The sequence below is a fragment of the Yoonia rosea genome, from assembly GCF_900156505.1.
GTDB lineage: Bacteria > Pseudomonadota > Alphaproteobacteria > Rhodobacterales > Rhodobacteraceae > Yoonia > Yoonia rosea.
In genome coordinates this window covers 57672-173014 of the sequence record NZ_FTPR01000004.1, presented here as the reverse complement: position 1 = coordinate 173014, position 115343 = coordinate 57672, and the positions used below count along the sequence as shown (strand labels likewise).

General features: G+C 57.3%; 112 protein-coding genes and 2 tRNA genes (2 of these 114 cut by a window edge). 53 read left to right on the top strand and 61 right to left on the bottom strand.

All coding sequences use genetic code 11. From position 1 onward, the window contains the following. The 4 genes in view from B0B09_RS17035 to B0B09_RS17020 are tightly spaced (each overlapping or abutting the next) and all read right to left on the bottom strand, a layout consistent with a single transcriptional unit that may run on beyond the window. A protein-coding gene (locus tag B0B09_RS17035; protein ID WP_076661089.1) for an HpcH/HpaI aldolase family protein crosses the window boundary here: on the bottom strand, positions 1-269 show its 5' portion. Its footprint begins 517 nt before the window's first position; the window shows 269 of its 786 coding nt (coding positions 1-269); its start codon is at positions 267-269; its stop codon lies beyond the left edge, outside the window. After that, a complete protein-coding gene (locus tag B0B09_RS17030) occupies positions 266-1468 on the bottom strand; it encodes an NAD(P)/FAD-dependent oxidoreductase (protein WP_076661088.1) in 1203 nt (400 codons plus the stop codon). Before B0B09_RS17030 ends, B0B09_RS17035 begins: the two co-directional genes overlap by 4 nt. Beyond that, complete coding sequence (locus B0B09_RS17025; RefSeq protein ID WP_076661087.1) at positions 1468-3153, bottom strand: hydantoinase B/oxoprolinase family protein; 1686 nt, start codon at positions 3151-3153, stop codon at positions 1468-1470. Before B0B09_RS17025 ends, B0B09_RS17030 begins: the two co-directional genes overlap by 1 nt. Further along, positions 3150-5225, bottom strand: coding sequence for a hydantoinase/oxoprolinase family protein (locus tag B0B09_RS17020; RefSeq protein ID WP_076661086.1), 2076 nt, complete (start codon positions 5223-5225; stop codon positions 3150-3152). The genes B0B09_RS17025 and B0B09_RS17020 overlap by 4 nt, the downstream gene beginning before the upstream one ends. 211 nt (positions 5226-5436) lie before the next feature. Between B0B09_RS17020 and B0B09_RS17015 the strand changes: the two genes are divergently transcribed. Next, entirely contained in the window at positions 5437-7287 is a 1851-nt protein-coding gene (locus B0B09_RS17015; RefSeq protein ID WP_076661085.1) for a methyl-accepting chemotaxis protein, read from the top strand. Positions 7288-7298: 11 nt separating this feature from the next. On the opposite strand, the gene B0B09_RS17010 is transcribed toward B0B09_RS17015, so the two are convergent. From B0B09_RS17010 to B0B09_RS17000, 3 genes are all read right to left on the bottom strand, one after another. Next, entirely contained in the window at positions 7299-10604 is a 3306-nt protein-coding gene (locus tag B0B09_RS17010) for an error-prone DNA polymerase (RefSeq protein WP_076661084.1), read from the bottom strand. Between the two features lie 144 nt (positions 10605-10748). Next, on the bottom strand, positions 10749-12215 hold the full coding sequence (locus B0B09_RS17005; RefSeq protein ID WP_207552175.1) for a Y-family DNA polymerase: 1467 nt from the start codon (positions 12213-12215) through the stop codon (positions 10749-10751). After that, entirely contained in the window at positions 12184-12861 is a 678-nt protein-coding gene (locus tag B0B09_RS17000; RefSeq protein WP_110550001.1) for an ImuA family protein, read from the bottom strand. The genes B0B09_RS17005 and B0B09_RS17000 overlap by 32 nt, the downstream gene beginning before the upstream one ends. Positions 12862-13034: 173 nt before the next feature. Between B0B09_RS17000 and B0B09_RS16995 the strand changes: the two genes are divergently transcribed. Next, positions 13035-13124, top strand: a tRNA-Ser gene (locus B0B09_RS16995). 124 nt (positions 13125-13248) lie between these two features. Here the strand turns inward: B0B09_RS16995 and B0B09_RS16990 are convergent. Next, positions 13249-13322: transfer RNA gene (locus B0B09_RS16990), tRNA-Cys, on the bottom strand. Positions 13323-13507: 185 nt separating this feature from the next. On the opposite strand from B0B09_RS16990, the gene neuC reads away from it, so the two are divergent. Beyond that, a complete protein-coding gene (gene neuC, locus B0B09_RS16985) occupies positions 13508-14632 on the top strand; it encodes a UDP-N-acetylglucosamine 2-epimerase (protein ID WP_076661184.1) in 1125 nt (374 codons plus the stop codon). Beyond that, the gene (locus tag B0B09_RS16980) at positions 14616-15875 is read left to right on the top strand and encodes a 3-deoxy-D-manno-octulosonic acid transferase (protein ID WP_076661081.1); all 1260 of its coding nucleotides are present in this window, start codon (positions 14616-14618) and stop codon (positions 15873-15875) included. Before neuC ends, B0B09_RS16980 begins: the two co-directional genes overlap by 17 nt. Here B0B09_RS16980 and modC read toward each other — a convergent pair whose 3' ends face one another. Genes modC through B0B09_RS16960 form a run of 4 tightly spaced genes read right to left on the bottom strand, consistent with a single transcriptional unit; the run spans position 15876 to position 19556 of the window. Beyond that, the gene (modC, locus tag B0B09_RS16975) at positions 15876-16937 is read right to left on the bottom strand and encodes a molybdenum ABC transporter ATP-binding protein (RefSeq protein ID WP_076661080.1); all 1062 of its coding nucleotides are present in this window, start codon (positions 16935-16937) and stop codon (positions 15876-15878) included. Continuing rightward, entirely contained in the window at positions 16934-17632 is a 699-nt protein-coding gene (modB, locus tag B0B09_RS16970) for a molybdate ABC transporter permease subunit (protein WP_076661079.1), read from the bottom strand. The genes modC and modB overlap by 4 nt, the downstream gene beginning before the upstream one ends. Beyond that, positions 17629-18372 carry a molybdate ABC transporter substrate-binding protein gene (gene modA, locus B0B09_RS16965; RefSeq protein WP_076661078.1) on the bottom strand — a complete coding sequence of 248 codons (744 nt, stop codon included), beginning with the start codon at positions 18370-18372 and terminating at the stop codon, positions 17629-17631. The genes modB and modA overlap by 4 nt, the downstream gene beginning before the upstream one ends. A gap of 38 nt (positions 18373-18410) precedes the next feature. Then, entirely contained in the window at positions 18411-19556 is a 1146-nt protein-coding gene (locus B0B09_RS16960; RefSeq protein ID WP_242654490.1) for an arginase family protein, read from the bottom strand. Positions 19557-19602: 46 nt separating this feature from the next. Between B0B09_RS16960 and B0B09_RS16955 the strand changes: the two genes are divergently transcribed. The 5 genes from B0B09_RS16955 (at position 19603) to ptsP (ending at position 24804) form a co-directional block, all read left to right on the top strand. After that, the gene (locus tag B0B09_RS16955; protein WP_076661077.1) at positions 19603-20076 is read left to right on the top strand and encodes an NUDIX hydrolase; all 474 of its coding nucleotides are present in this window, start codon (positions 19603-19605) and stop codon (positions 20074-20076) included. Between the two features lie 62 nt (positions 20077-20138). Then, a complete protein-coding gene (locus B0B09_RS16950; RefSeq protein WP_076661076.1) occupies positions 20139-20543 on the top strand; it encodes a DUF1178 family protein in 405 nt (134 codons plus the stop codon). A gap of 21 nt (positions 20544-20564) precedes the next feature. Continuing rightward, positions 20565-21215 carry an SDR family oxidoreductase gene (locus B0B09_RS16945; RefSeq protein WP_076661075.1) on the top strand — a complete coding sequence of 217 codons (651 nt, stop codon included), beginning with the start codon at positions 20565-20567 and terminating at the stop codon, positions 21213-21215. A 70-nt stretch (positions 21216-21285) separates the two neighbouring features. After that, positions 21286-22524: an aspartate kinase gene (locus tag B0B09_RS16940; protein WP_076661074.1), complete on the top strand. Its 1239-nt coding sequence runs from the start codon at positions 21286-21288 to the stop codon at positions 22522-22524. A 36-nt stretch (positions 22525-22560) separates the two neighbouring features. Then, positions 22561-24804 (top strand): phosphoenolpyruvate--protein phosphotransferase, encoded by a 2244-nt coding sequence (gene ptsP, locus B0B09_RS16935; RefSeq protein WP_076661073.1) that lies wholly within the window; start codon positions 22561-22563, stop codon positions 24802-24804. Here the strand turns inward: ptsP and B0B09_RS16930 are convergent. Both B0B09_RS16930 and B0B09_RS16925 read right to left on the bottom strand, forming a co-directional pair. Then, positions 24795-25598, bottom strand: a complete 804-nt coding sequence (locus B0B09_RS16930) for an EcsC family protein (RefSeq protein WP_076661072.1) — start codon at positions 25596-25598, stop codon at positions 24795-24797. The two genes, ptsP and B0B09_RS16930, sit on opposite strands and share 10 nt — an antisense overlap. Positions 25599-25629: 31 nt before the next feature. After that, complete coding sequence (locus B0B09_RS16925) at positions 25630-26130, bottom strand: GNAT family N-acetyltransferase (protein WP_076661071.1); 501 nt, start codon at positions 26128-26130, stop codon at positions 25630-25632. 67 nt (positions 26131-26197) lie between these two features. On the opposite strand from B0B09_RS16925, the gene B0B09_RS16920 reads away from it, so the two are divergent. The 3 genes from B0B09_RS16920 (at position 26198) to B0B09_RS16910 (ending at position 28401) form a co-directional block, all read left to right on the top strand. Further along, the gene (locus tag B0B09_RS16920; RefSeq protein ID WP_076661070.1) at positions 26198-26803 is read left to right on the top strand and encodes a flavin reductase family protein; all 606 of its coding nucleotides are present in this window, start codon (positions 26198-26200) and stop codon (positions 26801-26803) included. A gap of 191 nt (positions 26804-26994) precedes the next feature. Then, on the top strand, positions 26995-27861 hold the full coding sequence (locus B0B09_RS16915; RefSeq protein WP_076661069.1) for an S-methyl-5'-thioadenosine phosphorylase: 867 nt from the start codon (positions 26995-26997) through the stop codon (positions 27859-27861). 9 nt (positions 27862-27870) lie between these two features. Continuing rightward, positions 27871-28401 (top strand): adenine phosphoribosyltransferase, encoded by a 531-nt coding sequence (locus B0B09_RS16910; protein ID WP_076661068.1) that lies wholly within the window; start codon positions 27871-27873, stop codon positions 28399-28401. Positions 28402-28422: 21 nt separating this feature from the next. On the opposite strand, the gene B0B09_RS16905 is transcribed toward B0B09_RS16910, so the two are convergent. From B0B09_RS16905 to coxB, 11 genes are all read right to left on the bottom strand, one after another. Continuing rightward, positions 28423-29856, bottom strand: coding sequence for an FAD-binding oxidoreductase (locus tag B0B09_RS16905; RefSeq protein WP_076661067.1), 1434 nt, complete (start codon positions 29854-29856; stop codon positions 28423-28425). A gap of 61 nt (positions 29857-29917) precedes the next feature. Further along, positions 29918-30682, bottom strand: coding sequence for an SDR family NAD(P)-dependent oxidoreductase (locus tag B0B09_RS16900; protein WP_076661066.1), 765 nt, complete (start codon positions 30680-30682; stop codon positions 29918-29920). Positions 30683-30711: 29 nt separating this feature from the next. Further along, on the bottom strand, positions 30712-31296 hold the full coding sequence (locus B0B09_RS16895) for a GNAT family N-acetyltransferase (protein WP_055296088.1): 585 nt from the start codon (positions 31294-31296) through the stop codon (positions 30712-30714). Continuing rightward, positions 31296-32564: a M16 family metallopeptidase gene (locus B0B09_RS16890; RefSeq protein ID WP_076661065.1), complete on the bottom strand. Its 1269-nt coding sequence runs from the start codon at positions 32562-32564 to the stop codon at positions 31296-31298. The genes B0B09_RS16895 and B0B09_RS16890 overlap by 1 nt, the downstream gene beginning before the upstream one ends. Then, entirely contained in the window at positions 32561-33946 is a 1386-nt protein-coding gene (gene thrC / locus B0B09_RS16885) for a threonine synthase (RefSeq protein WP_076661064.1), read from the bottom strand. The genes B0B09_RS16890 and thrC overlap by 4 nt, the downstream gene beginning before the upstream one ends. 5 nt (positions 33947-33951) lie before the next feature. Further along, entirely contained in the window at positions 33952-34629 is a 678-nt protein-coding gene (locus tag B0B09_RS16880) for an SURF1 family protein (RefSeq protein ID WP_084190889.1), read from the bottom strand. Between the two features lie 93 nt (positions 34630-34722). After that, positions 34723-35526 (bottom strand): cytochrome c oxidase subunit 3, encoded by an 804-nt coding sequence (locus tag B0B09_RS16875; RefSeq protein ID WP_055296092.1) that lies wholly within the window; start codon positions 35524-35526, stop codon positions 34723-34725. Positions 35527-35552: 26 nt separating this feature from the next. After that, on the bottom strand, positions 35553-36167 hold the full coding sequence (locus tag B0B09_RS16870) for a cytochrome c oxidase assembly protein (protein WP_055296093.1): 615 nt from the start codon (positions 36165-36167) through the stop codon (positions 35553-35555). Then, a complete protein-coding gene (locus B0B09_RS16865) occupies positions 36164-36367 on the bottom strand; it encodes a cytochrome c oxidase system small membrane protein (RefSeq protein WP_055296094.1) in 204 nt (67 codons plus the stop codon). The genes B0B09_RS16870 and B0B09_RS16865 overlap by 4 nt, the downstream gene beginning before the upstream one ends. Further along, a complete protein-coding gene (cyoE, locus tag B0B09_RS16860) occupies positions 36364-37299 on the bottom strand; it encodes a heme o synthase (RefSeq protein ID WP_055296095.1) in 936 nt (311 codons plus the stop codon). Before cyoE ends, B0B09_RS16865 begins: the two co-directional genes overlap by 4 nt. Before the next feature lie 92 nt (positions 37300-37391). Then, positions 37392-38216, bottom strand: coding sequence for a cytochrome c oxidase subunit II (coxB, locus tag B0B09_RS16855; protein WP_084190888.1), 825 nt, complete (start codon positions 38214-38216; stop codon positions 37392-37394). A gap of 184 nt (positions 38217-38400) precedes the next feature. On the opposite strand from coxB, the gene tldD reads away from it, so the two are divergent. From tldD to B0B09_RS16825, 6 genes are all read left to right on the top strand, one after another. Further along, positions 38401-39822, top strand: a complete 1422-nt coding sequence (tldD, locus tag B0B09_RS16850; RefSeq protein ID WP_076661180.1) for a metalloprotease TldD — start codon at positions 38401-38403, stop codon at positions 39820-39822. A gap of 165 nt (positions 39823-39987) precedes the next feature. After that, complete coding sequence (dprA, locus tag B0B09_RS16845; RefSeq protein ID WP_207552171.1) at positions 39988-41127, top strand: DNA-processing protein DprA; 1140 nt, start codon at positions 39988-39990, stop codon at positions 41125-41127. Positions 41128-41232: 105 nt separating this feature from the next. Beyond that, on the top strand, positions 41233-43833 hold the full coding sequence (gene topA / locus B0B09_RS16840) for a type I DNA topoisomerase (RefSeq protein WP_076661063.1): 2601 nt from the start codon (positions 41233-41235) through the stop codon (positions 43831-43833). 84 nt (positions 43834-43917) lie between these two features. Beyond that, a complete protein-coding gene (locus B0B09_RS16835; RefSeq protein WP_076661062.1) occupies positions 43918-44613 on the top strand; it encodes a CoA transferase subunit A in 696 nt (231 codons plus the stop codon). A gap of 1 nt (position 44614) precedes the next feature. Then, positions 44615-45238, top strand: a complete 624-nt coding sequence (locus B0B09_RS16830) for a 3-oxoacid CoA-transferase subunit B (protein WP_076661061.1) — start codon at positions 44615-44617, stop codon at positions 45236-45238. Beyond that, positions 45231-45521 (top strand): GNAT family N-acetyltransferase, encoded by a 291-nt coding sequence (locus tag B0B09_RS16825; protein WP_242654489.1) that lies wholly within the window; start codon positions 45231-45233, stop codon positions 45519-45521. The genes B0B09_RS16830 and B0B09_RS16825 overlap by 8 nt, the downstream gene beginning before the upstream one ends. Here B0B09_RS16825 and B0B09_RS16820 read toward each other — a convergent pair. Continuing rightward, complete coding sequence (locus tag B0B09_RS16820) at positions 45518-46354, bottom strand: lytic transglycosylase domain-containing protein (protein WP_076661060.1); 837 nt, start codon at positions 46352-46354, stop codon at positions 45518-45520. The two genes, B0B09_RS16825 and B0B09_RS16820, sit on opposite strands and share 4 nt — an antisense overlap. A 353-nt stretch (positions 46355-46707) precedes the next feature. Here B0B09_RS16820 and B0B09_RS16815 point away from each other — a divergent pair, with 353 nt between their 5' ends. The 15 genes from B0B09_RS16815 to pdeM all read left to right on the top strand — a co-directional run bounded on the left by B0B09_RS16815 (position 46708) and on the right by pdeM (position 62292). Beyond that, on the top strand, positions 46708-46896 hold the full coding sequence (locus tag B0B09_RS16815) for a Flp family type IVb pilin (protein ID WP_076661059.1): 189 nt from the start codon (positions 46708-46710) through the stop codon (positions 46894-46896). Positions 46897-47106: 210 nt separating this feature from the next. Next, a complete protein-coding gene (locus B0B09_RS16810) occupies positions 47107-47295 on the top strand; it encodes a Flp family type IVb pilin (protein WP_110549998.1) in 189 nt (62 codons plus the stop codon). A gap of 345 nt (positions 47296-47640) precedes the next feature. After that, on the top strand, positions 47641-48477 hold the full coding sequence (cpaB, locus tag B0B09_RS16805; protein WP_076661058.1) for a Flp pilus assembly protein CpaB: 837 nt from the start codon (positions 47641-47643) through the stop codon (positions 48475-48477). Between the two features lie 224 nt (positions 48478-48701). Then, positions 48702-50132, top strand: coding sequence for a type II and III secretion system protein family protein (locus tag B0B09_RS16800; RefSeq protein ID WP_076661057.1), 1431 nt, complete (start codon positions 48702-48704; stop codon positions 50130-50132). A gap of 15 nt (positions 50133-50147) precedes the next feature. Beyond that, entirely contained in the window at positions 50148-50792 is a 645-nt protein-coding gene (locus tag B0B09_RS16795) for an OmpA family protein (protein ID WP_076661056.1), read from the top strand. Between the two features lie 255 nt (positions 50793-51047). Further along, positions 51048-52292 carry a CpaE/TadZ family protein gene (locus B0B09_RS16790; RefSeq protein WP_055296105.1) on the top strand — a complete coding sequence of 415 codons (1245 nt, stop codon included), beginning with the start codon at positions 51048-51050 and terminating at the stop codon, positions 52290-52292. 11 nt (positions 52293-52303) lie between these two features. Beyond that, complete coding sequence (locus B0B09_RS16785) at positions 52304-53764, top strand: TadA family conjugal transfer-associated ATPase (RefSeq protein WP_076661055.1); 1461 nt, start codon at positions 52304-52306, stop codon at positions 53762-53764. Positions 53765-53769: 5 nt separating this feature from the next. Further along, a complete protein-coding gene (locus B0B09_RS16780; RefSeq protein WP_055296107.1) occupies positions 53770-54735 on the top strand; it encodes a type II secretion system F family protein in 966 nt (321 codons plus the stop codon). A 10-nt stretch (positions 54736-54745) separates the two neighbouring features. Continuing rightward, positions 54746-55717 (top strand): type II secretion system F family protein, encoded by a 972-nt coding sequence (locus B0B09_RS16775; RefSeq protein WP_076661054.1) that lies wholly within the window; start codon positions 54746-54748, stop codon positions 55715-55717. Positions 55718-55723: 6 nt separating this feature from the next. Then, complete coding sequence (locus tag B0B09_RS16770; RefSeq protein WP_076661053.1) at positions 55724-56287, top strand: tetratricopeptide repeat protein; 564 nt, start codon at positions 55724-55726, stop codon at positions 56285-56287. 27 nt (positions 56288-56314) lie between these two features. Further along, positions 56315-57169 (top strand): tetratricopeptide repeat protein, encoded by an 855-nt coding sequence (locus tag B0B09_RS16765; RefSeq protein ID WP_076661052.1) that lies wholly within the window; start codon positions 56315-56317, stop codon positions 57167-57169. A 12-nt stretch (positions 57170-57181) separates the two neighbouring features. Further along, on the top strand, positions 57182-57667 hold the full coding sequence (locus tag B0B09_RS16760; RefSeq protein ID WP_076661051.1) for a prepilin peptidase: 486 nt from the start codon (positions 57182-57184) through the stop codon (positions 57665-57667). 125 nt (positions 57668-57792) lie between these two features. After that, on the top strand, positions 57793-59103 hold the full coding sequence (locus B0B09_RS16755; RefSeq protein WP_076661050.1) for a DUF8689 domain-containing protein: 1311 nt from the start codon (positions 57793-57795) through the stop codon (positions 59101-59103). 103 nt (positions 59104-59206) lie between these two features. Continuing rightward, on the top strand, positions 59207-61612 hold the full coding sequence (locus B0B09_RS16750; RefSeq protein WP_076661049.1) for a ligase-associated DNA damage response DEXH box helicase: 2406 nt from the start codon (positions 59207-59209) through the stop codon (positions 61610-61612). A 38-nt stretch (positions 61613-61650) separates the two neighbouring features. Beyond that, a complete protein-coding gene (gene pdeM, locus B0B09_RS16745; RefSeq protein ID WP_076661048.1) occupies positions 61651-62292 on the top strand; it encodes a ligase-associated DNA damage response endonuclease PdeM in 642 nt (213 codons plus the stop codon). Here pdeM and folD read toward each other — a convergent pair. From folD to ruvC, 16 genes are all read right to left on the bottom strand, one after another. Beyond that, the gene (gene folD, locus B0B09_RS16740) at positions 62289-63182 is read right to left on the bottom strand and encodes a bifunctional methylenetetrahydrofolate dehydrogenase/methenyltetrahydrofolate cyclohydrolase FolD (protein WP_076661047.1); all 894 of its coding nucleotides are present in this window, start codon (positions 63180-63182) and stop codon (positions 62289-62291) included. The genes pdeM and folD overlap by 4 nt on opposite strands. A 60-nt stretch (positions 63183-63242) precedes the next feature. Further along, positions 63243-64919 carry a formate--tetrahydrofolate ligase gene (locus B0B09_RS16735; protein ID WP_076661176.1) on the bottom strand — a complete coding sequence of 559 codons (1677 nt, stop codon included), beginning with the start codon at positions 64917-64919 and terminating at the stop codon, positions 63243-63245. Positions 64920-65061: 142 nt separating this feature from the next. Next, positions 65062-65640 (bottom strand): MOSC domain-containing protein, encoded by a 579-nt coding sequence (locus tag B0B09_RS16730; protein ID WP_076661046.1) that lies wholly within the window; start codon positions 65638-65640, stop codon positions 65062-65064. A gap of 107 nt (positions 65641-65747) precedes the next feature. After that, entirely contained in the window at positions 65748-67667 is a 1920-nt protein-coding gene (ftsH, locus tag B0B09_RS16725) for an ATP-dependent zinc metalloprotease FtsH (protein WP_446001696.1), read from the bottom strand. 79 nt (positions 67668-67746) lie between these two features. After that, positions 67747-69021, bottom strand: coding sequence for a tRNA lysidine(34) synthetase TilS (gene tilS, locus B0B09_RS16720; RefSeq protein WP_076661045.1), 1275 nt, complete (start codon positions 69019-69021; stop codon positions 67747-67749). Continuing rightward, positions 69012-69824: a tol-pal system protein YbgF gene (gene ybgF / locus B0B09_RS16715; RefSeq protein WP_076661044.1), complete on the bottom strand. Its 813-nt coding sequence runs from the start codon at positions 69822-69824 to the stop codon at positions 69012-69014. The genes tilS and ybgF overlap by 10 nt, the downstream gene beginning before the upstream one ends. Before the next feature lie 22 nt (positions 69825-69846). Next, positions 69847-70368, bottom strand: a complete 522-nt coding sequence (gene pal / locus B0B09_RS16710; protein ID WP_055296120.1) for a peptidoglycan-associated lipoprotein Pal — start codon at positions 70366-70368, stop codon at positions 69847-69849. 77 nt (positions 70369-70445) lie between these two features. Further along, the gene (gene tolB / locus B0B09_RS16705; protein ID WP_110549996.1) at positions 70446-71762 is read right to left on the bottom strand and encodes a Tol-Pal system beta propeller repeat protein TolB; all 1317 of its coding nucleotides are present in this window, start codon (positions 71760-71762) and stop codon (positions 70446-70448) included. Positions 71763-71867: 105 nt separating this feature from the next. Then, positions 71868-72986, bottom strand: a complete 1119-nt coding sequence (gene tolA, locus B0B09_RS16700; protein WP_076661043.1) for a cell envelope integrity protein TolA — start codon at positions 72984-72986, stop codon at positions 71868-71870. A 3-nt stretch (positions 72987-72989) separates the two neighbouring features. Further along, entirely contained in the window at positions 72990-73466 is a 477-nt protein-coding gene (locus B0B09_RS16695) for an ExbD/TolR family protein (protein WP_076661042.1), read from the bottom strand. A 1-nt stretch (position 73467) separates the two neighbouring features. Further along, entirely contained in the window at positions 73468-74142 is a 675-nt protein-coding gene (tolQ, locus tag B0B09_RS16690; RefSeq protein WP_207552170.1) for a protein TolQ, read from the bottom strand. Positions 74143-74255: 113 nt separating this feature from the next. Further along, the gene (gene ybgC / locus B0B09_RS16685; RefSeq protein WP_076661040.1) at positions 74256-74642 is read right to left on the bottom strand and encodes a tol-pal system-associated acyl-CoA thioesterase; all 387 of its coding nucleotides are present in this window, start codon (positions 74640-74642) and stop codon (positions 74256-74258) included. After that, a complete protein-coding gene (locus tag B0B09_RS16680) occupies positions 74639-75262 on the bottom strand; it encodes a hypothetical protein (RefSeq protein WP_076661039.1) in 624 nt (207 codons plus the stop codon). The genes ybgC and B0B09_RS16680 overlap by 4 nt, the downstream gene beginning before the upstream one ends. Before the next feature lie 35 nt (positions 75263-75297). After that, positions 75298-76317, bottom strand: coding sequence for a Holliday junction branch migration DNA helicase RuvB (gene ruvB, locus B0B09_RS16675; RefSeq protein ID WP_076661173.1), 1020 nt, complete (start codon positions 76315-76317; stop codon positions 75298-75300). Positions 76318-76326: 9 nt separating this feature from the next. Next, positions 76327-76986 carry a Holliday junction branch migration protein RuvA gene (ruvA, locus tag B0B09_RS16670; RefSeq protein ID WP_076661038.1) on the bottom strand — a complete coding sequence of 220 codons (660 nt, stop codon included), beginning with the start codon at positions 76984-76986 and terminating at the stop codon, positions 76327-76329. After that, positions 76983-77489, bottom strand: coding sequence for a crossover junction endodeoxyribonuclease RuvC (ruvC, locus tag B0B09_RS16665; RefSeq protein WP_076661037.1), 507 nt, complete (start codon positions 77487-77489; stop codon positions 76983-76985). Before ruvC ends, ruvA begins: the two co-directional genes overlap by 4 nt. A 310-nt stretch (positions 77490-77799) precedes the next feature. Between ruvC and B0B09_RS16660 the strand changes: the two genes are divergently transcribed. Next, positions 77800-78009, top strand: a complete 210-nt coding sequence (locus B0B09_RS16660) for a DUF1127 domain-containing protein (RefSeq protein ID WP_055296229.1) — start codon at positions 77800-77802, stop codon at positions 78007-78009. Positions 78010-78083: 74 nt separating this feature from the next. Here the strand turns inward: B0B09_RS16660 and B0B09_RS16655 are convergent, their stop codons facing one another. The 5 genes from B0B09_RS16655 to B0B09_RS16635 all read right to left on the bottom strand — a co-directional run bounded on the left by B0B09_RS16655 (position 78084) and on the right by B0B09_RS16635 (position 82115). Continuing rightward, positions 78084-78431 carry a hypothetical protein gene (locus tag B0B09_RS16655; protein WP_076661172.1) on the bottom strand — a complete coding sequence of 116 codons (348 nt, stop codon included), beginning with the start codon at positions 78429-78431 and terminating at the stop codon, positions 78084-78086. Positions 78432-78530: 99 nt separating this feature from the next. Then, on the bottom strand, positions 78531-79409 hold the full coding sequence (locus B0B09_RS16650; protein ID WP_076661171.1) for a 50S ribosomal protein L11 methyltransferase: 879 nt from the start codon (positions 79407-79409) through the stop codon (positions 78531-78533). A 30-nt stretch (positions 79410-79439) separates the two neighbouring features. Further along, the gene (locus B0B09_RS16645; RefSeq protein ID WP_076661036.1) at positions 79440-80189 is read right to left on the bottom strand and encodes an SGNH/GDSL hydrolase family protein; all 750 of its coding nucleotides are present in this window, start codon (positions 80187-80189) and stop codon (positions 79440-79442) included. Further along, positions 80182-80832 carry a peptide-methionine (S)-S-oxide reductase MsrA gene (msrA, locus tag B0B09_RS16640; protein ID WP_076661035.1) on the bottom strand — a complete coding sequence of 217 codons (651 nt, stop codon included), beginning with the start codon at positions 80830-80832 and terminating at the stop codon, positions 80182-80184. The genes B0B09_RS16645 and msrA overlap by 8 nt, the downstream gene beginning before the upstream one ends. 53 nt (positions 80833-80885) lie before the next feature. After that, positions 80886-82115 carry an MFS transporter gene (locus B0B09_RS16635; RefSeq protein WP_055296130.1) on the bottom strand — a complete coding sequence of 410 codons (1230 nt, stop codon included), beginning with the start codon at positions 82113-82115 and terminating at the stop codon, positions 80886-80888. Positions 82116-82310: 195 nt separating this feature from the next. Here B0B09_RS16635 and B0B09_RS16630 point away from each other — a divergent pair, with 195 nt between their 5' ends. From B0B09_RS16630 to B0B09_RS16570, 13 genes are all read left to right on the top strand, one after another. Further along, complete coding sequence (locus B0B09_RS16630; protein ID WP_076661034.1) at positions 82311-84668, top strand: choice-of-anchor F family protein; 2358 nt, start codon at positions 82311-82313, stop codon at positions 84666-84668. A 310-nt stretch (positions 84669-84978) separates the two neighbouring features. Further along, positions 84979-86127 (top strand): Hint domain-containing protein, encoded by a 1149-nt coding sequence (locus B0B09_RS16625; protein ID WP_242654486.1) that lies wholly within the window; start codon positions 84979-84981, stop codon positions 86125-86127. 158 nt (positions 86128-86285) lie between these two features. Next, a complete protein-coding gene (gene ccoG, locus B0B09_RS16620; protein ID WP_055296132.1) occupies positions 86286-87701 on the top strand; it encodes a cytochrome c oxidase accessory protein CcoG in 1416 nt (471 codons plus the stop codon). Continuing rightward, complete coding sequence (locus tag B0B09_RS16615) at positions 87698-88150, top strand: FixH family protein (RefSeq protein ID WP_076661033.1); 453 nt, start codon at positions 87698-87700, stop codon at positions 88148-88150. Before ccoG ends, B0B09_RS16615 begins: the two co-directional genes overlap by 4 nt. Beyond that, positions 88147-90294: a heavy metal translocating P-type ATPase gene (locus tag B0B09_RS16610; protein ID WP_076661032.1), complete on the top strand. Its 2148-nt coding sequence runs from the start codon at positions 88147-88149 to the stop codon at positions 90292-90294. The genes B0B09_RS16615 and B0B09_RS16610 overlap by 4 nt, the downstream gene beginning before the upstream one ends. Next, the gene (ccoS, locus tag B0B09_RS16605) at positions 90291-90449 is read left to right on the top strand and encodes a cbb3-type cytochrome oxidase assembly protein CcoS (RefSeq protein WP_055296135.1); all 159 of its coding nucleotides are present in this window, start codon (positions 90291-90293) and stop codon (positions 90447-90449) included. The genes B0B09_RS16610 and ccoS overlap by 4 nt, the downstream gene beginning before the upstream one ends. A 269-nt stretch (positions 90450-90718) precedes the next feature. Continuing rightward, positions 90719-91003, top strand: coding sequence for a co-chaperone GroES (locus B0B09_RS16600; RefSeq protein ID WP_055296136.1), 285 nt, complete (start codon positions 90719-90721; stop codon positions 91001-91003). A 48-nt stretch (positions 91004-91051) separates the two neighbouring features. Further along, positions 91052-92695, top strand: coding sequence for a chaperonin GroEL (gene groL, locus B0B09_RS16595; protein ID WP_076661169.1), 1644 nt, complete (start codon positions 91052-91054; stop codon positions 92693-92695). Between the two features lie 142 nt (positions 92696-92837). After that, a complete protein-coding gene (nspC, locus tag B0B09_RS16590; protein WP_076661031.1) occupies positions 92838-93932 on the top strand; it encodes a carboxynorspermidine decarboxylase in 1095 nt (364 codons plus the stop codon). A 27-nt stretch (positions 93933-93959) separates the two neighbouring features. Continuing rightward, positions 93960-95201, top strand: a complete 1242-nt coding sequence (locus B0B09_RS16585) for a saccharopine dehydrogenase family protein (protein WP_076661030.1) — start codon at positions 93960-93962, stop codon at positions 95199-95201. Positions 95202-95233: 32 nt separating this feature from the next. Next, on the top strand, positions 95234-96109 hold the full coding sequence (locus B0B09_RS16580; protein WP_278247303.1) for an NAD(P)-dependent oxidoreductase: 876 nt from the start codon (positions 95234-95236) through the stop codon (positions 96107-96109). 18 nt (positions 96110-96127) lie between these two features. Continuing rightward, positions 96128-96964 (top strand): DMT family transporter, encoded by an 837-nt coding sequence (locus tag B0B09_RS16575; RefSeq protein WP_076661028.1) that lies wholly within the window; start codon positions 96128-96130, stop codon positions 96962-96964. A 52-nt stretch (positions 96965-97016) separates the two neighbouring features. Next, entirely contained in the window at positions 97017-97742 is a 726-nt protein-coding gene (locus B0B09_RS16570; protein ID WP_076661027.1) for a lipase family protein, read from the top strand. Here the strand turns inward: B0B09_RS16570 and B0B09_RS16565 are convergent. The 3 genes from B0B09_RS16565 to B0B09_RS16555 all read right to left on the bottom strand — a co-directional run bounded on the left by B0B09_RS16565 (position 97739) and on the right by B0B09_RS16555 (position 99581). Next, complete coding sequence (locus B0B09_RS16565; RefSeq protein WP_076661026.1) at positions 97739-98809, bottom strand: 5-(carboxyamino)imidazole ribonucleotide synthase; 1071 nt, start codon at positions 98807-98809, stop codon at positions 97739-97741. The two genes, B0B09_RS16570 and B0B09_RS16565, sit on opposite strands and share 4 nt — an antisense overlap. Next, complete coding sequence (gene purE / locus B0B09_RS16560; protein ID WP_055296143.1) at positions 98802-99290, bottom strand: 5-(carboxyamino)imidazole ribonucleotide mutase; 489 nt, start codon at positions 99288-99290, stop codon at positions 98802-98804. The genes B0B09_RS16565 and purE overlap by 8 nt, the downstream gene beginning before the upstream one ends. A 72-nt stretch (positions 99291-99362) precedes the next feature. Further along, positions 99363-99581 carry a YdcH family protein gene (locus B0B09_RS16555; protein ID WP_055296144.1) on the bottom strand — a complete coding sequence of 73 codons (219 nt, stop codon included), beginning with the start codon at positions 99579-99581 and terminating at the stop codon, positions 99363-99365. Positions 99582-99747: 166 nt separating this feature from the next. On the opposite strand from B0B09_RS16555, the gene B0B09_RS16550 reads away from it, so the two are divergent. Both B0B09_RS16550 and B0B09_RS16545 read left to right on the top strand, forming a co-directional pair. Beyond that, positions 99748-100161 carry an Hsp20 family protein gene (locus tag B0B09_RS16550; protein ID WP_055687403.1) on the top strand — a complete coding sequence of 138 codons (414 nt, stop codon included), beginning with the start codon at positions 99748-99750 and terminating at the stop codon, positions 100159-100161. Between the two features lie 3 nt (positions 100162-100164). Further along, positions 100165-100389, top strand: coding sequence for a DUF1150 family protein (locus tag B0B09_RS16545; protein ID WP_076661025.1), 225 nt, complete (start codon positions 100165-100167; stop codon positions 100387-100389). Positions 100390-100435: 46 nt separating this feature from the next. Here B0B09_RS16545 and B0B09_RS16540 read toward each other — a convergent pair whose 3' ends face one another. After that, entirely contained in the window at positions 100436-102151 is a 1716-nt protein-coding gene (locus B0B09_RS16540; protein ID WP_076661024.1) for a bifunctional sulfate adenylyltransferase/adenylylsulfate kinase, read from the bottom strand. A gap of 172 nt (positions 102152-102323) precedes the next feature. Continuing rightward, positions 102324-103292 (bottom strand): thioredoxin-disulfide reductase, encoded by a 969-nt coding sequence (trxB, locus tag B0B09_RS16535; protein ID WP_076661023.1) that lies wholly within the window; start codon positions 103290-103292, stop codon positions 102324-102326. A 165-nt stretch (positions 103293-103457) separates the two neighbouring features. Here trxB and B0B09_RS16530 point away from each other — a divergent pair, with 165 nt between their 5' ends. Both B0B09_RS16530 and B0B09_RS16525 read left to right on the top strand, forming a co-directional pair. Further along, on the top strand, positions 103458-103958 hold the full coding sequence (locus tag B0B09_RS16530; protein WP_055296148.1) for an Lrp/AsnC family transcriptional regulator: 501 nt from the start codon (positions 103458-103460) through the stop codon (positions 103956-103958). Positions 103959-104008: 50 nt separating this feature from the next. Further along, positions 104009-104296, top strand: a complete 288-nt coding sequence (locus B0B09_RS16525) for an SH3 domain-containing protein (RefSeq protein ID WP_076661168.1) — start codon at positions 104009-104011, stop codon at positions 104294-104296. Between the two features lie 133 nt (positions 104297-104429). On the opposite strand, the gene ccoP is transcribed toward B0B09_RS16525, so the two are convergent. The 4 genes from ccoP to ccoN are packed head-to-tail and all read right to left on the bottom strand — an operon-like array spanning position 104430 to position 107867. Next, positions 104430-105302 carry a cytochrome-c oxidase, cbb3-type subunit III gene (gene ccoP, locus B0B09_RS16520; protein ID WP_076661022.1) on the bottom strand — a complete coding sequence of 291 codons (873 nt, stop codon included), beginning with the start codon at positions 105300-105302 and terminating at the stop codon, positions 104430-104432. Then, a complete protein-coding gene (locus B0B09_RS16515) occupies positions 105299-105490 on the bottom strand; it encodes a cbb3-type cytochrome oxidase subunit 3 (RefSeq protein ID WP_055296236.1) in 192 nt (63 codons plus the stop codon). Before B0B09_RS16515 ends, ccoP begins: the two co-directional genes overlap by 4 nt. A 12-nt stretch (positions 105491-105502) precedes the next feature. Continuing rightward, positions 105503-106258 (bottom strand): cytochrome-c oxidase, cbb3-type subunit II, encoded by a 756-nt coding sequence (gene ccoO / locus B0B09_RS16510; RefSeq protein ID WP_076661021.1) that lies wholly within the window; start codon positions 106256-106258, stop codon positions 105503-105505. A gap of 13 nt (positions 106259-106271) precedes the next feature. Next, positions 106272-107867: a cytochrome-c oxidase, cbb3-type subunit I gene (ccoN, locus tag B0B09_RS16505; protein WP_076661020.1), complete on the bottom strand. Its 1596-nt coding sequence runs from the start codon at positions 107865-107867 to the stop codon at positions 106272-106274. A gap of 220 nt (positions 107868-108087) precedes the next feature. Here ccoN and B0B09_RS16500 point away from each other — a divergent pair, with 220 nt between their 5' ends. After that, complete coding sequence (locus tag B0B09_RS16500) at positions 108088-108921, top strand: putative universal stress family protein (protein ID WP_076661167.1); 834 nt, start codon at positions 108088-108090, stop codon at positions 108919-108921. Between the two features lie 29 nt (positions 108922-108950). On the opposite strand, the gene fnrL is transcribed toward B0B09_RS16500, so the two are convergent. The 5 genes from fnrL to B0B09_RS16475 form a co-directional block, all read right to left on the bottom strand. Then, on the bottom strand, positions 108951-109673 hold the full coding sequence (gene fnrL, locus B0B09_RS16495; protein ID WP_076661019.1) for a transcriptional regulator FnrL: 723 nt from the start codon (positions 109671-109673) through the stop codon (positions 108951-108953). Between the two features lie 94 nt (positions 109674-109767). Next, positions 109768-110544 carry an IclR family transcriptional regulator gene (locus B0B09_RS16490; protein WP_055296154.1) on the bottom strand — a complete coding sequence of 259 codons (777 nt, stop codon included), beginning with the start codon at positions 110542-110544 and terminating at the stop codon, positions 109768-109770. 7 nt (positions 110545-110551) lie between these two features. Next, on the bottom strand, positions 110552-111910 hold the full coding sequence (locus B0B09_RS16485; protein ID WP_055296155.1) for a TRAP transporter large permease: 1359 nt from the start codon (positions 111908-111910) through the stop codon (positions 110552-110554). Next, positions 111910-112578 carry a TRAP transporter small permease gene (locus B0B09_RS16480; RefSeq protein ID WP_055296156.1) on the bottom strand — a complete coding sequence of 223 codons (669 nt, stop codon included), beginning with the start codon at positions 112576-112578 and terminating at the stop codon, positions 111910-111912. The genes B0B09_RS16485 and B0B09_RS16480 overlap by 1 nt, the downstream gene beginning before the upstream one ends. A 124-nt stretch (positions 112579-112702) precedes the next feature. Continuing rightward, positions 112703-113935: a TRAP transporter substrate-binding protein gene (locus B0B09_RS16475; RefSeq protein WP_055296157.1), complete on the bottom strand. Its 1233-nt coding sequence runs from the start codon at positions 113933-113935 to the stop codon at positions 112703-112705. A 91-nt stretch (positions 113936-114026) separates the two neighbouring features. Between B0B09_RS16475 and B0B09_RS16470 the strand changes: the two genes are divergently transcribed. Next, positions 114027-115343, top strand: partial view of a GMC family oxidoreductase gene (locus tag B0B09_RS16470; RefSeq protein ID WP_076661018.1) — the 5' portion only. It continues 294 nt past the right edge of the window; the window shows 1317 of its 1611 coding nt (coding positions 1-1317); its start codon is at positions 114027-114029; its stop codon lies beyond the right edge, outside the window.

Genomic DNA, 115343 nt, shown 5'->3' with positions numbered 1-115343 from the left:
GCGCCCATGTCCAAAAGGCGCTTCACCATCACAGTGTCGTTCCAGGGTGGGCGCACGAGGGCGGTTGACCCATGCGCTGCAATCGCCTGCAGTTGGCCCAGAACGGTCGCCAGATCGCTGGGTGTGTGCTCCATATCAACCAAGAGCCAATCATAGCCTGCACCTGCCACGACCTCGGCGGTATAATTGTGCGACAGGCTGATCCATAGCCCGATTTGCGGACGGCCTGCACGGATTGCGGCCAGAAAGGGGTTGGGCGCCATCTTCATATCACGGCCTTTTCGACAAATCGGGCGCCTTGCGCAATGCGGGTAAAGTTCAACGGGGTCAGATCCAGCGTGCGATATTCCCCGTAAGTGATCAATTCCGCCGTGCCGCGCCCGATGGCAGGGGATTGCTGCAAACCATGGCCCGAGAACCCGTTCACAAAAACAAAGTTCGCGACCGCGTCGTGTGCCCCCAAAATAGCGTTCTGGTCAAAGGTATTGTAGGCGTAATGCCCGACCCACGCATTGCGCAGCTTCAGCGCCTCGAATTGCGGGATACGGGTCGCGAGGATCGGCCAGACCTTGTCTTCCCAGATGCTATGGTCAGCGGCGAAATCGGCATAATCGACAGGCCCGTCGTCATCGGGCGGACAGCCCGCCATATAATAGGCGCCATCGGTACGCATATGTACGCCCGAGGGGTCAATCGTCAGTGGCAGATCGCGGTCCAGCGGTTCTGCCGCTTCAAAGACAAAGGTGTAACGTTTGCGCGGCTCGACGGGCATGTCGATACCCGCCATACGGGCGGTGAGCAAAGCGCGCGGACCCGAGGCGTTGACGACCGTGCCGCAGCCCACAACCTCGCCTGATTTGAGGATCACACTCTCCACGCGGGTGCCTGCGGCGTTGCGGTTCATCGCAACCACTTCGTTGGTCAGGAAGGTCACGCCGCGCTCTTTCGCCATGCGCCGCCACCAGTCGAAAAGCGTGTGACCGTCGAAATACCCTTCATCCACTGTATTGTGGTTGCCTGCGATGATGTCATCGAGCTGATAGAACGGATAGGCCTGCGCGATTTCATCACGGCTCATATGGCGCGTGCCCGCACCGCAAGCCGCCTGAATTTTCTGGGCTTCGCGCAGCGCTGCGGCAAAACCTGCGTTATCTGCCAGATAAAGATAGCCGAAACTATGGATCAGCGGTTGCGGGATGCGGGCATCGCCCCCCATATGGCTGCGGAAATTCTTGATATAGTCCGCCGCAAACTGGGAAATCCGCACGTTGATTTCCTCGCTGAACTGCTGGCGGATGCAGGAATTGGTGTGCGAGGTCGAGGCGAATTCATAGGTCGGGTCGCGTTCAACGACCAAGATTGTGCCGTCAAAATCAGGGTTGTCAGTCAGGAACCAAGCGACGGCCGATCCGTAGATCGCCCCACCGACGATGACGACGTCATAGTTTGCGTGCTCAGGCGCTTGCATCACACGGTTTCCCCTTTGCTGACAGCCGCAAGAACAGCCGCGATTTCATCCTCGCTCAGACCATAATCATCACGGGCAGATGTCGCCGAAATATACCCACGGGCAAGATCACGTTTCACAAGCGCGGGATCGCGTGCGGAGGCGGGGCCATAGCCTGCGCCTCCGGGCAAAGCCAGCATGACGCGTCGGCCTTCGGGGACAAACTGCTTGCCTTTGCCTTGCATTGCGGTGCCATCATCCTGCGCAATTGCTGTCGGTGCGCCACCCTGCCCGCCCTGCCGCCCGCGCGCAGGATGATCGACACGGTCAAACATGGCCGAGAAATCAAATTCATGCCCTGCCGTGGCACCGACCTCCATATATTGCCCCAGACCGCCGCGGTACTGCCCAGCGCCACCACTGTCAGGACGCAGTTCCTTGCGCCAGATAATGACCGGGCCTGTATGTTCCGTCGCCTCGATCGGCATGGTCATCACGCCCGAAGGAAAGGCCGTCGCATTCAGTCCGTCCACGGTGGGCCGCGCACCTGCACCGCCAGAGTTGAAGGTCAGCACCTCGGACCTGCGCCCTTGGTGGCCCGCCGCAGGCCGTAACGAGACCTGGAAATTGCACAGACACCCAGCCCCTTCGGCAGGCACGGTTGCGGGCAAAATTTTATCCAGCGCATCATAGACCGCATCGGGGATCATATGGCCGATGATGTGGCGCAAGGCGACCGGCGCGGGGTGGACTGCGTTGACGATGCTATCGACAGGAGCTGTCACCTCAAACGGAGCCAGCGACGCGGCATTGTTGGGGATTTCTGGGGCGATGGCGCATTTGAGCGCGTAGCAGGCATAAGCCTTGGTATAGACCATGGGCACGTTGATACCTTTTTTATCCACACCAGAGGTGCCCGCGAAATCACATGAAATCCGGTCCTCTGCGATCTCGAGCCTGACCTTCAGATCAATAGGCCGGTCAAACCCGTCAATCCGCATCGCCCCTGTCGCGGTTTCGCGCGGTAGCGCCGCGATGCGTTCCAGCGTGGCGCGGCGCGAATTTTCGAGGATGAAATCACCGATCCCTGTCAGGTCGCCGAGGCCGAATTCGTCCATCATTTCTGTCAGCCGCCGGTGTCCGATCTCATTGCAGGTGGCCAGCGCATAGATATCACCGATCAGCTGATCGGGTTCGCGCACATTGCCGCGCAACAGGCGGATCAGGGTTTCATCCACCTTACCGCGATCCGCGAATTTCATAATCGGGATATAGATACCCTCTTCGTAAACGCTTGCCGCATCCGCGCCAAAACCCCGCCCGCCAATATCGACCACATGGGCGGTACAGGCGAAAAAGCCTGCGTGGTGACCGTTATGAAATGACGGCGTCACGACGGTGATATCATGCAGATGGCCGGTGCCTTCCCATGGATCGTTGGTGATATAGACGTCGCCTTCTTGGATATTCTCACGGCCAATCCGGCGGATGAAATGCGCGACAGCATCGGCCATCGCATTCACATGGCCGGGCGTGCCTGTAACCGCCTGTGCGAGCATGAGGCCGTCAGCGTTGTAAACCCCGGCCGAGAGATCGCCTGCTTCGCGCACAGAAGTCGAAAATGCGGTACGGACCAGCGCCTGCGCCTGTTCCTCGACGACCGAGATCAGGCGGTTCCACATCACCTGGAATGCAACGTTGCTCATGTGCGTTTCTCCGTAATGTCGATGGTACCATCGGGGCGTGCTGTGGCGGTGCGACTTGCGGGAACGACGATGGTCGTTTCATCCTCGGTGATCAGCGCAGGGCCCGCGACCCAATCACCGGCACAGAGGGCTGCACGCGGAACGATGGCCGCGGCGGAAGGCGCGCCTTTGATCGGATCAAAAAGCGCGCGGGTGTTAACCGACACTGCACCCTTGCCGCCGGGCGTTGCGCCAAGCGTTTCAACAGCCGCCACCTCGGTCGTCGCGTTCACAGCCCAGACGGTGATTTCAACATCCATCCCTGCCACCGTGCGCCCGAAGAGCGTAGTATAATCCGCCTCAAAAAGTGCAAGGAACTCTGCCGCATCAGGGGTCTGCGCTTGCTCGGGCGTCAAGCTGATCGGGATTTCCCAGCCTTGGCCAGTGTAGCGCATATAGACCTTGAATTCAGCTTTGATCGGCGCATCAGCGTCACAGGTGCGCACGAAACCCGTGGCTTCGGCCTCCATTTCAGCAAGCAGCGTCTTGACCACCTGCGGCGCAAAACCGGAAAGCTTCATGTAAACACTGCGGGTCGCTTCAAAGCTGAATGGCGCGCGCAGGAAACCGATCGCCGAACCGACACCTGCGCCGGTTGGCACCAGCAAGCGGTCGATGCCAAGTTTTTCACAAAGCCGTCCCGCGTGCAGCGGTGCCGCGCCACCAAAGGCAATCATGGTGTAGTTGGCAAGATCTTCACCGTTTTCCACCGCATGTACGCGCGCAGCATTGGCCATGTTTTCATCGACCACTTCAGCCAGCCCGAAGGCCGCCATTTGCGCATCCATTTCGAGCGGCGCACCTAACGTGCCCAGCGCCTGCGACGCGGCAGCAGCATCAAGTTTGATCGCCCCCCCTGCGAAATGGTCGGGATCCAGCTTGCCCAGTGTCAGGTCCGCATCCGTTACTGCAGGGCGCGCACCGCCGCGTCCGTAGCAGGCTGGACCCGGCTCTGATCCTGCACTTTCGGGGCCAACACGGATCTGGCGCATCGCATCCACATGGGCAAGGCTGCCGCCCCCTGCCCCGATTTCGACCATATCAATGACAGGGATCGAGATGGGCATGCCCGAGCCCTTTTTGAAGCGATAGGTGCGCGCAACCTCAAAGACGCGTGCGGTCTTGGGAGTTTGATTTTTGATCAGGCAAATCTTGGCCGTTGTCCCGCCCATATCAAAGGACAGTACCTTGTTCAGGCCATAGCGGGCCGCAATATCGGCGGCAAAGACCGCACCGCCCGCAGGACCGGATTCAACCAGCCGGACAGGGAATTCAGCCGCGCTCTCAAGGCTGATAATCCCGCCCCCCGAGTGCATCAGAAAGATGGGACAAGCCGCCCCTTCATTGGTCAGGCGCCCTTTCAGACGGCCCAGATAGGACTTCATCAGCGGTTTGATATAGGCGTTGGCAACTGTCGTATTGAAGCGTTCATACTCGCGCATCTGCGGCGACACTTCGGATGAAAGCGAAATCATCACATCGGGCAGCTTTTGCGCAAAGACCTCGCGGATCATGCGTTCGTGGCTGTCATTGAGATAGGCGTGGAGCAAGCCGATAGCGATGCTTTCAAAGCCGTAAGAAGCCATTTCATCAGCAAGTGTTTCAACATCGGCGCGGTCCAGCGCCACCAGCACGTCGCCCCGCGCGTCAATGCGTTCTTTGAGCGTAAAGCGGTGTTGGCGCGGCAAGAGCGGTTCGGGCAGTTGCAGGTTAAGATCATATTGTTCAAAGCGGCTTTCGGTGCGCATCTCGGTGACATCACGGAAGCCTTCAGTGGTAATCAGCGCTGTTTTCGCCCCACGCCGTTCGATCAGCGCGTTGGTGGCAAGGGTTGTGCCGTGGATGATCTGGTCGATCTGGGAAGGCTTGATACCTGCCTTGTCACAGACCTGATGCATCCCTTCGATAATTGCGTTTTCGGGGGCGGCATAGGTGGTCAGTACCTTGGTGGAATAGGGCGCATCCCCCACCTCCAACACCACATCCGTAAAGGTCCCGCCGATATCTACGCCCATGCGTATATGTTGCTGCATTGCGGGGCTCCTTCACGTGCAAATTCAGCGCCAGCTTAGAAGCGATGAATCGGCGATACAAACGGCTTCGACGGCCTTGAGGAAGAATCTTTTTCACCACGCGTGATGAAAGCTCATAAGAGAAAAAATCAAACTTTCCGGCCCGCGTTCACTGTTTGACAAGGGTTTTGCGCGAGACCTCTAACCTGCAAGGAAATCCGGAGTATACCGCATGCGCAATTTCATCTCGAACATGTCACTGCGTGGTCAATTGATCATCAGTTCGGTGATCCTTATCGCAGCCCTGTTTGCGATGGTGATCGGCGTTCTGCAATATTCACAAAAACAGACGTTATTGGAAAAAGCGCAGTTGGAACAGAATACAGGGCTGCGCATTCTGACATCAACTTTCATGGATCAATTCGATGATATCGCAGTGTCATACGGGGCAGATGGCGCTGTCACATCCGTGAATTGGGACGCGATTCCTGCTTTTGATGACCACCGTTTGATCGATCGCGTCGGTGCAATATCAGGGGAAACAGCGACCGTATTTGTGTGGGATCAGGGCGCAGGTGATTTCATTCGGCGCACGACAAATATTATCAAGCCTAATGGGGAACGCGCCGTTGGCACACCCTTGGGGACCACCAATCCAGTGTTCGATGTCGTGAGAAACAAGCAAACATTTCGCGGAGAAGCGGTGATTCTCGGCAAACCCTATCTGACGATTTACGAACCGGTCATTGATAGCCGCGGTGACGTAATCGGGATTTTCTACGTAGGTGTCGAACGCACGCGGATCGACGCGGCACTTGCATCAAGCTTCTGGTTGGGGTCCGGAACGGCGGCAGCGATTATTCTTGTTGGTGCTGCTTCATTGGCAGTGCTGATTTCGTGGCTTTTGCACCCGCTGAGCATTCTGGCAGACCGGATTTCGCAAGTGGCACAGGGCCATTTGCATGAAACAATTCCTTTTATCGCGCGCAAAGACCAGATCGGTGCGATCGCAAAAGAAATTTCAGGATTTCAGGACGAATTGAAACGCGCGGAAGCCGTGAAACAGGCCTCTGAAACCGCACAGGCCGAGCAAGCCTTCGCGGTGAGTGCTTTGCGCGATGCGCTGGAAAAACTTGCGAAACAGGATCTGATGGTGCGGGTCTCCGCGCGCTATGGTGAAAGCTTCCCGCAGGATTATGCTGCGCTGCGTGATGACTTTAACCAGTTCGTGACGCATCTTTCACAGACCATTTCGGACATTGGCAGCATTGCCGATGAAGTCGAAAGGATCGGCCAGTCGATCGGTGCGGAATCCGCTGAACTGGCAACGCGCGTCGAAAGTCAGGCCAAAACACTGGCGGGTTCAGCGACTTCGCTGAACCGCTTGACCGAGGAGACAACGCAAATTGTACAAAAAGCGGATCAGGCGGATGCGGCCGCAACCCGCAGCCAATCGCTTTCGTCGGATAGTCGCACAGCATTGGAAGCCGCGATGCAATCAATCGGGCGTATCGAGGCATCATCGGGTGAAATCACCAAGATTATTGGCGTGATCGAAGATATCGCCTTTCAAACAAATCTGCTTGCATTGAATGCAGGTGTTGAAGCGGCACGTGCCGGTGATGCAGGTCGCGGATTTGCTGTTGTCGCCTCCGAAGTGCGCGGGCTTGCCAAGAATGCCACGGATTCGGCAAAGGAAATCAAGGCGCTGATATCGACCAGTGCTGCCGAGATTCAATCCGGCAATAAACTGGTGCAGAATACAGGCCTTAAGCTTGGTGAAGTGTTGGAACATGTCGAATCCCTCGGCGGGCTCGTATCGGATATCGCGCAATCCGTCCGCCGACAGGCCAGTGATCTTGATGAAATCAACGGTAGCGTCCGGACCTTGGATAATATGACCCAGAAGAATGCGTCGATGGTCGAGCAGACGGGCACTGCTGTCCGGTTTTTGCGCGATGAATCTCTGCGGTTGTCCGACTCGTTGAAAGGGTTCCGCACACCACAACGCGCTGCCAGAGAGCAAAATAAGGGAAATTTTTCAATCATCGATAACACATCACACAAGGCGACGGGGACTTAAGCTGGCCTGAGCTAGTGAAAATCTCGCGACTTGGGGATGACCCGCACATCGCGCGGATGCCTGCCCCTTGGGTCATGTGGTATGGCCTTTTTGATCTCATCCGCGCGCGCCAATGGTGCCTCCATCCGGTCATGCGATAGCCGTTCCAGCGCATCACTGCGGTCGGTCAGGTGATGGGCGACCACATGGATCACATCGGCATCGCGCTGGATGGTCCCGCGTACGTCAATGACGCGGGCCCGCATGATGACCTTGCGATAAGCCTCCATCACCTTGGGCCACACCACCAGATTGGCCACACCGGTTTCATCCTCAAGCGTGATGAAGCACACGCCCTTGGCACTGCCCGGGCGTTGCCGGATCAATACGATGCCAGCCAGTTTGATCTGCCACCCGTTGCGCATGTCCTGCAGGGCACGGGTCGGGGCATAGCCCTGTTTGTCCATACTGCGGCGCAGGAAGGACATCGGATGCGCTTTGAGTGACAGTCGCGTCGTCTGGTAGTCCGCCACCACATGTTCGCACACAGGCATCTGGGGCAGGTCAAAACGCTGTTCTTCCCCCTCATCGCGGGTGTCCGCAAAAAGCGGCAGGTCCGGTGCGTCGCGCAGGGCGCGCGCGTCCCAAAGCGCTTGTCGCCGGTCAAGTGTCATGGATCGCAACGCATCGGCGGCGGCGAGTTTGCGCATTGTGCCCGCATCAAGCCGCGCGCGTTCTTTCAGGTCGGCCAAATCGGTGAAAGGTGCCGTGCGGGCATCCATCACACGCTGCCCCATCTCCTGCCGCATCCCGTCAATCTGGCGCAGGCCCAACCGCACGGCAAAGACACCGGGGCTGACGGGTTCCAGCGTATTGTCCCAATCCGAATAATTCACATCAGCTGCCCGCACGATCACCTGATGTTCGCGGGCATCGCGCACGATCTGGGCGGGGGCGTAAAACCCCATCGGCTGGGAATTGAGCAAGGCCGCACAGAACACATCCGGATAATGGCACTTCAGCCAGCAAGAAATATAGACCAGATGCGCGAAACTGGCGGCATGGCTTTCGGGGAAGCCGTAGTCGCCGAAGCCTTTGATCTGGTTGAAACAGCGTGCCGCAAATTCCGGATCATAGCCGCGTTTGATCATGCGGCTGACCATCTTGTCCTCAAGCGCACCAATGGTGCCGCGGGACCGGAAGGTGGCCATGGCTTTGCGTAGCTCATTGGCTTCTTTGGTGGAAAACTCCGCCGCGACCATGGCGATTTTCATCGCCTGTTCCTGAAAGATCGGCACACCAAGAGTGCGCCCCAGCACTTTGCGCAGTTCGTCAGGATCATGCCCCGGACCGGGGGATGGATATTCCGGCGGTTCCTTGCCACTGCGGCGGCGCAGATAGGGATGGACCATGTCCCCCTGAATGGGCCCGGGCCGCACGATGGCGACCTGAATGACCAGATCGTAGAATTCACGCGGTTTCAGGCGCGGCAGCATGTTCATCTGTGCGCGGCTTTCCACCTGAAAGGTGCCCAGACTGTCCCCACGACACAACATATCATAAACCGCCGGGTCCTCTTGCGGGACCGTGGCAAGGGTGAAGCGCTTGCCGTAATGGGCATCAATCAGATCAAAGGCCTTGCGGATACATGTCAACATGCCAAGCGCCAACACATCAACCTTGAGGATGCGCAACGCGTCGATGTCATCCTTGTCCCATTCGATAAAACTGCGATCGGGCATCGCGCCATTGCCGATGGGCACAGTTTCCACCAGCGGTTTTTCGGTCAGGACAAAGCCCCCCACATGCTGGCCCAGATGCCGCGGCATGCCGATCATCTGGTCGGCCAGTTTGATGGTGCGCGCCATCAGCGGATCGCGCAGGTCGATCCCTGCCTCGGCCGCCTCGCGCGCGCCCACTTCGCGCCCCCATGACCCCCAGATGGTTTTGGCCAATGCGGTTGTGATATCCTCGGACAGGCCCATGACTTTGCCCACCTCGCGCACCGCCATGCGGGGCCGGTAGTGGATCACGGTCGCACATAGGGCGGCACGGTGGCGCCCGTATTTTCGGTAGATATGCTGGATCACCTCTTCACGGCGTTCATGTTCGAAATCCACGTCGATATCAGGGGGTTCGCGGCGCTCTTCGCTGATAAACCGCTCGAACAGCAGATCGTTCTTGTTGGGATCAACAGAGGTAATCCCAAGCACGTAACAGACAGCGGAATTCGCCGCAGAGCCCCTGCCCTGACACAGGATTTCCGGCGTGGTCTGGTGGCGCGCGAAATCAACGATCTGTTCGATGGTCAGAAAATACTGGGCGATATCAAGCTTGGCAATCAGGGCCAGTTCTTTGCGCAGGACTGCCGTGATCTCAGGCGGGACACCCTCGGGGTAGCGGGTGGCGGCCCCTTTCCATGTCAGCGCTTCAAGGTGTTCTTGCGCAGTAGACCCATCCGGCACCGTCTCGCGCGGGTACTCATAGGCCAGTTCGGTCAGGTTAAAACTGCACGCATCCGCCACGTTGCGGGTTGCCGCGATTGCATGGGGCCATTCGGCGAAAAGCCGTTCCATTTGCGCCGGCGATTTCAGGTGTCGTTCGGCGTTGGCATCCAGCAGAAACCCCGCTTTGTGGATCGTGGTTTTGTGCAGGATGCAGGTCATGACATCCTGCAAAGGGCGCCTGTCGGCGGCGTGATAATGCACGTCATTCGTCGCCAGAATAGAGAGCCCGTTGGCACGGGCCAGTGCATCAAGCCGGTTGATCCGCGCGCGATCATCGCCGCGATAAAGATAGCTCGCCGCGATATGTTTCAGCGTCGGCAACGCACGGGTCAGCCGCCGCAAACCGGCACTGAAATGATTCAGGTCTGCACCTGGCAGTGCGATCAACTGCACCCCTGCGCTCTGCTGGGCCAAATCACCCAGCGTGATATCGCAGGCCCCCTTGTCCTGCCACGCGCCATCAACCCCGTGCATTTTGCCCTTGGACAGCAAGGTGCACAGCCGCCCATAAGCGGCACGGTCTCTGGGATAGGCAAGGAAAGCCTCACCACTGACCAGCTGGATACGGCACCCAATGACAGGGCGAATCTTCGCCTTGGTTGCTTCGGTGTGCAGGCGCACAACACCGGCCATCGTGTTGAGATCCGCACAGCCCAAGGCATCATAGCCCAGCGCCCAAGCGGTTGCAGCCAGATCCACCGCATCTGAGGCCCCGCGCAGAAAGGAAAAACAGGTCGTCACCCCCAGTTCGACAAAGGATGCCCGGGGGTTTGGCGGAAAATCATCGCCATCCAGCGTACGTCGGGGGTGTTGGTGGTCGTTTTCAGGCATTTTCCACCCCCCGATCCGACAGGCTTATCATCTTGCCAAATGGGCTCCGCCCGTTCGCGGCTGAAACTGTCCACTGGACAGTTTCCAAGACGCCACTCACCCCACTGCCGGAGGCATCCCAAACCCACAATATGCACCACAGGTTCATGCGAAAAACCCATGCACAAACCAGCGCGGATCCCCCCCGCGCCCATCCTCATGCAGGCCTTCGCGATACAGCCACAACCGCAGACCCGTCTGGTTCTCAACCTTGAAATAGTCACGCAACCGCGTGCCGGGGCGGTCCTTCCACCACTCGGGCGCGATCCGTTCGGGCCCTGCATAACGGGCCACACGGTGTGTTTGCCTGCGCCAGACAAATTGTGCAGGCGGGCCTTCAGGCACGGCGTAGAGCACGCGCACCTCTTCGGGGTGATCAAGCAGGCGCAGGGGGCGTTCTTTGGTCAAAACCACACCCGTCTCAGGAACCGAGGCCAGCGCTGCAATCTGCGCCTCAGCCCGTTCCGGCAGATGGCTTTGACGCAAGATCGGGCGGGTAACGGCGCGGGGCCCGAATTTCGCGCTGAGCCGGTCAATCAGCTGTGTCAGATGAAGGTCATCGTCCGCCCCGCCCTCCAAACGGGTTTGGCGATCCTGCATTTCCTCCACCGCACCTGCCGCAAGCGTGATCAGGTCAAACCCGAAACCGGGGTTGATACGTTCCAGCTTATCCCGAAAAAGACCCTGCAAATGCGCAGGATCGCGTGTGGGCGCAGAGGTCGCGACATCAACATGGCTGACATCACCGTCCGTTCTATAAACCATCAGATGCAGGCGCCGGCAGCCCTGCCCGGCTTGTTTCAACTGGTCACAGAGGTCCGCGCAAAGCTCCGGCAGATGGGGTGTTGGATCAAAAATCGGCTCGGCGAGGCGGGCCTGCGCGCGGATCACAGGCTTGGCATCGACGCTGGAGACAGGTTCAGCCAATTTGCCCATCAACTGGTCCAGCCGCATCAGGGGATTGGCCTGCAACCCTGCCTTCACAAAGCGGCGGGTCAGCGACAGGCGCGGGACATCCATGACCGCACCAATGGTTTTCAACCCCAGGCGGCGCAGCAAAAGCAGCGTCGGCGCATCCAGCCGCAAACCGGCCACCGGCAAGGCCCCCAGTTTGAAATAAATCTCATCCGCCCCGCAGATCGCGCGCACCGGACCGAAACGCGCAAGCGCCCAGGCCGCCCCCCATGTGGGCGCCACCGCCAACCGCGCGGTCAGACCCAGCAAGGATAACTGCGTTTCCATCTCGACCAGCATGGCCGCCTCACCCCCCCAAAGATGGTCGGCCCCTGTGGTATCCAGAATGAGCCCGTCATCGCCATCCCGCACCGTCCACGGGCACCACCGGCGCGCCCAAAGGACCAGCCGGTCAAGGGCGGCACGATCGCCTGCCTCATCGGCATATGCGACCTGCAGTTCGGGGCAAATCGCGCGCATATCGACCACCCGCGATCCCGGCGTGATCCCTTCAAGCCGCGCGGTCCGGTTGGCTGCATGAATAACCGGCCCATGCTGCCCCTCGCGGGCCAGCACCACGGGGATATCATCCGGCGGTGCGTTCCCCTGCCGTTCCATCACGCGCATCCACCGCTCGATCGCGAACTGGGGCAGCGAGATCGACACGATCCGTCGCGCGGTCATAGCTGGCCACCCATTGGCCGGGCCTGGTATGGCGCGCGCGAAACAGATCGAGCGCCCAGCGCGGCGCGCCGGGGGCCTGCGGATCGTGCGGATGCGGGGCAGAGGGAATACTTGTAATACGCCAACGTTCGCGCGCAGCGCTGAGATCGGGGCTGGCCGCCCTGCGGATCAACCAGCAGGGCACATCGCCGGCCTCTGCGCGCAAGGCCAGTCGCTTGGTTGCGGTAAAATCCAGACAGGGCGGATCGCCCCAAATCTCGCCAATCACAGCGCCAAGACTGCGACAGCGCAACCCGTCCTCCATCGCCCACAACACGTCCATGGCACGCGAAAGATCGACCATAATCACCGGACGATCCACACACATTCCCGCCAGCGCAGGACGCCCCGCCTCTTTGCGGGACAACCGATCCTGCACCCATAGGACAGGCGCCGTACCGCGTGGCAGCCGCGAGAGAGCAAAACCCACGGCACTGGCGTCTGCAGGGTGGCTCGCAAAAGCCTCTGACAAGGTATGGGCGATTGGCGCAGCACGCGCCCCCTGCTCTGCCAAAGCTTTGTGTAAACGAAGTGGGGTCACACACGACACACCGAATCCCTCTTAATGTTCACTCTTTGTTCTATTTCACTTTGTCCTTTTTCGCAACGTCCGCCCCGCTGCGAAATCGGCAGGCAGAACAGCAAAGACGTAAAGCCCGCAAAATCCAAGATTCTACTTGTGATCCGCAGTTTGTTCCTGCTAGACGCGTCGGCGGAGACGTGGCCGAGTGGTCGAAGGCGCTCCCCTGCTAAGGGAGTAGGCGGGAAACCGTCTCGAGGGTTCGAATCCCTTCGTCTCCGCCACACGACAAGTTCGGCAACGCGCGAGAGCGATTCAGGCGCAGCAAATTCCAACAGAGCAAAAGCAGAATGTTTGGACTTGGCTGGCCACAGATGCTGTGCTCACTACTAAGCCATTGAAATTAAATGGAGGCGAGTACCGGAATCGAACCGGTCTACACGGATTTGCAATCCGCTGCATAACCTACCTGCCCACTCGCCTCGTAAGCATGTCACCTAAGGATGACGCCTGATAAGGTCAAGCGCTTAGATAAACGCAGCTGACGACTTGGGCAAGAACGCAACGCGCCCAAGGCCAAAGCCCGTTTCCTTTCCGGCGACATCACGGTAACCTTCATTCCAGCAAGGATCGGGACATCCGATAGCGTATTGATTTGGGAATCGGGATGCCGCGCACAGTTCTTTTTGTCACCGGAACACGGGCCGATTTTGGCAAGCTTGAGCCTTTGGCCGTTGCCACGCGGGATGCAGGGTTTGACGTGTCGTTCTTCACGACCGGGATGCACATGCTCAAACGCTACGGGCTGACCAAACTGGAGGTGCACCGCACATCCGGAGTACAGGTTCATGAATTCCTCAACCAGCGGCCTGGCGATCCACAGGATATGGTGTTGGCCAAGACGATCATCGGGTTTTCGGATTTCGTAAAGGAATACGCCCCCGATCTTGTGGTGATCCACGGTGACCGGGTTGAGGCGCTTGCTTGCGCGCTGGTTTGTGCCACCAACTATATCCGTTGCGCCCATATCGAAGGCGGCGAGGTTTCGGGCACGATTGATGAGATCTACCGTCATTGTAACAGCAAACTGGCCAGTCAGCATTTTGTCTCATCGCAGGATGCTGCACGGCGCGTGATGGCGCTGGGCGAGCCTGAAGCGAATATCCGCGCCATCGGATCGCCCGAGCTGGATTTTCACGCAGGGCCATCGGGCGTCACCCTTGCCCAAGTTCGCGAGCGCTATGCCATACCTTTCGGTGATTATGGCATTTGTGTTTTCCATCCTGTCACCTCCGAAGCCGACACGATGGGCGCGCAAGCCGACGCACTATTCGACGCGCTTGATCGGTCAGGGCGCAATTTTGTCGTCATCGCCCCGAACAATGACCCCGGGTCTGCTGCTATTTTTGATGCGATTGCCCGCTTGCCCAACGAGCGGTTCCGCGTTCTGCCGTCCATGCGTTTCGCTCACTTCTCGGAACTGATGAAGAATGCCAAAGCGATGGTTGGCAATTCATCGGCAGGTGTGCGCGAAGCCCCGTTCCTTGGCCTGCCATCCCTTGATATTGGCACACGCCAGACCAATCGCGCCAAATCACCATCCGTCTTTTTCGCCGATGCGACAGATACTGCAGCGATCAATACATTCTTGCAGAACAGATGGGGCGAGGCATACCCGCGTCACGACGCCTTTGGCGGTGGCAGCGCATCCGAGCGCTTTGTGGACGCCCTGAAATCCGAGGATTTCTGGCAGAGCTCCTTGCAAAAGACATTTCATGACATCCCCAGCTGACATGCATCGGGGTTTGGCGTTGCGCAGCTATCTTGCTGCAAGCCATCTGATTGCACCCGCCGCCAAGCCTGTGCTGCGCCGCCGATTGCAGCGCGGCAAGGAACACCCGACGCGCTGGCAGGAAAAGATGGGCCGAAACCTCGCCCCACGCCCTGACGGTCCATTGATATGGCTTCACGCGGTCGGATTGGGCGAAGTGCTTTCCCTGCGCGGCCTGATCGCACGTCTGGGGCAGCAACGGCCTGATCTGTCATTCCTTGTGACATCGACCACGGCTACCTCGGCCGAAGTCTTTGCCAAGAACGCTCCACCCCGGACGACGCATCAGTTTTTGCCGCTTGATGCGCCCGCCTTTCGCCGCCGTTTCCTCGATCATTTTCGCCCTGATCTGTGCATCTGGGTCGAGCAAGACCTCTGGCCGGGCATGGTTAGCGATCTGGCCAGTCGCCAAGTGCCGCAATGCATGGTGGCCGCGCGCATGAATGCTGCGTCATTCCGGTCGCACCAAAGGGCAGCGGGGCTTTACCGCGATCTTTACAGCGCGATGGCAATGATCACTGCGCAGGATGCCGCGACCGCAGCACATCTCGCCTCACTTGGCGCAAAGGTGAAGGTCACAGGATCGCTCAAACCTGCCGCGCCATTGTTGGTCTGTGATGAGGCGGAATTGGAGAGGCTACAGAGAACGCTCGCCCAGCGCCGCATTTGGGCCGTAGCCCCCGCGCATCCAGACGATATTGCGCTTGCACGTACAGCCCATCAGAAACTGCGCGACACAGATTCAACCGCGCTTCTCATCATTGCCCCCAGACTGCCACAGCACACCCTTGAGGAAATTGGCCCGCGTCGGTCCAAGGGGGAGGTTCCAGCGCCGGATGATGCCGTCTGGCTCTGTGATACTTACGGTGACCTTGGCCTGATCTATCGCCTCGCCCAAACCGTGTTGATCGGCGGGACATTCGGCGATGTCGAGGGGCATAACCCGTGGGAAGCCGCTGCTTTGGGCTGTGCCATATTGCACGGGCCGCGGGTCGCCAATTTCAAAACCGACTTTGCGCAACTGGCCGATGCTTCAGGTGCTATTGCGGTCGCGACTGCCGATGATATCGCGAAGGCGCTGGTGTCAGGTGATTTGCCGCGCATCGCCGAAAACGCAGGCCGCGCAATCAAGATTGCAAGCACGCAAACCGATGCGCTGGCCGCAGATTTACTTGGTCTCTTCGACTGTACGACAGAAACCTGATCATTGCCCGATGTCTTCTGGCCCAACCGCGGTTGCCTTGATGATGGCATAAATCTTCTGTCCTACCGCCAAATTCATCCGCAATGCGCTGCGCCGTGTCACACGCGCCAAGAGGTGATCATTCCCCGCACGCAGCCCGACCGCAACACCGGGGCCGCGCCCTTGTTCAACACGGGTGATTTCAACGGGCAGGACATTCAATGCGCTCAAACCTTGCGGGGCGACCGTTGAGAGGATCACATCCTGCGCCGGAATACGCACACGGATTGTTTGGCCCAACACGCCCAAAATCCCCGGCAAGATCAAACGTCCGCCAGAAAAGGCAAGTTCTGTCAATCCGTCATCCAGCAACCGCCCCGCAACTTTGGTGGTGATCACCGCACCCGCTGCGCGGACGCCGACCAACGGCATCGTTTCGGGCTGGGACAATACCTGACCTACCGGTCCAGAGGCCACCACATGGCCTGCGTCCAGCACCACAAGTGTCGTAGCCAAGCGGGCGACCTCGGACACATCATGGCTGACATAAAGCATGGGTGTTTCGACCTCATCGCGCAGCCGTTCGATGAACGGCAGGATTTCAGCCTTACGCGGGGCATCAAGGGCAGCAAGCGGTTCATCCATCAACAATAGCTGCGGATCACACATCAGCGCACGGCCCAGAGCCACGCGCTGGCGCTCGCCCCCAGACAGACCTGCTGGCATCCGCGCGAGCAGATGCGAAAGCCCCAGCACATCAATCACGCGGGCTGCATCATGATCGCCACCATAGGTCAGATTTCGCTGAACGGTCATATGCGGGAAAAGACGCGCGTCTTGGAACACATAACCGATACGCCGTTTGTGCGGCGGCAGGTGCTGGCGGGTCGCCGCATCAAAGAGAACGGCATCACCGACCGCGATCCGCCCCAAATCCGGGCGCAAGAGCCCCGCAACAGCATTGACCAGTGACGTTTTGCCCGACCCCGAACGCCCAAAAATCGCCGTCACGCCTTTGGGTGCCTCGAATTGCACATCGAGGTCAAACATGCCCAGCCGCTTTTGGATATCAACCGTGATCATCTGCCTGTCACCCGCTTGGCCATGCGGCGGGCCAGCCACTCGGACAGGATGAGCGCGCCCATCGCAAGGATGACCGACACCACGACCAGTGATAAAACCGCGGGCTCACTTCCCGGCACCTGCAACAGACCATAGATCGCGGTAGGGATGGTCTGGGTCTGGCCAGGGATCGCGGCGACAAAAGTGATCGTCGCGCCAAACTCGCCCAGCGCCTTCGCAAAGCCCAATATCGCGCCCGCGAGGATACCCGGCACGACCAAGGGCAGTGTCACCGTGCGCCAAACCCGCATGCGCGACGCACCAAGGGTAGATGCCGTCTCCTCCAATCCCGGATCAACGGCCTCAAACCCAAGCCGGATCGCGCGCACCATCAGGGGAAACGCCATGATCGCGGCCGCCAGTGCCGCCCCCGTCCAGCGAAAGGCAAAACTGATGCCAAAGGTCTGGTACAGCAGACTGCCTACCGGCCCTTGTTGGCCGAAAAGCACTAGCAAAAGATACCCCGTGACCACAGGCGGCAAGACCAACGGCAAATGCACCAGACCATTCAACAACTGCCGGCCCGGAAAGGATTTCCGCGCCAGGATATACGCCACCCAAATCGCCACCGGGAGTGCCGCCAAGGTGGCCACCAGTGCCACACGCAACGACAACCAGATCGCGGTCCATTCCGCAGGCCCGAGCGCGTCGATCATGACGGATCGTCCGCAGGCGGCAGCAAACCGGCCTCTGCCAAAATCGTCTGGCCCTGCGGTCCGCGCAGATAGGTCAGCACGTCTTGCGCGGCGATGTCAGCGTTATTGGTCAGCGCTGCAACATAGCGTATCGGCGGATGGCTGTCGGCCGGAAACAGAGCAACTTGGGCCACATCCTGCGTGATCCGCGTGTCGCTTTGATAAACGATTCCCAAAGGCGCCTGCCCGCGCGCCACCAACGCCAGTGCGGCACGCACATTGTCCACTTCGGCCAGCTTGTCCTCAATCGCCTCCCACAAGCCCAGCGACTGCAACGCAGCCTTGGCGTATATGCCTGCCGGAACTGCCTGCGTAAGCCCGACGGCCATACGCCCTGCCTCCAATGCGTCCAAGATCGCCTCTGATGTCAGCGGCACGGGGCCGGCACCTTCAGGCCCGATCATCACCAAGCGGTTGCTGGCAAAATCAAACACGCTCTCGGCTTGCACATGATCGCCCGCGACCAGGACATCCATCCAATCGGTATTCGCCAGAAGCACAATGTCCGCAGGCGCACCGAAACTGACCTGCCGCGCCATGGTGCCACTGCCGCCATAAGAGACAACAACATCATCAAACTGCGCCGCAATCCGATCGACGGGTTCTTTCAGGCTGGCCGCGGCAAAGATCAGCACATCGGCCCGCGCTGCAGCGGCGGTCAGTGTCAGAAAAAACCCGATCAAAAGCATGTGTAATCTCATGGCGCGACTATCAGGGCGTTTACGCCCCCTTGCAAGGGTCAGGCCCAGCGCGGGCGACGCATCGCCAATGACTGCACGCCCGTGCGCACAGCATCGCTGATCGGCCCTTCGCGCGGGGTGTCGCGCAGTGTGGTGATCCAGTGCGCTTCGGGATGGTGTTTGCGCAGCGGGCTGGTCCACGTCAAAGCACCGAGGATCGCTTGGGATGCGGGCGGCAGGACATCCGGAATGTCGTAGCCATTCAGCGTTGCCCAAACCCCCGTCCAGAGCCGGCCCACCGACCACGGGTTATAGCCGCCTCCCCCTAGGACCAGATAACGCGGCGACAGCGGGCGCAGGGCTGCGACAATCGCCCAATGGGCGTTGTTTGACAGGGCTAGCCGCGATTGGCGGTCTTCTGCCACCGCATCTGCCCCGCATTGCAGGACAATCGCATCAGGGCCGAAATCAGCCACCAAAGGCAAAATCAGTGTGTCGCGGATCAGCGCCATTTCGGTGTCATTCAACCCTGCTGGCACAGGCAGGTTATAGACCTGCCCTACACCCATGTCCGCCAAAGCACCTGTCCGCGGCCAGCGGTTTACCTCATGCACCGAGATTTGCAGCGTATCCGCATCATAGGCAAAAGCATGCTCGACCCCGTCAGGGTGGTGGGCGTCGATATCAATATAGGCAATCTTCTGGGCGCCGTTGCGCCGCAAGGACTGGATCGCCAGCACCGGATCATTGAGGTAGCAAAAGCCGTTTGCGCGGTCTGGCAACCCGTGATGCGTGCCGCCTGCGGGGGAATAGATTACACCGCCGTCGCGCAGCAGTTCGCCCGCCAAAAGCGACGCACCCGCAGCGGTGGCAGGCCTGCGGAACATTTCCTTGAATATCGGATTGGAAGGCGTGCCCAAATTGTGTTTCAGGCGTATCTGCTCACTCACACTCTGCGCCGCTTCAGCCGCCTGCAACGCGGCCAGATAGGTCGGTGTATGATATCCCGTAAGCGCCGCCGCCTTGGCGCGCGGACTGGTGATAAACTGCGCAGGCGGCAGCCAACCGATGCTGCGCGCAAGGTCCATGACCGTCGAGACACGCGGCACGCGCAACGGATGCCACGCCCCATAGCTGGAGTGCCGATAAATCTCGGACCCGATAAATCGCGCGTGTGGGGTTGCGTGTGGAAGGGATGCTTGCATAACGTCTGACATATAATCTGATGTAATGCGATTTGCGGCAGAGAACATGGCAAAATCAGTCGCAAAACAGCTCCCCTTGAAGCTGCGGACCGGACACAAAACAGACGTACGGGCCCAGTTTGCGGCCCTCTGCTGGCGTGTGAAAAACGATAAGGTCCAGGTTTGCCTGATTACCAGCCGCACACGCAAACGCTGGATCATCCCCAAGGGCTGGCCCATGCACAAACAAACGCCTGCAAACGCTGCCGCGACGGAGGCCTTTGAAGAGGCGGGACTAAGTGGTGAGGCCATTGATTTCTGTCTTGGGGTGTTCAGCTACAGCAAGCCGCAAAAAGTAGATAACGCCCCAATCGTCACGATGGTTTATCCGCTTCATGTCACCCACGTGCATGCGGACTGGCCCGAAAAAGAGCAGCGCCGCCGCAAGTGGATGTCGCCCGCCAAAGCCGCCAAGAAAATCAAAGAGCCGGAACTAAAGCGCATTGTCGCGGGGTTTAAGCCACATAAGATCCTGCGCTAGCAGCCGCTTGCAGCCCCGCGCAAAAGGCCTATTTATCATTTAGATGTAAGCGATAGGTTGTGATGATCCGTTTCCACCTCAAATGTGAAGAAGACCACGAATTCGAAAGCTGGTTCCAGTCGGGCGAGGCCTTTGACAAGCTTGTCGCGGCCAATTTGGTGAATTGCACCACCTGCGGCACCACCAAGGTCCGCAAGACGATCATGGCACCAGCTGTCAGCACATCATCGCGGATCACGGCTCCGAAACCCTCCGAGGCCGACCTCGCCGCATTGCGTGAGAAAGTAGAGGCGCATTCCGACTATGTCGGTAAGGGATTTGTCAAAGAGGCCCGCGATATGCATGACGGCCTTGTCCCCGAACGCCCGATTTACGGCGAGGCCAACCTGAACGAGGCCAAAAAGCTGGTGGAGGATGGTATTCCAGTCGTGCCGCTGCCCTTCATGCCACGCAAGAAGACGAACTGAGCCCCAAAGACAGGACACCTTATGACGACACTGATCACAGGGGCCAATCGCGGGATTGGTCAGGCGCTTATGGGACTTTATGCTGACGCGGGCGAACCTGTCATCGGCACGCATCGCGCCGCTGATGCAGGGCCGATGTATGAACTTGATGTCACAGACCCCGCATCACATGCCGCCTTGGCGGCGCGTCTTGGGGATAGGCCGATTGATCTTCTGGTCTGCAACGCAGGTGTTTATCTCGACAAAGGGCAAACATTGGCCGGGGGCTACCCCGCAGACATGTGGGAACAGATGTTTGCAGCAAACGTCACCGGCGTCTTCCTGACGATCCAACACCTCCTGCCTCATTTGCAGCGCGCCAAAGCAGGCAAAATCGCGATCATCTCGTCGCAGATGGCGTCACACACGCGTGCCCCCGGCGGCAGTTACATCTATCGGGCCAGCAAGGCTGCAGCGCTCAACCTCGGGCGCAACCTGGCCACTGATCTGGCACCAGAAGGGATCGCTGTCGGCATCTATCATCCCGGCTGGGTACGCACCGACATGGGCGGCGACAGTGCCGACATTTCGATGGAAGAAAGCGCCGCAGGGCTGGCCGCGAGATTTGCCGAACTGAGCCTGCAGACGACGGGCTGTTTTCTGACATGGGACGGGCAGGAGCACCCTTACTAACTATTTGCCCTTTGCGACCACGCACAGTAAAGGAAGCGCTGATTATTCAGACGTTTTCGAAAGATAGCCCATGCCAACGCTCGTGATGAAATTTGGCGGCACTTCGGTGGCCAACCTTGACCGTATCGCACGCGCGGCAAAACGCGTAGCTGTCGAGGTCGCCAATGGCTATGATGTGATCGTTATTGTCTCGGCGATGTCGGGCAAGACCAACGAACTTGTCGGCTGGGTCAATGAAACATCCCCGCTTTATGATGCACGCGAATATGATGCGATCGTGTCATCAGGCGAAAACGTGACCGCGGGCCTGATGGCACTGCGTTTGCAGGAAATGGATATCCCCGCGCGCAGCTGGCAGGGCTGGCAGGTGCCTGTCAAAACCACCTCGGCCCATTCGAACGCACGCATCGAAGAGATACCCACCGAAAAGATCAACGCCAAGTTCGGCGAAGGCATGAAAGTTGCCGTCGTGGCCGGTTTTCAGGGCATCAGCCCCGAAGGCCGCATCACCACCTTGGGGCGCGGTGGATCTGATACAACAGCCGTGGCCTTTGCCGCCGCGTTCGGGGCGGAACGTTGCGATATCTACACTGATGTTGACGGCGTCTACACGACGGACCCGCGCATCACGAGCAAGGCGCGCAAGCTCGACAAGATCGCCTTCGAGGAAATGCTGGAACTGGCCTCATTGGGTGCAAAGGTTTTGCAAACCCGCTCGGTCGAACTGGCCATGCGCTATAAAGTGCGCCTGCGGGTGCTGTCATCATTCGAAGAACCATCGGACAGCGCCGGAACGCTGGTCTGCGATGAGGAGGAAATCATGGAATCCAATGTTGTAGCCGGTGTCGCCTATTCACGCGACGAAGCGAAAATGACCCTGATCTCGGTCGCCGACCGCCCCGGCATTGCCGCCGCGATCTTTGGGCCGCTGTCCGAGGCTGGCGTAAACGTCGACATGATCGTGCAAAACATCTCGGAAGAAGGGCGCACGGATATGACGTTCTCTTGCCCGACCGATCAGGTGAAACGCGCTGAAAAGGCGATGCAGGATGCCAAGGCGAGCGGCGCGATCAATTTTCACGACCTCGTTGCTGACGAAGGCGTGGCCAAAGTCAGCGTCGTGGGGATCGGCATGCGCAGCCATACCGGCGTCGCGGCCAAGATGTTCCGTGTGCTTTCCGCTGAAGGTGTGAACATTAAGGTCATTACAACCTCCGAGATCAAGATTTCCGTATTGATCGACAGAAAATACATGGAACTTGCCGTGCAAGCCCTGCATGATGCTTTCGAATTGGAAAAAGCGGGCTGACGCATTTGTGTGCCAGCCCGTTCCACAGGAGGGGCTATGCCACATCGGCTAGAAAGCGAAAGCCGCAAGCTGCTTGGACGGCTGCGCGAGGCGCTCGCGGCTGACAACGAGGGTCAGGCGCGGCTGGATGCCGTGGTGAACCTGATCGCTGATTCGATGGGCACCGAAGTGTGCTCGATCTATCTGTTCCGCGATGCTGAAACGCTTGAGCTTTGTGCAACCAAAGGCCTCGAGGCAGATGCTGTGCACCAGACGCGGATGCGATTGGGCGAGGGGCTTGTCGGGCGTACCGCCAAGAGCCGCACGGTCATCAACACCGCTGATGCGCCAGCGGCCAAGGGCTTTCGCTATATGCCCGAGACAGGGGAAGAGCGTTATTCGTCTTTCTGCGGCGTCCCGATCCAGCGTCTTGGCGATGTACTGGGCGTGCTGGTCGTCCAGTCCAAAGCGGCCCGTGAATACACGCCGGATGAGGTCTACGCGCTTGAAATCGTAGCGATGGTTATCGCCGAGATGACCGAGTTGGGCGCCTTTGTCGGTGAAGGTGCCGCACTTTCGGCCCGCCACCAACAGCCTGTCATGCTGCGCGGCTCGATTGCGCAGGAAGGGGCCAGCGAGGGTGTCGTTTACCTGCACGAACCCCGCGTTGTGGTCACAAATCCGATTTCGGAAGACCCTGAAACCGAAGGTGCACGTCTGCGCGACGCCATCGAGGACCTGCGCAAGGGCGTTGACAACATGCTGATCGGCGCACGCTCGGTTGATGCCGATCAGGTGCAGGTGCTTGAGGCCTACCGCATGTTTGCCAATTCGACCAGTTGGCTCAAGCGGATGGAGGAGGACGTCAAAAGCGGTCTCTCTGCCGAGGCCGCGGTCGAAAAAGAGCAATCACACGCCCGCGCACGTCTATCGCGTGCCGCTGACCCCTACCTGCGCGAACGGTTGCATGATCTTGATGATCTCTCCAACCGCTTGCTGCGTATTCTGACCGGCCAAGGCGCCGAGGCGCGCGCGGACATGCCCGACAATCCGATTCTTGTGGCCCGCAATATCGGGCCCGGAGAACTCTTGGAGTATGGCAAGAAAATCCGCGGCATCGTGCTCGAAGAAGGCTCGGTCGGCAGTCACGCCGCCATTGTAGCACGGGCTTGGGCGATCCCGCTCATCATCAACGCCAAAGGCGTCACCCGTGAGGCCTTGAACGGCGACCCGATCCTTGTCGATGGCGATCAGGGCATCGCGCATTTGCGCCCTGATGAGACCGTGCAAGCCGCGTTCCGCGACAAAATCGCGATGCAGACGCGCGCGCAGGAACGCTATGCCTCAATCCGCGACCTGCCTGCGGAAACCAAATGTGGCACGCGTATCTCCTTGCAGATGAACGCAGGCCTGATTGCGGACCTGCCGTCGCTGGCGGGCTCGGGTGCGGAAGGCGTCGGGCTCTTCCGGACTGAATTGCAGTTCCTGATCCGCACCCAGATGCCGCGCCGCGCCGAGCTTTCAGCGCTTTATGCGCGTGTGCTCAAAGCCGCAGACGGCAAGCGGGTGGCGTTTCGCACACTTGATATCGGGTCGGACAAAGTGCTGACCTATATGAAGCCCAATGATGAACCGAACCCCGCGATGGGGTGGCGTGCGATCCGTGTGGGACTTGATAAGCCAGGCGTCTTGCGGATGCAGTTGCAAGCACTTCTGCGCGCTGCAAACGGTCAGCCCCTGACCGTGATGTTCCCCTTTATCACCCAGATGAATGAGTTTCGTGCAGCACGCGCCGAAATGGACAAGGCCATTGCGCGCGAAACCAAATTGGGCCACGCCTTGCCGTCCAAACTCGACGTGGGCGCGATGCTGGAAACACCCTCGCTCGCCTATGCGCCGGATGCTTTTTTCGAAGAAGTCGATTTCATTTCCATTGGCGGTAACGACCTCAAACAGTTCTTCTTTGCTGCCGACCGCGAGAATGAGCGCGTGCGCAAACGCTACGATACGCTGGACACCAGCTTTCTGTCCTTCCTGAGCCTTGTCATCAAGCGTTGTGAGAAAAGCGGAACACCGCTGTCCTTCTGTGGCGAAGATGCAGGGCGTCCTGTTGAGGCGCTTTGCTTTGCCGCCCTTGGCCTGCGCACCCTGTCAATGCGCCCTGCCTCGGTCGGTCCGGTCAAGCATCTCTTGCGCCGCGTGAACCTCGATGAGGTGAAGGCGGTGATGGACGAAGCGATCGCGAATGGCGACCAATCCGTGCGCCGCGCTGTGGCCGACTGGCTGGTCTATCAGGTCTGAGGCAGCTTGCCTGCGGCCAGAACCGCGTGGAAATGATCCGTGACTGCCTGTTCACCATAAATGCGCGCCAAGCGGCGCAGCCCGAAATGCACATGGGCCATCGAGACGTAGTAATCGACAAAGGCGTAATTGGTGCCTGCGCCCGCTGCGGCACCCAAAATAGGTACCGCCTGTGTCGCCAGCTTTTGCGACAGGACAGCGGCAAACTTCGGGGCCACTTTGCTGATCAACCCGTTTACAGCCGCACCCGAGATACTGAGCCGCGCACCGATAAAGGCCGTATCAATCCCGTCATCGCCACTCCCCGGTCCGCCCGCACCAAAGACGGCAAGGCATTCAACCTTGGTTTCCTCCGCATCCGGATCTTCCCCGTAAGTCACCGCCACATGATGGACGGCACGGAAAATCACAGTGGTTGCCACGGGCAATTCGGCAAGTGCGGTTGGCAAACCGCCAACACCACCAAAGGCACCTGAAATTGTCCCCAAAATCTTGTGAATACGGTCCGAGCCAATCGTCTGCCCGCGCCCCTTGCGCGACTGGCTTGCGATGTCAAAACTATGGCGCAATGCCGTGCGTGCCAGATCGTCCATCTGGCCACGGACACCTGCGGGCAGCATTTTGAGCCCGTCTTCGACCTGCCCGCCGACATAGTTGATTGCGGTCATCAACATGCCATTTGCCTTGCGTTGACGCGCGGCCAAAGCAGCAATTTCAACCCGTGCCGCATCGCTAAGCGGTGGTTGCGGGTTCGAAGGATTGATCTCTTTCATCGTGGCGCTTTTGTCATTCATCCCTTCGAAATGGGGATAGCAGAGGCCAATTTCAATCGCGCAGCGATGTGACCATGCCCGTCACGCTATCCCAAGCACCCTCAGAAAGAGCGATACCCAGCACACGATCAGGGTTCGTTGGCGGGGGCATGGTAACACCGTCGAGCCGTTCAAACCCGAAACGTTGATAGTAGGGCGCGTCACCCACAAGCATCAACCGCGACCATCCCAAGTCACGCGCATTCGCCAAACAGCGCTGCATGAGCACAGCGGCCACCCCCTCGCCCTGTCGCGTCGGGTGAACGGCGATTGGGCCAAGCAGGACCGCCTGTTGCCCCCCCACCAAAACAGGCCAGTTGCGCACCGCACCGGCCAGAATCCCGTTGGCATCCCGTGCTGTCAGACAAAGCGGACCAATCGGGTCAACACCTTCGCGCAAGCGATAAGACGACAATGCAGACCGTCCCGGCGCAAAGCAAAGATCATAAAGCGCCTCAACTTCCCACCAGTCATCCGCTGTTTCCTGGGCCAATGTGATTGCCGTTTGTTGCATTTGTCTTTCACCTGGCCACGCGCTACCCAGACGCTACCTGTTGGGCAACAAAACGAAAAGGCATTGCATGTTCTACGAACCTAAAAATGGCCACGACCTGCCGCATAATCCGTTCAACGCCATTGTATCACCACGCCCGATCGGGTGGATTGCAACGCGCGGTGCAGATGGCCAAGACAATCTTGCGCCTTATTCCTTCTTCAACGCCGTGGCCTATGTGCCGCCTCAGGTCATGTTTGCCTCAACCAGCAGCAAACCCGACCGCGATGGCACCAAAGATTCCGTAGCCAACATCCGCGACACAGGCGTCTTTGCGGTGAATGTCGTCGAATATGCCGCGCGCGATGTGATGAACCAGACATCCGGGTCTTGGGACCGTGAGACTGATGAGTTCGCCCTTGCAGGCATCGACAAGGGCGAATGCGAAACGATTAATTGCCCCCGCGTCCTGAACGCCCCTGCGACACTGGAATGCAAGCTGACCCAGATCATACAATTGCCGGGCGAGGCCAATTTCGCGGTCTTCGGCGAGGTCACAGGCGTGCATATCCGCGACAACTGCCTGGTCGATGGCAAGTTTGACGTGACCACCTTTCAGCCGCTCACACGGCTTGGATATCGTGACTATTCCGCGATCCGCGAGGTCTTTAGCCTGCAACGCCCCGGTGAATAGGGATAATCTGTTTCGTCCCGGCATGTGACGATCACAAAGATGCACGGCGCGTGGCTGTCACCAATGCGCGCGCTGTTGATATTACCGTACCCTGACCGATTATGCGGTATTGCAGCATTGGCAGGGCACACGGGCTTCCATTTCGGATTGATCCGCGACAATGTAGCGTCGCAACGACAGCAGGGCAGACCATGCAGACAAAAATCGGAATCATCGGTGGTTCGGGCATTTACAACATGGACGGGCTCGAAAATGCGACATGGGTCACCGCCCCAAGCGCATGGGGCACCCCTTCTGATGATGTGTTGACGGGGCGTTTGGACGGCGTAGACATGGTGTTCCTGCCGCGTCACGGGCGGGGGCATGTGCATTCGCCTACGACTGTGCCCTACCGCGCGAACATTGACGCGCTGAAACGGCTGGGTGTAACCGACATCATCAGCATCAGCGCCTGCGGGTCATTTCGTGAAGACATGGCGCCCGGTGATTTTGTGATTGTCGATCAATTCATTGACCGCACCTTTGCCCGCGAAAAATCCTTTTTCGGCACCGGCTGTATGGCACATGTTAGCGTGGCCCACCCGACCTGCGCGCGCCTGTCAGAGGCCTGCGCAACTGCCGGCCGCGCTGCGGGGATCACGATCCACACCGGCGGAACCTATCTCGCGATGGAAGGGCCACAATTCTCTTCTATGGCTGAAAGCAAACTCTACCGCGCATGGGGCTGCGACGTGATCGGCATGACCAATATGCCCGAAGCCAAACTCGCCCGCGAAGCCGAGATTTGTTATGCCTCCGTCGCGATGGTCACCGATTATGACAGCTGGCACCCCGATCATGGTGCAGTCGACGTCAGTGATGTGATCAAAACACTCCAAGGCAACGGAACCAAAGCCCAAGACCTGATCAGCCGCTTGCCCGCCCTGCTTGGCACAGACCGTACCCCTTGCCCCCACGGCTGTGACCGTGCGCTCGAATACGCGGTGATGACCGCGCCCGATAAACGTGATCCCGCACTGGTTGCGAAACTCGACGCCGTCGCTGGCCGTGTCCTTTAGGAAAAGAAAATGAAAACTGTCCAAGACTATATCCGCACCATCCCAGACTTCCCGCATGAAGGGATTATGTTCCGTGATGTGACGACGCTTTTTAGCGACGCCCGCGGCTTCCGCATCGCGATTGACCAGCTCTTGCACCCCTATGCAGGCCAACCTATCGACAAAGTTGTGGGACTAGAGGCGCGCGGATTCATTCTTGGCGGCGCAATCGCGCACCAACTGTCGGTTGGTTTCGTGCCGATCCGCAAAAAAGGCAAACTTCCCGGCAAGACAATCGAACAGGATTATACGCTCGAATACGGGCAGGCCACGATGGAAGTGCACGACGACGCCCTGCAAGCGGGTGAAAAAGTCCTGCTGGTCGACGACCTTCTTGCAACAGGCGGCACCGCAGAGGCAGGCATCAAACTGATTGAACGCATGGGGGCCGAAGTCATCGGCTGCGCCTTCATCATCGACCTACCCGATCTGGGCGGGCGCAAGAAACTGGAAAGCCTCGGCATGAACGTCCACGCGCTCTGCCAGTTTGAAGGCGAATAGCCCCCCGCTTTCCATGTCCCTTCAAACTTCCGCCGGAGGCGTCTGCCTTTGCCGTAAAACGGCCCCGGGGTTCATGATCCCCAGCGGGTCCAGCGCCTCTTTGATCGCACGCAGCATGTCGAGCTTCACCGGATCGCCATAAGTCTCGAGGTCTTTGACCTTGAGACGCCCGATCCCGTGTTCCGCGCTGACCGACCCTGCCATGGCATGCACCAGATCATGCACAACGCGCTTCACTTGCGGTCGCTCCGCCTCATAGTCGGCACGGCTCCGCCCCGGCATCGGGAAGACGTTGTAATGCAGGTTCCCATCGCCCAGATGACCAAAACAGTTGATCCGGAACGCGCCAACCTCTGCCAAAGCCTTCTCACCCTCGACAATAAATTGCGGGATCGCACTGAGCGGCAGTGAAATGTCATGTGAACTGACCGATCCAATCCGACGGTTCGCTTCAGGAATATTCTCGCGAATATACCAAAGCGCATCGCGTTGCGCATGGTTTTGCGCGATTACCCCGTCGGTCACCAACCCGGACTCGAACGCAGAGGCAAACAAATCCTCCAACGCCTTTTCAGGGCTGATACCCGCAGAGAGCCCCACGTCGATAAGCACACACCATTCCGGCACCTCAGCGAAAGGTTGCTTAACCCCCGGCCCGACCTCGGTCAGGAAATCGAAACCCTGACGGTGCATGATCTCAAAGGCGGATACACCCTCGCCGATCAAGGCGCCCGCCAGCGCCAAAAGCTCCAAAGCTGCCGCAGGCGAGGGCACCGCCATCATCGCCGCTCCCACACCAACTGGGCGCGGCGCGAGCTTGAGTGCGGCACCGGTAATGACCCCCAAGGTCCCCTCTGCGCCAATCATCAAGTTACGCAAATCATAGCCCGTATTGTCTTTGCGCAACCGCGTCAGCCCGTGCCAGATGCTGCCATCCGCACGCACGACCTCAAGCCCCAGACAGAGCGCGCGCGCATTGCCGTAGCGCAGCACATTCACGCCGCCCGCGTTAGTGCCCAGCAACCCGCCAATCCGCGCTGATCCTTCCGAGGCCAGTGACAGCGGGAACAAACGCCCCACGTCCTCGGCCGCTTTCTGGACATCGGCCAGAATCACACCTGCATCACAAACAAGAACGTTCTCGGAGGGGTAGACCTCGCGGATGCGGTTCATCCGCTCCAACGACAGCACCACCGGCCGCACACCTTCTTGCAAAAGCTGGCCGCCAACCAACCCGGTACCACCGCTATAGGGAACGATCCCGATACGGGCTGCGGCGCAGGCTTTGACAACGCTCGCGACCTCTTCGGTGCTGGCGGGCGCCACAACAACCCCCTGCCCTTCCCAGCGGCCACGCGGCTCGGAGAGGTAGGGTGTGGTGTCATTCTTGAACGCGGCCGCAGGCAGCAAGGCGCGCAGGCTGTCTTCAAAATCCGGTGTAACAGGGTTAAGCATCTTAATTTTTCCTTAGATCAGGCTATGACATGGACCGGATCGCGCGCGCGTCCAACCATGATTAATCCGCCGTCCAGCCGCCGTCGATCAGCATGTGGGTGCCGGTCATCATCGCCGCAGCGTCCGAAGCAAGATAGACCACAGGTCCCATGATATCACTGACCTCGCCTGCGCGGCCCAGTTTGATCTTGCTCAACAGCCACGCGACTTTGTCAGGGTCGGAAAACGTCACTTCGGTCAACGGCGTGCGGATAAACGTGGGGCAGATCGTATTCACACGGATCCCCTGCTTGCCCCACTCGATCGCCATCGCTTTGGTAAAACCCTCAACCGCGAATTTTGTGGCGCAATAAACCGCCCGATCATTGCCGCCCACATGCGCCATCTGGCTGGAAATGTTGATCAGACTGCCCGGCTTGCCAGCTGCGATCAGACCTTTCGCGACAGCTCGCGTCAGGAAATACGCTCCTTTGAAGTTGATGTTCGAGACGGCGTCGAAGTCGGCCTCCTCGGTCTCGACCGCAGGCGCGTGGATCGCGAATCCCGCCGCATTCACCAGCACATCGAAAGGCCCTTCAGCCAGCACCGTCGCCTCTGTCGCGGCAACCTCTGCGACATCCATAACCATCGGCAGCGCATTCAAACCGGCGGCTGTCATCTCGTCTACCACTTTGCCCACGCGCGCGCCGTTGCGTGCAGCCACTGCCACCTCGGCCCCCGCATCGGCCAGTGCGACGGCACAGCCCAACCCGATGCCGGAAGCCCCCCCAACAACCAAGGCCCGTTTGCCATCAAGCCGGAACGAAGGTGTTTGGGGAAGTGTCATAGCCATTCTGTCCTTATCAGGCGCGCGCCCTAGCCAACATCGGTCTTGCCGCGCCGGTCACTGCGCAGGTTGGCGTAGAGCACATGATTGCGCCAGCGTCCGTTTATCTGCAGATAGCTCTGCGCGACGCCTTCGTATTTATAGCCACACAGCTCCAGCAACCGGCGCGACGCTGTGTTCTCAGGCAGGCACCCTGCTTCGATCCGGCTCAGGTCCATCACCGTGAACGCATGATGCACAACCGCCTGTATGGCCTCGCGCATATATCCTTGGCGGGCAAAGGGTTCACCAATCCAATAGCCTGTGATGCCCGATTGTGCCGGACCCCGGCGGATATGATCCAGCGTGATCGCGCCAAGCAACCCGTTGTCTTCGCGCCGTACCAGAAACAGCGGCATCGCCGTGCCGTTCGCAATCGAACGCTGCGCCCAATAGACACGATTGGTGAAAGCTTTGCGCGACAAGTGGTCAGGTGCCCAGGTCGGCTCCCACGGCTTCAAGAAGGCTTCGCTGTCACGGCGCAGGGCCGCCCATGCCCGAAAATCACTATGTATCGGCGGGCGCAATGTCAGCCGCTCGGTTTCGATCCGGACCTTCTTCTTGGCCCCGAGCATTAAGCCGCCAGTCGCGCTTTCAGCGCCTCAAGCGACGGGGCCGCGGCAGCGGGGCCATAAAAAGCCAGCGCCGTACCCGCTTGTCCCGCCATCTGTCCTGCAAATTCTTTCACATCGCCTGTTGTGACATCGTCAATGTGCGCGACTGTTTCGCTGATACTCGGAATACGTCCCCAGATCGACAACAACCGTGCCAACCGTTCGGCACGGTTTGACGGGCTTTCCAGCCCCATCAAAAGCCCTGCTTTCATCTGCGCCCGCGCGCGCGCGACCTCAGCCGCACTCATATCATCTGCGGCGCGCTTCATCTCATCCATGGTGATGTTGGCTAGTTCCGCGATCTGTTCGGCGCTGGTGCCAGCATAGATCGTGGTCAGACCCGTGTCCTCATAGGCCCCCGCCTGCGCAAAGATCGTGTAGCACAGGCCGCGCTTTTCGCGCACCTCCTGGAACAGACGCGACGACATCCCACCACCCATGACGCTGGCATAGATTTGCGCGGTATAAATGGCAGGGTCCAGATAGGTTGGTCCTTCCAGCGCCAGTGCAAAATGCACCTGTTCGAGATCCTTGATCTCGCGTCGCTCACCGCCGCCAAAGGAGGCAGGCTGCATCAGTTCGGGTGCACGTGGCACGGCCGTCAAATGACCAAAAAGCGCCTCTGCCTGTGCAACAATCGCATCATGGTCAATCGCCCCGGCAGCGGACAGAATCATCTGGTTGGGGCCGTAATGCTCGGCGACGAAACCTTGCAGATCATCGCGGTAAAAGCTGCTGACACGTTCGGATGGCCCAAGGATCGTGCGGCCAAGGGCCTGATCAGGATAGGCCACCTCTTGCAACCAGTCGAAAATAATATCGTCGGGCGTATCAAGTGCCTGCCCGATCTCTTGCAGGATCACGCCGCGTTCAACCTCGATCTCGGCAGGATCAAAAACAGGGTTCAGCAAGATATCCGAAATCACATCCAGCCCGAGGGCAACGTCGTCTTCGAGGACGCGCGCATAATAAGCGGTCATTTCACGGCTGGTGTAGGCATTCATATAGCCGCCCACATCTTCGATGGCTTCGGCAATTTGCAGCGCGCTGCGCGTCTTGGTGCCCTTAAACGCCATATGTTCAAGGAAATGGGCAATTCCGTTCTGCTCAACCCGTTCGTGCCGTCCGCCAGCTTGGACCCAGATACCAATGCTGGCTGATTTCAGCCCCGGCATGTGTTCGGTCACAATTTGAAAGCCGTTGGACAGCGTGTGTAGTTGGATGGTCAATTCTGGATCCGTTCCTTGATGACCGCCTGAATGGCAGCCAGATCATTGCCGACGCGTGTGACGCGCTCGGGTCGGTCATACAGGTCCGCCATGCGCGGTGGAAGAGGCGCCGCAATGCCAGAGGCCGCTTTCACAGCATCAGGGAATTTCGCAGGGTGTGCCGTGGCGAGCGTGACCATGGGCGTGGTGCCCAGATGTGCCTCGGCCACATGCACACCGACGGCGGTATGCGGGCACAAAAGCTCACCATGGTTTGCCAGATAGGCCTTGATCGCAGCCTGTGTTTCTTCCTCAGAGGCGCGGCCGGATTTGAAGGTATCCTTCAACATCTGATACGCACCTTGGCTGATCTCGAAACCACCCTTTTTCAGATCTTCCATCTGGCTCGCAACAGCGGCACCATCACGCCCGTAGGCATCAAACAAAGCGCGCTCGAAGTTCGAGCTGACTTGAATATCCATCGAGGGGCTGATCGTCGGCTCCACGCCTTCTTTGGTATAGGCACCGGTTTGCAGCGTGCGGTGCAGGATATCGTTGCGGTTGGTTGCAACCACAAGGTCGGCAATTGGCAGGCCCATTTTCTTGGCAATGTAGCCTGCAAAAATGTCACCGAAGTTTCCTGTCGGTACTGTAAAGCTGACGGCGCGGTGCGGCGCGCCCAGTGACACAGCGGCAGTAAAGTAATAAACTACCTGCGCCAGAACACGGCCCCAGTTGATCGAGTTTACGCCGGCCAGCTTTACCTCTTCACGAAAGGCGAAATCGTTGAACATGTCTTTGACGGCCGCTTGGCAATCGTCGAAATCACCATCCACGGCCAGCGCATGCACGTTGCTTTCCGTTGGCGTTGTCATCTGGCGGCGCTGCACCTCGGACACGCGACCGTGGGGGTACATGATGAACACATCAACCGCCTTCAGCCCGCGAAACGCCTCAATCGCGGCAGAGCCCGTATCACCCGACGTCGCGCCCACGATTGTCACACGATCCCCCGACCGTGTCAGTGCAGCCTGAAACATCTGGCCGATCAGCTGCATCGCAAAGTCTTTGAACGCAAGCGTGGGTCCGTGAAACAGTTCCAGCAGGAAGTGGTTGCTATCGAGCTGCACCAACGGCGCGCGCGCGGCATGGCCGAAACCGGCATAGGCTTGGGCAATCAGTTTGCGGAATACAGCGTCGGTGAATGTATCACCAATAAAGGGGCGCATCACATCGAAGGCCACATCTTCATAGGATTTACCAGCCATGGCCGCGATCTGCGCATGACCGAGCGTCGGCACTTCTTGCGGCACGTAGAGCCCGCCATCGCGCGCCAAACCGGTCAACATCGCTTCTTCAAAGCTCAAAGAGGGTGCTGTCCCGCGGGTCGAGATATAGCGCATAAGTGTCAGGCGTCCTTTTGGCGTGTCGTCCGGGAAATCAGGAACAGGCTCATAGCGGCCCAGACTGCGGCCAGCAAGAACCATGTGACAGCATATGCGAAGTGGTCATTTTTGATGCTTGCCGTGTTCACAGGCAGCGGAGTCAGCCGCGGGTCGGCAGGTGAGGTCTGGCTGGCGACGACCATCAGCGGCTGGGTGTCCAGCACCTCGGACATGGTATCGACGTTCCGCGCGAACCAGATATTGCCAGCCAAATCCGGTTCAGGCGTGCTCTCGTTCTGATCATCTGGCCACAAGAGTGTTCCGACGATCCGCATTTGCACGCGCAGTGAGGCTGCGTCCTTGTTTTCCAACGGCAAAAGACCCTGATCCACAAGGATCGGGCCAATGTCGGTTTCAAACCGTGAAATGACACGGTATCCGGTCCCGGCCTCGGTGCCGGACACCAGGACGTGAAGCTCTTCTCCGGTCGGGCGACCGGTGACGGAAACACGCGAATACTCATCGCTTTGTTCGTTCACAAACCGCGTCAAAGGTACGGGCGCTGCGGTCAGGCGCCGATCGATTTCAGCGAGAATTTCTTCTTTCCATGCCAAACGCTCAACCTGCCAAAGGCCGAGACCGACCAAAACGCTACATCCGGCAACGCCAAGGATCAGAGGGAATAGTATCTTACGCAGCATCTCGCGCCCTTGATTGTAAAAACGCGCGAGATTGCACCCGCGCGCTTGTTAATTTTGCACTGTGGATCAAGATCCACATGACATATGCAGCCCTTAAATGCCCCAAATATACACGGCAAAGAACAAAAACAGCCAGACGACATCAACGAAGTGCCAGTACCATGCTGCGGCTTCGAACCCGACGTGCCGTTCAGGCGTAAAGTGCCCCGCACGTGCGCGCAGATAGCAAACAAACAGGAATATCGTACCGATGATCACGTGAAAGCCGTGGAAGCCCGTGGCCATGAAGAAGTTCGAGAAGAACTTGTCGCCGCCGAATGTCCAGTCCTGCTCGACCAGCAGATACCAGTATTCGTAGGCCTGAAGGCCGGTGAACAGAATGCCCAGAACAACCGCCAGCAACAGACCGTTTTGCAGGTCTTTGCGGTTGTTTTCATGGACCAGCGCATGGTGCGCCCATGTCACAGCCATGCCGGAACACAGTAGAACAAGGGTGTTGATCAATGGAAGGTGGAACGCGTCAACCTGGTAGAACTCGGGCGCGACATAGGTGGTGCCTGCGTATTCATTCATCGGGTAAAGCGTGTGCTTGAAGAAAGACCAGAACCACGCAGCGAAGAACATGACTTCGGACATGATAAACATGATGAAGCCGTAGCGCAGGCCGATCCGGACGACCGGTGTGTGATCGCCTGCGTTGCTTTCAGCAACGACCTCTGACCACCAAGCGAACATGACATAGAGAACAGCCGCAAGACCGATCAGGAACATATAAGGGCCCGATCCGTGCATCCAGATGACGGCACCAAACAGCATGATGAAAGCGCCCAATCCGGACATCAGCGGCCAGATTGATGGTGGCAAAATATGGTAGTCGTGGTTCTTTGCATGCGCCATGTGGTGCGTTCCCTATAGGCTGGTCTTTAGTTGTTTTGTATGGCGTCTTGTGACGCGGGTGTCAAAGCCTGCGGTGCAAGTGAGGCTTGGATTTCCTCTTCCGGCAGGTCGATTTCGTAGAAGGTATAGCTGAGCGTGATCGTATGCACGTACTGTCCTTCTCGGTCATCCACGATGGCAGGGTCCACAAAGAAGCTGACCGGCATCATCACGGTCTCGCCGGGCATCAGGACTTGCTCGGTGAAACAGAAGCATTCGATCTTGTCGAAAAACGCACCCGCCTCATAAGGGGTAACGTTGTAGGCCGCCTGCCCCGCAATCGGCACGTCAAGCGGGTTGTGCGCCTCGTAGAAGGCGAGCCCCGTTTCGCCGATACGGATCTCCATTTCGCGGACTTCAGGTTTGAAGGTCCACGGCATGTCTCGGGCAAGAGAGGCGTCAAAACGGACTTTGATGGTTTCATCGAGGATCACATCGCTGCCTGTTTCGGCGACATTGGTCGCGCCGCCAAACCCTGTGACCCTGCAAAACCAGTCATAAAAAGGCACTGATGCCCAAGCAAGGCCGCCCATGAGGATCACGACCGACACAGTCTGCGCCAGCGTCCTGTTTGTCCCTTGCAGGTTCGGAAACAGTTTCATTCGCCTGCCCCCTCTTCTGGGATCAGCTGTGGCCGGGCCACATGGTCAAAACGTTCGAACTGGTTTGCGTTGCCCAGCTCAAGCACTTTCACCACCGTGAGACCAAAGATCACGGCGATGAAACCCGCCAAGATAAGCCCGAGCCCGTAGTTCCGGCCTTTGCGCCGTTTGTGAAGTTCGTGTTCGACATGCAGTGTCATGACCAGCCTCCAATCCCGTAAAGCCGCAGTGCTGCTTCAACAAGGAGCGCTCCGAAATGCGCGAACAGATAGTAAAGAGAAACCTTGAAGACCTTGATTTCGACCTTGTGCTTGTCGGCTTCGCATGCCGCGTCATCACGCCGCCAGATATCAAAGGCCCCTTTGAGGAACCACGCATTCATCCAGACCGCAATCGCCAGATAAAATGGTCCACCGATCGACGTAAAACCAAGTCCGATCGCGACAGGGACCAGAAGTAGCGTGTAGACCAAAACATGCCGGCGCGTTGAATCCCGCCCATGGGTTTCGGTCAGCATCGGAATACCCGCGTTGCCGTAGTCCGACTTTACAAACAGGGCGAGTGCCCAGAAATGCGGTGGTGTCCACATGAAAATCAACGCGAACATCAGCACGCTTTCGATACCGATGCCACCGGTCGCAACGGCCCAGCCAATCATTGGCGGGAATGCACCTGCCGCACCACCAATCACGATGTTCTGCGGGGTCGCCCGCTTGAGCCACATCGAGTAGACGACAGCATAAAAGAAAATCGTGAAAAGCAGCAGGAACGCCGCGAGGAAGTTTGTCGCCAGCGCCAAAAGAACGACCGCAAACCCAGAGAGCGCAAGACCAATGCCCAGCGCCTCACCCGGTGCAACGCGCCCTGACGGGATCGGCCGCCCGGCGGTCCGGCGCATGCGCGCGTCGATATCGGCATCCCACCACATGTTCAGCGCGCCCGACGCCCCGGCGCCCACGGCGATACACAGGATTGCCACAAAGCCGATAAAGGGATGCACAGGCACGGGTGCGACAAGCAGCCCGACAAGCCCTGTGAACACAACGAGAGACATGACACGCGGCTTCAACAGGGCAAAATAATCGCCCATGCTCGCCTCATATGTGCTTTCAGATGCGCTAATGTCGCTCATGCCAAACCTTGTCATAGGGCGGTGGGTGAACACCCACCTTATGTTTTGGACCTGTCAAAGAATGCAAGGCGGGTCTGAACCCGCCCTCACACTTAGGATGTGCCGGTCACCTCAGCGAGCCAAGCGTCATATGTCTCTTGGCTGACGACCTTTACGGTAATCGGCATATAGGCGTGGTCTTTACCGCAAAGCTCGGAACACTGGCCGAAGAAGATCCCTTCACGCTCAGCAGCAAACCACAGTTCGGCCAGACGACCGGGCACCGCATCCTGCTTCACGCCAAACGCCGGGATCGTCCAGGAGTGGATCACGTCAGCCGCAGTTACCTGCATCACAACTGTTGCGCCGACAGGCACGACAACCGCAGTGTCAGTTGCCAAGAGATAATCCTCTTGCGCATAGCCGTATTCGTCCAGTTCTTCGCGGGCCAGCATGTAGCTCTCGAAGCCGAAGTCATGGTCGACGTATTCATAACCCCAGTACCACTGGTATCCGGTGACCTTGATGGTGATGTCAGCCTCGGGAATTTCCTGCTGTTTGAACAGCACCGGCAAAGAAAACGCACCAATAAACACCAGAATAACGACCGGCACCACGGTCCATGCCACTTCGAGCGGCGAGTTATGTGTGAACGTCGCGGGTTCCGGGTTCCGCTTGTGGTTATAACGGATCACAACCCACGCCAGCAGCGCGGTCACAAACAATGTAATGATCGTGATGATGACCAAGAGCATATTGTCCAGCCAATGCACATCGCGCGCAAGCTCTGTTGCAGCAGGCTGAAAACCCATGGCACCATCCACAGGGCGACCGATCACTTCAAGGTCTTGGTTGACCTGCTGTGCTGTTGCTGATGTTCCCGCCATCAGCAGACCGGCTGTGGTCCAAAGCGACGTCGCAAAGGTGTTCAAACGCATATCGTACCCTATCTTGTTTGCACCGCTTGCGGTGCGTCTCCCAGGCGATTCCATTCGAGGCTGCGAACGGAATCCCATTGTATTCGACCGACCGTGTCCCATATCCTAACGCACAACTCAAGAACTGCTATTGCGTCAAACAGACGCTTTCGTGACAAAATTCACGCCGCACAAGGAAAAACCCATGTCCACAGACCCGTTTCGCCCGTTTGAAACCAATCTAGATCAGGATACCGCCCTTGTGCTGTTGCGTGAAGCGACCGCCGGCGCCGATGATGGCGAACTGTTTCTCGAGCGCCGCAAGTCCGAGGTAATCTCATTCGACGACGGGCGCATTAAAACCGCCAGTTTTGACGCATCCGAAGGCTTTGGCCTGCGCGCCGTGCGGGGGGAAACCGCAGGTTATGCCCATTCCACCACCATTGACGAACATGCGCTGAAGCGTGCCGTTGCCACCGCGCGCCTTGCCGTCGGAGACGGTGGCGGCACCATGTCCGCAGCCCCCGCTGGCACCAACCGCAAGCTTTATTCAGACGATGATCCGATGCTGCAAGCCACCTTTCCCGCCAAGATTGACCTTCTGCGCGAGATTGACGCTTTCGCCCGCGCCCTTGACCCGCGTGTCGTGCAGGTATCAGCCACCATTGCCGCGTCCCATCAGGAGGTCCTGATCCTTCGTCCGGAAGGCACGCTTGTGACCGATACGCGCCCGATGTCACGCCTCAACATCAGCGTGATCGTCGAGGAAAACGGCAAGCGTGAAAGCGGCGGCATGGGTGGCGGTGGTCGTGCGGGCCTGATCGGGCTGATTGGTCGCGATCACTGGGAACCTGTTGCGCGTGAAGCGCTGCGCATCGCTTTGGTCAACCTTGATGCCGAACCCGCCCCAGCGGGTGTGATGGATGTGGTGCTCGGCCCGGGATGGCCCGGTATTTTGCTGCACGAGGCAATCGGCCACGGCCTTGAGGGTGATTTCAACCGTAAAGGCTCTAGCGCGTTTGCGGGGCTGATGGGCCAGCAGATTGCCGCCAAGGGTGTGACCGTGCTGGATGATGGGACCATCCCTGACAGGCGCGGGTCGATCACGGTAGATGACGAGGGCACGCCCAGCGCCAAAAATACGCTGATCGAAGACGGTGTGCTTGTGGGCTATATGCAGGACCGCCAGAACGCCCGCCTGATGGGGGTCGCCCCCACAGGCAACGGACGGCGCGAAAGTTTCGCGCATGCGCCCATGCCGCGCATGACAAATACCTATATGCTGGCCGGTGACGCCGCACCTGAAAGCCTTGTTGCCGATCTTAAAGACGGCATTTATGCGGTGGGGTTTGGTGGCGGTCAGGTGGATATCACCAATGGCAAATTCGTCTTCAGTTGCACCGAGGCCTACCGCGTGAAGAACGGTGTTGTCGGCGCGCCCGTCAAAGGCGCCACTTTGATCGGGGACGGAGCCACAGCGCTAAAACAGATCCGTGGGATCGGCAATGACCTTGCGCTTGACCCCGGCATCGGCAACTGCGGCAAAGCGGGCCAGTGGGTGCCGGTTGGTGTCGGGCAGCCTAGCCTGATGATTGGCGGGCTGACGGTGGGTGGCGCGGCTGCATAGGATGATTCCTTTTAGTGACGGAGAGGGCGCGGATGTCGTTTCGCGGCCCCGCCGCGCCAGAATTGCAAGATTTCTGCATTTTCAACATATTTAATGTTAATCCGGTAAGAACTCGTTAACTCCGCTCCGCCTACAGTTGTCTTGCAATATGGCGGAGCCTTCAGGATGACCGGAACAAACGCTTCTTCCACTCACCCCCCACTCCTACCCACCACGGAAGAGGACCCGTTCAACCGGCTCCGCCTATTGCGCTCACGCCGGGTTGGCGTTGCAACATATCACCGGCTGCTGGCAGAACACGGCAGCGCGGCTGATGCGTTGCGTGCCTTGCCCGATATCGCCAAATCTGCCGGTGTCAGCGGCTATGAAGCCTGTTCTGAAGGTGTGGTTTCGGCGGAACTCAAAGCAGGAAAGGCCGCAGGGGCGCAATTGGTGATGCATGGATCACCGACCTATCCTGCGTCCCTTTACGACATTGCCGATGCGCCACCACTCATGTGGGTGATGGGAAAAACGGCGCTGCTACAAAAGCCGATGATCGCACTTGTCGGCGCGCGGAATGCGTCCTCGTTGGGGACACGCATGGCAAAACGATTGGCCGAGGATCTGACAAAAGCAGGCTTTGCAGTGGTTTCGGGACTTGCGCGCGGGATTGATGCGGCGGCCCACCACGGCGCACTTGCTGGTGGGACCGTTGCGGTCATGGCTGGCGGTGTCGATACAATATATCCTGCAGAAAACACGCAACTGGCACAGGACATCGCCAAACACGGGGTGCGTCTGTCGGAAATGCCGATGGGCCTGCAACCGCAGGCACGCCATTTTCCCATGCGCAACAGAATCATTTCCGGTCTCGCCCGCGCCGTCGTGGTGGTTGAGGCTGCAGGGAAATCTGGCAGCCTGATCACTGCCCGCAATGCGCTGGATCAGGGGCGTGATGTTCTGGCCGTGCCGGGCCACCCGCTTGATGCCCGTGCCTGGGGATGCAACCTTTTGATCCGCGATGGTGCAACCCTCGTCCGCTGCGCTGAAGATGTCATCGATGCATTGACGCCGGTCGATACGACGCAGGAAGCCCCTGCAACTGATCTGCCTGAAGCGGCCCCACCGGAACGTTCGCTGCGCGACATCGCCGCCTTGCATTCGAAAATTCTGTCACGCCTCAGCGCAGCACCCATCGCCGAAGACCAACTGATGCGCGATATAAAGGTGACAGCGACAGATGTGGCACCCGTCCTTATCGATCTGGAGCTGGATGGCAAAATCACGCGGCACGCAGGTGGTTTACTGGCGCGGGTTGTCTGAGATTACGGCAATTACGCGCAAAGATTTTTACCCTCATTGACATTCGGCAGGCAGACGCCACATCTTGCGCGACTTAAGGAACCGTATTGTCTGTAAAGGATTCTCATGCCCGTTGTCGTTGTCGAATCCCCTGCGAAGGCCAAGAAAATAAACGGCTATCTGGGCAGCAACTATACTGTTCTCGCGTCCTACGGACACGTCCGCGACCTGCCGCCAAAGGACGGTTCAGTCCTGCCTGATGAAGATTTCGACATGAAATGGGAAATCGCATCGGACAGTAAAAAGCACATCAAGGCGATCGTTGACGCGCTCAAAAACGACAATGAACTGATCCTCGCAACCGACCCCGACCGCGAAGGCGAAGCGATTTCGTGGCACCTGACCGAGGCGCTGATCGCCAAGAAAGCGATCAAGAAAGACACACCCGTCAGCCGCGTGGTATTCAACGCCATCACGAAATCCGCCGTTACCGAGGCGATGAAAAACCCCCGCCAGGTGGATGAACCCTTGGTCGACGCCTATCTGGCCCGCCGCGCGCTGGATTATCTGGTAGGCTTCAACCTCTCCCCTGTTTTGTGGCGCAAACTGCCCGGCGCAAAGTCTGCTGGCCGCGTTCAGTCCGTTTGCCTGCGCATCATCGTCGAACGCGAGATGGAGATCGAGGCCTTCCGCAATCAGGAGTACTGGACGGTCAAGGCGCTTTTGCAGTCGCCACGCGGTCAGACATTCGAAGCACGCCTGACCACGCTGGCAGGCAAAAAGCTGGATAAATTCGATCTGGGCAATGCCACACAGGCTGAAATGGCCGTACAGGCCATCAATTCGCGTGATCTGGTGATCCAGTCGGTCGAGGCGAAACCGGCCACGCGCAACCCTTCGCCACCTTTCATGACCTCAACCCTGCAGCAAGAGGCCAGCCGCAAATTCGGTATGGGCGCCAAACAAACCATGAGCGTCGCCCAGCGTCTTTATGAAGCAGGTCTGATTACCTACATGCGGACCGACGGCATCGACATGGCGCCCGAGGCTGTCACCGGTGCCCGCGATGCGATCAAGGCCAAATTCGGCGAAAAATATCTCCCCGACCAGCCCCGGATCTACAAAAACAAAGCCAAGAACGCGCAGGAAGCACACGAGTGTATCCGCCCGACCGAAATGTCGGTCAGCACCGAAGATGCAAAAATCGCCGACGCCGATCAGCGCAAACTCTACGACCTGATCTACAAACGCACGATGGCCAGCCAGATGGCCGCCGCCCGTCTGGAACGCACTGTCGTTGATATTACCAGCGCCGATGAGCAGGTTGTATTGCGCGCGAACGGGCAAGTGATGGTCTTTGACGGTTTCATCGCGATCTATGAGGAAGGAAAGGACGATACGGTTGTCGATGATGACGACAAGCGTCTTCCACAACTGAGCGCTGGCGAAAAGGCCGAGAAAAAGTCGGTTGATCCGGAACAACACTTCACACAGCCACCGCCCCGCTATACCGAAGCGACGCTGGTCAAGCGCATGGAAGAATTGGGGATCGGCCGCCCGTCGACCTATGCCTCGATCGTGACAACGATTCAGGATCGCGGCTATGTCGAGAAAGACAAGAACCGCTTGATTCCACAGGATAAAGGGCGTTTGGTGACGGCCTTTCTGACGAATTATTTCCGAAAATACATCGGCTATGATTTCACCGCCGATCTGGAAAACCAGCTTGATGAGGTCAGCGCAGGCGCAGCTGACTATAAAAAGGTGCTGGCCCAGTTCTGGCGCGATTTCTCTGCCGCCATCGCCGAAACTGCGGATTTGCGCATTACGGAAGTATTGGAAAAAATCAACGAGGTGCTGGAACCCCATCTGTTCCCGCCGACCGAGGACGGAAGTGATCCGCGCCTTTGCCCCAACTGTGGGGCCGGGCGTCTGTCGATGCGGACAGCGCGGTCCGGTGGCGCGTTCATCGGCTGCTCGAACTATCCCGAATGTCGTTATACGCGGCCTTTCGGTCCGCCTAACCCCGAGGCTGAGGCCTCTGCTATTCCGCCTGAAGGTAAACTGCTTGGCACGGATGACGGCGACGAAATCCGCATCTTCAAAGGCCGCTTTGGCCCCTACGCCCAACGCGGTGAAGTGACCGAAGAGAACAAAAAACCGCCCCGACAGGGTATCCCGGCAGAGTGGGAGCCAGAGGACGTGACACTGGATCAGGCACTGATGTTGCTGTCGCTGCCGCGCGAACTCGGCCCGCACCCCGAAGACGGGATTCCGGTCTGGGCCAATATCGGACGCTACGGACCGTACCTGAAGCACGCGGAAAGCACATCGCATCGCGGTGGGACCAACGCCAACCTCGAGAGCATTGATGACGTCTGGACCGTGGGGATGAACCGTGCGGTGCAGCTTTTGGCGGAAAAAGTGGCGTCACGTGGCGCACGTGGCAAAGCTGCTGTGCCGATCCGTGAATTGGGCGAACACCCCGAAGCAGGCGGTCCGGTCAATATTTATGACGGCAAATACGGACCTTACGTGAAATGGGAAAAAATCAACGCGACGATCCCTGACACGGTTGAACCGTCCGAACTGACGCTGGCGCAGGCAGTGCATCTGATTGACGAGCGCGCAGAGAAGGCCGGCAAAAAGAAACCGGCCCGCAAAAAAGCCCCCGCCAAGAAGACCGCTGCCACCAAAAAGAAACCGGCGGCCAAGAAAGCCGGCTGACGGCAATTCTGCGTCGCGGCAATTTATTGACTCTCCCGGTGTTGGGCGGCACAACTTGTGCAAATCACGCCGGAGAGTTCGTCAATGAAAAAGATCTACCCTAACGCGGCCGCAGCTCTTGATGGGCTTTTGCACGATGGCATGTTTATCGCTGCGGGCGGTTTTGGCCTTTGCGGCATCCCCGAGCTCTTGTTGAGCGCGATCCGCGATGCAGGCACCAAGGACCTGACTTTCGCGTCCAACAATGCCGGCGTTGACGACTTCGGTATCGGCATTTTGCTGCAAACCAGTCAGGTCAAAAAGATGATCAGCTCTTATGTTGGTGAAAACGCCGAATTCATGCGTCAGTACCTGTCGGGCGAGCTCGAGCTGGAGTTCAACCCCCAAGGCACATTGGCCGAGCGCATGCGCGCAGGCGGCTGCGGTATTCCGGGTTTCTATACCAAGACCGGCGTAGGCACCGTGATTGCCGAGGGAAAAGAACACAAGGATTTCAACGGCGAAACCTATATCCTCGAAGAGGGCATCTTTGCCGATCTGGCGATTGTGAAAGCGTGGAAAGCCGATGCAACCGGCAACCTTGTGTTCCGCAAGACCGCCCGCAATTTCAACCCGCCCGCCGCGATGTGCGGCAAGGTCTGTGTGGTCGAGGTGGAAGAAATCGTCCCGACAGGGAGCCTTGATCCCGATAGCATTCATTTGCCAGGCATCTATGTCCACCGTTTGATCCAAGGGGATCACGAAAAGCGGATCGAGCAACGCACAGTGAGGAGCGCATAACATGTGGGACCGTAATCAGATGGCCGCGCGCGCCGCACAGGAACTGCAAGACGGCTGGTATGTGAACCTCGGGATCGGCATCCCGACGCTGGTTTCTAACTACATCCCCGAAGGGATCGAAGTGACCCTGCAGTCCGAAAACGGGATGCTGGGCATGGGGCCTTTCCCGATCGAAGGCACCGAGGACGCAGACCTGATCAATGCGGGCAAGCAAACGATCACCGAACTGCCGCAAACCGCGTATTTTGACAGCGCGCAGTCCTTTGGCATGATCCGTGGCGGCAAGATCGCCATGGCGATCCTGGGCGCAATGGAAGTTGCCGAGAACGGTGATCTGGCCAACTGGATGATCCCCGGCAAGCTGGTGAAGGGTATGGGCGGAGCGATGGATCTGGTCGCAGGCGTTGGCCGCGTGGTTGTGGTGATGGATCACACAAACAAGCATGGCGAAAGCAAAGTCCTCAAGGCATGCACGCTGCCATTGACAGGCAAAGGCGTTGTTGACCGCATTATCACCAATCTCGGTGTGCTGGATGTTGTCGAGGGTGGACTGAAGATTGTCGAAATTGCTGATGGCGTGACCGAAGACGAACTGCGCGCCGCAACCGAGGCGGTGATTGTCTGACCTTTCGGTCATGCACGAAGAGAATGGCAACAAAGGCCGCTATTATATCGTGCATGGATCGGGAAAAAGCGAACTGACCTATTCTGTGGTGTCGTCCAAGCAGGTGATTGCTGACCACACAGAGGTAGCAAGCGGTCATGAGGGCGAAGGCGTGGGACTTATGCTGTTGCGCGAATTTGTTGCGGATGCGCGCAGCAAAGGTTTCCAGATCCTGCCTCTGTGTCCCTTCGTGAACGCACAGCGGCGCAAACACCCAGAATGGTCCGATGTGTTTTCGGTCTAAATGCCGTTCACATTGAATACGCAAGCATCTGTAATAAGTTCAGGCGGCGTCTGACACAGACCTTTGGCAACCTGCCACGCCGCCAGCACCTTGGGCACATAGGCCCGCGTTTCCGAAAACGGCGGCACACCCTCATAGCGGCGCACGTTGCCTTCTCCGGCATTATAACCCGACAGTGCCAGCAAAGCGTCATTCTCGAAGTGGTCAAGCAACCACTCGAGATAAGCCACGCCACCTTTGATGTTTTGTGCAGCATCCGTACTGTCATTCACACCAAACCGCGTTGCTGTATCGGGCATCAACTGCATCAGACCGGTTGCTCCGGCTGAACTCACAGCGTCAGTGCGTCCCGCACTTTCGACCGAGATCACAGCAAGGACCAATGCAGGCGACACGGAAGTGCCGACAGTCTCGATCAAGATGCTACGTCCATGCGCTGTGGCGATATTCTGCAATGACTGCAATCGCGGAGAGGGGACACCCTGCCCCTCTGGAGGATCATTCAGTTGCGCGATTGCTTTTTGGAACCGGACCGCCCCCTGCGCGCCAATATCGGTCGGGACTGTGGTCCAGAACCATTCAAGCCCCGACGGCTGCGGCACCGCAATAGCGCCAGCGGCCGCAACCGGTTCTGGCTCTGGGTCGGCATAAACTGGTCCGAGGCGGGGTGCGTTTGGGTCAATCTGAACGGTGATGCGACTCGTTGTACCAGCACTCGGCACCGGAACACGCTTGAACGTGAAATCCGGCAAGAGACGCTCAACCTCGGCAAACACAGGGGCTGAGGCGAGAATCGCGCTGATCAGCGCTAAGCTCGTTAATTTACGACTCATTTTCAGACCTGCTCTCGGCTTTTTGTTCATTTAAAGATGGCAGAAAGTCGCCGAAAAGCCAGAACTTTGAGAACAATCGAACTGGTTTCAGCATAATTGGCAACTTTGGCGCAACGAATTTCCGCGAAGATGAACGGAAGGTGAATATTTCTTTCATTTAAAAACAGCCACTTACAAGTTCCTCCGTGAATTTTCCGCTCTGATGCGAAAAAAACTGATTGATGCCAAAGTGCTGCCCCATTCAGATGGCTATATCTGCTTATCCAAGGCGGTGCTCGCGTTAGCTTATCTTGTAAGCCAGATGCCGACGCGGAACAAAACTAAATCTGCAAATACCCTGAGGAGGGATTACAATGCTTAACTTTATTAAAAACTTCCGTAATGACGAAGACGGTGCTGTCACAGTTGACTTCGTTGTTCTGACAGCGGCAATCGTTGTTCTGGGCCTCGCAGTAGGCGGCGCAATCAGCTCAGGCGCACAGGATCTGGCAAACGACATTGAGACACAGCTCGATACACAAGGCGACGAGCTGAACCAATAAGCGTTAGCTGTCTTGGGGCGCCATGCGCCCAAGACCAAAAGCTTGATGTCGCGCCCACTCAAAGGCGGCGCGACATCGCCCCGAAAGCCCTGATTGCACGTAAAACCATGTACACGTTGTGATTTCGGGAAGGCATCGCGAACGTCATAAAAGACGTTGTCTTGCGACAATTACTTTAGGTTCAATTTGAAGCCGGAGGCCCGAGCAATCATGAAGAAGTTCCAAAACTTTCTGAACGACGAGGACGGTGCGATCACCGTTGATTTCGTGGTGCTCACAGCGGCTATTTGTTTGCTGGGCTTTACTGTTGTTAATGCTTTCAGCGGCAGTGCTGAAGATCTTGCCAATGATACATCGGCGAAAATGCGAGAACAGTGCATTCACTCTGCCTGCGATTAATGCAAAACGGCGTCGGCCGATATTTAGATTGTTGCGTCCCATAAGCGGATGCAGTTCATGATCTAGAATTAATTCTATCTTTAACGTCGTATGCGTTCATATACTGGTTGATCGTCGCACATTAATCGGATTAGGGCGCGCACGAGTTTGGCGCGTGCATCAGAAACGCGCATTGTAGTCACCTCACTCTCTTGTATTATCTATCTCCACAATGTCTGGTACAGTGACTGTTTGGCGACATAATATAGATATGCTCTTAGGTTACTTGAAAAGCGTGACCTGCGGCGGCAGAGAGAGATTAAGTGCGCCATCCATCATGATGGCCCGGAAGCTAGAGGTGAAGATATGCGTGCTCTTTTTGGATTAGTTCTGTTGATCGGGATGGGTCTTGCCGGTTTTGCCGTTTATATGGTGAACCAGTATATGGAAACGCAGGCGTCCCAATTGGAGCGTGAGCGGCAGCGGTCTGCAACAGCCATCCGCACTGTGGATATATATGCGCCTTCGCGGTCGCTGACATATGGTGACCTGCTGACAGTAGATGATGTCAAAGTCATCAAGTATGCGCGCGATTATTTGCCCGATGGCGTGTTTGCAACCGAAGAAGAGCTGTTTCCCCAAGGTCTAAACGTGCCGCGCGTGGTCCGCATCCCCATGCAGGCGAATGAACCGATCTTGAACGCGAAAGTGACAGAAGCAGGTGCGCCCCAAGGCATTACCGCGCTGCTTGATCCCGGCATGCGGGCCTTTCCGCTGCCAAATAGCATGACCGAGGCATTTGCAGGCGATCTGCGAACTTCAGATCGGATTGACCTTTATTGGGTTGGTCGCGTGGATCGCGGACAAAACATTTCGCGCTTGGTGAAAAGTCGGCTTGAGATTATTTCTATGGGTGAAGCTGATGCGCGCGGCAGAGGCGCTGGCGTTATTCTTCAAGTATCGCAAGAAGATTTTGCAGATCTGCAAGTGCTTCAGGCCGCAGGGTCACTGTCACTCACACCCGTCGGCCGTGACGATCTTGAGGCAGGCGATACCACGATTGAAACCAACATCCGTGATGTCCTTGGAATTGTGGAAGAAGTACGTGCACCAGAGCCAGAGGTTGTCGAGGAAGAACGCTGCTTCGTCACCCAGCGCAACGGCACCGAACGCATTCAAGTCGAAGTCGAATGCGCCAACTGATTTGGCCAATGCGCTGAATTAGCGATATCCTTCTTGCGCCCCGCTAAATCTTGTGTGGGGCGCATCAATATACACACTGCCTAGCAAGTGTTGCGTTTAATCCACATTCGCTCTGCCCTCCAACACCTTGATTCTTGCAATAAATATGGTTCTGCCTCATGGTCAGGAGATCATGGGCGGGAAGACCCGTTAAAACGAGGCGTGATCGGAGAGGCAGGTCACTTATGAAATATGACAAATTCTTAAAGGCAGCTATTGCTGGCTTAACGTTGTCGCTTACTGCGGCAGCACCAAGTATCGCACCGGCCGAAACGTTGCGCGTTCTGCGCGGCGCGGCATCCAGTGCACTAAGCGTTCCGATGAGTCGGGCCGTTGTTGTGGAGAGCGACGTGCCCTTCACCGAACTTTCGATTGCGAACCCCGGCATCGCGGATATCTCGTCTTTGTCGGACCGCACAATCTACGTTCTGGGTAAAGAACCCGGCCGCACAACCCTGACCCTTCTGGGTGAGAACGGGCGTCTGATTACGAACGTCGAAGTGCATGTTTCCCCTGACATGGCAGAATTCAAAGAGCGTCTGACGCAGATTCTGCCCGGCGAAAACATTGAAGTCCGTACCGCAAACAACGGTATCGTACTGTCCGGCACAGTAAGCTCGATCGCACGTCTTGATCGGGCACTGGACCTTGCAGAACGCTACGCTCCCGATCGCGTCTCAAACCTGATGACAGTCGGTGGCACACAGCAGGTGATGCTGAAAGTTCGTTTCGCAGAAATGCAGCGTTCCGTCAGTAAAGCACTGTCGTCGTCGCTTGCACTGTCCGGTCTTGGATTCGGTGACGATGTCGGCATCACGGGCGGTACAAACCGCACTGTCGGGCAAGGTGCGATCAACGGAGCCCTTAGCAACTCTGTTCCCACTTCAAACTCCAACAACGGCGCTTTCGTCTTTGGCTTTGGTGCAGGTAGCCTCGAAGTAGGCATCTTGCTTGAAGCGCTGGAAACACGCGGTGTTGTACGGTCTTTGGCAGAGCCAAACCTGACAGCGCTCAGCGGTCAGGAAGCAACTTTCCTTGCCGGTGGCGAGTATCCGGTACCATCTTCGAACGACGGTGGAACGATCACGGTTGAATATAAACCGTTTGGTGTCGAGCTTAGCTTTATTCCTCGTGTGATTGATGGTGACATCATCAACCTGGAACTCAGCGCAGCCGTATCTGCGATCGACCCTTCCAGCGGCTTTCAGGCAAACGGCTTCTCTGTCGATGCTTTCAGCCGTCGCGAAACATCGACCACAGTTGAGATGCGTGATGGCGAAAGCTTCGCAATCGCCGGATTGCTCTCAGATGACTTCAACGACTTGAATGGTCAGGTGCCATGGGTCGGGGATATCCCTGTCCTTGGTGCACTGTTCAGAAGCGCTGAATTCTCACGTCGCCAGACAGAACTGGTGATTATTGTGACGCCACATCTTGTGTCACCGACACGGGGCGAAGCGTTGGCGTTGCCAACGGATCGTGTGCGCCCACCCACCGAACAAGGGCTATTCCTTTTCGGCCAAGTGGCCCGGACAGGTGGTCCATCAACAGGTGGTGCAGGCGAAGTGGCACGCCAGGACTTTAGCGGGTCCTACGGCTATGTCCTTGACGAATGATTGGAGCGTAAGTCGATGAAATACATAATGACAGCAGCCATCGCGGCCGCAACACTGAGCGCCTGCTCATCCGCTGACAGGCAAATCGCATCCGCTTCGTTCTTTACTGAGGCAGGGTCAACGATCGACTCTGGTGATTTTGGCGAAGCCACAATGAACAACCGTCTGGTTCAGACAGGTGCACAGGATTACACGATCAATCTTGCGCGTCGTTTTGCAGCCGATGTGAACACAACGGTAAACTTTGCCTTCAACTCCACAGTTCTGGACGCCGATGCGCGTGCAACACTGGTGAGACAGGCAGACTGGATCCGTCAGTTCCCAGAAGTGCGCTTCAAAGTCTACGGCCATACTGACCTTGTTGGTAGCCAAGGCTATAACCGTTCACTCGGGTTGCGCCGTGCGCAAACAGTTGTGTCGTTCCTGGCGTCACAAGGGATCGATCGTAGCCGACTGGAAGCAGTCGTTTCCTTCGGCGAAACACAGCCGCTTGTTGTGACCGAGGGACGCGAGCGTCGCAACCGCCGCACGGTCACAGAGGTGACAGGATTCGTTGAGAACGATCCAATGCTGCTGAACGGTAAATACGCCGCGCTTATCTTCCGCGAATATGTTGCAAGTGCTGCTCCGGAAACCGAGACTGTGGCAGACGGCCTATAAAAAGACGCGCTTTCGCGCTTCGTTGACGCCGGATTCTTTATCCGGCGTCAACATTTGACCAAGGAATTGCAAATCGTCGCAAATATCTGCACAGTCGAGATGATTTGGTCCTATTATCGACAAATTTCCCAGTAACGATTGGACCATGAGTTGGTTTTATTGCCATGGTTTAGGCAAACCTGGCCAGTATAGTAGGTGAGTCTTACTACTGGCTGGTGATTTTGAGTGGAATTAAGTGATGGGGACATCAAGAAGATGAGTACAAGCCCAGTTGTCCAAAGCGACCCGCCACAGATCGTGGCGTGCACGATAAGCCGTGACGTGCAGAACTTTGATCTTTTGATCGAAGACATGGAAGCAGCATTGGGCGATGCATGGGGTGACCTGAGCTTTGAGGATGCCATTGCATTCCTTGGACAACCGGATGCACGCGGTCTGCAGTTTGTCACACTCGCTATGGATGCCGAGGACGAAGATAATCTTGCAACCATCTCCGAAGTTATAGCTTCCGCCAAAGCGGCTTCGGTGAAAGTGATCCTTATCGCAGAAGATGTGAGCCCCACCGCGCTGCACCAGCTTTTGCGCGAAGGCGGAGACGAATTTGTCCCCTACCCTCTTCCTGAGAATGAACTGGCGCGTGCAATTGAACGCGTTTTGACCAAACAGGAAACGCCTGCGCCGCAGAGCGGTGAAAAAGGGTTTAAGGTGAGTGGCGACCGTTCGGGGGTTATCATTCCGATTCACGGACTTGCAGGGGGGACCGGCGCTACCATGTTGGCCGTCAATCTTGCATGGGAACTGGCAATCATTGACAAGAAAGACCCGCCAAAGGTCTGCCTGATCGACCTCGACTTTCAGTTTGGCTCGGCCTCGACATATCTTGACCTGCCACGCCGCGAAACCGTTCTCGAATTGCTGACTGACACAGCATCGATGGATGCGGAGGCCTTCATGCAGGCGACTCTGACCTATGGTGACAAGCTGCATGTGCTGACCGCCCCGATGGACATGATTCCGCTTGATATGATCACACCGGATGACATCACGCGCGTGATCCAGATGGCCGCCAGCAACTTTGACTATGTCATCATTGATATGCCTTCAACGATGGTGGAATGGTCCCAGACCGTACTTGAAATGGCACATGTCTATTTCGCGATGATTGAGCTTGATATGCGTTCAGCGCAGAATACACTGCGTCTCAAGCGTGCGCTACAATCCGAAGATCTGCCGTTTGAGAAAATACGTTTTTTGCTGAACCGTGCGCCTGGATTTACCGACATGAACGGGAAAAGCCGTGTGAAGCGCCTGTCAGACAACCTTGGTATTTCCATCGAAGTCCAACTGCCCGATGGCGGCAAACCAGTCGTGCAGGCGGCCGACCACGGCGCCCCCATGGCGGACACCGTCCCAAAGAATGCCTTGCGCAAAGAAATTATGAAGCTCGCGAAGTCGATCCATGATGTCAACCAAGCAGATACAGCCGAAGCGAATGCTTGAGAGGTAAAACGATGTTTTCAAAATACAAAAAGCCAAATCTACCAAAAGATGCCGGCGCGGTCGCACCTGCGGCACCTTCCAAAGTTGACGTAGCCGCTATTGCTGCCGCAAAGCCAGATGACGGGCGCAAGCCACTTCACAAAACAACCCAGGCACGCCGTCCGGGCGAAGTGGCCCCGATGGACAAGGAAAAGCGTCGCAAGGAACGTTTGGGCGAAATCAAGCTGGAGCTGCACAAGGCCCTGCTGGACAACCTGAACCTTGCAGCGCTTGAAACCGCCTCAGAACAGGAGCTGCGCTCGGAAATTAACGCAATCGCGAACGAGACCCTTGAAGATATGGGTATCGTCCTGAACCGCGATGAGCGCCAGACCCTGAGTCAGGATCTTTTCTTCGAGGTGACCGGCCTTGGTCCGCTGGAGACGCTGCTCAAAGACGAGACCGTGAACGATATTCTGGTCAACGGCCCGCAACAGATCTTTGTGGAACGTGACGGACGTCTGGAACTAACGGACATTACCTTCAAGGACGAACGGCACCTGTTGCGGATTATCGACAAGATCGTGTCTGCGGTTGGTCGCCGTGTTGATGAATCCAACCCATATGTTGACGCCCGACTTGCCGATGGCTCGCGTTTCAACGCAATGGTGCCGCCTATTGCGGTGGACGGCTCGCTTGTTTCCATTCGTAAGTTCAAGAAGGACAAGCTTGGCATCGAAGAGCTTGTCAAGTTTGGCGCCTTTACGGAAGAAATGGCCGCCTACCTTCAGGCGGCGGTGTCCACCCGCCTCAATATCATCGTTTCCGGCGGTACAGGTTCCGGCAAAACCACAACGCTTAACGCACTTTCCGGCTTTATCGACGACGCCGAACGTATTTTGACAATCGAGGATACAGCGGAACTTCAGCTGCAGCAAACGCACGTGGGCCGCATGGAAAGCCGTCCGCCCAACGTGGAGGGCAAAGGCGGTGTTTCCCAGCGGGACTGTCTGAAAAACGCCCTGCGGATGCGTCCTGACCGCATCATCGTAGGTGAGACGCGTGGCGAAGAAGTGATCGACATGTTGCAGGCGATGAACACCGGCCACGACGGATCCATGACAACGATCCACGCCAACAGTGCGCGTGATGGTGTGTCACGTCTGGAAAATATGATCGCGATGGCCGGTATTGAAATGCCGATCAAAGCGATGCGCAGCCAGATTTCTTCGGCTGTGAACCTTATCGTGCAGGCGTCTCGCCTGCAGGATGGTTCGCGTCGCATGACATCCATCACCGAAATCACCGGTATGGAAGGTGATGTCATCTCGATGCAGGAAATTTTCCGGTATCAGCGCGTTGGTCTGACCCCTGACAACAAAATCATCGGTCACTTCACGGCAACCGGTGTGCGCAGCCACTTCTCTGAGCGCTTCAAGCTTTGGGGTTATGACCTTCCACCTGCCATCTTTGAACCGATGGTCGCGGAGTAAACGACATGATTTCAGTCGAACCACTTATCTACGTTCTGATCTTTGTTGCCGTTCTGGCACTTGTTCAGGGTGCCTATCTTGTCATCTTTGGCAAGTCGATAAGCATGGACGGCAAGGTCAACCGCCGTCTGGATATGCTCGACAAAGGCGGAAGTCGCGAACAGGTTCTGGATCAACTCCGCAAGGAGATGACCCAGCATATGAAGTCACAGAGTATTCCCGTTTACTCTTTGCTGGCTGACCGCGCGCAAAAGGCAAATATTGCATTCACACCGGTGCAACTGATGCTGTTGATGGTTGTGCTGAGCGGTGTTTCCTTTGCCCTTTTGACGGCACTTACGGCCGTTGGTGTCCCGATCCGCGCACTCGTTGCGGTTCTTATGGGGATCGGGAGCGTCTATGTCTGGGTAAACGGCAAAGCCAAAAAGCGGATGAGTATGCTTGCTGAACAGCTGCCGGAAGCGGTGGAATTGATGGTGCGTTCGCTGCGCGTGGGTCACCCGTTCTCATCCGCCGTCGCCATCGTTGCACGCGAAATACCTGACCCCTTGGGCACGGAAATGGGCATGATCTCTGACGAGGCCGCCTACGGCCGCGATATGGGGGAAACCCTCAAGGCAATGGCGGAACGGCTCGACAATCAGGATATGCGCTTTCTGGCGGTTGCCGTGACGATTCAGCAAACGTCCGGTGGTAACCTTGCCGAAATTCTGGACGGTCTGGCGAAGGTGATCCGCGCACGGTTTCGCCTTTTCCGTCGCGTTGCGGCGATCACGGCTGAGGCGAAATGGTCCGGTAATTTGCTGTCCGCATTCCCGGTTTTGGCATTGCTCGGTATCAATCTTGTCAAACCGGATTATTACGATGAAGTTATGACAAGCCCGCTTTTCATTCCAGCTGTTCTGATCGTGGTTGCATTCCTCGTGGTGAACCTCATTGTGATGCGGGCATTGGTCGATATTAAAGTTTGAGGGGGACCAGATGGAAAATATCCAAACAATGATCATCGATCAGCTGGGGCCCTACGGTCCTTTGATGATCGTCGGTTTGCTCGGCGTCTTTCTTATTTTGGTGACACTGCCAGTGTTGCTGAAGCGCGAAGTTGACCCGCTTGACCGGATCAAAGCGGCAAATACTTCAGCTGATGCCGGGAAAAAGGGTAAAGGCAAGCAGCTGCGCTCCGCCTCCGGCAAGGACAAACTCGAGAAATACGCGAACTTTCTCGAACCGCAGAACGCCGACGAATACTCTGCAATCAAACTAAAATTGATGCAGGCCGGTTACCGTGGCAAGAACTCGGTGCGGATTTACAACTTTCTACAATTCGCATTGGGTATCTTTGGCCTTCTATGCGGCGGCGCATACACTCTCTTTCAAATGACAACAGGTGTCGAGGCCACGACCCAGCAACTCGCGATGTGGATCCTGATTCCTGGTGGTTTTGGTTACGTCATGCCAAAATACTGGGTGACACGTCGCCAGCAAATGCGTCAGGAAGCAATCATCAACGCGTTCCCTGACAGTCTTGATATGATGCTGGTCTGCGTCGAGGCCGGTCAGTCTTTGGATCAGTCCATCATCCGTGTCGCACGCGAGCTGAAATCCGGCTTTCCTGATCTCGCTGATGAATTCGAAATCGTCAGCCAAGAGGCCAAAGCCGGTAAAGACAAAAATACGGTTCTCAAGGATATGTCAGATCGTTGTGGTGTTCCGGATATTGCCAGCTTTGTCACTGTGCTGGTGCAGTCTTCGCAATTTGGTACGTCCATTGCCGACGCGCTGCGGGTTTATTCCGCAGAGATGCGCGACAAACGCGTGATGCGCGCCGAGGAGAAGGCGAACAAGCTGCCGACGAAAATGACGCTTGCAACCATGATGCTGACGGTACCGCCACTGATGGCAATGCTGATTGGCCCCTCAATCTATGCGATTGCCGTCAACCTGGGAGGCTAATCCACCATGAAGCTACGGCCGCTTGGTATTAGCCTTGTCATGTTCTTCTTGGCCGCCTGCGCGACAGGCGGCCTTAATCGTTCTCCGGATGGCGTCTTTGCGCCCGGCGTTGCCCGCGGTGAGAGTGCCGACGGCCTGATCGTTGGTCACCGCCTGATGGCCGCAGGTGAGTATGAATTGGCCCTGAAAGCCTATAACCGCGCGGCCGCACAGCAGGGCCTGAATGTTGATACGATGTCCGCTATCGGTTCGGCCAACCTCAATCTGGGGCGTTTGGGACAGGCCGAACGTTGGCTCCGCCGCGCCGTCGAGGAAGACCCGACATTCCCCCCCGCCTGGAATAATCTTGGCGTCATCTTGATGGAAAGGGGCAATGTCAGTGAGGCAAGCGAGGTTTTCCGTCGCGCATTTGCCGCGGATAACGGAAATTCGGACGAAATCCGCGACAATTTGCGCTTAGCGCTCGCAAAATTAGAAAATCCGATCAATAATGACGAACAAGAATATCAGAACTTTAATCTGATCCGGCGCGGTGCAGGTGATTTTGTATTGATGTCGGAACCACTATAGGCAAGAGCAGCAAGAGGACGCAGAAACATGCGCCACCCAATTATACTGACGCTTTTTGCGGCAACCGTCGGGTTGGCCGCTTGTGAACAATCAGGCGAGGCACAGGTCGAACGTGCCATGCAAGATATCAATGTAGTCGACGAAACCAACCTCAACGATGTGATGCTAACAGTCGGAGACCCCGATGAGGCCGTGCGATACTTCGCCAACGCCAATGCCAATGACCCCGGGCGGATCGACCTGCAGCGCGGCTTGGCAAAGTCACTGATCCGCGCCAAGCGACCAGCTGAGGCGATCACAGCATGGCAGGCTGTTGTCGCAAACGAAGATGCGACGAACACCGACCGCGTTGAACTGGCCGATGCATTCATCCGCGCAAATCAGTGGGACGAAGCGGCGGCGACGCTCAATACCGTGCCCCCCACATATGAGACATTCCAGCGTTACCGACTTGAGGCGATGGTCGCCGACAGTCGTCAGCAGTGGGACAAGGCGGACAGTTTCTATGAAACAGCTGTCGGCCTGACGACACGCCCCGCGACAGTTTACAACAACTGGGGTTTCTCCAAGCTGACACGGGGCGATTATGCCGCAGCAGAACGCCTCTTTGGAGATGCGCTGCGCTTTAACAGCAATATGTTCACAGCCAAGAATAACCTGGTTCTGGCACGCGGTGCACAGCGCAACTATTCCATCCCTGTCATCCCGATGACCCAGATCGAGCGGGCCCAACTGATGCACACGATGGCGCTTGCCGCGATCAAGCAAAACGACATCACAATCGGCAAATCGTTGCTGAATGACGCGATCAATACGCATCCACAACATTTTGAGGAAGCGACGCGTGCGTTGGAAGCTCTTGAAAACAACACGTCCAACTAGGCGCAATCAGGAATGACAGCCTACGCAGCCTACTGGTTTCTTCCGGCCGTCATTCCGCTGGCGTTGTTCATTTCATGGAACGACATGCGCGACATGAAGATCACCAATAAAACGGTGGCTGTCATGCTTGTCGTCTATGCGGTGCTCGGGCCTTTTGCCTTTGGATGGGAAACGTATCTGTGGCAATGGCTGCATTTTCCCATCGCGCTGGTGGTCTGTATGGCGCTTTGGGCCTTGCGTGTCATGGGCGGCGGAGACGCCAAACTCATCGCCGCGATGGCCCCCTTCTTTGTCATGTCAGATCTCGAAATGATTTTGCGTGTTTTCGCCGCAAGCCTGCTTGCGGCCCTGTTTGTACACACGCTGTTTCGGCTTACACCGCTGAAACGGCCCGTAGCAGAGTGGAAAAGCTGGAACGCTGGCCGGTACTTCCCCAAAGGCTTCCCGTTAAGCATGACGCTTGTACTATATCTGGGACTTGTTGCCGTTTATCGCTGATAACTTTTGCAATGCCTTGGACAGGCACATGTTTATTCACTATTTTGCCATAGTTTCCACTACACTCCTCGGCAACTGCCGCTGAGTCTGCGGCCAGGATGTGATTTTGATGGGCGGGACCTGATATGAATGTTCAAACAAACGGTGTAATGGCGCCCCCGGCGCCGCGCAGCCTCGAAGCCATGCTTTTGCCAATGGCCATGATGCGCGACATCTTGATCAAGACGATGTTCCGCATGAACCTTGATCTGGTGTCGGCGATCAGCCGTGCCATCTGCCTGCCAATACCTGTCACACAGGAACTGGTTGACATGGCACGGGGCCAGCTTTTGCTAGAGGCGACTGGTACACTCAACGCCAATAGCGGCAACGAAATGGGCTATCAGCTGACAGACGCAGGCCGTGCGCGCGCACTCGATGCACTTGGCCAGTCCGAATACTATGGCGCGATGCCAGTACCGCTCGATATCTATCGCCAGCAAATCCAGCGCCAGTCGATCCGCAACATCCAACTGACCCGCGACCAGTTGCAAACAGCGATGGGGCACCTTGTTCTGCCGGAAGACCTGTTGTCCAACCTCGGCCCTGCGGTTAGCGCCGGTCGTTCGATCCTGATGTACGGACCACCCGGTAACGGTAAATCCTCGATCTCGAACGGTATCCGTGACGCTTTGGGCGATAAAATCTACGTGCCGCGCGCGATCGAATATTCTGGTCAGGTGATCACCGTTTATGACCCGATCGTCCATAGCGCCGCTGAAGACGACGTGGATGACCCCAACAGCCTGCGCCGCACATCCGGCCGCTTTGACACCCGCTATGTGCGTTGCGAACGCCCCACCGTGATTACCGGCGGTGAATTGTCGCTGTCGATGCTTGACCTCGTCTATAACCCGACAGCGCGGACCTATCAGGCGCCTTTGCAGCTGAAATCCACCGGCGGCATCTTCATCGTGGACGACCTTGGCCGTCAGGCCGAACCACCGCAGACGCTCGTGAACCGCTGGATTGTTCCACTGGAAGAAAACAAGGATATTCTTGCCCTGCAATCAGGTGAAAAGTTCGAAGTGCCCTTCGATACGCTCGTTGTGTTCTCGACCAACTTCCACCCGAATGCGATCTTCGATAAGGCGGCCCTTCGCCGTATTTTCTACAAGATCAAGATTGACGGCCCAAATCAGGAAGACTTCCTCAAGATTTTTGCCATGGTCGCACGCAAACGCAAAATGCCGCTGGACGAGGATACGCTCGTGCATCTGCTGAACGTCCGCTATCCGGAAATCGACAACGTCTACGCGAACTATCAGCCAATCTTTTTGATCGACCAGATGATTTCGATCTGCGAATTTGAAGGCATCCCATATCAGATGTCGCCCGAATTGATTGACCGTGCATGGGCCAACATGTTCGTGAAAGAAGAAGATATCGTTCACTAGCATTTCCCGGAATGGGCCCCCGCATGGGGGCCTGTTTCATTGCTTAGCGTGCAAAACGTAAGGTGCGTCTTGACGCACGACCCCCGCACGTCACCTTAGCAGCATGACTACCCTGCCCCCCATTTTTCAAGATTGGTTCACCTCCCGCGGCTGGAGCATCCACCCGCATCAGCAGGCCATGCTTGATCAAGCGGCAAGCCCTGCCTTGATGCTGATCGCACCCACGGGTGGCGGCAAGACACTGGCCGGATTCCTGCCATCCCTGATCGAACTCGCAGACGGTACGCACGAAGGTCTGCATACGCTCTACGTCTCGCCGCTCAAAGCGCTCGCCGCTGACATCAAACGCAACCTGCGCCGCCCTGTCGAAGAAATGGGTCTGCCCATCCGGATTGAGGACCGCACAGGCGATACAACTTACACCCAAAAACGCCGCCAACGCGCCGACCCGCCCCATATCCTGCTGACGACGCCCGAATCTCTCGCCCTGCTCACGAGCTATGAGGACGCGCCGCGCATCTTCAAAGGCCTGCAGCGTATTATCGTCGATGAGATCCATGCACTGGCCGAGAGCAAACGTGGCGATCAACTCATGCTCGCCCTCAGCCGCCTGCAAACCCTTGCCCCTGACCTGCGGCGGGTAGGCCTCTCGGCAACAGTGGAAGATCCGGCCGCCATCGCGCGCCAACTTGCCCGCCACCCCGATCCTTGCGACATCATCAACGCCGATCCCGGCCCTGATCCGGATATCGCGATGCTGGTCACGCAAGAGAGACCGCCGTGGTCAGGCGGCGGCGCGAAATATGCGATCCCTGCCGTGCTCGAAGAGGTCAAGAAACACAAAACGACGCTGATCTTTCACAACACCCGCGCCCAGGCCGAGATTTTCTTTCACAACCTCTGGCTTGCCAATACCGACGACCTGCCCATCGGCATCCACCACGGCAGTCTTGCCCGCGAACAACGCGAACGGGTTGAGGCCGCATTGGTCGCGGGGCAATTGCGCGCCATCGTCTGCACAGGTTCGCTTGATCTTGGTATCGACTGGGGTGACGTAGATCTGGTGATCCAAGTTGGCGCACCCAAGAACGTCAAACGTCTGGTCCAGCGCATCGGACGCGCGAACCACCGCTACAATGCACCGTCCAAGGCGCTTTTGGTGCCTGCGAACCGCTTTGAAGTCGTCGAATGTGTCGCCGCACTTGAGGCCGTCAAGGCGCATGATCTTGACGGTGACCCCAAAGGCGCAGGCCCCCGTGACGTGCTGTGCCAGCACATTCTGATCACCGCTTGCGCCGGTCCCTTCGACGCAGATGCGCTTTACCGCGAAATCAGGACTGTCGGCGCCTACCGTGATCTGTCGCGCGCAGCCTTTGATGACTGTCTCGATTTCTGCGCCACCGGCGGCTATGCCCTGCGCGCCTATGACAAATGGAAACGCCTGCTCCAAACCGCAGACGGACGCTGGCAGTTGCGCGACCCGCGGGCGGCGCTACGTATCCGCATGAACATCGGAACCATTCAAGACACAGATACCCTCAAGGTGCGCATGAAGGGCAATTACAAACCCTTGGGCGAGGTCGAAGAGGCTTTCGCTGCCACCCTGACCCCCGGTGATACTTTCCTGATCGGCGGACAAGTTGTCCGCTACGAGAACCTGAAGGAAATGACAGTCGAGGTATCGCGCCGCGCTGATAAAACGCCGAAAATCGCCACCTTCATGGGCACGAAATTCGCCAACTCTACCCAGCTGTCGGAGCGCATTTTGCGCATGTTTAACCAACCCGACTGGCCTGAACTGCCCGCACATACCGCTGAATGGCTTGGCCTGCAGCGTAAATTCTCAAAACTGCCCGAGGCGGACCGTATTCTGGTGGAAAGCTTCCCGCACGAAGGCCGCTATCATCTGTGCATCTACGGTTTCGCAGGTCGTAACGCGATGCAGACCCTTGGCATGCTTGTCACGCAGCGCATGGAAGAGTTGAACCTGCATCCCATGGGTTTTGTCTCAACGGACTATGCCACACTGATCTGGGGCCTTGATCCTGTCACGGACCCGAACCCCTTGCTGCAACCCGACAATATGCGCGCGGATTTTGAAACGTGGTTGTCTGGCAATGCGGTGATGAAACGCACATTCCGTGGTGCGGCCACGATTGCCGGTCTGATTGAACGCAACCTGCCCCAAGCCCGCAAAAGCGGGCGACAGGCCACGTTTTCCTCCGATATTCTCTATGACACCCTGTCCAAATACGATCCCGATCACCTCATGCTGCGCATCACCCGCGAAGAGGCCATGCGCGGGCTGGTCGATTTTGGCCGGATCGAAGAAATGCTGACACGCACCGCAGGTCGCATCGACCACCTGAACCTTGACCGCGTGACCCCGCTTTCCCTACCCATGTTCCTTGAACAGGGGCGGATCGCCGTTGCGGGCGCGGGCCGGGAACGCCTGATGGAGGAAGAGGCCGCCCGACTGATGGCTGCCGCTGGCGTGTCATCGCTTTGACGCTTGAACTCGCGTAGGACTTACCCCAAGAACAGAGCATGAACGCATATAACTTTGATTTTTGCGGAACCCGATGCTGCGCCCTGCCCTCGGGTGCGCTGTATTTGCCTGAACACGCAGTACTTTGCGTCTCTGACCTGCATCTTGGTAAATCCGAACGGATCGCGCGGCGCAGCGGCGTGATGTTGCCCCCTTACGAGGTGCAGGAGACCTTGCAAAAGCTGGAAACCGATATCACCACGACCCAACCCCGACAGGTGATCTGCCTCGGAGACAGCTTCGACGACCTTGATGCCGCCAACAGCCTTGATGAGGATGCGCGGCTTTGGCTGACACGTTTGCAGGCAGGCAAATCATGGGTGTGGATCGAGGGAAATCACGATCCGGGTCCGGTTGACCTTGGCGGAACACATCGGTCGCAAATGACTATTGGCACACTCATCTTCCGCCATATAGCTACGGCGGAAACAGCCGAGGTGTCAGGTCACTATCACCCCAAACACCGCGTTGCAGGGCGCAGCAGGCCGGCGTTCCTTTATGATGCGCACAGGCTGATCATGCCCGCCTATGGCGCTTATACGGGCGGGCTCTCCAGCCAAGCCGCAGACTTGCGCAAACTCTTTAGCGGACAGATCATCGCGATCATGACAGGGCACAAAGCCATTCCTGTGCCCGTTTAAGCGGTCAGTCCTTCCGGCTCGGCCAACCCGTTGGCGCGGCAACAGGCGGTCAGCGTATTGGCCAGCAGACAGGCAATCGTCATCGGCCCCACGCCACCAGGCACGGGGGTAATTGCACCCGCGACAGCGGCGCAACTGTCATAATCCGCATCCCCCACCAGACGGGTGCCGCCTTCGGGCTTATCGATCCGGTTGATGCCCACATCAATCACTGTGGCACCCGGTTTGATCCAGTCGCCCGTGACCATCTGCGGACGCCCCACAGCGGCCACTACAATATCGGCCTGCCGCACAACATCGGACAGGTTCTTCGTCCGGCTATGAGCGATGGTGACGGTGCAACTGTCGTTCAGCAAGAGCTGCGCCATCGGTTTGCCCACGATGTTCGAGCGGCCAATCACCACGGCATTCATTCCCGAAAGCGACCCGTGATGATCACGCAACATCATCAGACTGCCCAATGGTGTGCACGGCACCATGCTTTTCTGTCCCGTACCCAACAGACCGACATTCGAGATATGAAAGCCATCAACGTCCTTGGCCGGATCAATACTATTGATCACCAGATCACTGTTCAGATGCGCAGGCAGCGGCAATTGTACCAGAATACCATGCACGGCAGGATCATCGTTCAACTGCGCAATCAGCGCCAGCAGATCGGCCTCGGAAGTATCCACATCCAACTGATGCGTGAAGGACTCCATACCAACTTCAACAGTCATCTTGCCCTTGGAGCGGACATAGACCTGACTGGCAGGGTCTTCGCCCACCAGTACAACAGCCAGACCGGGGGTAATGCCATGATCAGCCTTCAGCTTGGCCACACCTTCGGCGACTTGCCCGCGGACCTTTGCGGCAAAGGCTTTTCCGTCAATTACTGTTGCTGTCATTACGTCTTCTCTTTGTTGGTCGGATAGGAAATGGGCGGGGCATGGCCCCGCCCGTATCAGTTAGAATAGCCCTTCGATCTCGCCTGCATCATTCAGCATGATCTGCTCGGCCGAAGGCACACGTGGCAGCCCCGGCATGGTCATGATCTCACCGCAGATGGCCACGATGAAGCCAGCGCCTGCGCTCAAACGCACCTCACGGACCGGTACGGTAAACCCTGTCGGTGCGCCACGCTGGGTGGGATCGGTGGTAAAGCTGTATTGTGTCTTGGCCATACAGACCGGCAAGTTGCCGTAGCCTTGCTCTTCCCACGCCTTCAACTGCTCGCGAATCTTGCCATCAACAACAACACCATCAGCGCGGTAGATCTTCTTGGCAATCGTGTCGATCTTGTCGAACAGGCTCATGTCATCGGGATAAATAGGCGCGAAATTCGCTTCACCGGCGTCGGCAATCTGCGCAACGCGCGTGGCAAGGTCCTTGGTGCCTTCTGATCCCAGCGCCCAGTGCTTGCACAGGATCGCCTCGGACCCTTGGGTTGCGACGTAGGCTTTGACCGCTTCAACTTCGGCGTCCGTGTCAGTGACGAAATGGTTGATCGCCACAACGACCGGTACGCCAAAGGATTTGACGTTTTCGATGTGCCGTCCAAGGTTCGCACAGCCTGCCTCGACCGCCGCGACATTCTCGGTTCCAAGGTCGGCCTTGGCGACACCACCGTTCATTTTCATCGCGCGCACCGTGGCGACAACGACCACACAAGACGGCGCAATGCCCGCCTTGCGGCACTTGATGTTCATAAACTTCTCGGCACCCAGATCGGCACCGAAACCTGCCTCTGTGACGACATAGTCCGCCAGTTTCAGCGCGGTTGTTGTTGCCGTGACCGAGTTGCAGCCATGCGCGATATTGGCAAAAGGCCCGCCGTGCACAAAAGCCGGATTGTTTTCCAGTGTCTGCACAAGGTTCGGCTGCATCGCGTCTTTCAACAACACTGTCATCGCGCCATCGGCCTTGATGTCACGGCAATACACAGGTGTCCTGTCGCGGCGGTAGGCCACGATGATATCGCCCAGCCGCTTTTGCAGATCGTCCAGATTGCGGGCCAAGCACAGGATCGCCATGACCTCGGACGCCACTGTAATGTCAAAGCCTGCTTCACGCGGGAAACCGTTGGCCACGCCGCCCAAAGACGTCGTGATCTGACGCAAAGCGCGGTCGTTCATGTCGAGCACGCGCCGCCACACGACGCGGCGGATGTCGATCTCAAGTGCGTTGCCCCAGTAGATATGGTTGTCAATCATCGCCGACAGCAGGTTATGCGCCGACGTAATCGCGTGGAAATCCCCTGTGAAGTGCAGGTTCATGTCTTCCATCGGCACGACTTGGGCATAGCCACCGCCCGCAGCACCGCCTTTCATGCCAAAACAGGGCCCAAGCGAGGCTTCGCGGATACATACCGCAGCCTTCTTGCCGATTGCGTTCAGCCCGTCACCCAACCCCACAGTCGTGGTTGTCTTACCTTCACCCGCCGGGGTCGGGTTGATCGCGGTGACAAGGATCAGCTTGCCATCGGCGCGGTCTTGTACGGCATTAATCAGACGCTGGCTGACCTTTGCTTTGTCGTGGCCGTAGGGCAGCAGATCGTCGCTCTCAATGCCCAGCTTCGCACCGATTTCCTGAATTGGGCGCTTTTTCGCGGCGCGTGCGATCTCGATGTCAGACTTATATTCCATGAAAAACTTACCCATTTCTTGGCAATTGCCGTGTGTGTCCCTGATCGCTTCTAGCGCTTGGTTGCCATCCTATGCACTGTGATTGCGACATAATCACCGCCGGAATCGGCGGCAGCGCATCTGCTTGTGTCGGATGGGAAACCTAGGGCGCCCATGCGCGTTGGTCGGGGACATGCAGCGTGACGGAGTCATCCAGATGGATATGCCCTTCACGTTCAACCCAAGCCGTCACGCCACGTTTGCCTTTCGCTGCTGTTTTGAATTTGTCACCTGCACCGGGATGATCAGCGTTGATCACCTTGGCAGGCAAATGGCAGGGGCGGTTTTGCATATCAACAACAATCGTGGACCCATCCGCGAATTGCAGTCGCGATGAAGGTGGCAAGTGGCTAAAATCAGGGATACCGCCAATCACCAAAGACGCGCCAATCAATGCCGGGTCCAACGCTTCCAACCCACACTCTGCAGCAATCTCGGCCAGTTCCTCGGCAGAGACCACTGACAGCTGACGCACATTGCGGATTTCGGTATTGCGCGGATACTGGCTTAACACGCGGCTACAGGATGGACGTGTTAGCCCGCCATGCACTTCCCCCGGTATGCCTGCATAGGTCAGTTCTGCCGTCTGCACCGCGTGTGAGCGCAAAGACGCATCGCGGTCGGGCACATGGCCGATCCAAACGACTTTGCCAGTGATTTTTGTGGGGGCCAATGCAGGCATGATGCGCTCCTCTTTGTCGTTGGCCTATGCTTACGGCAGACAAATGAAGGCTTCAATCGGCAGTCACCAAAGAAAAACGCCGCTCTGTAAGGAGCGGCGTTTTATTCTTATGCAGATGGTTCCGGTTCCATCCCGCCATCATCAGAAGCGCGCGGCTTCTTGGGCTTGGTTTTCGGGATCGCCGTGACCGATGGAGTCCCGCCGGCAGACGGCGTATCATCGCTGTCATTGCTGGCCTGAGGGGGGTCACCTGCCATCACGCGCTTGATCTCATCACCGGTCAGTGTCTCATACTCCAACAGACCCTGCGCCAAACGCTCGAACTCTTCGTTCTTTTCGGTGATGATCTTGTGCGCAAGCTCATAGCCAGCCTGGATAAAGCTGCGCACTTCTTCCTCGATCAGCTCTTTGGTGTTGGCCGATACGGACAGACCAGCGGTATTACCAGAATACCCTTCATGTGCCTCGGAATAGTCGATGTTGCCCACCTTATCGGACATGCCCCAGCGCAGGATCATCGCACGGGCCAATTGGCTGGCCTGCTGGATGTCACCGGCAGGGCCGTTGCTGACCTGATCGGCACCGTATTTGATGGTTTCCGCCGCCTTGCCTGCCATGGTCATTGCCAGACGCTGGTGGCATTCATCACGGAACATGTTCAAGCGGTCCATCTCGGGCAGGCTCATCACCATGCCCAAAGCACCGCCACGCGGAATGATGGTAGCCTTATAGACCGGATCGCACTTCGGTAGCGTGATCCCGACAATCGCATGGCCCGCTTCGTGATAGGCTGTCATTTCCTTCTGCTCGGCAGTCATGACCATAGACCGGCGCTCGGCGCCCATCATAACCTTATCCTTGGCGCTTTCGAAATCGACCATCGTCACAAAACGGCGGCCCACACGCGCCGCCATCAGGGCGGCTTCATTGACAAGGTTCGCCAGATCGGCGCCCGAGAAACCCGGAGAACCGCGCGCAATGATGCGCAGATCAACATCAGGGCCAAGCGGGATTTTACGCGCGTGCACGCCCAAAATCTTTTCGCGGCCTTTGATATCGGGGTTCGGTACCGTAACCTGACGGTCAAAACGGCCCGGACGCAAAAGCGCAGGGTCAAGCACGTCACGACGGTTGGTCGCAGCGACGATGATGACACCTTCGTTGGCCTCAAACCCGTCCATCTCGACCAGAAGCTGGTTCAACGTCTGCTCACGCTCGTCGTTGCCACCACCGATGCCGACACCACGTGCGCGGCCGACGGCGTCAATCTCGTCGATGAACACGATACATGGCGCGTTTTTCTTCGCCTGCTCGAACATATCGCGGACGCGGGATGCACCCACACCAACAAACATTTCGACAAAATCAGAACCAGAGATCGTAAAGAACGGCACACCGGCTTCGCCCGCAATAGCGCGTGCAAGCAGCGTTTTACCCGTACCGGGAGGGCCGACAAGCAAGGCTCCTTTGGGAATTTTACCGCCAAGACGCGAGAATTTTTGTGGATTCCGCAGGAACTCAACGATCTCTTCAAGCTCTTCTTTGGCTTCATCAATGCCGGCGACATCGTCAAAGGTGACGCGGCCATGCTTTTCGGTCAGCAATTTCGCGCGCGATTTGCCAAAGCCCATTGCACCGCCTTTGCCGCCGCCCTGCATACGGTTCATGAAATAGATCCAGACACCGATCAAAAGCAGGAAGGGAAGCAGGCTGAGCAGGAATGACTGGAACACCGATGTTTCCTGGCTCCGCGCCTCAACCGGCACATCAGCGGCCAGCAAAAGCTGTGTCACTTCAGCATCTTGCGGACGGATCGTGGTAAAGGTGCGACCTGCCTCTGTGAAGCGGATATTCTCGCCATCAATGACGGCGCTTGTTACGCTGCCACTTTCAACGGCTTGGACGAAAGCAGAATAGCTGCGCGTCTCACTGTTTGTGGCGCCCTGCGGACTGCTGAAGAGATTGAAAAGGGCCAATACCATCAGGAACAGGACGACCCAAAAGACCATGTTACGCGCGTTGCCCAAGGGGGAAACTCCTTTGAAATGGGGAAGTGGGACGACAGAGTCGCCGCACAAGCGTTTCATCTAAAATAGAGGTTAAACCTCAATCTTCAATGGCAAACGCCGATGTATGATAATCCGCGACAATCCGCGCAGACCATCCGTTCGATAAACCGGCCACAGGTGCCGCGACGAGACGCTCCCCCTGCCAGATCGCGGGCGAAGCCATCAGCGAGGTCCGCGGGAGCCCGGCAGCCCGCCAATCGGGGCAGTCCTTGATCCCTGAACCAAGCGCCTTGAAGGACAAATTGTCGTCTACAGGTCCCTCAAGAAACCAGCGTTGATCCCAAAATACGCCCAAAGGTAGGTCCGCATCGTGTTGCAACCGCACCGCGGCACTTGTTGCTGCCGCTTCACGCGTCAGGCGCACTGCGCCGCCCTTATCGGGTGTCATGATACAACCGCCCAAAGTCACCGTGGCCCCCTTACGGGCCTGCGCGACCGTTTCCAGCAATTGCTCAAACCGTGGCCGGTAGCTGCGGCTGGCGACCCAAGCAAAGGCCGCAGCCATGACGCGCCGTGGTGCATCAGCTTTGGCAAGGTCAAGTGCGGCGGGCCCCAAGATCAGATCACCTGTATCCTGTCGCACATGCAACTTTGCAAAGCCAAGTGCCGCCTCTTGCAATGATAAATGTGCCGCCTGCATGTGGTCGACGGTTTGCAGCAACCGCTTGCGTGTCATTCCCAAGGTTTCCAACTGTGCGAACATCTGGCGCGCGCGCACGCGGTCAAATCGTGGGTCTTCGTTGCTGGGGTCCTCGGCCCATGTAATTTTCTGTTGCGTCAACCACGCGCGCAGATCGGCGCGCGACAGGCCCAAAAGCGGACGGAACACTTGCAGTCCATCGCGCCGCGTCAGCGGATACATCGCCGTGAGACCATCAATGCCAGAGCCCCGCGCCAACCGCATCAAGAGCGTCTCAACCTGATCATCCTCGGTATGACCGAACCAGACCGTGCGCAAATTATGCATCACCGCCCAGTCGCGCACCGCAGCCCAGCGCCCCTCGCGGGCGGCGGCCTGTAGATTGCCTTTGCCGTCCCATGTCCAGTTGACGACCGCATGATCAATCCCGAGGGCCATGGCCTGTGCGGCCACCAAAGCGATCTCGTCTTTAGCTTCGGGGCGGAGACCGTGATCAATGGAAATCGCACGGAGCCTATCTGCGGGACGAAAACGCGCAGCCAGCTGCATAAGTGCGATGGAATCGCCGCCGCCCGACACGGCCAGACCAACGGGTTGATCCGAATGACAGGATGCCGCGATTGCAGCCTGGAAACGTCCCTCGACGCTGTCCGAAGAGCGGCTTACTGGCATCCCAAGGCTTGCATTTCCATCTGGGCATCAAGCACGGTCGCGTTGCCAGGGAAACGGACGTTCACTTCGGCAAGCGTCAGGCAGGCATCTTGTGTTTGCCCGATCTTGCCAAGAGACGACCCTAGTTTGAACAAGGCATCGGGTGCCTTTAGTCCTGTCGGATCGCCCGAGAAAGCCTCAAGATAGGCGCGTGCTGCATTCGTCGTTTCACCCAGTCCTTCCAAAGCCTCGCCGCGCAGGTAATTCGCATCAGAGGTCAGCGGACTACCCGGGTAGGTCGCGACAAAGGTCTCAAGCTGGTCAGCGGCGCCGCGAAAGTCACCTGCAGCGAGCGCCTCCTGCGCCCGCTCGATGTCGCTTTGCTCACCAATGGCCAAAGCGGGGCCGCCTGTGTTCGGGTTCGTCACTGCCGCGACAGCACCTGGCACTGCGACGCCACCCAAAGGTGTGTCATCAAGTTGGCCGATATCACAGCCCGGTTCGAGTTCGCAAAGGCGGAAGTTCAGATCACCGATGCGGTTGTTGGCATCGGTCGTAATACTGTTCACCCGAAATTCGAGCTGTTCGGTGTTCGACGTCAGGCGCTGCAACTCTGCCTCGATCGCATTCAGACGATCAAGTGGTGTATTTCCCGCAACGCCCGCTCCAAGCCCCCCTGTCGTTGACAATTCGCGTTTCAGACGCTGCACGTCAACAAAAAGCACCGTCAGCTGTTGCCTGATATCGGCCAAGGTTTCTTCCTGCGCAACGGCAGGAAGCGGCGAAATCAGCAATGCGCAGACAACAGCGAGACGGTACAACATAGGGGCTTCCTTCAGGTCTTGATCAGCTTGTCATCGCAGAGAACGACAGGACGGTGACGGCCCGACGGTTTTGCGCATAGCAGCTTTCTTCGGAACAGATCGCAATGGGGCGTTCCTTGCCAAAGCTCGTCACTTGCAGACGGTTGGAAGGCACACCGCGCGACACCAGATATTCACGCACCGCATTTGCACGGCGCTGGCCAAGTGCGAGGTTATATTCGCGTGTGCCCTGCTCATCGGCATGGCCTTCGATCACAGCACGGTAGTCGGCGTTTGTGAGAAGCCACTGCGCCTGCCCGTCCAGAATGGTCTGGCCAGCGGGTGTGATGGTGGATGTATCCACCGCGAACAAAACACGGTCGCCGATCGTCTGGTTAAAGAAAAGCGGGCTTGTCGGGTCGCTTGCCGATCCGGCCATACCGGCTCCGAGACCTGCATTGGCACCGGCGCCGCCATCGCGACCAGCGCCAAAGCGATCAGGGTTGGTACATGCTGCTGTTGCCAGCACCAAGAGAACAACCGCCGTTGTCTTAAAAAGTGTCATAGGGTTTCATCCTGTTTATAGACTGCTCTGTTTTTTTCATTCTAGCACGACTTTCGCCACTTGGGAATCACACATCGTTACGGCTGCAACGGCCCCCATGACGGATCCGACGCGCCACTTGGTAAAGGCACGGCTTTGAGATTGCGGCCCGAAATATCCACCGAATACATCGACGATGTCCCGCCCGCGCCTTGGGTCTCGCGGCTGAACATAATGACGCGACCGTTGGGCGACCACGTTGGTCCCTCATCAAGGAATGACGAGGTGAGCAAGCGCTCTTCCGAGCCATCAGTGCGCATCACCCCGATATGAAACCGCCCTGCGTTTTGCTTGGTAAAGGCCACAAGATCACCACGTGGCGACCAGACAGGCGTACCATAACGCCCCTCACCAAAGGATATGCGCCGCGCCTCACCGCCGTTGGCGGACATGATGTAAAGCTGCTGGTTGCCGGAACGGTCGCTTTCAAAAACAATCTGGCTGCCATCGGGTGACAGGCTGGGCGCGGTTTCGATGGACGGGGCCTGCGTCAGGCGCACGTGCTGACCCGTAGCCAGATCGGTGCGGTAGATGTCGGTATTGCCGCCATTCGACAAACTATAGATCACCTGCCGCCCATCACGGGAAAAACGCGGGCTAAAGGCCATCTCGCCCGGGGCCGTCTGCAACTGCTGGCGGCCAACGTTGGCCACGTTCAACACGTTGATCCGCGGAAAACCGCTTTCGAAACTTGTGTAAAGCACGCGGTCGCCACTTGGCGAGAACCGCGGGGCAAGCACGATGCTGCTACTATCGGTCAGGAACTGGACGTTCGCGCCATCAAAATCCATGATCGCAAGACGCTTCTGACGGTTATCTTTCGGTCCAGCCTCGGAGACAAACACAACGCGGCTGTCAAAATAGCCACCCTCGCCCGTAATCCGGCTATAGACCGCATCAGCAACCTTGTGCCCCATGCGCCGCCATCCGGCAGTCGTGCCAGCAAATTGCAGACCCTGCCCCAACTCTTGGCCCGAGAAGACGTCATAGAGACGGAATTTCACCGTCAGCTGATCCCCGTTCACCGTGACAGCCCCGACAATCAAGGCCTGCGCATTAATCGCGCGCCAGTCCGCAAAGGCGACGGGCTGCACGAAGGAACTGATTTGCGAAATAAAGGCCGTGGCGGGCACTTCTCGGAAAAGGCCAGTGCCTGCGAGGTCCTGTACCACAAGGCGGGAAATATCCGATGCCGCCTGCTGTGCAGCCGGTGTTTCCGCCTCAAAACTTGGCACAGCAAAGGTGATCGGCTCAATCACACCATCCGTAATTGTCAGCCGCAAGGGGCCGCTTTGCGCCATCACCGGCCCTGCCAAGACCAAGGCCACCAAAACTGTCAAAAGTCGCTTTATCATTTTTGCCTCACTCTGCCCGATCGGGACTCTGCCCGAATCTGCACTGTCTCTCTTCATTATGGCAGGGGGAAAAAACCATTTCACCTCACCTACGCGTGTCTTTGCCTATCGCAATCGCATCCCGCTGGGATCAAAGGTGATCACAACGTCCTGCCATTGGTCGTATTTGTCTGCGGGAAGCTGATACCCCCCGGATTGGCACCGCAGGATCGCACGGCGCGCAGCCTCAAATGCGGTGTTGGTCGCGCTTTGGTCGCCGTCAGATGACAAAAGGCGAACTTCATTGCCAATCACGCGGCCTTCGCGATCCAGACTAAAGCCCACTTCGACCGTCACACGTGCCGCAACCGATCCGGGATCAACATTCCAACAACGGTTCACTGACAGGCGGAAGCTGTCACGCTCGGAACCCGTCATCGGCGGACCTGCCGCAACAGCAGGGGCATCAGCAGCACTTGCCAAAGCTGCGGCCAAAGCATCTGCGACGTCATCTTCGCGTACGGCTGGTTCCGTCTGCGTCGGTTGGGTTGGGGCAGGCTCTTGCTCCGCCGTCGCGGTCTGTTGCGGGGGCGCAGGGCGGCTTGGCCGTGTTGACGGGCGCACCGATGTGGTCGGGGCCAGATCCTCGATCACAATTGCCGTCGTCGTTTCTTCAGGTGCAGTTGCCTCTTGCTCTTCGGCCACAACCTCGGCCTCGGCGCTGTTGTCCGGCACAACCTCTTCGCGCACCACATCATCCACCCGTGCATCAGGCGGAGGTGGCGCGGAAATCGTCGAGGCGACAGTTGGCGCCTGTGGAGGCGTCGGCCTGTCACTCACCTGCACATCCGGTGTCGGTGGCGGGGTGACGGGCGGCGCAAGCTCTGCGGGTGGTGCATCCACAACTTCGGCCTGCGGCGGCGCAGGCGGCGGCGGTGGCGGCGGCGCTTCTGCTGCAGGTGGCTCAATCGGCGCAGGCGGCGGGGCTGGTTCAACAATCGGCTCTTGCGCAGGCGGTGGCGGCGGGGTCTCTTCGATCACCGGCGGGACGGGGGCCGCCGGATCAGCCAACCCCGGCTGCGGCGTCGTGCGGGCCCGCATCTGTTCAAATTGATCACCGGACACCAGCGAGACATCCATTGTCTGTATCTGCAACGGTTCAGACGACATCCCCCAGCCGACAATCAGCCAGCCGATCAGCCCGACATGGCCAATCCCTGAAATGATGGTGCCCGGCGTTGCCATGATTTACCCGTCAGAGCCGCCTGTGGCAGGCGGCGCGATATCGGTCACAAGACCAATGTCCGTGAACCCACCGGCGTTCAACAAGCCCATCACCTCGGCCACACGGTTCCAATCGTTGCGCCCGTCAGCGCGCAAAAAGATCTTGTCGCTGCTGCGCTCTGCGGCAATGGCCTGCAAGCGGGCGACCAATTCGGTCTCGGTGGTATCGGTTTCCTGAATCATCACGCGGCCATCATTGGTGATTGTCACCGTCAACGGCTCTTCTTCATCACCCGGTAAAGCGGTCGCTGACGTCTCTGGCAATTCCACCGGAATACCAACAACCGAAAGCGGCGCGGCCACCATAAAGATGATCAGCAACACCATCATCACGTCCACAAAAGGTGTAACGTTAATCTCGGACATCGGCTGCGCGCGCCGCGACCTGCGACGGCGGCGTCTGCCCCCGTCATCACCTGATTTCATAACCCCTGCGCTCATCTCAGCTATCCAACTGGCGGCTCAGGATCGTGGCGAACTCATCGGCAAAAGCCTCATAGCCGCTGACGATCTGGTCACTATCCGATGAAAGCTTGTTGTAATAAATCACCGCCGGGATCGCGGCCAGAAGGCCAAGACCCGTCGCCAACAACGCCTCGGCGATGCCGGGCGCAACAACAGCCAGATTGGTTGTCTGCGCTTCGGCGATCTCGATAAAGGCATTCATGATGCCCCAGACGGTTCCAAACAGACCGACAAACGGAGCGGTGGAGCCCACAGTCGCGAGGATCGGCAGACCCTTTTGCAAGCGCGCTGCCTCTTTCACGATCGCCACATCCATCGACCGGTCAATCCGCGCGGTCGCACCCGCAATCAATCCGCCGTCTTGCCGGTGTGACCGACGCCATTCCAGCATCCCGGCGGCAAATATCTTTTCCGAAGCCCCTTCGGGGTCGGCCCCGATCTGGTCAAACAATCCGTCCAGCGGCTCACCTGACCAGAAGGCCCGGTCAAAAATCTCGGCCTCGGCGCGCGCTTTGCGATATTGGATCGTCTTGTCAATAATCACAGCCCAGCACCAAACGGAGGCTGCGACCAACATGATCATGACCAGTTTAACGGTAATTGTGGCGCGCGCGAACAACGCCCACATAGTGAATTCGTGTGCTGCTTCCATATGCCTGCTCTGCCTATAGGCCCGATTTTGGGCTCTGATTATTCGCAAGCGTATCGCATCAGGAAAAAGAAATCCAACCAATCCCGCATCACGTTCGCGAAATAACGCGGTTTTTAATGCACAAACCGGCGGATCACTGCCGGAAGACGGGCCACAGCACCCTCAACAGTCATGCAAATGATGGTGACAATCGCGGAAAACAGCAGGGTGTCACCGCGCATGACGTCTTGCCGAACGACGAGGCGCGCACCCGATCCGGGCTCCATCGAAGTGTGAACGACAAGTTCATCATCGTATTTCGCCGGAAGCAGATAATCGGCCTCAACGCGGCGCACAGCAAACACCAGCCCATCCGCTTTCATCTGCACCTGATCGATGCCCAGCTCGCGCACCCATTCACTGCGCGCGCGTTCGATGAATTTCAGGTAATTGGCGTAATAGACAATGCCTGCCAGATCAGTGTCTTCATAATAGACGCGGATGGGGAATTGATGGCTCATGACGCCTTGTGCACCCGTGCTGCAATACGCAAAGCATGGCTGGCATCGCGCGCCATTGCCGGCATCACCGGATCGTAGGCCGCACGGATCACATCCGCGACTTCAGGACGCAACATAGCCTTGCCCTCAATCATCGCCAAAGGCGGCACCTCGTCAAATGCCGTATCCGACCACAATAATATTGTCTGCACGGCCTGGCTTAGCGCCAAGGTATCCGCAGGCACTGCCGCCAGATGATCATCCATGCGCAAGAACACAAAGGCCGCCCGTATCGCGCCCGCTTTATCAAACCGGAAAATCCGGTATTGATTGGCGTCGGCCTGCTTCAAACGCCCAACCAACGGCGCAAGATCAGGCACCAACTTATCCAGATGCGGGACCTCGGTCATCTCATCCCAATCCTGACAGAAAAAGATCATCAGGTTTGCACCCAACTCCATATCCGTCTCGGCCATCTGATGCGACGCCAGTGTCACCACAGCTTCGATTGCGCCTTTGAACACCGCCAGCGAGGCATCATCGACCCCGAACACCACAGGAACAATGGGACGCCCCCAGCGGGCAAACACATAGGACCCATCCGCACGGGTAAAAAGCTGTTCTATTGCCTGATTTTCCATGTCCATTCAAACTTCCGCCGGAGGCATCTGCCCGCTCATCCAAACAAATCCGTCTGCGATTTGGGCGCGTTCAGCCCCAAATGCGTCCAAGCCAGCTGTGCCAGCATCCGGCCACGTGGTGTGCGCTGGATCAGCCCCTTTTGCAGCAGATACGGCTCGATCACATCTTCCAGACTATCACGACTTTCCGACAAGGCCGCTGAAAGCGTTTCAACCCCCACAGGCCCACCGCCATAGCTTTCCGCAATCAAACGCAAATAGCGGCGGTCGGCATTATCAAGACCCAGATGATCCACGCCCAGACGGGTCAGTGCACTGTCCGCAATGGCTTGGGTTACGGTGCCATCGCCGTCAACAATGGCAAAATCCACGACACGGCGCAGCAAACGCCCTGCAATCCGCGGCGTACCACGGGCGCGGCGGGCGATCTCGCGCGCGCCCTCAGGGGCGGCAGGTGCGCCCATCAATCGCGCGCCGCGCGTGACGATTTCGTGCAGTTCGTCTTCGGTATAGAATTCCAACCGTGTCGGGATACCAAAACGGTCACGTAATGGTGTCGTCAAAAGCCCCATCCGTGTGGTTGCACCCACCAACGTAAAGGGCTGCAATTCAATACGCACGGTGCGGGCCGCAGGCCCCTCGCCGATCACCAGATCAAGTTCGAAATCCTCGAGTGCCGGATACAGGACTTCTTCCACCGCTGGATTGAGGCGGTGAATTTCGTCAATGAACAAGACATCCCGCGCCTCCAGATTGGTCAGGATCGCCGCAAGATCACCCGCCTTGGCCAGAACCGGCCCAGAGGTCATCCGGAAATTCACCCCCAATTCGCGCGCCATGATCTGGGCAAGCGTCGTCTTACCCAAGCCGGGCGGTCCGTGAAACAGCGTGTGATCCATCGCCTCACCACGCCTGCGGGCACTTTCCAGAAACACCGAGAGGTTGGCCCGCGCCGCCTGCTGACCGATAAACGCGTCGAGCGTCTGCGGCCGCAGCGCGCGGTCTTCATCCTCTGGCCGCGGGGCCGCGCGCAATGTTGGGTCAGGCTGGTCCATCGCCATCCCCTACCCCTTTGGTGCCAGCAATTTCAAGGCAGCACGGATCATGGTCGATGTATCCGCATCCGGCGTGGCCCCTGCTGCTTCAGCCACAGCACTCGCCGCCTCACCCGGCGCATAGCCAAGGTTCCCAAGCGCCGACAACGCCTCTGCACTTGCCGGATTGCCCTGTGATACTGCCGCCTTACGCGGGGCTTTGGGCGCACCCACCTCGATCACGTCATCGCCCAGCGCCTCGGCGACAGATCCACCCATCGCCATCACACCGTGGGCCTTGTCCTTTAATTCAATCGTCACGCGCTGCGCGGTTTTGGGGCCGACACCTTTGGCCTTGGCCACAGCATTCCAATCGCCCAGCGCAATCGCGCGGCTGACGCCATCGGCCCCCAAAGTGCCCAAGATCGCCATCGACGCCTTGGCCCCGATCCCCTGCACCGACATCAATAGACGGTGCCATTCCTTTTCCACGAGCGTTGTAAAACCGAAAAGCTGCAAGTTGTCTTCGCGGACCAACAAATCCGTGTAAAGCGCCACCGCCTCACCATTGGCAGGCAGCCCCGCCATGACGCGATCAGAGACGTAAACAATATAGCCCACGCCGCGCACATCAATCAGCACATGATCCGTGCTGCGATAGTCCAGCCGTCCTGCAATCTTGCCAATCATGCGCCAGCCTTTGCCAATGCGGCAGCAAGGCTGCTGGAAGACTGTACATGAAACGAATGACAAATCGCGATGGCAAGCGCATCGGCGGCATCAGGTCCGGCCAGTTGCACGCCGGGCAATTGCACTTTGACCATATGGGCGACCTGGACCTTGTCAGCATGGCCAACACCCACCACGGCCTTCTTGACAGCATTGGGGGCGTATTCCCCAACAACAAGCCCTGCCTGCGCTGGCACCAGCATCGCAATACCGCGCGCCTGCCCCAGTTTCAGGGTCCCAGCACCGTCTTTGTTCACAAAGGTCTGTTCGACTGCCGCCGCCTGTGGCTGGTACTTTTGCAAGACTGCGGTCAGTTGCTGATGCAACGACAATAGGCGGTCCGCCATGTCGCCCACCTGCGAGTGACAGATCCCGTTGGCCACATGTGTCAGCCGTGATCCGGCCACGTCGATGATGCCCCACCCCATATTCCGCAGGCCCGGATCGATCCCCAAAACACGCATCGCTCGCCTCTTTTTTTGTTCTGATTGTATCGCTAGCACAAAACGCGAACAAAGACCAAGAGGCTTGGCATAGCGCCAGTTATGCGCCGAAAAGGTCACACCGTCTGAATACGGCACTCGGAGGGTGAAAAGCGCCTCCGTTAAACCCTTATAAATAAATACTTTGCGGCAGCATATGCACAAAAATAAGGCATGATGAAAACGCATATGACCCATGCTAAGATGGCACTAGTCAACCCGCGCTTTCCCTCCTAGATGCCCCCTATCGGATCAACGCTGCACCTGCAGCATAGACAATAGGAATATGGCCATGGCCTCTTTTGACACAACCCGCCCCGTCGCTGGCCAATCCGCTGGCAAAATTTCTGGTTTCTTCATGAACATGTTCAGCGCCGTTGCTGCATGGAACGACGCCCGCATCACGCGCAACTCACTGTCCAAACTGACAGCCCGTGAACTGGACGATATCGGCCTGACATACGGCGATATCGAAGAAATCGCGACACGTACCGCACGCTAAGCAAAGCGACTGACCAAAAGCGAAAGGCCGCGTTCAGTTGGAACGCGGCCTTTTCGTTTGTCTGGTACCGTTGATTAGTTCTGGGGCAGCACTGTCGCGATACCCGTCGCTGCAAGCATTGTCACAGGATCGGGTTGCATGACCCAAGCGCCCGCCTGTTCAAGTACGGAACCGCCCTGCAGCGCCGCAACACGTTCGCCGTAAGCTGCTTCGCCCAGATAAGCGAAAAGGAACCCCTTGAAGAGGAAGCCAAGGAAGAGAACGGCCAACAGACCTTTGAGCGGGAAGCGCGGGCGGTAGAGCCGTGGCTTGGCCACGATCAACCCGTCAGAGTTTACTGTACGCACAACGCCATTCGCCATTTTCTCATGGCGACGGACGATCTTTTTCAGTCTTTTATCAAAAGGGACGTGGGCTTGCACCGAATCATCCTCCAAAGTTTGATCATCACTAACAATACAACTATTTGTAAACGTTCGCATTAGCCTAGTTAAATTTCAATTAATCTTGGCAATAAGGCGCTAATTGGACAAAATTCTGCGTAAAATTAGTGTCGTCCAGTCAACAATTACGTGGCGTTCCATCAGATTGAACCCGTTTTCGGCATAGACAGCGATGACCTCGTCAGCCTGCTCATTGAGAATCCCTGACAGAATCGCATAGCCGCCATCAGCAATACTTGCCCCCATATCCGGCGCCAGACCGATCAGCGGAGCCTTCAGGATATTTGCGAAGATCAGGTCGTAGGGCGCGCTGTCTTTCAAGACAGGCGCACCGAAACCGGCTGCGACAACGCAGTTCACGCGGTCCTGCAGCCCGTTGCTGACAACATTGGCCTGCGCCACTTCCACGGCAGTCGGGTCAATATCACTGGCCAGAACCGCGTGAGGCAGCACCTTAGCCGCAGCCATCGCAAGCACCGCTGTGCCGCAACCCACATCGAGGATATTCTTTCCGGCGAAACCATCTGTCAGCAGCTTGTCGAAAGCCTCCAGGCAGCCCTTCGTCGTGCCATGATGTCCCGTGCCAAAGGCCATAGCCGCATCAATCAACAAGGGGATCTTGTCAGCAGGCACCTTATCTGCATCGTGCGAACCATACACAAAGAACCGCCCTGCCTGCACGGGGGACAGTTCCCGCTGCACCTTTGACACCCAATCCTGCTCGGGAATTTCAGAGATATTGAAGGGCTTGGCGTCGTAGAGCGCCGACAACACCGCAAGTGCACCGGCATCGGGCCAATCCATGAAATAGGCCGCGACCTCCCAAAGGCCCGATCCGTCTTCGATCTCGAAAACACCTACGCCTGTCGGTTCCGGTTCCAGCCCTTCGATGGCTTCAGCCAGAGCATAGGCCGGGTCTTCGCCGGTGATCGTTGTCAAAGCCGAATAGGTAATCATCATCTTGCCCTTGCGTTTGTTCACTTTCCGTTATGGCGCGCCCTGCATCCCGTCAAGCAGTTCGCGGTCTGCAAGTATGATCCGCGCGATCGCGTCGGCCCACGCCGCATAGACCACAGGGCCGGGGTGGAACCCGTCCTCGGACATGTTCATTTCATCCAGTCCCAGATCAATGCGGGCTATGACACAGGCCGGTCGTGCCGCGACAATGGCCTCCAGATGCCTGTCAAAGCGGGCCGCCTGACGCCCCAATACCCAGCGCAGCGGGTGTGGCAAAAGCGGGAACTGGCCCATCGGCGGCAGGCCGGAGACCACGATCTTACGTGCACCAAACTGTGTCGTCAGCCGATCAAGCAAAGCTGTTTGTTGTCGTTGCCATCGTCTGCGTGACACTGCCTTTGTGACGTCATTTACGCCCAAAGCCGTGACAACAACATCATATGGCCCTTCTTGCAGCGTATCGAGCCAAGCCAATACGTCCGATGTCTTGGCACCGGTCACAGCGTGCAGGTGATATGTCACGGTCGCATGAGTGGACAAATGCGCGGTCAACTGCCCCAGCAAAGCCTGCTCTTGCCGCGCGACACCTACCCCCACAGCAGAGCTATCACCAAGGATCAAAAGCCGCAGTGGCGGCCCGTGTCCGATTGTCCCTGTGCGATCCCCCGTTGGTTCCGGCAATGCAATATAGCGTTTGCGCACAAACGCCGCTTGCCCGAGCAGGACAGGCAGCAGCAGGATGCGTGCGGCAAGATGAAGTGTATCGCGCGTGTCAGGCACCCACGCCAATCGGGCAGGTCACGCCCGTACCACCAATCCCGCAGTAACCACCGGGGTTCTTGGCCAGATATTGCTGGTGATACTCTTCCGCAAAATAGAATGGCGGTGCATCGATGATCTCGGTCGTGATCGCACCATAACCGGCCTGCGACAAACGTGGCGCAAAGCCCTCTTTTGCCGCTTCCGCAGCAGCTTTTTGTGCCGCTGAATAGGCATAAATACCGGAACGGTACTGCGTGCCTGCATCATTACCTTGGCGCATGCCCTGCGTCGGGTCATGACCTTCCCAGAAGACTTGTAGCAATTGCTCGTAAGAAATGACCGCAGGATCGTAAATCACGCGCACCACTTCATTATGGCCGGTCTGGCCGGAACAAACCTCTTCATAGGTCGGGTTGGGGGTATAGCCGCCCGCATACCCCACCATCGTTGATTGCACGCCGTCCAGCTTCCAGAACATCCGCTCGACTCCCCAGAAACACCCCATACCGAACATGGCTTCTTCCATGCCCGCCGGCACATCGCCTGTCAGCGGGGTTTCGAACACGTAATGTGTCTTGGCTGTGGGGATCGCATGCGCACGGCCCGGCAGTGCTGCATCCTTGGCCACCATTTCAGATTTCGCGCGGGACATGAAAAACATATGAACGCCTCCTATCAGGTTCGCCTGTAATATAGTGCGGTCGGGCGAATTTACTACTCTGCCGCCGCCAACAACCGGCCCTGAAACACGGTCTCGTGACCGGGGGCCGGATGGCGCGGAATCAAAAGCGAGAGCAACAGCGAAATAATCGCCATGCCCGCCGCCATCAGGAACACCAATCCCGGCGATTGCAGCCAGACATAGCCCAGCATTGCCGGCAAAAACACCGCCGCAATATGGTTGATGGTAAAGGCTACGGCAGCGGTGGGTGCAATGTCCTGCGGATCAGCGATCTTTTGAAAGTAAGTCTTGATTGCAAGTGCGAGGCTAAAAAACAGGTGGTTCACGATATAGAGCCCCGTTGCCAGCAAAACGCCCCAGCCGAAATAGTAAATGCCACCATAGGCAAAAAACACCAGGCACAGCCCCACATACTCGAAAACTAGCGCGCGGCGTTCACCAAAGACTTGCACGATCTTGCCCAGCAAGGGCGCTGCAAACATGTTGATCAATAAGGTGAACATGAAGAGCTTGGTGATGTCGTCAACTGCGAAACCAAACTGTTCGACCATCATGAAACCTGCAAAGACGACAAAAATCTGCCGCCGTGCGCCCGACATGAATTGCAGCGCGTAATAAAGCCAATACCGCTTGCGAAGGACCATCTTCTTGATCTGTGGGTGCGGTGCCTCGAATTGCGGATAAGCCAACAGACATAGCGTGGCGACAACGGCCGTAAATCCGCCCGAGAGCCAATAGACAATGCTGTACGTCAGGCCAAACCGTTCCCAGCTGAGCACAATCAGCAGATACACGAGCAGCGTCGCCCCCGATCCCGCCGACAATAGCCAGCCCAGCGTTTGTGGGGCCCGCTTCTTGTCAATCCACTGCAATTGTAGCGATTGATTGACCGTCTCGTAGTAGTGGAACCCGATAGACGACAGCATTGTTACCGTCAAAATTCCTGCCATTTCGGGAAATTGTGCCGTCACAGCCGTGGCCGCCCCCAGCATAATCAGCGCGACCAGCCCCAAGACCTGCTCGCGGATGAACATGATCAAAGCAATCACACCGATTGCGAAGAAGCCCGGAATTTCGCGCACCGTATGCAGCCAGCCAATGTCCGAGCCATCAAAATTTGCGACCTCAATCACAAAGTTATTAAGCAGCGCCGACCATGTCGCAAAGGCAACAGGCATCGCCATGGCCATCACAAACAAAAGCGATGTGGGCCTGCGCCACAGCGGTAAGGTTCGGGCATCTTCGAGACGAATAATTTTCATGTCGAAACGCTTACGCCTCCTGATCGCGAAAAGCGAGACTTTGGTTGCAGATGCCCAGTTGTCAATTCTGCAACCGTAAAAAAACATTCAAGTTTTGATATGTGTCAATGGTTACCCCCCACGACACCGCTACCTCGTAAGACATTCCGTTTATGGAATGTGTAGGAAACACTTAGAGAGTTAGGGGAATTCGAGATGAAACAAAAGACACGGTTTATCACCGCGGGATCTGTCGCAGCACTCACGCTGGCCTGTACACATGCTTGGGCCGACACGCTTGATGGAAATTTATTGATCGGTACATCAGGTGATGGCCTGGTTTTTTCGGACCCTGCAGAAGGTGTTCTGGCACCGGGCGTCAAGGCCGTAACGTTTACACGCACGCGGGTTGACGACCCCGAGAACTCTGGCGAATTTCTTTACTTGGATCCCTTTGAAATCATCATCACGGATTTCTCCGACTCCAATGAGGATATTGAATCGCGCGGCGATGTCGTGAATTGCCTGATGGCCAACAATCCGGAGATTTACTGCGATTCCGCCCCTGGTTCGGGCAAGCGGATCAAGACATGGCTGACCGGCCCTGACCCGTTCGAGATGACCTTCCAGACCAACAGCGATCCATACTTCGATGAAGAGAATAATCTGGTTGATACGTCTTCGGTCGACTATTTCACATTTGGCAAGGTCTCGAACTTCACGGGCGCACGGATCACCGGCTTTTCGCTTGAGTTGAGGGATGCAGATGGTGTGCTGATGGACCCGTCGGACCCCGCAAATGCAGTTCTGTTCAACCTTGCGGCCACTGAAATCGGCCTTGGCGGACGGTTGGTCGATGGCCTGTTCGGCGAAGGCGGGAATGAGGGAGATATCGGGTTCTTCTCCGACAGCCGCGCAGGCTTTACCTCAGATTTCAGTGCAGACATTCTTGCCTTTGGAACAGCCAGCGGTGCGGACGCGGCGTTTACAAATAGCGACTACACAGCAGCATTCGGCGATTTCTTCCTCGACAATACCATGGTGCCTGATGGCTTGTTCTGGGACGACAACGACAATCCCGATGACGAATCTGCTCTGATCGCGTGGTACAATATCGCGGATGGCGAATGGAACTACGGAAACCTCGCTCTTACGGAAGTCCCCGACGACCTTCCGGGAAGCGTTGAACCACCCGTTCTGTTGCCTGAACGTCTGGCAGACTTGGCCGCAACCCTCGGCGTCGAAGTAGACGATCTGGATTATGCATCCGGTGTCGTGCCTGATGCTATTGTCGCCGCGGCAGAAGCGAACGGACTGTTTGCAGTCGATCCGATTGAGGATTTGCGCAATGCAAACCTGAATTACGACATTACCATTGGCACGATCGAGGACGGAGAATTCACCTTGCGCTGGGTGCCGGAATTTGTCCCGATCGTGACTGAGGCCCAGTCCGACTATCAGTTCAAGCTGGCCGGGTATCTCGATGCAGCGGCGAATGTGCCTTACTGGGACGTCGGCAATGCAGAAGCATATGAGGACGCCATCGCAGCAATCCTCGCACTGGAACCAACCGAGCAAGCCGCCGCTCTGACCAGCACGGGCTTCACCATTGCGCCCGCCTATACCGCGATGAGCTATGAAGCAGCACGTGGTCATGTTGATGCAATTACCGGCCTGGCCCCGATTGACGGTGGCAGCCCAGCCGGTGTCTCGCAAGGCGGAGGCGCACAATCCTGGCTCATGGGCGGCAATCTTTATGGCCTTGCGTCGCTGGGTGGATCGGCTGCGACCTATGATCCGACTTCGGGGTCGATCGGCTATGACGTCGACGCATCATCGTTCACTGTTGGCGTTGAAAACCGCGTGAGTGCGAATGCTTCGGTCGGCATCGCAGTGGGCGGTACATCGGCCACAGCTGAAGCTGCTGACGGGCTTGGTGACGTTGAAACAACGGGCGTGTCCTTCATCGGTTTTGCGCGTGCGAACATGGCGACCGGCGCGCGCTTCAAGGCCCTTTTCGGGTATCAGGATGCGACCTACGACAGCACACGCAATGTGTTGGACCAAACCGCCACCGGCCGGACAGACGGATCGCAAACCTTTGGCGCGCTTCAGGCAAGCTATCTGCGTGACGTGGGCGGGTTCGCAGTAGGCCCGATGGCATCAATCTCTTTCTACAATGTCACCGTTGATGGCTTCACAGAGACCGGCGCAGGTGCGTTCAACCTGACGCTCGAAGAGCAGTCCGGCAGCACGTTCATGGGGTCAATCGGCCTGAAGGGCGAATATGACATGCCAAGTGCATCGGGGCAGAACAAGCTGACCGGTAGTGTTGCCTACAACACATTATCCAGTGATGATCTGCTCATCGAAAGCGGCTTTGACGGGTTGCCGACCGCATCCTTCCCGATCGCAGGACGTGATGACGACTTTGTTGAAGTCAACCTCGGGTTCCAGAGCCTGATTTCATCCAGTACCGCACGCGATATCCGGATCGAAGCGGGCTATGGCGGCGCCTTTGGCGACACGTATGAAAGACACGGCATTCAGTTTGGGATGAACGTTCAGTTCTAAACAGCCAAGAAACGTGAAACAAACGGAGGCGGCGACATTGTGTGGGCCGCCCCGTCGCGTTCACGGTCATTGCTGTACCCCTTCGAACAGGTGACTATGACGGAGTGTCAGGCCGTGATGGCGCACTTTCAGAAGGTTTTTTGAAGATGGGAACCGGCGATTTCCGGTATTTTCAATGGGCCGAACTGAGCAACGGAAGTTAACGATTATTGGTCGTTTCGGTTAATCCACACCTTTGTGCAAATTTCTCTTAACGGTCAGCACGTTATGCTTTAGGTTGCGCTCATCTCATCAGGATCAATGACCAACAGTGCCAGATTTCAACATAGTCAGTGAGACGGCAACCTTCGTTGACGAAACGCCTAACGGCGGCCTGATCATCGACTTTGCGACGCTCGACAACAGTTTCAGTGTTCAAGTCAACGGAGTTGATCTGTTTGTTGGTGGCCCCGCTGGCGCGCCAAACGAGGTCGAATTTCAGGGAAACTCTACTGAAGGGCAGACGATCCGCTTTACCGACGGCCGCACTTACGGATCGAATGTCGGCAGTGATCGCATCCCTGAAATCTGGCAATTGGGCACAGTTGACGGCACACCCCTGGTCCGCTTGGTGATCAATCCCGACGGCACTGTTGAACTCTTTGGGGCGCGGGCCACTGGCGGAGCACTTGAACCGCTCGAACTCTTCAACGGTTTGACAGTGAACACAGCGGCGATTGACGCCGCATGGAACGACACCGGCACGAATACGATCGTTGTCAACCAAGAGATAACGGGCCCCACAAACGCCAGCGGCGAGTTTGTCGACGTGCCATGCTTTACCGCAGGAACACTGATTGAAACCGCAGACGGGCAAATCCCAGTGGAAAAGCTGAAGGTTGGTGATCTGGTGCTCACGTACGACCACGGGCATCAACCCATCCGCTGGATTGGCGCATGCAGTCTCAGTTCAGACCAGCTTAACGCAAAGGAGCGGTTGAAACCGATCCTGATCCGCGCGGATGCATTGGGTGCGGGATATCCCCGACAAGACTTGATTGTATCGCCCCAGCACCGCGTTCTTGTTTCTTCAATCATCGCTCTGCGGATGTTTGATTGCGCAGATGTGTTGATCCCCGCAAACAAACTCGTTGCGCTGGATGGGATCGACGTTATCGACGACACGACAGGTGGCGTGACATATTTTCACTTCCTGTTTGATGCGCATGAAATCGTCTGGTCAAATGGCGCACCGACCGAAAGCCTCTTTACCGGCCCCGAAGCTCTCAAGGCTGTTTCACCCGAGGCTCGTCAGGAAATCAAAGACCTTTTCCCGGAGTGCTGCGATCCAGATTTCGCGGCGCACGCCGCGCGCTACATTCCGGAACAAGGAAAACTGATGCGCAAGCTGGCCTTGCGACATCAAGCCAATCAAAAGCCGCTTTTTGGCGGATCAGCAGGGTCGAACACCTCTGCTTAAACGACTGCGGACGCGTTCTTGCGCAGCCTTCATTGCACTAACGCATGCGACAGCGCACCGCAGGCACGACCTGTGCCTCCTTGATCCACATCAAAGATAATCCCCGCCCACACCTTAGAACCGGACCTGCGAACAGAACTTAAACCTGCAGGTCACCTATGTCCTCTTCCGAGAACCAACCGCTTTACGCCGCGCGCGAACCTATTTTTCCGCGCCGCGTCAAAGGCTTTTACCGGAACCTCAAGTGGTGGGTCATGGCCGTGACCTTGGGCATCTACTATCTGACGCCATGGATCCGCTGGGACCGTGGCCCGAACCTGCCCGACCAAGCCGTTCTGATCGACATGGCCAACCGCCGCTTTTATTTCTTCTGGATCGAAATATGGCCCCATGAATTCTATTTCGTCGCGGGCCTTTTGATCATGGCAGGCCTAGGCCTTTTTCTCTTCACTTCGGCACTCGGCCGCGTCTGGTGTGGCTATACCTGCCCGCAAACTGTCTGGACCGATCTTTTCATCCTTGTTGAACGCTGGATCGAGGGCGACCGCAATGCGCGGGTGCGCCTGTGGAACGCCGATTGGAGCCTTCACAAAGCCCGCCTACGTATCACGAAATGGACAGTGTGGCTCTTGATTGCCTTGGCGACAGGCGGCGCATGGGTGTTTTATTTTGCCGACGCACCCACTTTGGCCGCCAGCCTTGCGAATTTCACCGCACCGCCCATTGCATGGATCACCATCGGTGTGCTGACCGCCACCACCTTTGTCTTTGGCGGCTTCATGCGCGAACAGGTCTGCAACTACATGTGCCCCTGGCCACGTATTCAGGCCGCGATGATGGACCCCGAAACGCTGACTGTTGCCTACCGTGAATGGCGCGGCGAACCACGTGGCAAGAAACGCATCGAAGGTGCAGGTGACTGCATCGACTGCATGGCCTGCGTGAACGTCTGCCCCGCTGGCATCGATATCCGCGATGGCCAGCAGATGGAGTGCATCACCTGCGCACTGTGTATTGACGCCTGCGATGACGTCATGGACCGGATCGGCAAACCGCGCGGTTTGATCGACTATCTTGCGCTCTCTGACCAAGAAGAAGAGGCCAAGGGCAAACCCGCAAAGAAGCTGTGGCAGCATGTGTTCCGCTTCCGCACGATCCTTTACACGACCATGTGGGCCGCGATTGGCGTCGGTCTGGTCTTTGCGCTCTTCATCCGCGCCGATATCGAAATGACAGTGGCGCCGGTACGTAACCCGACCTTCGTGACCCTCTCTGATGGCACAGTGCGCAACATCTATGACATCCGCTTGCTGAACAAACATGGCGAGGACCGGACATTCCGCCTCTCGCTGACGTCGGATGAAATTCTGCGCATCGAACTGGAAGGCACCTCGCAAAGAACCATCGTCGTGCCTGCTAACGAAACCTTTCTGCAACGCGTCTATGTCTCGGCCCGCCCGATTGACCCCGCCTCCGGCATGGATCGCGTCGATCTGCGCTTCTGGGTCGAGGATGAAGCCTCAGGCGAACGCGCCTACAAAGACGCAATCTTTAATGGGAGAGCCCCACAATGACCCGCGAATTTACCGGATGGCACATGCTGGCCCTTATGGTCGGCGGTTTTGGAATTATCATCGCCGTGAACCTGACACTGGCATGGAACGCGATTGCCACGTTTCCGGGGCTTGAGGCGCGGAACTCCTATGCCGTCAGTCAGACCTTTCAAGCGGATCGCGCAGCGCAAAATGCGCTCAACTGGGATGTCAGTGCCGATATTACAGGCGGTGTACTGACTGTGGATATCCTTGATCATCGCGGCGCCCCCCTGCAGGCAGAAATCACGCGCGCCATTCTCGGGCAAGCAACGAACGTGAGTATGGATACCGTGCCGGAATTCACGTGGACGGGGACGCAATACACCGCGCCTGTCTCCATGACAGAAGGCTATTGGAACCTGCGTCTGGAACTGATCGCGCCGGACGGGACAAAATTCCGCCGTCGTTTCCCGATCACCGCAAAATGAGCGACGCCACCTTCTGTCCGGCCTGCATCGGCCTTCCCGAGGGGCAGCTTGAAAAAGCGGCCTCGAACGGTACAGCGCAAATCGTTTTATCCCTGCCTGGCATCCATTGTGTCGCCTGTATCAATGGCGTCGAACGAGTTTTGCGCGATGTGGAAGGTGTCGCGAATGCCCGCGTCAACCTCAGCATGCGGCGGGTCACAGTCGGTACAGACCAACCGATCGCTCCGGAAGACCTGATTGATACGCTGGAAATGGCCGGGTTCGAAGCCCGTGTTCTCGATACAAGCCTGTTGGGTGCCGAAACCGATACCTATGGCCGTGGTCTGATGACACGTCTTGCGGTTTCGGGGTTTGCCAACATGAACATCATGCTGCTGTCGGTGGCTGTTTGGTCGGGGGCCATCGGTGCCACAATGCACATGTTCCATTGGATCACAGCGATCATTGCGATACCGACGTTGTTCTATTCCGCACAGCCGTTCTTTGAGAGCGGATGGCGGTCATTGAAGGCCTATCGTTTGAATATGGATGTGCCGATTTCGCTGGCGATCCTTCTTGCGTCCGGCATTTCGCTTTATGAGACACTCTATGGCGGGCGTCATTCCTACTTCGATGCTGCCGTGACGCTGACGTTCTTCCTGCTCATCGGCCGCTACCTCGATCACCGCAGCCGCAAGGCCGCAGCTTCTGCGGCAGCACAGCTTTCCGCGCTCGAGGTCCCCCGCGTCATGCGTGTGCGCGATGGCGTCCGTCAGATGGTCAACTTTGCCGATCTCGCGATCGGGGACTTGGTACAGGTTTTGCCCGGCGGCCGTATCCCCGTTGATGGCACGATCACCGAAGGAACCAGCCAGATCGACCGCTCGTTGCTGACCGGTGAAAGCCGTCTCAGCACCGCAAGCGCAGGCACGACCGTCACCGCCGGTGAGGTGAATATGACCGGCCCGCTGACTATCCGCGCAACAACCGTCGGCGCGGACACGACACTGCGCAAGATGGTCACGATGGTGGATGAAGCTGAAGCCACCCGCAATCGCTATACCGCCATCGCAGACAAGGCCGCAGCACTCTATGCACCGGTCGTGCATTTGCTGGCGCTTTTCGCCTTTGCCGGGTGGATGCTCTATTCCGGCGATTTCCGCCTGTCGTTGAATATTGCGGTGGCCGTGCTGATCATTACCTGCCCCTGCGCCATGGGCCTGGCCGTTCCTGCGGTGTCTACAACCGCTGCCGGACGTTTGTTTCGCGCAGGGCTCCTTGTCAAGGATGGCACAGCCCTCGAACGTCTGGCCGAAGTCGATACCGTGGTTTTCGACAAGACCGGTACACTGACCTTGCCAGCAGCCGCACGCGATACGCTGGATGCCGAAACGCAATCCATCGCACTCGCCCTGACCCAGAACGCGACCCACCCGGTTTCACAAGCCATCGCGGCGTCCCTGCAAGGCGTCACGCCAGCCAAGCTGCGCGACCAGCAGGAGCACGCAGGCAAGGGTCTCAGTGCGCATTATCAAGGCCAAACAGTCCAACTGGGCTCAGGTGCGTGGCTTGGTGCTGGCAAAGGCACCTACATTAAAATTGGCGACCGGACGCCGCAAAAGATCACCCTGCGCTCAGAACTGCGCGACGGGGCGCAAGCACTGGTGCAAGGCTGGCAAAAAGCAGGCCTTACCATCCATCTGGTCTCGGGCGATGATGCGGATGAAACCGCCAGAATTGCACGCATGTTGCACATCACGTCATGGCAAGCCGAAACAACGCCAGCAGACAAGATCGCCTATATCAACGATTTGTCCAGCAGGGGCGCCAAAGTCCTCATGGTTGGTGACGGTCTGAACGATACCGGTGCGCTCGCTGCCGCCTATGCATCGGTGTCACCGGCAACGGCAGCAGATGCCTCTCGCGCCGCTTCGGACATTGTTCTTCTCAACGACAGCCTGACACCGCTGATCGAACTGCCCTTGGTGGCACGCGCCGCGCGGGCGCGCATCAAGGAAAACTTTGCTTTATCCACACTCTACAATATTATCGCCGTGCCAATCGCGCTGGCGGGCTTTGCGACACCGCTCATCGCCTCAATTGCGATGTCGGCATCCTCGATCACCGTGCTGCTGAATGCATTGCGTCTGAAAGGGAAGCTATGAACATCCTCGTGGTCCTGATCCCCGTTTCGCTGTTTTTGGGTGGAGTGGGCCTTGCTGCTTTCCTATGGAGCCTGCGCCACGACCAGTACGAGGACCTGGAAGGCGATGCCTGGCGCATCCTGTCCGAAGACGATGACACCCCGCACAAGCCCTGACTGTAACACCTACCATTCCTAATTACCGGCCCAGAAATATCCTGGGGAGCGCGAGGGGTGAAACCCCTCGCATACCGCGCCGTGCCCGCACGGCGCAAACCCGTGCTAACAAAGCCGCAACATGACGCGCGCGAGGCGATCTCAAAAAACTGAAAAATCGATGCAGCGTGCTGTTGACTCACACTGATGTGATCCTTACCTACGCATCGTTATCACTCGACCCTGTTGAGTGCTAACATGGGAGAAACACGAACTGGAGAAGTTCAGAGATGGCATTTAAACCACTTCACGACCGTGTACTGGTCCGTCGCATTGAAGGCGACGAAAAGACAGCAGGCGGTCTCATCATTCCTGAGAACGCAAAAGAAAAGCCAGCAGAAGGCGAAATCGTCAGCGTTGGTGAAGGTGCGCGCAAGGACAGCGGCGAGCTGATTGCGATGTCTGTTAAGGCAGGCGACAAAGTGCTGTTTGGCAAATGGTCCGGCACCGAGGTCAAGATCGATGGCGAAGAGCTGCTGATCATGAAAGAAAGCGACATCCTCGGCATCATGTAAGCCGACCGGTCGCCCTCACATTTCCAATCATTCAAGGAGCACATGAAAATGGCTGCTAAAGAAGTAAAATTCGATACCGATGCACGGAACAAGATGCTCAAGGGCGTCAACATTCTTGCGAACGCGGTAAAAGTCACACTCGGCCCCAAAGGCCGCAACGTGGTTCTGGACAAATCGTTCGGCGCACCACGCATCACCAAAGACGGTGTCTCTGTCGCCAAGGAAATCGAACTGGAAGACAAGTTCGAAAACATGGGCGCGCAGATGGTCAAAGAAGTGGCCTCGCGCACCAATGACGAAGCGGGTGACGGTACAACAACTGCGACTGTTCTGGCTCAGGCCATCGTCAAAGAAGGCATGAAGTCTGTCGCCGCTGGCATGAACCCAATGGACCTCAAGCGCGGCATCGACATGGCAACAGCCAAAGTCGTTGAAGCCATCAAAGCGGCTGCGCGTCCTGTCAACGACAGTGACGAAGTTGCACAGGTTGGTACAATCTCTGCCAACGGCGAATCCGAAATCGGTCGTCAGATCGCTGATGCGATGCAGAAAGTCGGCAACGAAGGCGTTATCACAGTTGAAGAGAACAAAGGTCTGGAAACAGAAACCGACGTTGTTGAAGGCATGCAGTTCGACCGCGGTTACCTGTCACCCTACTTCGTGACAAACCCCGACAAAATGACAACCGAGCTCGAAGACGCCATCATCCTGTTGCATGAGAAGAAGCTTTCTTCGCTGCAGCCAATGGTTCCCCTGCTCGAATCCGTCATCCAGTCCGGCAAGCCGCTTTTGATCATCGCTGAAGATGTTGAAGGCGAAGCGCTGGCAACACTGGTTGTCAACAAACTGCGCGGCGGTCTGAAAATCGCAGCGGTTAAAGCACCTGGTTTCGGCGATCGCCGCAAAGCCATGCTGCAGGACATCGCGATCCTGACAGGCGGTCAGGTCATTTCCGACGATCTGGGCATGAAGCTTGAGAACGTCACCATCGACATGCTGGGTTCCGCCAAGCGCGTGTCTATCACCAAAGACGAAACAACCATCGTTGACGGTGCTGGCAATAAAGCCGAGATCGAAGCCCGCGTTGGCCAGATCCGTGGTCAGATCGAAGAAACAACATCCGACTACGACCGTGAGAAACTCCAAGAGCGCGTGGCCAAACTGGCTGGCGGTGTTGCTGTTATCCGCGTCGGCGGCATGTCCGAAGTGGAAGTTAAAGAGCGCAAAGACCGCGTTGATGACGCCCTGAACGCGACACGCGCTGCCGTACAGGAAGGCATCGTTGTTGGTGGTGGTGTTGCGCTGATCCAGGCTGGCAAAACACTCGAAGGCCTGAAGGGTGCAAACTCTGATCAGGACGTTGGTATCGCGATCATTCGCAAAGCCATCGAAGCACCACTGCGCCAGATCGCCGAAAACTCCGGTGTTGACGGTTCGGTTGTTGCGGGCAAGATCCGCGAAAGCAACGACAAGTCCTTCGGCTTTAACGCACAGACAGAAGAATATGGTGACATGTTCAAGTTCGGCGTGATCGACCCTGCCAAAGTTGTGCGCACAGCACTGCAGGACGCAGCCTCTGTTGCTGGCCTCTTGATCACAACCGAAGCAATGGTTGCTGACAAGCCATCCAAAGAAGGTACCGGCGCTGGCGGCGGCATGCCCGACATGGGCGGCATGGGCGGCATGATGTAAATCATCCCCATTACAGACTATCAGGGCGGTTCCGAAAGGAGCCGCCCTTTTTGCTTGATCCACCTGCAAAAAGACTACTTTCGATAGACAGCGATGCAGGCTAAGCACCCGCAAACAGACGTCCACCGGAAGGGATCTTGCCATGCGAACACCATATTACCTGATCGACAAATCCCGCCTGCTGCCGAACCTCGAAAAGATCGCGTGGCTGCGCGAAAATTCTGGCGCCAAATCCCTGTTGGCACTCAAGTGCTTTGCCACATGGTCCGTCTTTGACCTGATGTCCGACTATATGGACGGCACCACCTCCTCCTCTTTGTATGAAGTCCGCTTGGGCAAGGAAAAGTTCGCAGGCGAAACACACGCCTATTCCGTCGCCTACGCCGATCACGAAATCGCCGAGGTTTTGGAGCATTCCGACAAGATCATCTTCAATTCCATCGGCCAGCTACAGAAATTCGCCGACGCTTCGCAGGGCCACATCCGCGGCCTGCGCGTGAACCCCGGCGTCTCCACATCCGAGTTCGACCTTGCCGACCCTGCCCGCCCGTTTAGCCGCTTGGGCGAACATGACCCCGCCGAAATTGCACAAGTCGCCGATCAGATCAGCGGGCTGATGTTCCACAACAACTGTGAAAACGACGATTTTGACCGTTTCGACGAAATGCTGACCCTGATCGAAGACCGTTTTGGCGCGGTGATCGCGAAAATGGACTGGATCAGCCTAGGCGGGGGCATCCATTTCACAGGCGAGGGTTATCCGCTCGACAGGCTTGCGGCGCGGTTGAAATCCTTCGCCACCACCTACGGCGTACAGGTCTACCTTGAACCCGGAGAGGCCGCGATCACAGGGGCCGCAACGCTCGAAGTGACAGTGCTGGACACCATGCACAACGGCAAAAACCTTGCCATCGTCGATAGCTCGATTGAAGCGCATATGCTTGATCTGATCATCTACCGCGAACCTGCGAAGATAGCACCCAATACCGGCGACCATGAATGGATGATCTGCGGCAAATCCTGCCTCGCAGGCGATATCTTTGGTGAGTTCCGCTTTGACGCCCCGCTCAAGGCGGGTGACCGGCTTTCGTTTCAGGACGCGGCAGGTTACACGATGGTTAAGAAAAACTGGTTTAACGGGGTCAAGATGCCCAGCATCGCCATTCGCGAATTGGATGGCACGGTCCGTTTGGTGCGCGATTTCGACTATGATGATTTCGCCGCCGCGCTCTCCTGAAACTACAACAAGAGGTCTTTTGGATATATGAAACGCAATGTCTTGATCATCGGCGCAGGCGGCGTCGCACAGGTTGTCGCGCATAAGTGTGCGCAGAACAATGACGTGCTCGGCGACATCCATATCGCAAGCAGAACAATCGCCAAATGCGAGGCGATCATTGACAGCGTGCATGAAAAATCTGCGATGAAACAGGACGGCGTTCTAAAGGCCCATGCTGTGGACGGGATGGATAGCGCGGCTGTGGCCGATCTGATCAAAGACACAGGCGCCCAGATCGTGATCAACGTAGGCTCGCCTTTTGTGAACATGACCGTGCTTGAGGCCTGCATCCAGACAGGGGCTGCCTATATCGACACGGCGATCCACGAAGACCCTGCCAAAATCTGCGAAACACCGCCATGGTACGCCAACTATGAATGGAAACGCCGCGACGATTGCGCCGCCGCTGGCGTGACCGCAATCCTGGGCGCGGGCTTTGATCCGGGCATGGTCAATGCCTTTGCACGTTTTGCAGTTGATGAATTTATGGACGAAGTCAGCTCAATCGACATCGTCGATATCAACGCGGGCAACCACGGCAAATATTTCTCGACCAACTTTGATCCTGAAATCAACTTCCGCGAGTTTACCGGCACCGTTTACAGCTGGCAGAACGGCGCGTGGCAAGAAAACAAGATGTTCGAAGTCGGCCGCGAATGGGACCTGCCCGTTGTGGGCAAGCAAAAGGCCTATATGTCCGGCCACGACGAGGTGCACTCGCTTGCCGCGAACTATCCGCAGGCCGACATCCGGTTCTGGATGGGCTTTGGCGATCACTACATCAACGTCTTCACGGTGCTGCAAAACCTTGGGCTTTTGTCCGAACAGCCCGTCACGACCGCCGAGGGCCTCGAAGTTGTGCCGCTCAAAGTGGTCAAGGCCGTTCTGCCTGACCCGTCCAGCCTTGCCCCGAATTACACCGGCAAGACCTGCATCGGTGATTTGGTCAAAGGCACCAAGGACGGCGAAGAGGTCGAGGTTTTCGTCTACAACGTCGCCGATCACAAAGACGCCTACAGCGAGGTCGGAAGCCAGGGTATTTCCTACACCGCCGGTGTGCCACCGGTCGCGGTTGCCATGCGTATCGCCGACGGCACCTATGACCACGGCAAAATGATGAATGTCGAAGAGCTGGACCCAAAACCGCTCTTCTCCCTGCTCGACCAGATCGGCCTGCCCACACGCGTCAAAGACGCCAAAGGCGACCGCGCTTGGGACGCTTCCTAAGCAACCCACCTTCCCTTTTCCGGTGATCCGGTATCAAATCACGTCCAAATCAGGAGGCGGACATGACACAGATCGGGATCATCGGATTGGGGCGCATGGGCGGTGCGGTTGCGCAGCGGATGCAGGCGCAAGGCCATAGCGTCCAAGGCTGGACCCGGAGTGGCCGCGCCGTGGACGGCATTACCACCGCCGCAGACCTCGCCAGTCTTGTGAACGCCTGCGATACGCTAATTCTCAGCCTGCTTGACGACACGGCCGTGGCCTCGGTTCTTGACGCCTGCCTTGCGCAGGACCTGACCGGCAAGATCATCATCGACACCAGCACGGTCGTCCCCACGATCCTCAAAGACCGCATTTCCCGGATTGAAGCGCAAGGTGCTCTGGCCGTTGATGCGCCGATCTCTGGCGGGCCGGAACTGGTCTTGGCAGGGCAGTGCGGTGTCTTTATCGGCGGCAGCGATGAGGCGGCAGCACGGGCAGAAACCATCCTGAGCGCGATCTCTGGTCGCGTGTTTCACGTAGGCCCCCTTGGCACAGGCCTTGTGATGAAAACAATCAACAACAGTATGATACAGTGCTACTTCAGTGGCCTTGATGACATGATGCCACTGGCGAAACGCGCAGGCCTTCCGCTGGAAACAGCATTGCGCATCTTGTGTGGTGGCCCCGCCGGCATGCCGATGATCGCAGACCGTATTCCCAAAATCCTTGGCGATGATGAAACGGTCGGCTTCGAAATCCAGGCCGTTCACAAAGACAACGGCGTCTTCCAGCGCATGGCCGAGGCCTATGGACTCGCCTCCCCCATCTTGGCGCAGGCAGGTGAACGTCAAAAACAGGCGCTCGCTGAAGGCCTGGGCACAAAAGACCCTGCAGCACTGGTCACGGCAGCTTACAACCGTGGATAACACGAGCAGGCCTGCGTAATGCGGCTCTTCACCCTTGTCGCACTGACAATGTGCGCCTTTGCTGCCAATTCAATCCTCAACAGGATTGGTGTGGCGCTGCAAGGCATGGACCCGATGGATTTCGCGACCATCCGGACAGGCGCAGGGGCGGCAATGCTGTGGGTCTTGGTGATGGCCCGCAAGGCGCCAAGGCCAGAGGTTTTCACGGCGCGTCGTTGCGCAGGCGCGTTGGCGCTCGCCATCTATATGGTCGGCTTTTCGTGGGCCTACATCACGCTCGACGCGGGACTTGGCGCGCTCATCCTCTTCGGTGTCCTGCAAATCGTCGTCTTTGGGTGGGCCGTCATTGAAGGCAGCACGATCCCGCTGTTGCGCTGGCTCGGCGCGGCAATCGCACTCATCGGCCTCTGCGTCCTGCTTTGGCCCAGTGGCGATATCGCCGTGCCCATCAGTGGCGCCATTTCGATGATTACCGCCGGCATAGCCTGGGCCGCCTACACACTCTTGGGACGCGCCGAAGCCGATCCCTTGGGCGCGACTGCCAGCAATTTCCTGCTCTGCCTGCCGCTGGTGGCAATGGTTATGCTTGGCACAGGTATCGGCGACATGCCCGCAGCGGCTATTCTGACCGCCGTTGCTGCAGGGGCGGTCACATCAGGGCTTGGATACGCGCTCTGGTACCGCACCCTGCCCGCCCTGCCGACGACCATTGCAGGGATCGCACAACTCAGCGTGCCCGTTATCGCCGTAACCGCCGGCGTGCTGTTTTTGGGCGAACCGCTTACCCCCCGCCTGATCGCAGCAGGCGCACTGGTTCTTGGCGGGATCGCTGTGTCGCTGATCGCACGACGTTAGGTTTATGCATTTTTGGGCTTTTGCACGCCCCCATGGATGCTACCTATGGGGTATGAGACTGATTTGGACATCACTTTTCAGCATTTTCCTATCTGGCGCAGCTGTCGCGCAAGAGTGCGTTGTCATGCTTCACGGTCTGGCGCGGACCGAAATATCACTGACCCCTCTCCAATTGGTGCTCGAAGACGCAGGGTATTTCGTTGTGAACAGCGGCTACCCCTCGACCGAGGCGGACATCCCGACATTGGTGCAACAGAATTTACCCGAAGATGTGGCGGCTTGTAGTGACCGCCGCGTGAATTTTGTGACCCACTCGATGGGCGGTATATTGGTGCGCGCGTGGCTGACCAACAACCGGCCCGACAAGATGGGACGCGTCGTGATGCTGGGGCCACCCAATGGCGGGTCGGAACTCGTCGATATTTTTGGTGACTTTGAGCCATTCCAATGGGTCAATGGCCCCGCTGGCCTGCAACTGGGGACTGAGGCAAGTAGCTTGCCGAACCAACTGGCGGAAATTCCCTACGAAATAGGGATCATCGCGGGAAACCGCACACTTAACCCTGTCTATTCCGCCCTGATCGAAGGGCCGGATGATGGAAAAGTGTCGGTCGCATCCACCCGTCTGGAGGGCATGACAGACCACATCGTTCTGCCAGTCACCCACACCTTCATGATGAACAATCCTCTGGTTATCGAAGAAGTCGTAGCCTTCTTGCGCGACGGCGAATTCGACCGCAGCCTGAGCCTCACAGGGATTATCTTCGGGACCGACTAAGCGGGTTTTACAATCCGATTGACGTGGCCCATCTTGCGCCCTGCCTTAACCTCGGCCTTGCCATAAAGGTGGATCGCCGCATCCGTCTTGGCCAGTTCCGGCACACGGTCCATGTCATCGCCGATCAGGTTCTCCATCACCACATCGGCATGGCGCGAGCCGTCCCCCAAGGGCCAACCGGCGACAGCACGGATATGCTGCTCAAACTGGCAAATGGTGCAGCCATTCTGTGTCCAATGGCCCGAATTATGGACACGCGGCGCGATTTCATTGACGATCAATCCTTGCGGGGTCACGAACAGCTCGACCCCCATGACACCGACATAGTCCAGCGCATTCAGAATGCGCGCAGCAATCAGCACGGCATCCGTGCGCTGGCCGGGCGTCAGTTTCGCAGGTACGGTCGTCGTGCGCAAAATCCCCGCCTCATGTACGTTTTCGCCCGGATCATAGCATGCCACCGACCCATCAGGCCCACGTGCGCCAATAACTGACACCTCATGGCTGAAATTCACAAAGCCTTCCAAGATCGCAGGTGCCCCTGCCATATCGGCAAGTGCGGTCGCCGCATCTTCCGGCGTCATAATCCGCGCCTGTCCCTTGCCGTCATAGCCCATCCGCCGCGTTTTCAGGATCGCAGGCGTGCCAATGGCGGCCAATGCGGCATCCAGTTCTTCGGCATTGCCGACATCCGCAAAAGGCGCAGTTTGCAGCCCCAAATCCTGTAGAAAGGTCTTTTCGGTCAAACGGTCCTGACTGGTCGCCAATGCCTGACGCCCGGGATGGATCGGTGCCAGTTTTTCCAGCAAATCGAGTGCGCTGGTAGGAATGTTCTCGAACTCATATGTGATGACATCGACCGCATTTCCAAAAGCCGTCAACGCTGCGACATCATCATAGGCGGCCGTCGTAACACGGTGCGCGACATCACCCGCAGGTGCATTCGCGCCCGGTTCAAAAATATGGGTTTTCAGACCAAGGCGGCTTGCAGCAACGGCCAGCATGCGACCCAACTGACCACCGCCCAAAATACCGATCGTGGCCCCGACAGGAAGAGGGTTAGACATCGCTGGGTTCATCCGGAATGGAAGCGCTCAAATCGCTGCGCCATTGGTCCAGACGGGCGGCCAGATCGGCATCATGCAAGGCAAGGATACCCGCAGCCATCAAGCCGCCGTTCTTGGCCCCTGCCGCACCAATCGCCATGGTCGCCACAGGATATCCGCGGGGCATTTGCAGAATGGAATAAAGGCTATCAACCCCTGACAGGGCCTGCGTCTGCACCGGCACGCCGACAACAGGCACGCGCGTCTTTGACGCCATCATGCCGGGCAAATGCGCGGCACCCCCAGCGCCCGCGATAATCACGTGCAGGCCACGATCCACAGCCGTCTTGCCATATTCCCAAAGCCGATCAGGGGTTCGGTGCGCCGAGACAATCTTGGTCTCATAAGGAACCCCCAAAGCATCTAGCACATCTGCGGCTTCACGCATCGTGGGCCAGTCCGACTGGCTACCCATAATGATACCGACAAGGGGTTTGCTCATGATATTGTCCCACCTTCAAAACGAAGCGGCACTATAGCCAAGCCCTGCGGCGCGGCAATGCCCTCTGGCGCGTTATGCAATGATATCAGGTAAAATACGGTCTTCGAGCTGGGCAATCCGGTCTTTCAAGGCAAGCTTTTGCTTTTTCAACCGCTTGATCGTCAGCATATCTGCCGAGCCACGATCGTGTAGCGCCTCAATCGCTTCGTCCAGATCACGGTGCTCGCGGCGCAGCACTTCGAGCTTGACCCGCAGGACATCGACTTCTTCCATTTTGTTCGACGTGTTCATCAACAGCTCATTCAAGGGCGGGGGTATTGGCCCCACTGTATAGTGTGAAAGCATCAAGAACCTAATACTTCCTCTTGATCAATGCCCGATCCACACCCATATTTTTAGCAATGGTCGCCACAACGGGACCACAACCTGACAGTCGCTTCAACAAAGGGCATGTCTTATGACAAAATTGGCTTTGGGAACGCATCCGTTCCTTTTGGGTTTTGAACAGCTGGAACGGCTGGTCGAACGGACCGCGAAAAGCGGCAACGAAGGGTACCCGCCCTATAACATCGAACAAACTTCGGAAAACTCCTACCGCATCACACTGGCCGTTGCCGGTTTCGCGGAAGGTGATCTTTCGATCACGGTGGAAGACAACGCGCTGGTCATCCGTGGCCGTCAATCTGACGACAGCGAAGGCCGTATCTTCCTGCACCGCGGAATCGCGGCGCGGCAATTCCAGCGCTCTTTTGTACTGGCCGATGGTGTCGATGTCGGTGAGGCGATCATGGAAAACGGTCTGCTGCACGTCGATCTGACCCGCGCAGTCCCGCAGCGTGTCGTACAAACGATCAAAATCAGGAAGGGATAAGTTATGAATACCAAATTCGATCTCGAAAAGCTCGGTCAAGGCATCGTCTATGTGAAACCTATCCTTGCAACCGATCTTCCCGAGGAAATGCGTGAACGCGTCGGTGACCTGGAAGAGCTGTTTTCAGTTCACAACGCGGATGGCGAACAACTTGCTCTGGTTGCTGATCGCAAGCTGGCTTTTCATCTGGCCCGCGAAAACAACATGCAGCCTGTCACGGTACATTGATCATGTAAGGTGGATCTTGATCCACCTTACCTTTCTGATCAACGCCTTAGCCTTTGATCAACCCAAGACTTTCCAGCTTCAGGATCACCTGATGCGCGCAGTTGTCGACGGGCACACTCTCGGTCTCCAGACGCAGTTCAGGGTTTTCCGGCACATCATAGGGGTCTGAAATGCCTGTGAATTCCTTGATCTTGCCTGCACGTGCGAGTTTATAAAGCCCCTTGCGGTCACGCCGCTCGCATTCCTCGATTGAGGTTGCGACATGCACTTCAATGAACGCGCCGAATTGTTCGACATCTTCGCGGACGGCACGGCGGGTACTGGCGTAGGGTGCAATCGGTGCGCAGATTGCGATGCCGCCGTTCTTGGTAATCTCTGATGCAACATAGCCGATCCGGCGGATGTTCAGATCGCGGTGTTCTTTGCTGAAACCCAGCTCGGATGACAGGTTCTTACGCACGATGTCGCCATCCAGAAGCGTGACCGGACGCCCGCCCATTTCCATGAGTTTGACCATCAGCGCATTGGCGACCGTTGATTTGCCAGAACCCGAAAATCCGGTGAAGAACACAGTGAACCCCTGCTCTGCCCGCGGGGGGCGCGTCTTGCGCAGTTCTTCGACTACAGCAGGAAATGAGAACCATTCAGGAATCTCAAGCCCTTCAGACAAGCGGCGGCGCAGTTCTGTGCCCGAGATATTGAGGATCGTCACATTGTCCTTGTCCAGTATCTCGTCCGCGGGCTCGTATTGGGCACGGTCCTGCACATAAACCATGTGCTTGAAGTCGACCATTTCGATGCCCATTTCCTCCTGATGCGTGCGGAACAGGTCCTGTGCATCGTAGGGGCCGTAAAAATCCTCACCTGCAGAATTCTTGCCCGGGCCTGCGTGATCGCGGCCGACGATGAAATGGGTGCAGCCGTGGTTTTTACGGATCAAACCGTGCCAGACCGCCTCGCGCGGGCCGGCCATGCGCATAGCAAGGTTCAGCAAGGACATGGTGGTAGTGGATGAAGGGTATTGATCCAGCACCGCCTCGTAACAACGCACGCGGGTGAAGTGGTCAATATCGCCTGGTTTGGTCATGCCCACGACCGGATGGATCAAAAGGTTGGCTTGCGCCTCTTTGGCAGCGCGGAACGTCAGTTCCTGATGCGCGCGGTGCAGCGGGTTACGCGTCTGGAAGGCCACAACCTTGCGCCAGCCCAGTTTGCGGAAATAGGCGCGCAATTCGTTTGGCGTGTCGCGGCGCGCGCGGAAATCGTAATGCACAGGTTGCTGGATACCCGTGACAGGACCGCCAAGATAAACAGCACCTGCTGTGTTGTGCAGGTAATTGACCGCAGGATGCGCACTATCATCCGCACCAAAGACTTTTTCGGCCTCATGGGGCTTGTTTGGCACCCATTTGTCAGTGATCGTCATCGTGGCAAGGATCACACCTTCCTGGTCGCGCAGCGCGATATCCTGACCAATTTCAATTGTCTCGGCAAACCCCTCGGACACATCCAGCGTAATCGGCATCGGCCAAAGCGTGCCGTCAGCGAGGCGCATGTTGTCAACGACACTTTCATAGTCAGCCTGGCCCAAGAACCCTTTGAGCGGGTTAAAGCCCCCGTTCATAAGCAGTTCCAGATCGCAGATCTGGCGCGGTGTCAGATCGTGACTGATCAGCTCTGCGGCTTCCAGCTTCAGCTTCTGGGAACTTTCGTAGGACACATAGAGTTCCGGAATGGGCGTCAGATCATGCGACATGGTCATCTCAAATACGTTAAAGGACAGTTGGCTGTGGCATAGACGTGGCCCAAGGGACTTGTCTAGCGGCCAAATCGAAAAAAACTGATAATGCTCCTTGCCCCGCAAATGCAGGGTTAGCGTCCTCTTTGAAGGCCACGGATAAGAACACTGACCTTCATGGCCGCGCGATGAAAACCTATTCGGCGGCTGCGACCGCCGGCGCATCTTCCAGTTCGGCAATGTATTTCTCGGCGTCCAGCGCCGCCATACAGCCCATACCGGCAGAGGTAACCGCCTGACGATAGACATGGTCGGTCAAATCACCCGCTGCAAAAACACCCGGGATGGCCGTTTTTGTCGTACCAGGAGCGACTTTGACATAGCCGCCATTGTGGGTCTCCAGCTGATCTTTGACGAGTTCGGACGCCGGCGCATGGCCAATCGCGACAAAGACACCTTTTGCAGGAATTTCGGTCACTTCACCGGTCTGCGTGTGCTTCACGCGGACGCCTTCCACACCCAGGGGGCTATCTGCGCCATAGACCTCTTCGATCTCATGGAACCACAGCGTTTCAATCTTTGGATTGTTCATGAGACGGTTTTGCAAGATCTTCTCGGCGCGCAGTTCATCGCGGCGGTGCACAAGTGTCACTTTTGAGGCAAAGTTCGTCAGGAAAAGTGCTTCTTCGACTGCCGTGTTACCCCCACCAACAACCACAATCTCTTGGCCGCGATAAAAGAAGCCATCGCAGGTGGCACATGCGCTGACACCGAACCCTTTGAACTTCTCTTCTGACGGCAGTCCCAGCCATTTGGCACGCGCACCGGTGCACAGGATCACCGCATCAGCGGTATAGACCGCGCCACTGTCGCAAGTGGCGGTGAACGGGCGATTTTGCAGATCAAGCGAGGTCACAATATCGCCCACGATTTCACAGCCCATCGCGCGGGCGTGCGCCTCCATCCGGACCATGAGATCAGGCCCCTGCACTTCGGTATCACCCGGCCAGTTCTCAACCTCGGTCGTGGTGGTGAGCTGCCCGCCGGGCTCGATGCCCTGGATCAGGACCGGTTCCAACATCGCGCGCGCGGCATAGACGCCTGCTGTATAGCCCGCAGGCCCCGATCCGATGATCAAAACTTTGATGTGGCGCGTGTCGGTCATGGCAGCTTCTCCTAAATTCACCCCTTCGATATAGCCCTCTGCGCAGGATGATAAAAGACCAAGTCATGGCAGATCACCTGCGTTATTTTGTTGCGGACCCTTGAAATAATATTGCGCACAGATACATCCTGACGTAGTATTTGCAAAAATATCAGGGGACATCCGATGCCAGGGACCAAATTAGACGAAATCGACCGCATGATTCTGGCCGAATTGCAGGCAGACGGTCGCATGACCAACGTCGAGCTTGCCAAACGCGTCGGTATCTCGGCCCCGCCTTGCCTGCGCCGTGTGCGCACCTTGGAAGAGCAAGGCTATATCCAAGGCTATCATGCCGATGTCAACGCCCGCGAATTGGGTTTCGAGGTACAGGTTTTTGCGATGGTCGGGCTGGTCAGTCAGGCCGAGGCCGACCTGAGCGCCTTTGAAAACCGCTGCAAGTCGTGGCCTCTGGTACGCGAGTGTCACATGCTGAACGGCGAGGTGGATTTCATCCTTAAATGTGTCGCCCCTGATCTGCGGACGTTCCAGCGTTTCCTGACCGAAGAACTGACAAGTGCGGAAAATGTGGCTTCGGTCAAAACCTCATTGGTGATCCGTGGCGCCAAGGATGAACCCGGTGTGCCATTTGACGTGCTGGAAGCGCGGCTGGCGCAAGAGGCGTAATTCCCTACGCAATCAATGTCTAAAAATCGTACAAGTCTTGAGGCCAGATGATGAAGCGCAGTGCATTTCCCTTCCTATTTCTGATGCTCTTTGCCGGCGGTTGCGCTTTGCAAAGCGGTGAGCGCACGCTGGTTCAAGGTACTGGTCCTGACGAACTGCTCAAATTGCGTTCGGGGCCGGGGCTTGGTTTTAATATCGTTTTGGGTTTGCCTGAAGGAACAGTCCTTAGTCTGAAAGACTGTGTTACCGAGGTTGGCCAACGGTGGTGCAAGGTCTCACTTGCTGATGCGCCGCAAATTTCAGGCTATGTGTCGGCTGACTACATTTCGGAAAATTGATCCTGAAGGCGCGCCAAATCGTTTCGAACCATGAAAATGCGTGACGGAAAAGGGCGCCCACTTTCGCAGACGCCCTCTCCTTCACATGGCCATCAGATTTATGCGCGAACAGATGTTCCGAGGCCAGTGATCCCTATTCGCCCCCGCCCAACTGGTGGACATAGGCTGTGACAGCCTTGATTTCTGCCTCTGTCAGGCGTTCGCCCCAAGGTGGCATGACACCAAAACGGGCATAGCGCACGGTTTCTTCCAGCGCATCTACGCTGCCGCCATAAAGCCAGATCGCGTCGGTCAGATTGGGTGCGCCCAGATCGCGGTTGCCAGCACCGTTGTCGCCGTGGCAAGCCGCACAGTTGTTGAGGAAAAGCTCTTCGCCTGCCGCTGCAAGACCTGCATCATGCGCTTGATTGGAAATCAGACGCACATATTGGACGACCTGATCTACCTCTTCATTGCTGAAGATCTCGTCGTAGGCGGTCATTTCGGAGTAACGCGCATCCCAGTCTTCCTCGTTCCGGATACCGTGACGGATCGTGTATTCGATGTTGTCGAAATCACCGCCCCAGAGCCAGTCGTCATCCAGCAAGTTGGGATAGCCCACCGCACCGGCGGCACCCGACCCGTGACACTGGGAACAGTTGTTGCGGAATACCGCACCACCGGCAGAAGTCGCAAAGCGGGCCAGGTCTTCATTCTCCAACAAGGTGTTCAGATCCGCAGAAGCCAGTTGCGCAGAAATCTCGCCGTTGGCCTCTTCAAAGCGAGCGATGTCCTGCGCCACTTCGGCCCGTGTTGAATAGCCCAATAGACCAGCCGTGGCGCCGCTGATCATCGGCCAAGCGGGATAGGCAACCGAATAGGCCACGCCCCAGATGATCGTGATGTAGAAGGTCCACAGCCACCAGCGTGGCAAAGGGTTGTTCAGCTCCTTGATCCCGTCCCAGCTATGACCTGTTGTGTCAGTGCCTGTGACGTCGTCGATGTCTTTTTGGTTATTGCTGCTCATTTCTGCAGCTCCTCAGTCTCGGAAGAACCGGGGCGGTCCTCGTTTCGGAAAGGGATGTTGGCGGTGTCGCGGTGCAAGGCACGGGTCCCGGGGCGCAGAGCCCAGAGGATTGCGCCAATGAACAGCGTGAACATTGCCAGCAGCATCCAGTTTTCGGCCATCTGGCTCAGAAGAGATGTGTTTTCCATATCCATGCGTCCTTAGCGGCTTGCGTCAGGGGTGAAGGTCGAGAAATCGACCGTTGTGCCCAGCATTTGCAGATAGGCAATGAGCGCATCCATTTCGGACACACCGGGCGCGCCGTCGAAGTTGCGGATTTGCGCCCCCGGATAGCGTGCGAGCAGATCGTCATAGGCATCAGTATCCGGATCGGCCTGCGCCAAGACGTCTGCAGCGGCCACTTCGATCATTTCATCGGTGTAGGGCACACCAACAAACCGGTGGGTCGACACAAGATCGGCAGTGTATTCCGCGTTCACCGGCGTATCGAGCAGGTAGGCATAGCCCGGCATGATCGATTCCGGCACCACCGAGCGTGGCGCGATCAAGTGATCAAGGTGCCAAGCATCCGAGTATTTGCCACCCACACGGGCCAGATCGGGCCCTGTACGTTTGGAGCCCCACTGGAACGGATGGTCATACATGGATTCCGCCGCCAGCGAGTAGTGGCCGTAGCGTTCAACCTCGTCCCGCATGGGGCGGATCATCTGGCTGTGGCATACATAGCATCCCTCGCGGATGTAGACATCGCGCCCTGCCAGTTCGAGCGGGGAATAGGGTCGCACCCCCTCTACCTCTTCGATCGTATTCTCAAGATAGAAGAGGGGTGCGATTTCCACGATCCCGCCCACCGTCACCACCAACAGGGAGGAGATCAGAAGCAACGTTGGACTGCGTTCGAGGATCGCGTGTTTGGAAAGGAAGCCTTTGGCTGGTGTGTTTGGTGTATCAGACATATCTCAGCCCTCCTTATTCTGCTGGCACGCCAACCGGTGCGTGGACTTTCGCCCCGCCACGGATGGTCATGAACATGTTCCACGCCATGATCAGCGCGCCTGAGAGGTACAGAACCCCGCCCAGGCCACGGACCACATACATCGGGAACTTGGCGGAAACGGTGTCGGCAAAGCTGTTCACAAGGAACCCGTTTGCATCGACTTCGCGCCACATCAGGCCTTCCATGATCCCGGTGACCCACATCGAGGCCGCGTAAAGGATGATGCCGATTGTGGCCAACCAGAAGTGCCAGTTGATTGCGGACATGGAATACATCTGTGCACGCCCCCAGAGTTTTGGTGTCAGGAAGTAGAGTGCAGAGAATGTGATCATCCCGTTCCAGCCCAGCGCACCGGAATGCACGTGACCGATGGTCCAGTCTGTGTAGTGTGACAGGCTGTTGACCGCACGGATCGACATCATCGGGCCTTCGAATGTGGACATACCGTAGAAGGCAAGGCTGATCACCATCATCCGGATAATCGGATCGGTGCGCAGCTTGTCCCACGCGCCTTGCAGCGTCATCAGGCCGTTGATCATCCCACCCCAGCTTGGCATCCACAGGATGATCGAAAAGACCATGCCCAATGTTGACGCCCAGTCAGGCAGCGCTGTGTAGTGCAGGTGGTGTGGACCCGCCCAGATATACAGGAAGATCAGCGCCCAGAAGTGGATGATCGACAGCTTGTAGGAAAACACCGGACGTCCGGCCTGCTTGGGCACAAAATAGTACATCATCCCCAAGAAGCCCGCCGTCAGGAAGAAGCCTACCGCGTTGTGGCCATACCACCACTGCGTCATCGCATCCTGCACGCCCGAGAAGACCTGCACGGATTTGCTGCCCCAGATGCTGACGGGGATGCTGAGGTTGTTGACCACATGCAGCATCGCCACGGTAATGATAAAGCTCAGTAGGAACCAGTTGGCGACATAGATGTGCTTTTCGACCCGTTTGAAGATCGTGCCCATAAAGACCGCCAGAAACGCTAGCCAGACCACAGTCAGCCATATATCGACGTACCATTCAGGCTCGGCATATTCTTTCGATTGGGTCGCGCCGAGCAGATAGCCGGTCGCCGCCAGAACGATAAAGAGGTTGTAACCCCAGAAAACAAACCATGCGAGATTGCCACCCCACAGACGTGCGCCGCAGGTCCGTTGCACGATGTAGAAAGACGACATGATCAGGGCGTTGCCCCCGAACGCAAAAATCACCGCACTGGTGTGCAGCGGGCGCAGCCGTCCAAAGTTGCCGTAGGGTTGCAGCACCTCGAAGTTGAGGGCCGGAAAGGCCAGTTGGAAGGCAATGACCACGCCCACCAGAAACCCAACGACACCCCAAAAACCGGTCGCGATCACGCCAGCGCGGACGACATCGTCCATATAGCCGTCTGGCGTGCCGTAAACCGGCGCTTCCATCTGCCGCAATACGCGCACAAACATAAAGGCCGCAACGCCCATGATGATGAGCGCATGGACGATATACGCAATATCACGCCCCCAGTTTGCAGCGAGAGCAGCGAAGAGAGTGATGCTCCCCAATGCTATCAACTTTATATAGTTCCCCATAAGTGATCCCCTTCTTGTGCCGGATCGCAAACGGGTCCGACGGCTACTTGGTTCATGTGCTTATGGAATCCGGGGCGCAGCAGGTCTTTGATGTGGATCAATGGCGCGTTTGACTTGGATCAAGGTCATGCGGCGCAAAGAAAGCCAGTGTTTTAGCAAGAGGCGGTTTTGCGCGAACGATCGCCCCCAACGTAAGACCGATATGGGGAAGGCCGGACCAATGTCATACAAGATTATCGCCACTATTCTCACCGACACGAACCAATCCGCAGAAGCGCTGGATGCGGCCATCGCGCTTGCAGACCGGATGGATGCGCATCTCGACGTTTATGTCGTGACAATCAGCCACACCGAAACAAACAATTACTACATTGGCGCCGAGGCGTTGATGGTGGCGCAACAGACCACCGACGCCATGGCAGAGCGCGAGGCCATCGAAACCTGGCTTTCGCAAAGGATGCGCGGCGAAGTCGTCCGGTGGTCATCACAGGCCGCCACAGTGCAAGGCCCTGCGCTGACGGGCTATCTGGCGCGCAAGCTGCGATTCTCTGATCTGGTGGTGTTGCCGCGCCCCTATCAGGAGAATCCCGAGGCCGCGTCGCTTGTCGAGGCCTGCCTCTTTGCCGCTGAACGACCCGTTTTGATGATCCCCAAAGGCTGCAAAGCACCCGATGCAGGTGGTCATGTGCTGATGGGCTGGAATGACGGGGCCGAAGCATTGGCAGCGGCGCGGGCGGCGATGCCGCTTCTGGAGCAGGCCGACATCACAGATATCTGCATCATTGATCCGCCGATGCACGCCGCCGACCGCTCTGATCCGGGTGGGGCGATGGCGCAATACCTGATGCGGCACGGCACCAAGTCCGAAGTCGCCGTTCTGGCCAAAACCGAACCGCATGTCGGCGATATCCTGTTGCGGCGCGCAAAAGAGGTGGGGGCCAAGATGATCGTCAGCGGCGCCTATAGCCACTCACGGCTACGCGAGGCCGTCTTTGGCGGCGCAACGCGCAACCTGTTGGAAATGGCGGACCTGCCGATCTTGATGTCGCGTTAGGGTATCTGGCACGGGGTCAGAGATGGCAGCTAGAAGCCTTCTTCACCTGTTTCGGCCCTCAAAGCATCCAGATCAGGTACACGAATATCGCGGCGTTCATCAAAGGCGATCAGCCCGTCTTTCTTCAAGGCGGACATCTGGCGGCTGACCGTCTCAATCGTCAGGCCCAGATAGTTGGCCATCGTCTCGCGGGTGATTGGCAATGTGAATGTCGTCTCTGCCGTCTCACCGGGCTGCAGCGATGCCATGCGTACCGCGATCATATGCAGCAAGGACGCGATTTTCTCGCGCGCGGTCTTGCGTCCCAGCACCAGCATCCACTCGCGGGCTGCATCCAATTCATCCAAAGTCATTTCAAGCAGGCGCTGGCCGACATGCGGCGTATCAAGGATCATCTTCTCAAAGGGTTTGCGCCGGAAACAACACAGCATGACGTCGGTTTCTGCGACCACGTCACAGTCGATCGTGTCGCGATTGGGCCGTCCCATAAAATCGCCCGGCAAAAGCAAACCCACCATCTGCACACGGCCATCAGGCAACGTCCGCATCAGGCTGGAGACCCCCGACACAACCGAACCGACAAATTCCAGCGGGTCACCACCAAAAAAGATCGGCTGACCCGCAGCATATGTCCGGTAATACTTGATCTCTTCCAATTGAAGCAATTCGTCCGGCTCACATTTGGAACAGACAGCGCTATAGCGAATGGGACAATCATTGCAGGAGCGCAACTTTGGCACAGCAAGCGTCATTTTGGGATTCCCCGATCTTATTGGCTGCACTCAATATGACGCAATTCCAGCGCAGGTTCAAAGACGCATTTCCTTCAGCGCCTATAGGCTGCGGTCACCGTCCGGCAATCGCAGCCAACTCGTCCGCAGCATCGCGCAAGGTCTCGAGATGTTTTGTCAATTCCGCGACCTGCACCCGTTGTTCGGGCGCATGGATCGAAAGTGTCGACAAAAGCCTCCCACGGTCATCGAGAATAGGCACAGCAATGGCGCTCATGCCGGGCATGAATTCCTGATCATCCGTGGCATACCCCCGCTCCCGCGTCTTCGCCAATTCCTCTCGGAGCAGCGCAGGATCGGTGATTGTCTTGTCTGTTTGCCGGCGCAACTCGTTGTTCTTCAGAAATCGGTCAAGATAATCGGGCCGCAGCGTTGACAGATACATTTTCCCGCTGGCGGTACAGTGAAAGGGCACCTGCGTGCCGACAGGCAGCTGAATGCGCAACGGCCAATGGGTTTCCACGCGGTCCAGATAGAACATGCCCTCGCGTTCCGGGATCGCAAGATTACAGGTCTCACCGACTGATAGCGCCAAAGACTTCAGGACTGCCAGACGCACAGTTCTGATCCGCTCGGACGAAAGTGTATTGATCGCAAGGATCCGCATCCGACGGCCGGGGCTATAGGACCGGCCGTCAATGTCGCGTTGCAGGAAACCTTCCGCCTCTGCCGTGGCAAAAAGCCTGTGGATCGTAGGCTTCGGCAGCTTCATGGTCTCGTTGATGACAGACGGCGTGACGGGGACACCGGCCTTCGCGACTTCTTCTAAAAGCAACAAGAGCCTAAGATTGGTCGGGATTTGGCCGGCGGCCTCGTCATTGTCGTCAATCATCGTCACATTATCTATCCGGCAAAATCGCGAGCGCAGTTTCCGGAACAAGTGCCACAAAGAACCAGACTGCAATCAGTGCAATAAGGTAGGGCACGATGTAGCGCAACAACCGGAAGTAGGGCACACCTGTTACACCGGAGGCGACATAAAGGTTAAGCCCGTAGGGCGGCGTTACAAACCCGATGGATGCGCCAACAAGAAAGACAACGGCAAAATGGATCGGATCAATGCCGACCGAAGCTGCAATTGGCGCAAGTATCGGCGCAAGAATGATCGTCACGGGCAAGGATTCAAGAATCATGCCAGTCACGAAAACAATCGCCATGGATGTGAATAGCACCGCGTAGTACCCCCCCATACCGGTCACGAACTCACCAATAAAGTCTCTGGCACCCAAGGATGACATGACCTGCTGCATCGCAACCGACACCGCAATGAGCGGAACAAGGATGCCCGAAATCTGTGCAGACCGGGACACAATCGAAGGGATCTGCGGAACGGTAAAGCCTTCGACAACAAACATCGACGCATAGCTTTTTTGCTCTACAGCAACATCGGACGCGCTGCCCATCAACCGGTTGAGTGGATAGGATACAAGACCAACAAACACACAAAAGCCAACGGTCACACCTGCGGCCTCGGTGGGCGAGAACTTACCGGTGTAGATACCCCACAGCACCAGACCGATGGCAAAGAAGCCCAACCAAGCGCCAATGCCGGTCTTGATCATCCGCGAAACCGACAGGCCGATCAGAACACCCCAACCGTTGATCGTGCAGATGATGAAAGCTGCGGTCATCATGCCCAGAACCATCAAGGCCCCCGGAATGATACCCGCGACAAACAGGTCAGAGATCGGCAGGTTCAGCAAGAAGCCATATACGATGAAGATGATGGACGGTGGAATGATGATCCCCACTGTACCCCCCGCAGCAGCAGTCGCCGCCGAGAAGCGTTCATCGTAGTTGCCCTTGACCATTTCGGGGTGCAGCATCGAACCGATTGTCGCCGTCGTCGCCGAGTTGGACCCCGAGATCGCAGCAAACAAACCACAGGCCGCAATCGAAGCCATGGCAAGACCGCCGCGCAGCCAGCCCAGAACCGAATAGGCAAAATCCGACAATCGTCGCGCAATCCCCGATTGGTTGATCAGGTCACCGGTGAGGATAAACAGCGGCATCGCCAGCAGGGCAAAGCCTTTGCTGAACACGTTGATCAGCTCGTTACCTGTATTTGCCAAAGGCAGGTCGATCACAAAACTGATGCCGATGACCCAGTAAAAGATGACCAGCAGCACGGGTGTTCCGAGCATGAAGAACAGCGTCACGCCCAATGAAATAAGTGTAATCAATGTACTGTCAGCCATTAGACGTCTCCCCCGATGACGGCTTGCTTGATGATCTGGTCACCAGACTTGTAGTTGTTCCAGTCTTCAATCCAGTTTCCGAACACACGACCGGCCATGAGCGTGAAAGCAATGGGTATCGTTGTGTAGAACCACCATTTCATGACGTCATCTACGCCATCGACCAATTGGAAGTTGTCCGCGGAAAGTGCGGTAAAGCGCAGCGATGTGGTGATCGCAATCCAGCAGAAGCCCAGCCAGAGGGCCGCATCCAATGTCAGTGTCGCCATCTGACCGGTCGGCGGCATCTTTGATCGGAACTCGCTAAAGCTCAGGTGTGTCCGCAGTTTCACGTTATACGAACATGCAAACCATGCCATGACCATGAAAAGGAACGGCGGGATCGTCGTCGATCCGGACCACTGGCTGGAAAAGACAAACCGGTCAATCACGCCCCAACAGATGATGCCTGCAATGATCAGATACATCACGACGGAAATCGTGCGTTCCAGATGGCGCTCCATAAAAGGAAAGAATCTGTAGAAGTAATGCGCAGCAAGACCGCCCAGAAACGTGTAGACAAAACAGAAGAGCCACATGCCATCCGCATCGAATGCCTGACGCTTCTCCCACGCACTGCCCGAGAACAAGGCCGGAATAACGGCCACTGCTTCAGCGATTATCGACATTTAGGTCTCCCCCCTAATGTGTCCCTATACTGCATGCATGCAGCTATTTTCTTCTTGTGATGAAAAGGGCCGACCGAACTCCCATTCGGTCGGCCCTTTCATCGTACCTCAGAGAAAGGCCGCGTTAGCTCTTCCACCAGCGGCGTGGTTCGACGTTCTCGGGCAAGGTGTTCGCGTCAATTGTGCGGACCTCGTCATAGATCTCCTGATATGTGTCCAGACCACCGGACCAGCCGTTCAGGCGCTCGCGCCACTCCTCCCAGAGTGCTGGCTGATACTCAGGTGAGCACATTTCTTCGGCCTTTTTGATCTCTTCAGCCGACAGGAACGCGTTCCGCACACCATTCTGTGCAAAGATCGTGTTTGGCAGCTGAGGATCGGACTGGCCAACGGTGTTGATCAGGGCCACTTCGTTTGCAGCCTGCACATGTGTTTGCGCCCAATAGGATGATTCCATCACCGCATCCTGCAGATACCCTTCAAGGCTATCAAAGACCGAAGCAGACATTGCTGTGTGCTCGGTACCGCAGAAGAAGTTCAGGTGAACCGACTGGGACACCACAGGCGCCATGTTGGCATAAGCCACGGCCGACGCCCATGTTTCCGCACCATCAATCAGACCCTGCTTGAGGCCATCAAGTGTTTCTTCCCAAGCCACAGGAACAGGGTTCAGGTTCAGCGCTTCCATCGCGATGCGACCAAGCTGTGTTCCGGTTACGCGATTCTTTGTACCGGCCAGCTGCTCGACAGATGTGATCGTCGGCTTGTCGTCAAAGTTCATACCCAGCTGGATGCCGCGCAGTTCGGCGTGGCTGAACAGGAATTTCAGACCGTGGCGCTTTTCATAGGGTTCACGCAGCAGACGCATGGACGCCGGTGAATAGAGGAAGTGATACTGGTCCGCACGGTTGCGGAACATATAGGCATAATCCAAAACGTTCAGATAGGGCGCAGTACCAGCAGAGTTCTGTGTCGAAGCAGCGTAGATATCAACGATACCTTGCTGCGTTTTCTCGGCACAGGATGTTTGACCACAGATCTGGTTGTCGCCGATAAACTCGATGCGAATCTCGCCGTCTGTACGTGCCTCCAGATCACGTGCAAATTCCAGCGCACCAGCGCGCTCGATCAGCAGGTTGCGCGCGTTAAAGCCCGCTGCGCCGAACTTGAGATTATATTTGGCCTCTTTCGAGAAGCGGCGCTCATAGGTTGATTCTGCTGCGGAGGCCAAATTTGCAAGGCTCATTGCCCCGCCAAATGTACCCGCTGCCATTAGCGTCGAGCTCATTCCGTATTGGCCTGCCAACTTGAACAGATCCCTCCGCGAAATACCGCTTAGTTTATCACTCACTCCCATGACTTCCTCCCATGATGTCAATTATTGAGACTAATAGTTCCAAAAAAGCCTAGTATAGTATTCGCAATCTGCATAGAGTTTTTTCACAGTGATGGAGAAAGATGCAGTGGAAGCTGATTTTATAGTTGTAGGCGCAGGTTCTGCAGGCTGTGTACTTGCAAATCGCCTCAGTGCGAATCCTGCACACAAGGTGATTCTGCTTGAAGCCGGTGGGCGCGATCTTAACCCCTGGATCCATATTCCGGTGGGGTATTTCAAAACGATCCACAACCCAAAGGTGGACTGGTGCTACAAGACAGAGCCTGATCCGGGCCTGAATGGGCGGTCGATAGAATGGCCCCGCGGCAAAGTTCTGGGCGGATCATCATCACTCAATGGTCTGCTCTATGTCCGCGGACAGCCGCAGGATTATGACCGCTGGCGCCAGATGGGAAATGCCGGCTGGGGCTGGGACGATGTATTGCCCTTGTTCAAACGCGCCGAGAAAAACGAACGCGGTGCGGATGAATACCACGGCGACCAAGGGCCGCTGTCGGTTTCCAACATGCGCATCCAACGTCCGATCACCGATGCATGGGTCGCAGCGGCGCAGGCCGCAGGCTATAAGTTCAATCCCGACTACAATGGCGCCGAGCAGGAAGGCGTGGGCTTTTTCCAGCTCACCTCGCGCAACGGACGCCGGTGCAGTGCAGCGGTGGCCTATCTTAATCCGGTCAAATCGCGCGAGAACCTGCAAATCATCACCCATGCGCAGGTCGAAAAGGTCATTATCGAAGGCAGGCGCGCCACAGGCGTGACCTACACCGACCGCAGCGGCACTGTGCAAACCATCAAGGCACGCAAGGAAATCGTGCTCTCGGGCGGTGCGATCAATTCACCACAAATCCTCATGCTCTCGGGCATTGGCGAGGCGGCGCAACTGGGCGAAAACGGCATCAACGTGGTGCATGACCTGCCGGGTGTGGGAAAGAACATGCAGGATCATTTACAGGCGCGACTGGTCTATAAATGCAACGAACCTACCCTGAATGATGAGGTCGGTTCGCTGTTCGGACAGGCCAAGATCGGCCTGAAATATCTGATGTTCCGCGCCGGTCCCATGACCATGGCCGCCAGTCTTGCCACAGGCTTTCTGAAAACACGCGAAGACGTGGAGACACCGGATATCCAGTTCCACGTCCAGCCACTCTCGGCCGAAAACCCCGGCAAAGGGGCCGATAAATTCTCGGCGTTCACGATGTCGGTCTGTCAGCTACGCCCCGAAAGCAAAGGCGAGATCAGGCTTCAAAGCAGCGATCCCAGGACCTATCCCAAAATCATCCCCAACTATCTGTCGACCGAAACCGACTGCCGCACAGTCGTCGCTGGCGTCAACATTGCGCGCAAAATAGCACGACACGCCCCGCTC

Excerpts from the sequence above, each read along its gene's own strand:
- thrC (WP_076661064.1), bottom strand. The coding sequence starts at position 33,946 with ATGCGCTATATCTCGACCCGCGGGACAGCACCCTCTTTGAGCTTTGAA.
- cpaB (WP_076661058.1), top strand. The coding sequence starts at position 47,641 with ATGCGTGCTCTTTTTGGATTAGTTCTGTTGATCGGGATGGGTCTTGCC.
- ccoN (WP_076661020.1), bottom strand. The coding sequence starts at position 107,867 with ATGGGGAACTATATAAAGTTGATAGCATTGGGGAGCATCACTCTCTTC.
- ccoO (WP_076661021.1), bottom strand. The coding sequence starts at position 106,258 with ATGTCTGATACACCAAACACACCAGCCAAAGGCTTCCTTTCCAAACAC.
- B0B09_RS16950 (WP_076661076.1), top strand. The coding sequence starts at position 20,139 with ATGATCCGTTTCCACCTCAAATGTGAAGAAGACCACGAATTCGAAAGC.
- B0B09_RS16555 (WP_055296144.1), bottom strand. The coding sequence starts at position 99,581 with ATGAACACGTCGAACAAAATGGAAGAAGTCGATGTCCTGCGGGTCAAG.
- B0B09_RS16865 (WP_055296094.1), bottom strand. The coding sequence starts at position 36,367 with ATGACACTGCATGTCGAACACGAACTTCACAAACGGCGCAAAGGCCGG.
- B0B09_RS16900 (WP_076661066.1), bottom strand. The coding sequence starts at position 30,682 with ATGACACTTCCCCAAACACCTTCGTTCCGGCTTGATGGCAAACGGGCC.
- B0B09_RS17010 (WP_076661084.1), bottom strand. The coding sequence starts at position 10,604 with ATGCCTGAAAACGACCACCAACACCCCCGACGTACGCTGGATGGCGAT.
- B0B09_RS16795 (WP_076661056.1), top strand. The coding sequence starts at position 50,148 with ATGAAATACATAATGACAGCAGCCATCGCGGCCGCAACACTGAGCGCC.
- B0B09_RS16940 (WP_076661074.1), top strand. The coding sequence starts at position 21,286 with ATGCCAACGCTCGTGATGAAATTTGGCGGCACTTCGGTGGCCAACCTT.
- B0B09_RS16730 (WP_076661046.1), bottom strand. The coding sequence starts at position 65,640 with ATGCCTGCATTGGCCCCCACAAAAATCACTGGCAAAGTCGTTTGGATC.
- dprA (WP_207552171.1), top strand. The coding sequence starts at position 39,988 with ATGACCGGAACAAACGCTTCTTCCACTCACCCCCCACTCCTACCCACC.
- B0B09_RS16480 (WP_055296156.1), bottom strand. The coding sequence starts at position 112,578 with ATGTCGATAATCGCTGAAGCAGTGGCCGTTATTCCGGCCTTGTTCTCG.
- B0B09_RS17005 (WP_207552175.1), bottom strand. The coding sequence starts at position 12,215 with ATGGAACGGCAGGGGAACGCACCGCCGGATGATATCCCCGTGGTGCTG.
- B0B09_RS16785 (WP_076661055.1), top strand. The coding sequence starts at position 52,304 with ATGTTTTCAAAATACAAAAAGCCAAATCTACCAAAAGATGCCGGCGCG.
- B0B09_RS16905 (WP_076661067.1), bottom strand. The coding sequence starts at position 29,856 with ATGCTTAACCCTGTTACACCGGATTTTGAAGACAGCCTGCGCGCCTTG.
- fnrL (WP_076661019.1), bottom strand. The coding sequence starts at position 109,673 with ATGACGCTTGCTGTGCCAAAGTTGCGCTCCTGCAATGATTGTCCCATT.
- B0B09_RS16615 (WP_076661033.1), top strand. The coding sequence starts at position 87,698 with ATGACCCGCGAATTTACCGGATGGCACATGCTGGCCCTTATGGTCGGC.
- B0B09_RS16585 (WP_076661030.1), top strand. The coding sequence starts at position 93,960 with ATGAAACGCAATGTCTTGATCATCGGCGCAGGCGGCGTCGCACAGGTT.
- ccoS (WP_055296135.1), top strand. The coding sequence starts at position 90,291 with ATGAACATCCTCGTGGTCCTGATCCCCGTTTCGCTGTTTTTGGGTGGA.
- B0B09_RS16810 (WP_110549998.1), top strand. The coding sequence starts at position 47,107 with ATGAAGAAGTTCCAAAACTTTCTGAACGACGAGGACGGTGCGATCACC.
- ybgF (WP_076661044.1), bottom strand. The coding sequence starts at position 69,824 with ATGTTGTACCGTCTCGCTGTTGTCTGCGCATTGCTGATTTCGCCGCTT.
- B0B09_RS16600 (WP_055296136.1), top strand. The coding sequence starts at position 90,719 with ATGGCATTTAAACCACTTCACGACCGTGTACTGGTCCGTCGCATTGAA.
- B0B09_RS17015 (WP_076661085.1), top strand. The coding sequence starts at position 5,437 with ATGCGCAATTTCATCTCGAACATGTCACTGCGTGGTCAATTGATCATC.
- B0B09_RS16635 (WP_055296130.1), bottom strand. The coding sequence starts at position 82,115 with ATGAAAATTATTCGTCTCGAAGATGCCCGAACCTTACCGCTGTGGCGC.
- neuC (WP_076661184.1), top strand. The coding sequence starts at position 13,508 with ATGCCGCGCACAGTTCTTTTTGTCACCGGAACACGGGCCGATTTTGGC.
- B0B09_RS16695 (WP_076661042.1), bottom strand. The coding sequence starts at position 73,466 with ATGAGCGCAGGGGTTATGAAATCAGGTGATGACGGGGGCAGACGCCGC.
- B0B09_RS16680 (WP_076661039.1), bottom strand. The coding sequence starts at position 75,262 with ATGGAAAATCAGGCAATAGAACAGCTTTTTACCCGTGCGGATGGGTCC.
- B0B09_RS16750 (WP_076661049.1), top strand. The coding sequence starts at position 59,207 with ATGACTACCCTGCCCCCCATTTTTCAAGATTGGTTCACCTCCCGCGGC.
- tolA (WP_076661043.1), bottom strand. The coding sequence starts at position 72,986 with ATGGCAACGCCGGGCACCATCATTTCAGGGATTGGCCATGTCGGGCTG.
- B0B09_RS16575 (WP_076661028.1), top strand. The coding sequence starts at position 96,128 with ATGCGGCTCTTCACCCTTGTCGCACTGACAATGTGCGCCTTTGCTGCC.
- tolB (WP_110549996.1), bottom strand. The coding sequence starts at position 71,762 with ATGATAAAGCGACTTTTGACAGTTTTGGTGGCCTTGGTCTTGGCAGGG.
- B0B09_RS16650 (WP_076661171.1), bottom strand. The coding sequence starts at position 79,409 with ATGATTACCTATTCGGCTTTGACAACGATCACCGGCGAAGACCCGGCC.
- B0B09_RS16910 (WP_076661068.1), top strand. The coding sequence starts at position 27,871 with ATGAAAACTGTCCAAGACTATATCCGCACCATCCCAGACTTCCCGCAT.
- groL (WP_076661169.1), top strand. The coding sequence starts at position 91,052 with ATGGCTGCTAAAGAAGTAAAATTCGATACCGATGCACGGAACAAGATG.
- B0B09_RS16775 (WP_076661054.1), top strand. The coding sequence starts at position 54,746 with ATGGAAAATATCCAAACAATGATCATCGATCAGCTGGGGCCCTACGGT.
- B0B09_RS16610 (WP_076661032.1), top strand. The coding sequence starts at position 88,147 with ATGAGCGACGCCACCTTCTGTCCGGCCTGCATCGGCCTTCCCGAGGGG.
- coxB (WP_084190888.1), bottom strand. The coding sequence starts at position 38,216 with ATGCGTTTGAACACCTTTGCGACGTCGCTTTGGACCACAGCCGGTCTG.
- B0B09_RS16755 (WP_076661050.1), top strand. The coding sequence starts at position 57,793 with ATGAATGTTCAAACAAACGGTGTAATGGCGCCCCCGGCGCCGCGCAGC.
- B0B09_RS16980 (WP_076661081.1), top strand. The coding sequence starts at position 14,616 with ATGACATCCCCAGCTGACATGCATCGGGGTTTGGCGTTGCGCAGCTAT.
- ccoP (WP_076661022.1), bottom strand. The coding sequence starts at position 105,302 with ATGAGCAGCAATAACCAAAAAGACATCGACGACGTCACAGGCACTGAC.
- B0B09_RS16545 (WP_076661025.1), top strand. The coding sequence starts at position 100,165 with ATGAATACCAAATTCGATCTCGAAAAGCTCGGTCAAGGCATCGTCTAT.
- modC (WP_076661080.1), bottom strand. The coding sequence starts at position 16,937 with ATGATCACGGTTGATATCCAAAAGCGGCTGGGCATGTTTGACCTCGAT.
- pdeM (WP_076661048.1), top strand. The coding sequence starts at position 61,651 with ATGAACGCATATAACTTTGATTTTTGCGGAACCCGATGCTGCGCCCTG.
- B0B09_RS16630 (WP_076661034.1), top strand. The coding sequence starts at position 82,311 with ATGAAACAAAAGACACGGTTTATCACCGCGGGATCTGTCGCAGCACTC.
- ruvC (WP_076661037.1), bottom strand. The coding sequence starts at position 77,489 with ATGCGTGTTTTGGGGATCGATCCGGGCCTGCGGAATATGGGGTGGGGC.
- B0B09_RS16835 (WP_076661062.1), top strand. The coding sequence starts at position 43,918 with ATGAAAAAGATCTACCCTAACGCGGCCGCAGCTCTTGATGGGCTTTTG.
- B0B09_RS16790 (WP_055296105.1), top strand. The coding sequence starts at position 51,048 with ATGAGTACAAGCCCAGTTGTCCAAAGCGACCCGCCACAGATCGTGGCG.
- B0B09_RS16550 (WP_055687403.1), top strand. The coding sequence starts at position 99,748 with ATGACAAAATTGGCTTTGGGAACGCATCCGTTCCTTTTGGGTTTTGAA.
- ccoG (WP_055296132.1), top strand. The coding sequence starts at position 86,286 with ATGTCCTCTTCCGAGAACCAACCGCTTTACGCCGCGCGCGAACCTATT.
- B0B09_RS16925 (WP_076661071.1), bottom strand. The coding sequence starts at position 26,130 with ATGCAACAAACGGCAATCACATTGGCCCAGGAAACAGCGGATGACTGG.
- B0B09_RS16485 (WP_055296155.1), bottom strand. The coding sequence starts at position 111,910 with ATGGCTGACAGTACATTGATTACACTTATTTCATTGGGCGTGACGCTG.
- ybgC (WP_076661040.1), bottom strand. The coding sequence starts at position 74,642 with ATGAGCCATCAATTCCCCATCCGCGTCTATTATGAAGACACTGATCTG.
- B0B09_RS16945 (WP_076661075.1), top strand. The coding sequence starts at position 20,565 with ATGACGACACTGATCACAGGGGCCAATCGCGGGATTGGTCAGGCGCTT.
- B0B09_RS16870 (WP_055296093.1), bottom strand. The coding sequence starts at position 36,167 with ATGAAACTGTTTCCGAACCTGCAAGGGACAAACAGGACGCTGGCGCAG.
- B0B09_RS16500 (WP_076661167.1), top strand. The coding sequence starts at position 108,088 with ATGTCATACAAGATTATCGCCACTATTCTCACCGACACGAACCAATCC.
- B0B09_RS16930 (WP_076661072.1), bottom strand. The coding sequence starts at position 25,598 with ATGAATGACAAAAGCGCCACGATGAAAGAGATCAATCCTTCGAACCCG.
- B0B09_RS16530 (WP_055296148.1), top strand. The coding sequence starts at position 103,458 with ATGCCAGGGACCAAATTAGACGAAATCGACCGCATGATTCTGGCCGAA.
- B0B09_RS16915 (WP_076661069.1), top strand. The coding sequence starts at position 26,995 with ATGCAGACAAAAATCGGAATCATCGGTGGTTCGGGCATTTACAACATG.
- B0B09_RS16820 (WP_076661060.1), bottom strand. The coding sequence starts at position 46,354 with ATGAGTCGTAAATTAACGAGCTTAGCGCTGATCAGCGCGATTCTCGCC.
- tolQ (WP_207552170.1), bottom strand. The coding sequence starts at position 74,142 with ATGGAAGCAGCACACGAATTCACTATGTGGGCGTTGTTCGCGCGCGCC.
- B0B09_RS16895 (WP_055296088.1), bottom strand. The coding sequence starts at position 31,296 with ATGCTCGGGGCCAAGAAGAAGGTCCGGATCGAAACCGAGCGGCTGACA.
- tldD (WP_076661180.1), top strand. The coding sequence starts at position 38,401 with ATGTCCACAGACCCGTTTCGCCCGTTTGAAACCAATCTAGATCAGGAT.
- ruvA (WP_076661038.1), bottom strand. The coding sequence starts at position 76,986 with ATGATTGGCAAGATTGCAGGACGGCTGGACTATCGCAGCACGGATCAT.
- B0B09_RS16540 (WP_076661024.1), bottom strand. The coding sequence starts at position 102,151 with ATGACCATGTCGCATGATCTGACGCCCATTCCGGAACTCTATGTGTCC.
- msrA (WP_076661035.1), bottom strand. The coding sequence starts at position 80,832 with ATGTTTTTCATGTCCCGCGCGAAATCTGAAATGGTGGCCAAGGATGCA.
- ruvB (WP_076661173.1), bottom strand. The coding sequence starts at position 76,317 with ATGGACCAGCCTGACCCAACATTGCGCGCGGCCCCGCGGCCAGAGGAT.
- B0B09_RS16815 (WP_076661059.1), top strand. The coding sequence starts at position 46,708 with ATGCTTAACTTTATTAAAAACTTCCGTAATGACGAAGACGGTGCTGTC.
- B0B09_RS16735 (WP_076661176.1), bottom strand. The coding sequence starts at position 64,919 with ATGGAATATAAGTCTGACATCGAGATCGCACGCGCCGCGAAAAAGCGC.
- B0B09_RS16920 (WP_076661070.1), top strand. The coding sequence starts at position 26,198 with ATGTTCTACGAACCTAAAAATGGCCACGACCTGCCGCATAATCCGTTC.
- B0B09_RS16570 (WP_076661027.1), top strand. The coding sequence starts at position 97,017 with ATGAGACTGATTTGGACATCACTTTTCAGCATTTTCCTATCTGGCGCA.
- B0B09_RS17025 (WP_076661087.1), bottom strand. The coding sequence starts at position 3,153 with ATGAGCAACGTTGCATTCCAGGTGATGTGGAACCGCCTGATCTCGGTC.
- tilS (WP_076661045.1), bottom strand. The coding sequence starts at position 69,021 with ATGCCAGTAAGCCGCTCTTCGGACAGCGTCGAGGGACGTTTCCAGGCT.
- topA (WP_076661063.1), top strand. The coding sequence starts at position 41,233 with ATGCCCGTTGTCGTTGTCGAATCCCCTGCGAAGGCCAAGAAAATAAAC.
- B0B09_RS17020 (WP_076661086.1), bottom strand. The coding sequence starts at position 5,225 with ATGCAGCAACATATACGCATGGGCGTAGATATCGGCGGGACCTTTACG.
- modA (WP_076661078.1), bottom strand. The coding sequence starts at position 18,372 with ATGAGATTACACATGCTTTTGATCGGGTTTTTTCTGACACTGACCGCC.
- B0B09_RS16490 (WP_055296154.1), bottom strand. The coding sequence starts at position 110,544 with ATGATTGACGACAATGACGAGGCCGCCGGCCAAATCCCGACCAATCTT.
- B0B09_RS16955 (WP_076661077.1), top strand. The coding sequence starts at position 19,603 with ATGGCAAAATCAGTCGCAAAACAGCTCCCCTTGAAGCTGCGGACCGGA.
- cyoE (WP_055296095.1), bottom strand. The coding sequence starts at position 37,299 with ATGAGCGACATTAGCGCATCTGAAAGCACATATGAGGCGAGCATGGGC.
- B0B09_RS16960 (WP_242654490.1), bottom strand. The coding sequence starts at position 19,556 with ATGCAAGCATCCCTTCCACACGCAACCCCACACGCGCGATTTATCGGG.
- B0B09_RS16800 (WP_076661057.1), top strand. The coding sequence starts at position 48,702 with ATGAAATATGACAAATTCTTAAAGGCAGCTATTGCTGGCTTAACGTTG.
- nspC (WP_076661031.1), top strand. The coding sequence starts at position 92,838 with ATGCGAACACCATATTACCTGATCGACAAATCCCGCCTGCTGCCGAAC.
- folD (WP_076661047.1), bottom strand. The coding sequence starts at position 63,182 with ATGACAGCAACAGTAATTGACGGAAAAGCCTTTGCCGCAAAGGTCCGC.
- B0B09_RS16475 (WP_055296157.1), bottom strand. The coding sequence starts at position 113,935 with ATGGGAGTGAGTGATAAACTAAGCGGTATTTCGCGGAGGGATCTGTTC.
- B0B09_RS16760 (WP_076661051.1), top strand. The coding sequence starts at position 57,182 with ATGACAGCCTACGCAGCCTACTGGTTTCTTCCGGCCGTCATTCCGCTG.
- B0B09_RS16765 (WP_076661052.1), top strand. The coding sequence starts at position 56,315 with ATGCGCCACCCAATTATACTGACGCTTTTTGCGGCAACCGTCGGGTTG.
- B0B09_RS16565 (WP_076661026.1), bottom strand. The coding sequence starts at position 98,809 with ATGTCTAACCCTCTTCCTGTCGGGGCCACGATCGGTATTTTGGGCGGT.
- B0B09_RS16880 (WP_084190889.1), bottom strand. The coding sequence starts at position 34,629 with ATGCTGCGTAAGATACTATTCCCTCTGATCCTTGGCGTTGCCGGATGT.
- ptsP (WP_076661073.1), top strand. The coding sequence starts at position 22,561 with ATGCCACATCGGCTAGAAAGCGAAAGCCGCAAGCTGCTTGGACGGCTG.
- B0B09_RS16515 (WP_055296236.1), bottom strand. The coding sequence starts at position 105,490 with ATGGAAAACACATCTCTTCTGAGCCAGATGGCCGAAAACTGGATGCTG.
- modB (WP_076661079.1), bottom strand. The coding sequence starts at position 17,632 with ATGATCGACGCGCTCGGGCCTGCGGAATGGACCGCGATCTGGTTGTCG.
- purE (WP_055296143.1), bottom strand. The coding sequence starts at position 99,290 with ATGAGCAAACCCCTTGTCGGTATCATTATGGGTAGCCAGTCGGACTGG.
- B0B09_RS16770 (WP_076661053.1), top strand. The coding sequence starts at position 55,724 with ATGAAGCTACGGCCGCTTGGTATTAGCCTTGTCATGTTCTTCTTGGCC.
- B0B09_RS16660 (WP_055296229.1), top strand. The coding sequence starts at position 77,800 with ATGGCCTCTTTTGACACAACCCGCCCCGTCGCTGGCCAATCCGCTGGC.
- B0B09_RS16875 (WP_055296092.1), bottom strand. The coding sequence starts at position 35,526 with ATGGCGCATGCAAAGAACCACGACTACCATATTTTGCCACCATCAATC.
- B0B09_RS16780 (WP_055296107.1), top strand. The coding sequence starts at position 53,770 with ATGATTTCAGTCGAACCACTTATCTACGTTCTGATCTTTGTTGCCGTT.
- B0B09_RS17030 (WP_076661088.1), bottom strand. The coding sequence starts at position 1,468 with ATGCAAGCGCCTGAGCACGCAAACTATGACGTCGTCATCGTCGGTGGG.
- trxB (WP_076661023.1), bottom strand. The coding sequence starts at position 103,292 with ATGACCGACACGCGCCACATCAAAGTTTTGATCATCGGATCGGGGCCT.
- B0B09_RS16525 (WP_076661168.1), top strand. The coding sequence starts at position 104,009 with ATGAAGCGCAGTGCATTTCCCTTCCTATTTCTGATGCTCTTTGCCGGC.
- B0B09_RS16830 (WP_076661061.1), top strand. The coding sequence starts at position 44,615 with ATGTGGGACCGTAATCAGATGGCCGCGCGCGCCGCACAGGAACTGCAA.
- pal (WP_055296120.1), bottom strand. The coding sequence starts at position 70,368 with ATGACACTTTTTAAGACAACGGCGGTTGTTCTCTTGGTGCTGGCAACA.